Origin of the sequence: Nocardiopsis sp. NPDC006938 (genome assembly GCF_042869555.1) — a bacterium.
Lineage (GTDB): Bacteria > Actinomycetota > Actinomycetes > Streptosporangiales > Streptosporangiaceae > Nocardiopsis.
Genome location: NZ_JBIAGA010000006.1, coordinates 115,344 through 227,291, shown reverse-complemented (window position 1 = coordinate 227,291; position 111,948 = coordinate 115,344). Strand labels below are relative to the sequence as shown.

At 70.0% G+C, this 111,948-nt stretch carries 114 protein-coding genes, 4 tRNA genes and 1 pseudogene (2 of these 119 running past the window's edge); 33 read left to right on the top strand and 86 right to left on the bottom strand.

The window, feature by feature from the left end; genetic code table 11:
- Together ACFYL4_RS12375 and ACFYL4_RS12370 are read right to left on the bottom strand one after the other, a co-directional pair.
- Nucleotides 1–626 carry the 5' portion of a response regulator transcription factor gene (locus ACFYL4_RS12375; protein WP_357760618.1) on the bottom strand. It extends 97 nt beyond the left edge of the window, so only the first 626 of its 723 coding nucleotides appear in the window; the start codon lies at nt 624–626; its stop codon lies off the left edge, out of view.
- 196 nt (nt 627–822) lie between these two features.
- A complete protein-coding gene (locus tag ACFYL4_RS12370; RefSeq protein WP_357760614.1) occupies nt 823–1,293 on the bottom strand; it encodes an NAD(P)H-dependent oxidoreductase in 471 nt (156 codons plus the stop codon).
- 87 nt (nt 1,294–1,380) lie between these two features.
- Here ACFYL4_RS12370 and ACFYL4_RS12365 point away from each other — a divergent pair, with 87 nt between their 5' ends.
- The 5 genes from ACFYL4_RS12365 to ACFYL4_RS12345 all read left to right on the top strand — a co-directional run bounded on the left by ACFYL4_RS12365 (nt 1,381) and on the right by ACFYL4_RS12345 (nt 7,876).
- Nucleotides 1,381–2,391, top strand: coding sequence for a DUF4352 domain-containing protein (locus tag ACFYL4_RS12365; RefSeq protein ID WP_387518297.1), 1,011 nt, complete (start codon nt 1,381–1,383; stop codon nt 2,389–2,391).
- 409 nt (nt 2,392–2,800) lie between these two features.
- Nucleotides 2,801–3,640: a nitrilase-related carbon-nitrogen hydrolase gene (locus ACFYL4_RS12360; RefSeq protein WP_357760608.1), complete on the top strand. Its 840-nt coding sequence runs from the start codon at nt 2,801–2,803 to the stop codon at nt 3,638–3,640.
- Nucleotides 3,641–3,644: 4 nt separating this feature from the next.
- Nucleotides 3,645–5,051 (top strand): dihydropyrimidinase, encoded by a 1,407-nt coding sequence (hydA, locus tag ACFYL4_RS12355; protein WP_387518295.1) that lies wholly within the window; start codon nt 3,645–3,647, stop codon nt 5,049–5,051.
- A 10-nt stretch (nt 5,052–5,061) separates the two neighbouring features.
- Nucleotides 5,062–6,087 (top strand): TIGR03842 family LLM class F420-dependent oxidoreductase, encoded by a 1,026-nt coding sequence (locus tag ACFYL4_RS12350; RefSeq protein WP_387518294.1) that lies wholly within the window; start codon nt 5,062–5,064, stop codon nt 6,085–6,087.
- Nucleotides 6,088–6,310: 223 nt separating this feature from the next.
- Nucleotides 6,311–7,876, top strand: a complete 1,566-nt coding sequence (locus ACFYL4_RS12345; RefSeq protein ID WP_387518293.1) for an NCS1 family nucleobase:cation symporter-1 — start codon at nt 6,311–6,313, stop codon at nt 7,874–7,876.
- An 85-nt stretch (nt 7,877–7,961) separates the two neighbouring features.
- On the opposite strand, the gene ACFYL4_RS12340 is transcribed toward ACFYL4_RS12345, so the two are convergent.
- Entirely contained in the window at nt 7,962–8,363 is a 402-nt protein-coding gene (locus ACFYL4_RS12340) for a hypothetical protein (protein WP_387518292.1), read from the bottom strand.
- A 680-nt stretch (nt 8,364–9,043) separates the two neighbouring features.
- Here ACFYL4_RS12340 and ACFYL4_RS12335 point away from each other — a divergent pair.
- From ACFYL4_RS12335 to ACFYL4_RS12325, 3 genes are all read left to right on the top strand, one after another.
- A complete protein-coding gene (locus ACFYL4_RS12335) occupies nt 9,044–10,519 on the top strand; it encodes an SDR family NAD(P)-dependent oxidoreductase (protein WP_387518291.1) in 1,476 nt (491 codons plus the stop codon).
- Complete coding sequence (locus ACFYL4_RS12330; RefSeq protein WP_387518290.1) at nt 10,516–12,531, top strand: glycerophosphotransferase; 2,016 nt, start codon at nt 10,516–10,518, stop codon at nt 12,529–12,531. Before ACFYL4_RS12335 ends, ACFYL4_RS12330 begins: the two co-directional genes overlap by 4 nt.
- 279 nt (nt 12,532–12,810) lie before the next feature.
- Nucleotides 12,811–14,958: an acyltransferase family protein gene (locus ACFYL4_RS12325; RefSeq protein ID WP_387518289.1), complete on the top strand. Its 2,148-nt coding sequence runs from the start codon at nt 12,811–12,813 to the stop codon at nt 14,956–14,958.
- Nucleotides 14,959–14,976: 18 nt separating this feature from the next.
- Here the strand turns inward: ACFYL4_RS12325 and ACFYL4_RS12320 are convergent, their stop codons facing one another.
- From ACFYL4_RS12320 to ACFYL4_RS12310, 3 genes are all read right to left on the bottom strand, one after another.
- The gene (locus tag ACFYL4_RS12320) at nt 14,977–16,077 is read right to left on the bottom strand and encodes a DUF6716 putative glycosyltransferase (protein WP_387518288.1); all 1,101 of its coding nucleotides are present in this window, start codon (nt 16,075–16,077) and stop codon (nt 14,977–14,979) included.
- A gap of 144 nt (nt 16,078–16,221) precedes the next feature.
- Nucleotides 16,222–16,986, bottom strand: coding sequence for a crotonase/enoyl-CoA hydratase family protein (locus ACFYL4_RS12315; protein ID WP_387518287.1), 765 nt, complete (start codon nt 16,984–16,986; stop codon nt 16,222–16,224).
- A gap of 9 nt (nt 16,987–16,995) precedes the next feature.
- A complete protein-coding gene (locus ACFYL4_RS12310) occupies nt 16,996–17,769 on the bottom strand; it encodes an SDR family NAD(P)-dependent oxidoreductase (RefSeq protein WP_357760582.1) in 774 nt (257 codons plus the stop codon).
- A gap of 204 nt (nt 17,770–17,973) precedes the next feature.
- Between ACFYL4_RS12310 and ACFYL4_RS12305 the strand changes: the two genes are divergently transcribed.
- Entirely contained in the window at nt 17,974–18,570 is a 597-nt protein-coding gene (locus tag ACFYL4_RS12305) for a Uma2 family endonuclease (RefSeq protein WP_387518286.1), read from the top strand.
- Nucleotide 18,571: 1 nt separating this feature from the next.
- On the opposite strand, the gene ACFYL4_RS12300 is transcribed toward ACFYL4_RS12305, so the two are convergent.
- The 4 genes from ACFYL4_RS12300 to rplM form a co-directional block, all read right to left on the bottom strand.
- A complete protein-coding gene (locus ACFYL4_RS12300) occupies nt 18,572–19,603 on the bottom strand; it encodes an ROK family glucokinase (RefSeq protein ID WP_387518285.1) in 1,032 nt (343 codons plus the stop codon).
- Nucleotides 19,604–19,747: 144 nt separating this feature from the next.
- Nucleotides 19,748–21,088 (bottom strand): phosphoglucosamine mutase, encoded by a 1,341-nt coding sequence (gene glmM, locus ACFYL4_RS12295; protein ID WP_357760573.1) that lies wholly within the window; start codon nt 21,086–21,088, stop codon nt 19,748–19,750.
- A 164-nt stretch (nt 21,089–21,252) separates the two neighbouring features.
- A complete protein-coding gene (gene rpsI, locus ACFYL4_RS12290) occupies nt 21,253–21,762 on the bottom strand; it encodes a 30S ribosomal protein S9 (RefSeq protein WP_357760570.1) in 510 nt (169 codons plus the stop codon).
- A 37-nt stretch (nt 21,763–21,799) separates the two neighbouring features.
- On the bottom strand, nt 21,800–22,249 hold the full coding sequence (gene rplM, locus ACFYL4_RS12285; protein WP_357760567.1) for a 50S ribosomal protein L13: 450 nt from the start codon (nt 22,247–22,249) through the stop codon (nt 21,800–21,802).
- Between the two features lie 1,013 nt (nt 22,250–23,262).
- Between rplM and ACFYL4_RS12280 the strand changes: the two genes are divergently transcribed.
- Nucleotides 23,263–24,657: a hypothetical protein gene (locus ACFYL4_RS12280; protein ID WP_387518284.1), complete on the top strand. Its 1,395-nt coding sequence runs from the start codon at nt 23,263–23,265 to the stop codon at nt 24,655–24,657.
- Nucleotides 24,658–24,738: 81 nt separating this feature from the next.
- Here the strand turns inward: ACFYL4_RS12280 and truA are convergent, their stop codons facing one another.
- From truA to rplJ, 41 genes are all read right to left on the bottom strand, one after another.
- On the bottom strand, nt 24,739–25,587 hold the full coding sequence (gene truA, locus ACFYL4_RS12275) for a tRNA pseudouridine(38-40) synthase TruA (protein WP_387518283.1): 849 nt from the start codon (nt 25,585–25,587) through the stop codon (nt 24,739–24,741).
- 165 nt (nt 25,588–25,752) lie between these two features.
- Nucleotides 25,753–26,217: a 50S ribosomal protein L17 gene (rplQ, locus tag ACFYL4_RS12270; protein WP_357760558.1), complete on the bottom strand. Its 465-nt coding sequence runs from the start codon at nt 26,215–26,217 to the stop codon at nt 25,753–25,755.
- Between the two features lie 65 nt (nt 26,218–26,282).
- The gene (locus tag ACFYL4_RS12265) at nt 26,283–27,305 is read right to left on the bottom strand and encodes a DNA-directed RNA polymerase subunit alpha (RefSeq protein ID WP_017542981.1); all 1,023 of its coding nucleotides are present in this window, start codon (nt 27,303–27,305) and stop codon (nt 26,283–26,285) included.
- 182 nt (nt 27,306–27,487) lie between these two features.
- Nucleotides 27,488–27,892: a 30S ribosomal protein S11 gene (gene rpsK, locus ACFYL4_RS12260; protein WP_017542982.1), complete on the bottom strand. Its 405-nt coding sequence runs from the start codon at nt 27,890–27,892 to the stop codon at nt 27,488–27,490.
- Between the two features lie 69 nt (nt 27,893–27,961).
- A complete protein-coding gene (rpsM, locus tag ACFYL4_RS12255; protein ID WP_017542983.1) occupies nt 27,962–28,342 on the bottom strand; it encodes a 30S ribosomal protein S13 in 381 nt (126 codons plus the stop codon).
- A gap of 219 nt (nt 28,343–28,561) precedes the next feature.
- Nucleotides 28,562–28,675, bottom strand: coding sequence for a 50S ribosomal protein L36 (rpmJ, locus tag ACFYL4_RS12250; protein ID WP_082206327.1), 114 nt, complete (start codon nt 28,673–28,675; stop codon nt 28,562–28,564).
- Between the two features lie 54 nt (nt 28,676–28,729).
- Nucleotides 28,730–28,951, bottom strand: a complete 222-nt coding sequence (infA, locus tag ACFYL4_RS12245; protein ID WP_017578623.1) for a translation initiation factor IF-1 — start codon at nt 28,949–28,951, stop codon at nt 28,730–28,732.
- A gap of 337 nt (nt 28,952–29,288) precedes the next feature.
- Nucleotides 29,289–29,732, bottom strand: coding sequence for a DUF1707 domain-containing protein (locus tag ACFYL4_RS12240; RefSeq protein WP_357760550.1), 444 nt, complete (start codon nt 29,730–29,732; stop codon nt 29,289–29,291).
- Nucleotides 29,733–29,815: 83 nt separating this feature from the next.
- Entirely contained in the window at nt 29,816–30,637 is an 822-nt protein-coding gene (gene map, locus ACFYL4_RS12235; RefSeq protein WP_357760547.1) for a type I methionyl aminopeptidase, read from the bottom strand.
- Nucleotides 30,637–31,296: an adenylate kinase gene (locus ACFYL4_RS12230; RefSeq protein ID WP_357760545.1), complete on the bottom strand. Its 660-nt coding sequence runs from the start codon at nt 31,294–31,296 to the stop codon at nt 30,637–30,639. Before ACFYL4_RS12230 ends, map begins: the two co-directional genes overlap by 1 nt.
- A complete protein-coding gene (secY, locus tag ACFYL4_RS12225) occupies nt 31,297–32,610 on the bottom strand; it encodes a preprotein translocase subunit SecY (protein WP_357760542.1) in 1,314 nt (437 codons plus the stop codon).
- A 280-nt stretch (nt 32,611–32,890) separates the two neighbouring features.
- Nucleotides 32,891–33,355, bottom strand: a complete 465-nt coding sequence (gene rplO, locus ACFYL4_RS12220) for a 50S ribosomal protein L15 (RefSeq protein WP_017542990.1) — start codon at nt 33,353–33,355, stop codon at nt 32,891–32,893.
- Nucleotides 33,352–33,537: a 50S ribosomal protein L30 gene (gene rpmD, locus ACFYL4_RS12215; protein WP_017542991.1), complete on the bottom strand. Its 186-nt coding sequence runs from the start codon at nt 33,535–33,537 to the stop codon at nt 33,352–33,354. The genes rplO and rpmD overlap by 4 nt, the downstream gene beginning before the upstream one ends.
- 2 nt (nt 33,538–33,539) lie before the next feature.
- Nucleotides 33,540–34,142, bottom strand: a complete 603-nt coding sequence (gene rpsE / locus ACFYL4_RS12210; RefSeq protein ID WP_017542992.1) for a 30S ribosomal protein S5 — start codon at nt 34,140–34,142, stop codon at nt 33,540–33,542.
- A gap of 51 nt (nt 34,143–34,193) precedes the next feature.
- On the bottom strand, nt 34,194–34,574 hold the full coding sequence (rplR, locus tag ACFYL4_RS12205; protein ID WP_357760537.1) for a 50S ribosomal protein L18: 381 nt from the start codon (nt 34,572–34,574) through the stop codon (nt 34,194–34,196).
- A 2-nt stretch (nt 34,575–34,576) separates the two neighbouring features.
- A complete protein-coding gene (rplF, locus tag ACFYL4_RS12200; RefSeq protein ID WP_357760533.1) occupies nt 34,577–35,113 on the bottom strand; it encodes a 50S ribosomal protein L6 in 537 nt (178 codons plus the stop codon).
- A gap of 17 nt (nt 35,114–35,130) precedes the next feature.
- A complete protein-coding gene (rpsH, locus tag ACFYL4_RS12195) occupies nt 35,131–35,529 on the bottom strand; it encodes a 30S ribosomal protein S8 (RefSeq protein ID WP_357760530.1) in 399 nt (132 codons plus the stop codon).
- Nucleotides 35,530–35,799: 270 nt separating this feature from the next.
- Nucleotides 35,800–35,985, bottom strand: a complete 186-nt coding sequence (locus tag ACFYL4_RS12190) for a type Z 30S ribosomal protein S14 (protein ID WP_013156124.1) — start codon at nt 35,983–35,985, stop codon at nt 35,800–35,802.
- 13 nt (nt 35,986–35,998) lie between these two features.
- Complete coding sequence (rplE, locus tag ACFYL4_RS12185; RefSeq protein ID WP_357760527.1) at nt 35,999–36,574, bottom strand: 50S ribosomal protein L5; 576 nt, start codon at nt 36,572–36,574, stop codon at nt 35,999–36,001.
- Nucleotides 36,574–36,879 carry a 50S ribosomal protein L24 gene (gene rplX, locus ACFYL4_RS12180; RefSeq protein ID WP_017573366.1) on the bottom strand — a complete coding sequence of 102 codons (306 nt, stop codon included), beginning with the start codon at nt 36,877–36,879 and terminating at the stop codon, nt 36,574–36,576. The genes rplE and rplX overlap by 1 nt, the downstream gene beginning before the upstream one ends.
- A gap of 3 nt (nt 36,880–36,882) precedes the next feature.
- Nucleotides 36,883–37,251 carry a 50S ribosomal protein L14 gene (rplN, locus tag ACFYL4_RS12175; protein ID WP_013156121.1) on the bottom strand — a complete coding sequence of 123 codons (369 nt, stop codon included), beginning with the start codon at nt 37,249–37,251 and terminating at the stop codon, nt 36,883–36,885.
- A gap of 104 nt (nt 37,252–37,355) precedes the next feature.
- The gene (gene rpsQ / locus ACFYL4_RS12170; protein ID WP_017588431.1) at nt 37,356–37,628 is read right to left on the bottom strand and encodes a 30S ribosomal protein S17; all 273 of its coding nucleotides are present in this window, start codon (nt 37,626–37,628) and stop codon (nt 37,356–37,358) included.
- Nucleotides 37,625–37,879: a 50S ribosomal protein L29 gene (gene rpmC, locus ACFYL4_RS12165; RefSeq protein WP_017542999.1), complete on the bottom strand. Its 255-nt coding sequence runs from the start codon at nt 37,877–37,879 to the stop codon at nt 37,625–37,627. The genes rpsQ and rpmC overlap by 4 nt, the downstream gene beginning before the upstream one ends.
- Nucleotides 37,879–38,292, bottom strand: a complete 414-nt coding sequence (rplP, locus tag ACFYL4_RS12160) for a 50S ribosomal protein L16 (protein ID WP_357760521.1) — start codon at nt 38,290–38,292, stop codon at nt 37,879–37,881. The genes rpmC and rplP overlap by 1 nt, the downstream gene beginning before the upstream one ends.
- Before the next feature lie 3 nt (nt 38,293–38,295).
- Complete coding sequence (gene rpsC / locus ACFYL4_RS12155) at nt 38,296–39,084, bottom strand: 30S ribosomal protein S3 (RefSeq protein WP_357760518.1); 789 nt, start codon at nt 39,082–39,084, stop codon at nt 38,296–38,298.
- Complete coding sequence (gene rplV, locus ACFYL4_RS12150; RefSeq protein WP_017543002.1) at nt 39,084–39,452, bottom strand: 50S ribosomal protein L22; 369 nt, start codon at nt 39,450–39,452, stop codon at nt 39,084–39,086. Before rplV ends, rpsC begins: the two co-directional genes overlap by 1 nt.
- Before the next feature lie 74 nt (nt 39,453–39,526).
- Nucleotides 39,527–39,805 (bottom strand): 30S ribosomal protein S19, encoded by a 279-nt coding sequence (gene rpsS / locus ACFYL4_RS12145; RefSeq protein WP_357760515.1) that lies wholly within the window; start codon nt 39,803–39,805, stop codon nt 39,527–39,529.
- Nucleotides 39,806–39,817: 12 nt separating this feature from the next.
- Nucleotides 39,818–40,657: a 50S ribosomal protein L2 gene (gene rplB / locus ACFYL4_RS12140; RefSeq protein ID WP_017543004.1), complete on the bottom strand. Its 840-nt coding sequence runs from the start codon at nt 40,655–40,657 to the stop codon at nt 39,818–39,820.
- A 58-nt stretch (nt 40,658–40,715) separates the two neighbouring features.
- On the bottom strand, nt 40,716–41,006 hold the full coding sequence (gene rplW, locus ACFYL4_RS12135) for a 50S ribosomal protein L23 (protein WP_357760512.1): 291 nt from the start codon (nt 41,004–41,006) through the stop codon (nt 40,716–40,718).
- Entirely contained in the window at nt 41,003–41,674 is a 672-nt protein-coding gene (gene rplD / locus ACFYL4_RS12130) for a 50S ribosomal protein L4 (RefSeq protein WP_357760509.1), read from the bottom strand. Before rplD ends, rplW begins: the two co-directional genes overlap by 4 nt.
- 3 nt (nt 41,675–41,677) lie before the next feature.
- Nucleotides 41,678–42,328 (bottom strand): 50S ribosomal protein L3, encoded by a 651-nt coding sequence (gene rplC / locus ACFYL4_RS12125; protein ID WP_357760506.1) that lies wholly within the window; start codon nt 42,326–42,328, stop codon nt 41,678–41,680.
- Between the two features lie 12 nt (nt 42,329–42,340).
- A complete protein-coding gene (gene rpsJ, locus ACFYL4_RS12120) occupies nt 42,341–42,649 on the bottom strand; it encodes a 30S ribosomal protein S10 (protein WP_013156110.1) in 309 nt (102 codons plus the stop codon).
- 257 nt (nt 42,650–42,906) lie between these two features.
- The gene (tuf, locus tag ACFYL4_RS12115) at nt 42,907–44,100 is read right to left on the bottom strand and encodes an elongation factor Tu (protein WP_357760503.1); all 1,194 of its coding nucleotides are present in this window, start codon (nt 44,098–44,100) and stop codon (nt 42,907–42,909) included.
- An 83-nt stretch (nt 44,101–44,183) separates the two neighbouring features.
- Nucleotides 44,184–46,295: an elongation factor G gene (gene fusA / locus ACFYL4_RS12110; RefSeq protein ID WP_357760500.1), complete on the bottom strand. Its 2,112-nt coding sequence runs from the start codon at nt 46,293–46,295 to the stop codon at nt 44,184–44,186.
- Nucleotides 46,296–46,340: 45 nt separating this feature from the next.
- The gene (gene rpsG, locus ACFYL4_RS12105; RefSeq protein ID WP_184369222.1) at nt 46,341–46,811 is read right to left on the bottom strand and encodes a 30S ribosomal protein S7; all 471 of its coding nucleotides are present in this window, start codon (nt 46,809–46,811) and stop codon (nt 46,341–46,343) included.
- 2 nt (nt 46,812–46,813) lie between these two features.
- A complete protein-coding gene (gene rpsL, locus ACFYL4_RS12100; RefSeq protein ID WP_014912437.1) occupies nt 46,814–47,185 on the bottom strand; it encodes a 30S ribosomal protein S12 in 372 nt (123 codons plus the stop codon).
- 469 nt (nt 47,186–47,654) lie between these two features.
- Entirely contained in the window at nt 47,655–50,222 is a 2,568-nt protein-coding gene (locus ACFYL4_RS12095) for a hypothetical protein (protein WP_387518281.1), read from the bottom strand.
- Nucleotides 50,223–50,370: 148 nt separating this feature from the next.
- Entirely contained in the window at nt 50,371–54,249 is a 3,879-nt protein-coding gene (locus tag ACFYL4_RS12090) for a DNA-directed RNA polymerase subunit beta' (RefSeq protein WP_357760495.1), read from the bottom strand.
- A 34-nt stretch (nt 54,250–54,283) separates the two neighbouring features.
- Nucleotides 54,284–57,751, bottom strand: a complete 3,468-nt coding sequence (rpoB, locus tag ACFYL4_RS12085; protein WP_357760492.1) for a DNA-directed RNA polymerase subunit beta — start codon at nt 57,749–57,751, stop codon at nt 54,284–54,286.
- Nucleotides 57,752–58,568: 817 nt separating this feature from the next.
- The gene (rplL, locus tag ACFYL4_RS12080) at nt 58,569–58,952 is read right to left on the bottom strand and encodes a 50S ribosomal protein L7/L12 (RefSeq protein WP_357760489.1); all 384 of its coding nucleotides are present in this window, start codon (nt 58,950–58,952) and stop codon (nt 58,569–58,571) included.
- Between the two features lie 97 nt (nt 58,953–59,049).
- Nucleotides 59,050–59,577, bottom strand: a complete 528-nt coding sequence (rplJ, locus tag ACFYL4_RS12075) for a 50S ribosomal protein L10 (RefSeq protein WP_357760487.1) — start codon at nt 59,575–59,577, stop codon at nt 59,050–59,052.
- Between the two features lie 358 nt (nt 59,578–59,935).
- On the opposite strand from rplJ, the gene ACFYL4_RS12070 reads away from it, so the two are divergent.
- Nucleotides 59,936–60,697, top strand: a complete 762-nt coding sequence (locus ACFYL4_RS12070) for a hypothetical protein (RefSeq protein ID WP_387518279.1) — start codon at nt 59,936–59,938, stop codon at nt 60,695–60,697.
- A 119-nt stretch (nt 60,698–60,816) separates the two neighbouring features.
- Nucleotides 60,817–61,662 (top strand): LppX_LprAFG lipoprotein, encoded by an 846-nt coding sequence (locus ACFYL4_RS12065; RefSeq protein ID WP_387518278.1) that lies wholly within the window; start codon nt 60,817–60,819, stop codon nt 61,660–61,662.
- An 80-nt stretch (nt 61,663–61,742) separates the two neighbouring features.
- Here ACFYL4_RS12065 and rplA read toward each other — a convergent pair whose 3' ends face one another.
- The 5 genes from rplA to ACFYL4_RS12040 all read right to left on the bottom strand — a co-directional run bounded on the left by rplA (nt 61,743) and on the right by ACFYL4_RS12040 (nt 64,670).
- On the bottom strand, nt 61,743–62,420 hold the full coding sequence (rplA, locus tag ACFYL4_RS12060) for a 50S ribosomal protein L1 (RefSeq protein ID WP_357760478.1): 678 nt from the start codon (nt 62,418–62,420) through the stop codon (nt 61,743–61,745).
- 87 nt (nt 62,421–62,507) lie between these two features.
- On the bottom strand, nt 62,508–62,936 hold the full coding sequence (rplK, locus tag ACFYL4_RS12055; RefSeq protein ID WP_357760475.1) for a 50S ribosomal protein L11: 429 nt from the start codon (nt 62,934–62,936) through the stop codon (nt 62,508–62,510).
- A 281-nt stretch (nt 62,937–63,217) separates the two neighbouring features.
- Nucleotides 63,218–64,027, bottom strand: a complete 810-nt coding sequence (nusG, locus tag ACFYL4_RS12050) for a transcription termination/antitermination protein NusG (protein WP_357760472.1) — start codon at nt 64,025–64,027, stop codon at nt 63,218–63,220.
- 216 nt (nt 64,028–64,243) lie between these two features.
- Nucleotides 64,244–64,498, bottom strand: coding sequence for a preprotein translocase subunit SecE (gene secE, locus ACFYL4_RS12045; protein ID WP_049569206.1), 255 nt, complete (start codon nt 64,496–64,498; stop codon nt 64,244–64,246).
- A gap of 99 nt (nt 64,499–64,597) precedes the next feature.
- Nucleotides 64,598–64,670, bottom strand: a tRNA-Trp gene (locus ACFYL4_RS12040).
- 269 nt (nt 64,671–64,939) lie between these two features.
- On the opposite strand from ACFYL4_RS12040, the gene ACFYL4_RS12035 reads away from it, so the two are divergent.
- Nucleotides 64,940–65,989 carry an adenosine deaminase gene (locus ACFYL4_RS12035; protein WP_357760468.1) on the top strand — a complete coding sequence of 350 codons (1,050 nt, stop codon included), beginning with the start codon at nt 64,940–64,942 and terminating at the stop codon, nt 65,987–65,989.
- Between the two features lie 45 nt (nt 65,990–66,034).
- On the opposite strand, the gene ACFYL4_RS12030 is transcribed toward ACFYL4_RS12035, so the two are convergent.
- The gene (locus ACFYL4_RS12030; RefSeq protein ID WP_357760465.1) at nt 66,035–66,628 is read right to left on the bottom strand and encodes a TMEM165/GDT1 family protein; all 594 of its coding nucleotides are present in this window, start codon (nt 66,626–66,628) and stop codon (nt 66,035–66,037) included.
- Between the two features lie 383 nt (nt 66,629–67,011).
- On the opposite strand from ACFYL4_RS12030, the gene ACFYL4_RS12025 reads away from it, so the two are divergent.
- Nucleotides 67,012–67,320 (top strand): hypothetical protein, encoded by a 309-nt coding sequence (locus ACFYL4_RS12025; protein WP_357760462.1) that lies wholly within the window; start codon nt 67,012–67,014, stop codon nt 67,318–67,320.
- Between the two features lie 9 nt (nt 67,321–67,329).
- Here ACFYL4_RS12025 and ACFYL4_RS12020 read toward each other — a convergent pair whose 3' ends face one another.
- From ACFYL4_RS12020 to ACFYL4_RS11945, 16 genes are all read right to left on the bottom strand, one after another.
- Nucleotides 67,330–68,400 (bottom strand): UDP-N-acetylmuramate dehydrogenase, encoded by a 1,071-nt coding sequence (locus tag ACFYL4_RS12020; protein WP_357760460.1) that lies wholly within the window; start codon nt 68,398–68,400, stop codon nt 67,330–67,332.
- A 58-nt stretch (nt 68,401–68,458) separates the two neighbouring features.
- Complete coding sequence (locus tag ACFYL4_RS12015; RefSeq protein WP_357760457.1) at nt 68,459–68,887, bottom strand: MaoC family dehydratase; 429 nt, start codon at nt 68,885–68,887, stop codon at nt 68,459–68,461.
- A 15-nt stretch (nt 68,888–68,902) separates the two neighbouring features.
- Nucleotides 68,903–69,346, bottom strand: coding sequence for a MaoC family dehydratase N-terminal domain-containing protein (locus tag ACFYL4_RS12010; protein WP_357760454.1), 444 nt, complete (start codon nt 69,344–69,346; stop codon nt 68,903–68,905).
- Nucleotides 69,347–69,505: 159 nt separating this feature from the next.
- On the bottom strand, nt 69,506–69,670 hold the full coding sequence (gene rpmG, locus ACFYL4_RS12005) for a 50S ribosomal protein L33 (protein WP_026117477.1): 165 nt from the start codon (nt 69,668–69,670) through the stop codon (nt 69,506–69,508).
- 101 nt (nt 69,671–69,771) lie between these two features.
- Nucleotides 69,772–69,847: transfer RNA gene (locus ACFYL4_RS12000), tRNA-Met, on the bottom strand.
- Between the two features lie 102 nt (nt 69,848–69,949).
- Nucleotides 69,950–70,025, bottom strand: a tRNA-Thr gene (locus tag ACFYL4_RS11995).
- 309 nt (nt 70,026–70,334) lie between these two features.
- Entirely contained in the window at nt 70,335–72,440 is a 2,106-nt protein-coding gene (locus ACFYL4_RS11990) for an AAA family ATPase (protein ID WP_387518277.1), read from the bottom strand.
- A 340-nt stretch (nt 72,441–72,780) separates the two neighbouring features.
- Nucleotides 72,781–77,466, bottom strand: a complete 4,686-nt coding sequence (locus ACFYL4_RS11985) for an SbcC/MukB-like Walker B domain-containing protein (RefSeq protein WP_387518276.1) — start codon at nt 77,464–77,466, stop codon at nt 72,781–72,783.
- Nucleotides 77,420–78,796 carry a TIGR02678 family protein gene (locus ACFYL4_RS11980; RefSeq protein ID WP_387518275.1) on the bottom strand — a complete coding sequence of 459 codons (1,377 nt, stop codon included), beginning with the start codon at nt 78,794–78,796 and terminating at the stop codon, nt 77,420–77,422. Before ACFYL4_RS11980 ends, ACFYL4_RS11985 begins: the two co-directional genes overlap by 47 nt.
- A complete protein-coding gene (locus ACFYL4_RS11975; protein ID WP_387518273.1) occupies nt 78,796–80,730 on the bottom strand; it encodes a DUF2397 family protein in 1,935 nt (644 codons plus the stop codon). The genes ACFYL4_RS11980 and ACFYL4_RS11975 overlap by 1 nt, the downstream gene beginning before the upstream one ends.
- 273 nt (nt 80,731–81,003) lie before the next feature.
- Nucleotides 81,004–81,531, bottom strand: coding sequence for a hypothetical protein (locus tag ACFYL4_RS11970; RefSeq protein ID WP_357760439.1), 528 nt, complete (start codon nt 81,529–81,531; stop codon nt 81,004–81,006).
- 162 nt (nt 81,532–81,693) lie between these two features.
- Nucleotides 81,694–81,996: a hypothetical protein gene (locus ACFYL4_RS11965; protein ID WP_357760437.1), complete on the bottom strand. Its 303-nt coding sequence runs from the start codon at nt 81,994–81,996 to the stop codon at nt 81,694–81,696.
- Between the two features lie 10 nt (nt 81,997–82,006).
- The gene (locus ACFYL4_RS11960) at nt 82,007–82,252 is read right to left on the bottom strand and encodes a hypothetical protein (RefSeq protein WP_357760435.1); all 246 of its coding nucleotides are present in this window, start codon (nt 82,250–82,252) and stop codon (nt 82,007–82,009) included.
- A gap of 12 nt (nt 82,253–82,264) precedes the next feature.
- Nucleotides 82,265–82,510, bottom strand: coding sequence for a hypothetical protein (locus ACFYL4_RS11955; protein WP_191266743.1), 246 nt, complete (start codon nt 82,508–82,510; stop codon nt 82,265–82,267).
- Nucleotides 82,511–82,565: 55 nt separating this feature from the next.
- Nucleotides 82,566–82,811, bottom strand: coding sequence for a hypothetical protein (locus tag ACFYL4_RS11950; RefSeq protein ID WP_017543038.1), 246 nt, complete (start codon nt 82,809–82,811; stop codon nt 82,566–82,568).
- Between the two features lie 450 nt (nt 82,812–83,261).
- Nucleotides 83,262–83,343: transfer RNA gene (locus tag ACFYL4_RS11945), tRNA-Tyr, on the bottom strand.
- A gap of 221 nt (nt 83,344–83,564) precedes the next feature.
- Between ACFYL4_RS11945 and ACFYL4_RS11940 the strand changes: the two genes are divergently transcribed.
- A complete protein-coding gene (locus ACFYL4_RS11940) occupies nt 83,565–84,062 on the top strand; it encodes a YajQ family cyclic di-GMP-binding protein (protein WP_357760430.1) in 498 nt (165 codons plus the stop codon).
- Nucleotides 84,063–84,129: 67 nt separating this feature from the next.
- Here the strand turns inward: ACFYL4_RS11940 and ACFYL4_RS11935 are convergent, their stop codons facing one another.
- Nucleotides 84,130–84,990, bottom strand: coding sequence for a M48 family metalloprotease (locus ACFYL4_RS11935; protein WP_387518271.1), 861 nt, complete (start codon nt 84,988–84,990; stop codon nt 84,130–84,132).
- 384 nt (nt 84,991–85,374) lie between these two features.
- Here ACFYL4_RS11935 and ACFYL4_RS11930 point away from each other — a divergent pair, with 384 nt between their 5' ends.
- From ACFYL4_RS11930 to ACFYL4_RS11905, 6 genes are all read left to right on the top strand, one after another.
- The gene (locus tag ACFYL4_RS11930) at nt 85,375–87,225 is read left to right on the top strand and encodes a 2-oxoacid:acceptor oxidoreductase subunit alpha (protein WP_357769456.1); all 1,851 of its coding nucleotides are present in this window, start codon (nt 85,375–85,377) and stop codon (nt 87,223–87,225) included.
- Nucleotides 87,218–88,288 carry a 2-oxoacid:ferredoxin oxidoreductase subunit beta gene (locus tag ACFYL4_RS11925; protein ID WP_387518270.1) on the top strand — a complete coding sequence of 357 codons (1,071 nt, stop codon included), beginning with the start codon at nt 87,218–87,220 and terminating at the stop codon, nt 88,286–88,288. Before ACFYL4_RS11930 ends, ACFYL4_RS11925 begins: the two co-directional genes overlap by 8 nt.
- 120 nt (nt 88,289–88,408) lie before the next feature.
- Nucleotides 88,409–89,071: an NAD(P)H-binding protein gene (locus ACFYL4_RS11920; protein ID WP_357769459.1), complete on the top strand. Its 663-nt coding sequence runs from the start codon at nt 88,409–88,411 to the stop codon at nt 89,069–89,071.
- A 251-nt stretch (nt 89,072–89,322) separates the two neighbouring features.
- Entirely contained in the window at nt 89,323–89,853 is a 531-nt protein-coding gene (locus ACFYL4_RS11915) for a hypothetical protein (RefSeq protein WP_357769461.1), read from the top strand.
- 328 nt (nt 89,854–90,181) lie between these two features.
- The gene (locus tag ACFYL4_RS11910; RefSeq protein WP_357769463.1) at nt 90,182–90,394 is read left to right on the top strand and encodes a hypothetical protein; all 213 of its coding nucleotides are present in this window, start codon (nt 90,182–90,184) and stop codon (nt 90,392–90,394) included.
- A 90-nt stretch (nt 90,395–90,484) separates the two neighbouring features.
- A complete protein-coding gene (locus ACFYL4_RS11905) occupies nt 90,485–90,700 on the top strand; it encodes a hypothetical protein (RefSeq protein ID WP_357769465.1) in 216 nt (71 codons plus the stop codon).
- A 68-nt stretch (nt 90,701–90,768) separates the two neighbouring features.
- On the opposite strand, the gene ACFYL4_RS11900 is transcribed toward ACFYL4_RS11905, so the two are convergent.
- Nucleotides 90,769–91,305, bottom strand: coding sequence for a GNAT family N-acetyltransferase (locus ACFYL4_RS11900; protein WP_357769467.1), 537 nt, complete (start codon nt 91,303–91,305; stop codon nt 90,769–90,771).
- A 132-nt stretch (nt 91,306–91,437) separates the two neighbouring features.
- Between ACFYL4_RS11900 and sigJ the strand changes: the two genes are divergently transcribed.
- Together sigJ and ACFYL4_RS11890 are read left to right on the top strand one after the other, a co-directional pair.
- Nucleotides 91,438–92,346: an RNA polymerase sigma factor SigJ gene (gene sigJ, locus ACFYL4_RS11895; protein ID WP_387518269.1), complete on the top strand. Its 909-nt coding sequence runs from the start codon at nt 91,438–91,440 to the stop codon at nt 92,344–92,346.
- Between the two features lie 4 nt (nt 92,347–92,350).
- On the top strand, nt 92,351–93,523 hold the full coding sequence (locus ACFYL4_RS11890) for an NAD(P)-binding protein (protein WP_387518268.1): 1,173 nt from the start codon (nt 92,351–92,353) through the stop codon (nt 93,521–93,523).
- Between the two features lie 111 nt (nt 93,524–93,634).
- On the opposite strand, the gene ACFYL4_RS11885 is transcribed toward ACFYL4_RS11890, so the two are convergent.
- The 3 genes from ACFYL4_RS11885 to ACFYL4_RS11875 form a co-directional block, all read right to left on the bottom strand.
- The gene (locus tag ACFYL4_RS11885) at nt 93,635–94,003 is read right to left on the bottom strand and encodes a VOC family protein (RefSeq protein WP_357769472.1); all 369 of its coding nucleotides are present in this window, start codon (nt 94,001–94,003) and stop codon (nt 93,635–93,637) included.
- A 197-nt stretch (nt 94,004–94,200) separates the two neighbouring features.
- Complete coding sequence (locus tag ACFYL4_RS11880) at nt 94,201–94,884, bottom strand: response regulator (RefSeq protein WP_357769473.1); 684 nt, start codon at nt 94,882–94,884, stop codon at nt 94,201–94,203.
- Complete coding sequence (locus ACFYL4_RS11875) at nt 94,881–96,542, bottom strand: sensor histidine kinase (protein WP_357769475.1); 1,662 nt, start codon at nt 96,540–96,542, stop codon at nt 94,881–94,883. Before ACFYL4_RS11875 ends, ACFYL4_RS11880 begins: the two co-directional genes overlap by 4 nt.
- Before the next feature lie 220 nt (nt 96,543–96,762).
- Here ACFYL4_RS11875 and ACFYL4_RS11870 point away from each other — a divergent pair, with 220 nt between their 5' ends.
- The 4 genes and pseudogenes from ACFYL4_RS11870 to ACFYL4_RS11855 form a co-directional block, all read left to right on the top strand.
- A complete protein-coding gene (locus tag ACFYL4_RS11870; RefSeq protein WP_357769477.1) occupies nt 96,763–97,755 on the top strand; it encodes a tripartite tricarboxylate transporter substrate-binding protein in 993 nt (330 codons plus the stop codon).
- A complete protein-coding gene (locus ACFYL4_RS11865; protein ID WP_387518267.1) occupies nt 97,752–98,534 on the top strand; it encodes a tripartite tricarboxylate transporter TctB family protein in 783 nt (260 codons plus the stop codon). The genes ACFYL4_RS11870 and ACFYL4_RS11865 overlap by 4 nt, the downstream gene beginning before the upstream one ends.
- Nucleotides 98,534–100,081, top strand: coding sequence for a tripartite tricarboxylate transporter permease (locus ACFYL4_RS11860; protein WP_357769479.1), 1,548 nt, complete (start codon nt 98,534–98,536; stop codon nt 100,079–100,081). Before ACFYL4_RS11865 ends, ACFYL4_RS11860 begins: the two co-directional genes overlap by 1 nt.
- A gap of 482 nt (nt 100,082–100,563) precedes the next feature.
- Nucleotides 100,564–101,568 (top strand): annotated as a pseudogene (locus ACFYL4_RS11855) (IS30 family transposase); the annotation flags it as partial.
- A 202-nt stretch (nt 101,569–101,770) separates the two neighbouring features.
- Here the strand turns inward: ACFYL4_RS11855 and ACFYL4_RS11850 are convergent.
- The 3 genes from ACFYL4_RS11850 to ACFYL4_RS11840 all read right to left on the bottom strand — a co-directional run bounded on the left by ACFYL4_RS11850 (nt 101,771) and on the right by ACFYL4_RS11840 (nt 103,217).
- The gene (locus ACFYL4_RS11850; protein ID WP_357769480.1) at nt 101,771–101,965 is read right to left on the bottom strand and encodes a DUF397 domain-containing protein; all 195 of its coding nucleotides are present in this window, start codon (nt 101,963–101,965) and stop codon (nt 101,771–101,773) included.
- A gap of 211 nt (nt 101,966–102,176) precedes the next feature.
- A complete protein-coding gene (locus ACFYL4_RS11845; protein WP_357769490.1) occupies nt 102,177–102,368 on the bottom strand; it encodes a DUF397 domain-containing protein in 192 nt (63 codons plus the stop codon).
- 9 nt (nt 102,369–102,377) lie between these two features.
- On the bottom strand, nt 102,378–103,217 hold the full coding sequence (locus tag ACFYL4_RS11840) for a helix-turn-helix transcriptional regulator (RefSeq protein ID WP_357769481.1): 840 nt from the start codon (nt 103,215–103,217) through the stop codon (nt 102,378–102,380).
- Between the two features lie 190 nt (nt 103,218–103,407).
- Here ACFYL4_RS11840 and ACFYL4_RS11835 point away from each other — a divergent pair, with 190 nt between their 5' ends.
- The 5 genes from ACFYL4_RS11835 (at nt 103,408) to ACFYL4_RS11815 (ending at nt 106,226) form a co-directional block, all read left to right on the top strand.
- Nucleotides 103,408–103,656: a hypothetical protein gene (locus tag ACFYL4_RS11835; protein WP_357769483.1), complete on the top strand. Its 249-nt coding sequence runs from the start codon at nt 103,408–103,410 to the stop codon at nt 103,654–103,656.
- The gene (locus tag ACFYL4_RS11830) at nt 103,653–104,486 is read left to right on the top strand and encodes an ATP-binding protein (RefSeq protein WP_357769485.1); all 834 of its coding nucleotides are present in this window, start codon (nt 103,653–103,655) and stop codon (nt 104,484–104,486) included. Before ACFYL4_RS11835 ends, ACFYL4_RS11830 begins: the two co-directional genes overlap by 4 nt.
- Nucleotides 104,486–104,989, top strand: coding sequence for a hypothetical protein (locus ACFYL4_RS11825; protein ID WP_357769487.1), 504 nt, complete (start codon nt 104,486–104,488; stop codon nt 104,987–104,989). The genes ACFYL4_RS11830 and ACFYL4_RS11825 overlap by 1 nt, the downstream gene beginning before the upstream one ends.
- A gap of 155 nt (nt 104,990–105,144) precedes the next feature.
- Nucleotides 105,145–105,696: an ATP-binding protein gene (locus tag ACFYL4_RS11820; protein ID WP_387518266.1), complete on the top strand. Its 552-nt coding sequence runs from the start codon at nt 105,145–105,147 to the stop codon at nt 105,694–105,696.
- 203 nt (nt 105,697–105,899) lie between these two features.
- Entirely contained in the window at nt 105,900–106,226 is a 327-nt protein-coding gene (locus ACFYL4_RS11815) for a hypothetical protein (protein WP_387518265.1), read from the top strand.
- Between the two features lie 58 nt (nt 106,227–106,284).
- On the opposite strand, the gene hppD is transcribed toward ACFYL4_RS11815, so the two are convergent.
- The 5 genes from hppD to msrA form a co-directional block, all read right to left on the bottom strand.
- Nucleotides 106,285–107,334 carry a 4-hydroxyphenylpyruvate dioxygenase gene (gene hppD, locus ACFYL4_RS11810; protein WP_387518264.1) on the bottom strand — a complete coding sequence of 350 codons (1,050 nt, stop codon included), beginning with the start codon at nt 107,332–107,334 and terminating at the stop codon, nt 106,285–106,287.
- A 242-nt stretch (nt 107,335–107,576) separates the two neighbouring features.
- Entirely contained in the window at nt 107,577–108,680 is a 1,104-nt protein-coding gene (locus ACFYL4_RS11805; protein ID WP_387518263.1) for an acyltransferase, read from the bottom strand.
- Nucleotides 108,681–109,175: 495 nt separating this feature from the next.
- A complete protein-coding gene (locus ACFYL4_RS11800) occupies nt 109,176–109,526 on the bottom strand; it encodes a hypothetical protein (protein WP_387518262.1) in 351 nt (116 codons plus the stop codon).
- Between the two features lie 2 nt (nt 109,527–109,528).
- The gene (locus ACFYL4_RS11795; RefSeq protein ID WP_357763710.1) at nt 109,529–109,987 is read right to left on the bottom strand and encodes a prevent-host-death protein; all 459 of its coding nucleotides are present in this window, start codon (nt 109,985–109,987) and stop codon (nt 109,529–109,531) included.
- Nucleotides 109,988–110,448: 461 nt separating this feature from the next.
- Nucleotides 110,449–111,138 carry a peptide-methionine (S)-S-oxide reductase MsrA gene (msrA, locus tag ACFYL4_RS11790; protein WP_387518261.1) on the bottom strand — a complete coding sequence of 230 codons (690 nt, stop codon included), beginning with the start codon at nt 111,136–111,138 and terminating at the stop codon, nt 110,449–110,451.
- A gap of 112 nt (nt 111,139–111,250) precedes the next feature.
- Between msrA and rarD the strand changes: the two genes are divergently transcribed.
- Nucleotides 111,251–111,948, top strand: partial view of an EamA family transporter RarD gene (gene rarD, locus ACFYL4_RS11785; RefSeq protein ID WP_357763705.1) — the 5' portion only. 229 nt of this gene lie beyond the right edge of the window; only the first 698 of its 927 coding nucleotides appear in the window; the start codon lies at nt 111,251–111,253; its stop codon lies off the right edge, out of view.

The window sequence follows — 111,948 nt, the reverse complement described above, 5'->3', positions numbered from 1 at the left end:
GTGTTCTCGGTGATGAACAGGCGTTCGCCGATCTCCCTGTTGTTCAGGGAGCGTGCCAGCAGTTTGAGGACCTCGGTCTCCCGGGGTGTGAGTTCGGGGATGGCGGGGGCGGCCCTGGGGGCGCGCTCCTGTTTGGCCAGCCCGGCGAACTCGCCGATGAGCTTGATCGCCATCGCCGGGTTGATGAAGGACTGGCCCTCGGCGATGGCGCGGACGGCGCGGGCGATGTCGGTGACGGCGATCTCCTTGAGGAGGTAGCCGGTGGCCCCGGCCTTGAGGGCCTCGAAGAGGTCGGCCTCGTCCTCGCTCATGGTGAGCATGACGAACTTGACCTCGGGAACGGCCGCGCGGATTCTCGGGCAGGCCTCGATGCCGGTGGAGTTGGGCATCATCACGTCCATGAGCACGACGTCGGGTCGGAGTTCGGTGGCGAGCACCACCGCCTCGTCGCCGTCGGCGGCCTCACTGACCACGTCGATGTCGGCTTCGTCGTTGAGGACCGAGACCAGGCCGCGCCGGAAGAGGGCGTGGTCGTCGACCACGAGTACCCGGATGGGGGCGCTGGGGGCCGTGGCCTCTTCTGTGGCGTAGTTCAACCGAGCGGGTGACGGGGGGTGGGGACTCACCAGAACTCCTATTGCGCATAACCGAAATACCGGGTTTCCGGATCGGCTCGCTGACGGCGGGTTCAAGAATCCAGACAAAGGGGGATTTCACTAGTGAATCCTCCCCCAGCGAGGCTCTCCTTACTGTCCCATAAGTGTTCAGGGAACGGTATGTGCTTGGAATTCCCCGACCGGTTCCGCCCGACGGTCCACCCGGCTATCCGCCCTGCTCGGCACGCTCCAGAGCGGCCAGCGCGGTCACCGCCCCCAGCTCCCAGCAGGCCTCCCGGGCCCCTGCGTCCGGTCGGCCCGTCACGGTGACCGGCGGGCGGTGTCGGTGCCAGCCCATACCCTTGGCCACCGACTCCACCGAGCGGACCGCTCCGGAGGTGTCGTTGTCGCCGTGAACGTACAGCGCGTACGGAAGCCCCTGGGTATCCACCTGCACGGGGTAGTAGACGGAGTCGAAGAAGTGCTTGAGGGCCCCCGACATGTAACCGATGTTGGCGGGGGTACCGAGTACCACCGCGTCCGCTTCGAGCAGGTCGGTCGCGTTCGCGGAGAGTGCGGCCTTGACCTGCACTCGTACGCCTTCGATATCGTCTGTTCGGGCGCCGTCGAGCACCGCGTCCAGTAGTTCCCTGGTGGCGGGTGAGACCGTGTGGTGAACGATGAGCAGTCGTGCCATGCCCCCACAGTAGGCAGATCCCCCTGGCGTGGCCCGGTCACACGCTCCCGCTCACCGTGAGCACCGCGCAAGAAAGCCAAGGACACCATGACTCAGCCTCCTCCTCACGGACAGGACCCCTACCAGGGCCCTCCCTACGGTTCCTCCACCGGCGGCCAGCCGCCCATGGGCCCCTCCACCGGCGGTCAGCCGCCCATGGGCCCGCCCCCCGGCGGGATGCCCCCTGGCGGGATGCCTCCCGGCGGGATGCCGCCGATGGGTCCACCGCCCGGCGGCATGCCTCCGGGTGGAATGCCCCCCGGTGGCATGCCCGGCGGACCGCCCCCGATGGGCCCGCCCCCGGGCGGTATGCCCCCGGGCGGCCCCGGCGGCCCCTACGGCGGCGACCCCTACGGCCCGGGCCCCGGCCCGGAGTTCGGCGGCGACCCCTACGGCGGCCAGTACGGCCCGCCCACCCCGCCCCCCTCCAAGGGCAGCGGCCCCTGGCTGTGGATCAGCCTGGGCTGCGGCGGCCTCTTCGTCATCGGCGTGGCCCTGGTCGTGCTGCTCGTCTTCTTCTTCGCCGACAACGAGGGCGGCGGTGACGGCGGCGGCGGAACGACCGGCGGCACCGAGGAGACCGAGGGCACGGACGGTACCGACGGCTCCGGAGGGTCGACCGGCGGCGACACCAGCACCGGGCTCGGCAACGCCGAGCGCTCCAACCCGGACCTGCCGGGCATGGGTGAGGAGGTGGAGCACAACGGCATGCTCTTCACCGTCACCGAGGTCGAGACCGGCGTCACCGAGGTCGGCTCGTTCACCCCGTACGGCGAGTACGTCGTGGTGTGGGTGGAGGTCGCCCCGGCCGGGAGCGACCCGATCACGTTCTGGCGCGACGAGCAGAACCTCTACACCTACGACGGCACGGCCATCGGCGAGGACTACGCCGCCACCCTGGAGTTCTCCAGCGAGATGATGAACGTCTCGATCGACCCCGGCGACTCCCTCGTGGTGCCGATCGTCTTCGACGTCGACGACGCCTCCGACATCTCCTACATGGGCCTGAGCGCCGAGACCTTCGGCGGCTCCGAGGTCGAGGTGGACGTCACCGGCTGACCCGCCTCCCCCGGCCGCTCGCGCACCGGAACACCGCTGGCCGAGGGCGGCCGGGCACCCGCCCGGCCGCCCTCGGCCGCATGTGCGAAGGCACGAAATCGGCGACCGCCCTCCCCGCCAAACCTGTCGGTTCGGCCGAACCGGAACCGCCCGGCACGGGACACGGGTGAACCCTGGCCACGGCAGTCACCGGGGCCACCCGTTTCTTTCCCGTCCGCCGGGATGTCGGACGTTGACCGGCCAATCTCCTCTTACCTAGGGTGCGACCTCTACGACGCACCGACCCCGCCCGCGACCGGCCCTCCCCGAAGAGCGGGGGCACCCGGTCGCGCCGCGGTCGGAGGCGGACGCACCAGGCGTTCTTCGCCGCCAGCTGTCGGGGCGGCGCTCGAAGAGGAGCGAGGGAACCATGCCGCACACCGTCCGGGCCGCACTCGTCCAGACCGAGTGGACCGGTGACGCCGAATCCATGACGGCCGCCCACGAGAGATACGCGCGCGAAGCCGCCGCCCAGGGAGCACGGGTCATCGGCTTCCAGGAGGTCTTCAACGCCCCCTACTTCTGCCAGGTGCAGGAGGCCGAACACCACCGCTGGGCCGAACCCGTCCCCGGCCCCACCGTCACCCGTTTCAGCGCCCTGGCCAGGGAACTGAACATGGTCATGGTGCTGCCCGTCTTCGAGGTCGAGGGCCCCGGGTTCTACTACAACACCGCCGCCGTCATCGACGCCGACGGCACCTACCTGGGCAAGTACCGCAAGCACCACATCCCCCAGGTCAAGGGCTTCTGGGAGAAGTACTACTTCCGCCCCGGCAACCTCGGCTGGCCGGTCTTCGACACGGCGGTCGGCCGGATCGGCGTCTACATCTGCTACGACCGGCACTTCCCCGAGGGCTGGCGGGCCCTCGGCCTGGGCGGGGCCCAGATCGTCTACAACCCCTCCGCCACCAGCCGGGGCCTGTCCGCCTACCTGTGGAAGCTCGAACAGCCCGCCGCGGCCGTGGCCAACGCGTACTACGTGGCCGCCATCAACCGGGTCGGGGTCGAGGAGTACGGCGACAACGACTTCTACGGGACGAGCTACTTCGTGGACCCGCGCGGACGGTTCGTCGGCGACGTCGCCTCCGACACCGACGCGGAACTGGTCGTGCGCGACCTCGACCTGGACCTGGTCGACGAGGTCCGCCAGCAGTGGGCCTTCTACCGCGACCGCAGGCCGGACGCCTACGGTCCGCTGGTGGAGGGGTGACGCCATGACCCGAACCCTCATCAGCGGCGGCCTGGTCGTCACCTCCGCCGAAGAGCTGGAGGCCGACGTCCTCGTCGAGGACGGCCGTGTGGCGGCCCTCGCCCTGCGCGGCAGCGACCCGGCCCGGAGCTGGGCCCGGAGCGGTGCCGCGTCCATCGACGCCACGGGCCACTACGTCGTCCCGGGCGGTGTGGACGGCCACACCCACATGGAGATGCCGTTCGGCGGCACCCAGTCCGCCGACACGTTCGAGACCGGCACCCGGGCCGCGGCCTGGGGCGGCACCACCACCATCGTCGACTTCGCGATCCAGCGGCCGGGCGAGTCCGTGCGTTCCGGGGTGGACGCCTGGAGGGCCAAGGCGGACGGCAACTGCGCGATCGACTACGCCTTCCACGCGATCCTGTCCGACGTCAACGAGTCCTCGCTCAAGGAGATGGACGCCCTCGTCGACGAGGGCGTCACCTCGTTCAAGCTGTTCATGGCCTATCCGGGGGTGTTCTACAGCGACGACGGGCAGATCCTGCGGGCCATGCAGCGCGGCGCCGCCAACGGGGCGCTCACCATGGTGCACGCGGAGAACGGCATCGCCATCGACGTGCTGGTCGAACAGGCCCTGGCCGAGGGCCGGACCGACCCCCGGTACCACGGGGAGGTCCGCAAGGCGCTGCTGGAGTCGGAGGCCACCCACCGCGCCGTGCAGCTCGCCCGCGTGGCGGGCGCCCCGCTGTACGTCGTGCACGTGTCCGCCACCGAGGCCGTGGCCGAGCTGGCCCGCGCCCGCGACCTCGGCCTCAACGTGTTCGGCGAGACCTGCCCGCAGTACCTGTTCCTGTCCACCGACAACCTCGCCGAACCCGGGTTCGAGGGCGCCAAGTACGTGTGCTCCACGCCGCTGCGCCCCCGCGACCACCAGGAACACCTGTGGCGGGCGCTGCGCACCAACGACCTGTCCGTGGTCTCCACCGACCACTGCCCGTTCTGCTTCGTCGGGCAGAAGGACCTCGGCACGGGCGACTTCTCGAAGATCCCCAACGGCATGCCGGGCGTGGAGCACCGGATGGACCTGCTGCACCAGGCCGTGGTGGAGGGCCGGATCAGCCGCCGCCGGTGGATCGAGCTGGCCTGCGCCACCCCGGCGCGCATGTTCGGGATGTACCCGAAGAAGGGCACCGTGGCCCCGGGCGCCGACGCGGACCTGGTGGTCTACGACCCGAACGCGGAGCAGACCCTCTCCGCCGCCACCCACCACATGAACGTGGACTACTCCGCGTACGAGGGGAAGCGGGTGACGGGCAGGGCCCGCACCGTGCTCTCGCGGGGCCGCGTGATCGTGGACGACGGCACCTACCTGGGCGCGGCCGGTCACGGCTCCTACGTGCCCCGGTCCACCTGTCAGTACCTGGTCTGAGGAGGAACCCATGGACTTCGGACTCGTCCTCCAGACGGACCCGCCCGCCGACCTGCTGGTCGAGCGCATGGTGCGCGCCGAGCGGCGGGGGTTCACGCACGGCTGGACCTTCGACTCGGTGGTGCTCTGGCAGGAGCCCTTCGTCATCCACAGCCGGATTCTGGACCGGACCGAGCGGATGGTCGTCGGCCCCATGGTCACCAACCCGAGCACCCGCTCGTGGGAGGTGACCGCCTCGACGTTCGCCACCCTCAACGACATGTACGGGAACCGGACGATCTGCGGGATCGGCCGTGGGGACTCGGCGATGCGCGTCGCCGGGCGCGGGCCCGCCACGCTGGCCCGGCTCTCCGAGGCGATGACGGCGATCAAGGACCTCGCCGAGGGCCGCGAGGCCGACGTGGACGGCGCGACCCTGCGCATCCCGTGGGTGCGCGACGGTTCCCTGCCGGTGTGGATGGGCGCGTACGGCCCCCGGGCCCTGGAACTGGTGGGGCGCAAGGCGGACGGGTTCGTCCTCCAGCTCGCCGACCCGTACCTGACCGAGTGGATGGTGCGGGCGGTGCGGTCCGCGGCCGTGGCGGCCGGGCGCTCCCCCGACGAGGTGAGGGTGTGCGTGGCCGCGCCCGCCTACGTCACCGACGGCTCCGAGGAGGGGCTGGCGCACGCGCGGGAGCAGTGCCGGTGGTTCGGGGGGATGGTGGGCAACCACGTCGCCGACCTCGTGGCCCGGTACGGGGAGCACTCGGACATGGTGCCCGAGGAGCTCACCGACTACGTCAGGGCCAGGAAGGGCTACGACTACAGCCACCACGGCCGCGTGGACAACCCCGACACCGACTTCGTGCCCGACGCCATCGTGGACCGGTTCTGCCTGGTCGGGACGGTGGCCGAGCACGTCGAGAAGCTGGAGCGGCTGCGTGCGGCCGGGGTGGACCAGTTCGCGGTCTACGCCATGCACGACGACGTCGACGGAGTGATCGACGCCTACGGGCGGGAGGTCGTCCCGGCGCTGTCGGAGAGCCCCGCGACCTGACGCCGACGTCCCGCCGAGGCGCGGGCCGGGCCCACGGGGCGGGACCGGCCCGCGCGCCCCTCCGGTGGACGTCAACACGGCACGGATGACGTGCGAAGATATTCGACGGTCTACAACAGACCAGGATCTTTCGGGCGTGCCCGGGATCACCTCCCGGGCCGCGCGCGTGGGCCCGGCGCCCGCGCCCCGCCCTCCGTCAGCACCACCGAAACACAGGTGTCCCGTGTCCGAAGCCCCCTCCACACCAGAGTCGACCTCCCAGGTCGTGCACCCCGACGGGCGCGTGTCGATGCCCGAGGGGACCACCCTCCCCGACAGCCCCTACGTCAACGACGACCTCCAGCCCGTCCCCATGTCCAAACGGACCTGGGGCACCGGGAGCTTCACCGCGCTGTGGGTGAGCATGTCGGTGAGCATCCCCGCCTGGACGCTGGCCAGCGGGCTGATCGCCGCCGGAATGGACTGGCGCCAGGCCATGGTCACCATCGTCCTGGGCAACCTGATCGTGCTCCTGCCGATGGTGCTGACCGGTCACGCCGGAGCCCGGTACGGCATCCCGTTCCCGGTGTTCGCCCGCTCCTCCTTCGGGCTGCGCGGCGCGAACCTGCCCGCGCTGCTGCGCGGGGCGGTCGCCTGCGGCTGGTTCGGCATCCAGACGTGGGTCGGCGGGCAGGGCGTGTACGTCCTGGCCGGTCGCCTGTTCGGCGACCCCTGGACCAACGCGGCCGCCTTCGGCGACCACCCGTGGACGCTGTGGCTGTCCTTCGGCCTGTTCTGGCTGGTGCAGGTCGCCATCATCCTGTGGGGCATGGAGGGCGTGCGCAAGCTCCAGGTGTGGGCCGCGCCGCTCATGGCGGTCGGTGGCGTCGCGCTGCTGGTGTGGATGGCCGTCGAGGCGGGCGGGTTCGGCCCGATGCTCAGCACCGAGAACAGCCTCGGCTGGGGCCCGGCGTTCTGGGTGCTGTTCTTCCCGTCGCTGATGGGCGTGATCGGCTACTGGGCGACGCTCACCCTCAACATCAGCGACTTCACGCGCTTCGCCTCCTCGCAGCGCTCGCAGGTCGTCGGCCAGTCGCTGGGCCTGCCCACCACGATGACGCTGTTCTCCCTCATCGCCGTGATGGTCACCGCCGGAACCTCCGTCGTGTACGGCGAGGCGCTGTGGAACCCGATCGACGTCGTGAACCGGATGGGCAGCGGGATCGGCCTGCTCTTCGCGATCTTCGTGGTGCTGCTGGCGACGGTGTCCACCAACATCGCCGCGAACCTGGTGGGCCCGGCCTACGACCTCGCCAACCTCAAGCCGAACTGGTTCAGCTTCCGTGTCGGCGCCATCACCACGTCGTTCCTCGGGGTCATGATCTTCCCCTGGAAGCTCATGGAGGACGAGAACGTCTACATCTTCGCGTGGCTGGGCACGGTGGGCAGCCTGCTCGGCGCCGTGGCGGGCATCCTGCTCGCCGACTACTGGCTGCTGCGCCGCACCCGTGTCGACCTGCCCGCGCTCTACACGCGCGGTTCGGTGTACTGGTACGCGAACGGCTGGAACTGGCGGGCCCTGGTCGCCTTCGGCGCGGGCGCCCTGCTGGCCGTGGGCGGCGCCGACCTGCCGGTGGGGTCGGAGGGCCCCTTCATCGCGTTCCTGGCCCCGCTCGCCGACTACGGCTGGGTGGTGGCCCTGGTCACCGCACTGCTGCTGCACTGGGCGCTCGGCACCCTCCTCCCGGACCGGCGTCTGCGCGAAGGCGACCCGACCTCCTCGGAGGCGACGACCGCTCCCGCCGCCTGAACCGGACGGGCGCCGAGGGGCGCCGCGCGGGGTCGGTCCCCCGCGCGGCGCCCCTCGTGCTCTCCGGGTCACCGGCCGGCGGAGGTCACCGGTCGAGCAGGGCCGAACGGGCCGCGACCGTGCTCAGGGCGCCCAGGACCGCGAGGGGCGCCAAGAGCAGCACGACGTCCATCCAGTTGCCCCAGGTGTTCTGGAACACCACGGCGGCGGCGAACAGGTGGGCGCACGCCACCGCGACGGCGGTCCAGTACAGGGCGCGCGGTTCGCCCTTGCGGACACCCGGCGCCCTCACCCCGGCGAGACGGACGCCCACGCTGGTGTAGGCGGCGCCGAACACCACCGCCCAGGCGAGGCCGTCGCGCAGGGCGGCCTGCCGCACCAGGGCCTCCAGGCCCCGGCTCCCGTAGCCGGAGGTGTTCGTGTCGCCGTAGGCCACCAGGGCGAAGACCGCGGTGACGGCGCACAGCGCGGCCGCCGCCCAGACCACGACCTGGAGTGGGACGACGGATGGCGCGGGCGTGCCGCCCTGGCCCGACCACAGGGGACGGTCGGACTACGGGACGGAGGAGCCGGAAGGGGTGGGGGACGCGGACATGCGGATTCCCTTGCTGATGGGGGTCAGGAGGGACGGGCGGAACCGGAGCGGCGGTGCCCCCGTCGACGCCTCCAGGACGCGCCAAGGGCCGGAGTGGTTGCCCACACCGCCGCTGGTGGCCACATCCGGCATACCGCCCCTCATCGGACGACACGCGCGCAACCGCCCCGGCCGGCACCCGCCCCAGGGTGCGACCGTGCCCAAGAGCACGGCATGTTTCGTTGTTTTCCGTGGTCAGAGGGGGGTAACGTCGAAAATCGCGCACATCCTCCGTGCAGCGGACGCAAGGGGTCGGCGGCCACAGAGCCGCTCAGGCACGCACGCTTCGCCGCGTCACCGTGGACATCCGCCCTACCGGCGCGTAAACCAGTTCGTGCCCCATGCCGTCATCAATGTGGTGTTCCCACGCGAACCAGGCGTGAACACCAGAACAACGTCAGTACACCATCCGCGCAACCCCACCCCTCTCGGGTGTCACGGTTAACCGCGTCTCGGCCTGACGTGCCGCCACCGTGCACGTTGTTCCCCCAAGGTCGGGCACCGAGTTCCCACGAGTTCCACGGGAGACGAACTTGCCTGATATCACCGCCTCGCGCCCCAAGCCCGCGCCGGCCACCCGTACCGTGGCCGTGGTCCTGGCCGGAGGCAGCGGCCAGCGCATCGGCCTCGCCACGCCCAAACAGCTGCTCAAGATCGCCGGGAAGACGATCCTGGAGCACACGCTCACGGTCTTCGAGCAGGCGCAGGGCGTCGACGAGGTCATCGTGATGATGAACCCCGGGTTCGTCGCCGACGCGCAGAACATCGTCGACCGGGCCGGGCTGGCCAAGGTCACGCAGGTGATCCCCGGCGGCACCTCCCGCAACGCCACCACCCAGCTGGCCCTGGACGCGCTGGCGCACCTGCCCGCGGAGACCACCAACGTCCTCTTCCACGACGCGGTCCGGCCGATGCTCTCCCAGCGCGTGATCGACGACTGCGTCACCGCGCTCGACACCTTCGAGGCCGTGGACGTGGCCATTCCGTCCTCGGACACGATCATCGAGGTCGACGACGAGCTCATCACCGACGTCCCGACCCGGTCGCGGCTGCGCCGGGGGCAGACACCGCAGGCCTTCCGCCTCGCGACCATCCGCGACGCCTACACGCGCGCGTGGGAGGACCCCGACTTCGAGGCCACCGACGACTGCTCCGTCGTCCTGCGCTACTCCCCCGGCGTGCCGATCCACGTGGTCGCGGGCGAGGAGCAGAACATGAAGGTCACCCAGCCGGTGGACATCTTCATCGCGGACAAGCTCTTCCAGCTGGCCACCTCGTCGACCCCCGAGTTCTCCGAGGACGACTACGCCCGCGAGCTCGCCGGCAAGACCGTGGTGGTCTTCGGCGGCAGCTACGGGATCGGCGCCGGGGTCGCCGACCTGGCCGAGCTGCACGGGGCGCGGGTCTTCCGCTACTCCCGCAGCGCCACCCGCACCAACGTCGCCAACCCGGACGACGTGGCGGGCGCCCTGGAGCAGGCGCACTCCGCGACCGGACGCGTCGACTACGTGGTGAACACCGCCGGGGTCCTGCGCATCGGACGGCTGGACCAGACGGACCCCGCCGAGGTGGAGGACACCCTGCGGGTCAACTACCTCGCGCCGGTGAACATCGCCCGCGCCGCGTTCCCGTACCTCAGACAGACCGGCGGCCAGCTGCTGCTGTACACGTCCAGCTCGTACACGCGCGGACGCGCCGAGTACAGCCTGTACTCCTCCACCAAGGCCGCCACCGTCAACCTCACCCAGGCGCTGGCCGACGAGTGGTCGGCGGACGGGGTGCGGATCAACTGCATCAACCCCGAGCGGACCCAGACCCCCATGCGCACGAAGGCGTTCGGCGAGGAGCCCGCCGGGAGCCTGCTCAGCTCCGACCAGGTCGCCCGCACCTCCGTGGACGTGCTGCTCTCCGACCTCACCGGCCACGTCGTCGACGTGCGCCGCGAGAGCCCCGCCCTGTCCCCGGCCGGCGCACGCGCCCAGGAGAAGGAACGGGAAGGGGCCAAGTGAAGAACTACCTCTCGCGGATCGGCCTGGACCGCACCGCGCTGGCCGTCCTCGGGATCATGGGCCTGACCTTCCTGCTCCAGGCGGTCGAGGTCGCCATGGCCCAGGTGTGGGTCTTCGGCCTGCTGGCGCTGGTCCTGTACGCCACCGAGTGGCTGGTGTCCCAGCGCGTCACCGTGCTCAACAAGGTCCTCAGCCGCATCCGGGTCGGGCTGACCGTGCGCACGCTGGCCCGCCAGGCGCTGGTACTCGCGCTGTACGTCTCCATGGACGCGGTGGGCACCCCGGCCTACTGGTGGACGGCGGGCGGCGTGGCCGCGTTCTTCGTGCTCACCCTGGTGTACGACCTCGTCCGCCACCAGGTGTTCCGCCGGGCGCGGACGCCGGTCAAGACCCGCAACCTGGTCCTGCCCGGGATCTCCATGCCGGAGATCCCCGCGCCGCTGCGCTCCCTGCCGATGAGCCGCGTCCTGCTGGCCGACCTCCCGCTCGTCCTGGGCGCGGTCGGCCACCTGGCGGGCGGCCCCGCCGCGCTGGCGGCGGCGGGAGCCTCGCTCACGGTGCTGCTCGCCCTGGGCGCCGTCCTGTTCGCGGCCCCGGTGTTCCTGGCCCACCTGCGGGCGCCCTCCGACGAGGAGGTCATCGAGGGGGTCAACCGCGCGCTGCGCGAGGCCCGGCCCGAGGTGGTCCTGTACTTCACCTTCGGCGTGGGCGAGCAGAACGCCGTCTACCAGGCGAACATGTGGCTGGACGCCCTGGAGAAGGCCGACCGGCGCGCCCTGGTGATCTTCCGCGAACGCGGGAACATGCCGCACCTGGAGCCGACGTCGCTGCCGGTGGTGTGCGTGCCACGCGCCGACGACCTGGCCGCCCTGGACCTGTCCGCGGTCCGGGTGGCGCTCTACCCGGGCAACACCGGCAAGAACATCCACCTGATCCAGCGCGCCGAGATCAAGCACGTGTTCGTCGGGCACGGCGACAGCGACAAGCTGCCCAGCAGCAACCGCGTGAGCCGCATCTTCGACGAGATCTGGGTGGCCGGCCGCGGCGGACGCGACCGCTACGAGCGGGTCCGGCACGCCATCGACGACCGTGACGTGGTCGAGGTGGGCCGCCCCCAGCTGGTGGCCGTCCAGGGGCACCGGCCGCCCGAGCGGCGCGCGGTACCCACCGTCCTCTACGCGCCCACCTGGGAGGGCGTGGACGACAACAACTACCTCACCTCGGCCGACACCGCCGGGCTCGAACTGGTCGAGCGCCTGGTCCGGGGGGCCGAGCCGGTCCGGGTGATCTACAAGCCGCACCCGCTGCTGGGGCGGCGGGCGCCGTCGGCCGGGGCCGCGCACCGCAGGATCATCGAACTGATCGAGGAGGCCAACGGCCGCCTGGACCCGGTCTCACCGGAGGCCGAGCGGGAGCTCGCCGCACTCGGGGAGCGCGTCGACGCCTTCCGTGAGAGCGCCGCCGAGCAGCACCTGACCGCCGACGACCTGGTCGGCTACCGAGAGCTCCTCGACCGCTGGCACTCCCTGTACTGGGCCTCGTCCGGTCCGCTGCGCCACCACGTCGTCACGGGGACGGTGCCGTCGCTGTTCTCGTGCTTCAACGAGTCCGACGTGATGGTCAGCGACATCTCCAGCGTGGTCGCCGACTTCGTGGCCAGCGGGAAGCCGTACGCGATCGTGGACATGCAGGGCACCGACGACGAGGAGTTCCGCCGCCAGTTCCCGTCCGCGGGCGCGGGCTACGTGCTGCGTCCCGGGCTGGCCGGGCTGGAGACCGTCCTGGCGGCGGCCCGCGAGCCGGTCGGCGACGAGCTGGCCGACCGCCGGGCGGTGCTCAAGCGGTACCTGCTGGGTCCGGACCACCCGGACTCGCTGACCCGGTTCAACGCGGCCGTGAACGACCTCTACGAAAGGGCGCTGCGGGACTTCCCCATCGGCGTCTTCGCGGAGCCGGTCCCGGCCGACCCCTTCCGGGGCCAGACCGGCACGCCGGTGCCCGTGGGCGACTGACCGGGGACGACCGACGACTCGGAAGGGGGCCCGCGCACACCGCGCGGGCCCCCTTCCGTGTGACCACCCACACATGTCGTCCCTGCTCAGGGATACGCATTCACACAGATTTCATCTCGACTCGACAACAGCACACGTCCCTCACACGGGACACACCCCGATGCTGCTGATACTGGACCGGCAGGGCCTCTCCCTCAGCCCCACCACACTCCTGGTACACAGGCCGTCACTCCGACGGCCCGGCTGACCCCTGCCCTCCTTCGAGCCCGAGGCAGACCCGTGTCCGTTCCCGCCCTGAATCGCGCCCCCGACGCCGTCACGACCCGCGTGACCGCCACGGGGAGCCGTCGCCGCCCCGACATCGAAGGGCTGCGCGCCGTCGCCGCCCTGCTGATCGCCGTCTACCACATCTGGTTCGGCACGGTCTCCGGCGGTGTCGACGTCTTCCTGCTCCTCACCGGATTCCTCATCACGGGGTCCCTGGTCAGGGCGATGGAGCGCGACGGCCGCGTCGACCTCGCCGCCTTCTGGACCAAGCTGGTGAAGCGGCTCTTCCCCGCCGGGGCGGTGGTGCTCGGCGCCGTCCTGCTGATGGCGTACGCGTACTTCCCCCGCTCCCAGTGGACCACCGTCATCGACGACGTGTGGGCCGCGGCGCTCTACTACGGGAACTGGCACCTGGCGCTGGGCTCCGTCGACTACATGGCGGAGAACTCCGCGGCCAGCCCCGTCCAACACTTCTGGTCCCTGGCGGTGCAGGGGCAGTTCTACCTGCTGTGGCCGCTCCTGGTCTGCGGGGCCGCGCTGCTCGCCGTCCGGCTGGGCCGGTCGGCGCGCCGGGGCGCGGCGGTGGCCGTGGGCGCGGTGTTCGCCGTCTCGTTCGGCTACTCGCTGTGGATCACCGCGACCGCGCCGGTGTGGGCCTACTTCGACACCGGGGCCCGCCTGTGGGAGCTGGCCCTGGGCGGCGTCCTCGCCCTGTTCGTCCACCGGGTGGACCTGCCGGGTTGGGCGCGTACCGTCGCGGGGTGGGCCGGCCTGGCCGCGCTGGTGCTGTGCGGTCTCGTGATCGGCGACGCCCTGCCCTACCCGGGGTACGCCTCCCTGTGGCCCACCCTGGCCGCGCTGCTGATCATCCTGGCGGGCGCGGGCACGGCCGCCAACGGCAGGCTGTCCGCCAACCGCCTGTTGGGCGCGCGCCCGCTGACCTGGCTGGGCGGCCACGCCTACACCCTGTTCCTGTGGCACTGGCCGGTGCTGGTCCTGCACCTGGAGCTGACCGGCCTGGAGCGCCCCACCCCCGGCGGAGGCCTGCTGGTCCTGGGCGTGTCCTTCGCGGCGGCCCTGGCCACCAGCTGGATGGTGGACGGCGGCGTCAGCCGGGCGACACGACGGCTGCGCACCCCGGCGTGGTCCCTGGCCGCCGGGGTGCTCTTCGTGGTCCCGGTACTGGTCGCGGGCTCCCTGTGGGCGCAGTCGATCGAACGCGACCGGCAGCTGCGTACGGAACTCAGCTCGAACCCGCTCGCCTATCCGGGGGCGGCGGTCCACCTCGACCAGGACCTGGCCAGGAACCTGCCCGCCCTGCCCGTCTACCCGGACACGACCACGGTCGCCCGCGACACCATCGACCAGACCCGCGCGTGCAACGCCCTGATCGACCAGACCGAGGTGGTCACCTGCGAGTTCGGCGACCCGCGCTCCGACTACACGATCGCCCTCGTCGGCAGCTCCCACGTGCGGCACTGGTTCCAGGCGCTGGAGACCCTCGCCGACCAGCACGGGTGGCGGCTGGTCACGATGACCAAGAACGCCTGCCAGTTCAGTTCCGGAGAACAGCGGTACCGGGGCGAGGTCTTCACCGAGTGCGCCCAGTGGAACGACGGCGTCATGGCCGCCCTGGACGAGCTGGAGCCGGACACCGTCTTCACCCTGGCCTCGCTCACCAGCGTGCGCAGCGGCCCCGAGGAGCACGTCCCCGAGGGGTTCGTGGAGCGCTGGCGCCAGCTGGACGCACGGGGGATCGACGTCGTCGCGGTGCGCGACACACCCCGGTTCTCCTTCCGCGTCCCCGACTGCACCGACCGCAACCACCGCTCGGAGTGCTCCGAACCCGCGTCGCACTCGATGGCCGAACGGGCCCCCTACCTGGAGCTGGACGACGTCCCGGCCAACACCCGGTTCCTGGACATGACGGGCTACCTGTGCCAGGACGACGTCTGCCACGGGGTGATCGGGAACCAGCTGGTGTACTACGACACCAACCACTTCTCGTACTCGTTCTCGCAGTCGCTGGCCGCGGTCATGGAGCCGTACCTTCTGGAGGCGGCGGGCCGGGCGCCCGAGGCGGAGCTCACGCTGGCCGAGGCCGCCCTGTCCCCGGAGGAGGCCGCGGAGGCGGCGCGGGAGCACGACGGGAGTTCCTGAGCGCCCGAACCGAAGCCGTCAGCCGAGCTCGCCCCGCAGGCGGCGCAGGTGGAGGCCGCGCAGGCGGTCCACCCAGTCGTCGAGTTCGGGCGGGTGGAAGTGGTTCTGCTCGCCCCACTCCCGGCCGGGCCGCCGGAAGCGGGTGGCCCTCACGTCGGCCAGGGTGCCGAGCAGACCGCTGTCCTCGAAGACCGTGTTGCCCTGGCCCGGGCCCACCCCGAAGTCGGTGAGGACGAGGGTGGGCACCCGGTGCGCGAGGGCCTCCATCACCGCCGTGGACCCGACCGCGGCCAGGCCGCGCGCCCGGTCCAGCTGGTCGGACAGACGGCCGGAGCGGAACACCAGGACGTGGTCCTCCACGAGTTCGGCCCGGACCAGCGACCGCCAGGTCTCCACGAACGGGAGGCGGTCGCCCGGTTCGCGGCCCAGATGGACCACGACCTCCAGGTCGGGGCGGTCCTCGGCAAGCTCGGTCAGGGCCAGCAGCACGTCGCGGCGCCCCCGCTCGGTGTCCGGCGCCCCCGGGTGGGCCGCGTACACGACACGGTCGCGCCGCGCGGCCCGGTCCGCGTCCGGACGGCCCAGCGGAAGACTGCCCAGCCCCACCTCGCCCCGCACGCCCAGCCGCTCGCCCAGGTCGGTGTAGGCGGCGACCTCGCGCCGACTGTGCGCCACGAGCAGGTCGACCCGGGAGCGGTGCAGCCACTCCCCCTCCGAGGCGGGCAGGGACAGGCCGGGGAGCGCGGAGACCACCACCGGGCGGTACCGGCGCACGACGGACCTCAGGGAGCAGGAGAGCGTCTCCACCAGCGGCCCGGAACAGTTGAGCAGCACGACGTCGGGGCGGTGGCGCCGGACCAGGGCACGGACTTGCCGCGCGGTGAGCACCGGCACCCGCAGGCCCGCCTGGCGGCTGCCCTCGGTCTCGTCGCGGATGCGCGCCGGGGAGGGGGTCCGGTCGGTGCGGGCGACGGCGAGTCCGACGGTGGTACCGGCCCCGGAGAGCCGGTCGAGCATGGCGACGGTGAGGCCGACCCGCTCCGAGGAGTCGGCCACCGCCAGGATCGTGGGCGCCCCGACCCGGGTGGCGGGGCGGCTCCGAGTGGGAATGAGGGTCACGCGGCCGTCTCCTTGGCGCTCGGAAGGGAACACCAGGCTACACACGGAGAGTGACCACTCGGGAACACGTGGTGGGTTCACCGCCGGGCGACGCCGACGGCGGCCGCCCCGGCTGGGACGGCCGCCGTCGGGGCCGGGTGGGCGCTACTCGCCCTTCCAGACCGGAGCGCGCTTCTCGGCGAAGGCGATCGCCCCCTCCATGGCGTCCTGGCTGACGAACACCGGACCCGCCAGCTCGTTCTGCCGCTCCCACATCTGGTCGCCGGACCAGTCGTCCGAGGCCTGGATGATCTCCTTGGAGACCTTCAGCGCCAGCGGACCGTTGGGCGTGATGCGGGCGGCCAGGGCCCGCGCCCCGTCCAGGGCGCCGCCGCTCTCGGTGAGCTGGTTGACCAGGCCCAGCTCGGCCAGGCGCCGCGCCCCGACGAAGTCGCCGGTCAGGGCGAACTCCATCGCGATGTTGCGCGGGATGCGGTGATGGAGGCGCAGCAGACCCCCGGCCCCCGCCACCAGGCCGCGCTTCACCTCGGGGATGCCGAACCGCGCGTCGTCGGCCGCCACGACCAGGTCGCAGGCGAGCACCGCCTCGAACCCGCCCGCGAGGGCGTACCCCTCGACCGCCGCGATCAGGGGCTTCTTCGGGCCGCGCTCGGCGAAACCGCCGAACCCGCGCCCCTCGACCACCGGGACCTCGCCCTTCATGAAGGCCTTGAGGTCCATCCCGGCGCAGAAGGTCCCGCCCGCGCCGGTGATGATGGCGACGTGCACGTCCTTGCGGGCGTCCACGTCGTCCAGGGCCTGGGCGATGAGCGTCGCGACCGCCGCGTTCACGGCGTTCTTCGCCTTGGGACGGTTGATGGTGATGACGGCGACGCCGTCCTCAGCCGTGTAGAGAACCTCGTCGGACACGGTGTCCTCCTACTTCGGGGGCATGCGGAGGCCGCCGTCGATCCGGACGACCTCGCCGTTGACGTAGCTGACCTCCAGCAGGGTCCGGGCCAGCTTGCCGAACTCGGCGGCGGTGCCCAGGCGCTTGGGGAAGGGGACCGGGGCGGCGAGGCGCTGCTTGAACTCCTCCGACCCCGGGCCGTCGCCGTAGATGGGGGTCTCCAGGATGCCGGGGGCGATGGTGTTCACGGTGACGCCGATGGCCGCGAGGTCGCGCGCCGCCGGGAGGGTCATGCCGATCACGCCGCCCTTGGAGGAGGAGTAGGCGATCTGACCGATCTGACCTTCGATGCCCGCGAGGGAGGCGGTGTTGAGGATGGAGCCGCGCTCGCCGTCCTCGTTGACCGGTTCGGTCTTGGCGATCTCGGCCGCCGACAGACGCAGCACGTTGAAGGTGCCGATGAGGTTGACCTGGATGACCTTCTGGTAGCTGTCCAGGTCGTGGGGGTTGCCGTTCCGGTCCACCGTGCGGGTCGCCCAGCCGATCCCGGCGCAGGAGACCGCGACGCGGAAGGGCTTGCCGGTGTCGACGGCGGCCTGAACGGCGGCCTTGACCTGGTCCTCCTGGGAGACGTCGGTGGAGACGAAGACGCCACCGATCTCCTTGGCGACCGCCTCGCCGCGCTCGGCGTTGAGGTCGGCGACGACGACGGTGGCACCGGCGGAGGCGAGTTCCCTGGCGGTGGCCTCACCGAGGCCACTCGCGCCGCCCGAGACGAGGGCGGAGATTCCGTTGAGATCCATGGCCGCACTCTACAGAGAATGTGACCCGCGCACTAGAACCGGGTTCGGTTAATCATGGGTAACGCCTCTGACCAGTGCCCTTGGAACCCCAGTGGAGCGGGTATGAGGAAGGCACGCTCTTCTGTCGTCACTTAGCGCTACCTTCCTGTCATGCGAAGAACAGCGACACCAGGGTGGCCCCGGGAATCGACCCAGGAGGACGCGATGGCCGAGCCGCTCCCCGACTGGTTCCTCACCCCGCCCGGGGGCTGGACCGCTGATGACATGGACCGACTTCCCCCGGGAGCACCCCGGATGGAACTCATCGACGGAGCGCTCGTCTTGCTGTCCCCCCAGACCCGCTTTCACTCGCACGTCATGCGCCACCTGGCCAACGCTCTGGAGGAGGCGGCGCCGAAGAACGTCGACGTCATCGCGCGGATGACGATGAAGCTGGGCAGGTACCAGCGCCCAGAGCCCGACCTCCTCGTCCACGAGTTCGAGGAGGGGAAGGACGACCACCTCGACTGGTACCAGGCCACCCACGTCCCGCCCGAGGACGTGCTCATCGCGATCGAGATCGTCTCCCCGGAGTCGCGGGAGCGGGACCGCACCACCAAACCGATGAAGTACGCGGCAGCCGGAATCCCGCACTTCTGGCGGATCGAACCAGAGGAGACGGAACCCGCGATCCACGTGTACGAGCTCGACGGGGGCCGCGACCCCCGCTACGTTCCGACCACCATCGCCCGGGAGCGGCTCACGCTGGACGTGCCCTTCCCCATCGACGTCGACGTGCGGGCGCTCACACCCCGGCACTGACTCACCACCGGGCCCTGCCCAGACGCGGCTGCCTGCGCCGTCTCCTCCCCCTCGGCAGGGCCTCCCGCGCGAGGTCGGCGGCGCCCACCAGCCCCGCCTGGTTGCCCAGGGCGGCGGCCACCACACGGGCCTCCGGCCGGTAGCCCCGGCCGGTCAACCCCCTGGCGAACGCGCTCCGGGCCGGGCCGAGCAACAGCTCGCCCACCTCGGACACGCCACCGCCGATCACGAACAGCTCCGGGTCGAAGGCGGCCGCCAGGTTGGCCAACCCCACCCCGAGCCAACCGCCCGCCTCCTCCAGGAGCTCCCTGCAGGCACGGTCCCCCTTGAGAGCCAACTCGCTCACCAGCGGACCGGTGATCAGCGCCGGGTCCCCGCCCACCGCCTGTCGCAGTGCCTCGGCCACCGGAGACCCGGCCGCGACCAGCTCCCGCGCCTCCCGGGTGAGCGCGTTACCGCTGGCGTACTGCTCCCAGCAGCCCCGGTTCCCGCACTCGCAACGGTGCCCGCCCGGCACCACCGTCATGTGACCGAACTCGCCCGCGATCCCGTAGCGGCCGCGCCGCAACTCCCCGCCCAGGACGACCGCGCCCCCGATCCCCGTCCCCAGGTTCACCACCACGACGTCGTCCACGCCGCGCGCGGCCCCCGCGCGCACCTCCGCCCAGGCCGAGGCGTTCGCGTCGTTCTCCACCACCACCGGCAGCCCCAGGCGCACCGACAGCGCGTCCCGGAGCGGCTCCTCACGCCACGACAGGTGCGGGGCGAACAACACCCGGGAGCGGCGCTCGTCCACGAACCCGGCCGCGCCCACGCCCACGGCCCGCACCCGGTACTCGCGCCGCAGCTCGGACACGACCGCCACGATCGTGTCCTCCACCACCGACGCGTTCCTGCTCCGGTCGGGAGTCTGTGTCCGCAGCCGCGCCAGCACCCTCCCGCCCGGTGTGACCACCCCGGCGGCGACCTTGGTCCCGCCGATGTCCACACCGATGGTCAGGGGGTGCCCGTGCCGCCCGTCCGCCGCCGCCATGCCCGCTCCACTCCGTCGTCCGAGGGCCGCGGGGCCCCGGTCGTCCGACCCTAGGGAGCGGCCCGCCCCACCACACCGCACACACACGAAACGCGCACCCGGGCCACGGTGTGCCCGGATGCGCGCGCTCGTCGAAACGTCTCCCTAGCCGAGGGCGGAGCGCACCACGGCGGCGAGGCGCTCGGCCACCGCCGTGGCCTGCTCCTGCTCGGGGGCCTCCACCATCACGCGGACCTTCGGCTCGGTCCCGCTGGGCCGGATCAGCACCCGGCCGGTCTCGCCCAGCTCGGCCTCGGCCGCGCTGACGGCGGCGGCCAGCTCCTCGGACTCCGCCGCCCGCGACCGGTCCACGTCCGCGACGTTGATGAGCACCTGCGGGAGGCGGGTCATCACCTTGGCCAGCTCGGCCAGGCCCTGGCCCCGGTGTGCCATCGCGGCCAGCAGGTGCAGCCCCGTCAACAGGCCGTCGCCGGTGGTGGCGTGGTCCAGCAGGATCACGTGGCCGGACTGCTCGCCGCCCAGCCCGAACCCGGCGCGCTTCATCTCCTCCAGCACGTAGCGGTCGCCCACCGCCGTCTCCACCACGGTGACGCCCTCACGCGCCATCGCCAGCTTCAGACCGAGGTTGGACATGACCGTCACCACGAGGGTGTCCTTCGCCAGGCGCCCGGCCTCCTTGGCCTCCGTGGCCAGGATCGCGAGGATCTGGTCCCCGTCCACCACGTTGCCCTCGGAGTCCACCGCCAGGCAGCGGTCGGCGTCGCCGTCGTTGGCGATACCGGCGTCCGCGCCGTGCAGCCGCACCGCCTCCTGGAGCGCGCCGAGGCTGGTGGAACCGCAGCCCTGGTTGATGTTGTGGCCGTCCGGCCGGTCGCCGATCGCGATGACCTCGGCGCCCGCCCGGCGCAGCGCCTCGGGCGCGACCGTGCTGGCGGCGCCGTGGGCGCAGTCCATGACGACCTTGAGCCCGTCCAGGCGGTGCGGGAGCGAGTCCAGCACGTGCCGGGTGTACAGCTCGGCTCCGTCGTGGGACTCGGTGACCCGGCCGACCGCGTCGCCCACGGCGGGGGTCGACGGCACGCCGAGCATGCCCTCGATCTCCTCCTCCAGGGCGTCCTCCAGCTTCTGGCCGCCCCGCGCGAAGAACTTGATGCCGTTGTCCGGAGCCGGGTTGTGGCTCGCCGAGAGCATGACGCCGAAGTCGGCGCCCAGGGTCCCGGTGAGGTAGGCGACGGCCGGGGTCGGCAGCACGCCGACCCTGACGACGTCCACGCCGGTGCTGGCCAGACCCGCGACGACCGCGGCCTCCAGGAACTCTCCGGACGCCCGGGGATCGCGGCCGACCACCGCGAGCGGACGCCGCCCCCCGTCGGCGGCGCGCGTCAGCACCCGCGCCGCGGCGATGGACAGTTCCAGGGTGAGAGAAGCGGTCAGGTCGCGTCCCGCGAGACCGCGTACGCCGTCGGTTCCGAACAGCCGAGCCACAGGCGACAGCCCCTTTCGAAAGCGGTGCCGGAGAGAGCCGGCACCGGTGAAGTTCAGCGTGGCGGAGAAAGCCACCGAAAAAACAGCGAGCCCGCACGCCGTTCCCGACAGAGGGAACGGCGTACGGGCGAAAGCTCAGCCGAGCGGAAGCCGGCGCATGAGCATTAGCGCTTGGAGAACTGCGGAGCCTTGCGCGCCTTCTTGAGACCGGCCTTCTTCCGCTCGACCTCGCGGTCGTCACGGGTGAGGAAGCCGGCCTTCTTCAGGGTGGGGCGGTTGTTCTCGGCGTCCAGGGAGGCCAGGGCACGGGCGATGCCGTGACGCAGGGCTCCGGCCTGGCCGCTGGTGCCGCCGCCGTCCAGACGGGCGGAGACGTCGTAGGCGCCGTCGAATCCGAGGGAGACGAAGGGGTCCTTGACGGTCTGCTGGTGAACCTTGTCCGGGAAGTAGACGTCAAGCGGCTTGCCGTTGATCTTCCACTCGCCCGTACCGGGGGCGATGCGGACGCGGGCGACGGCCTGCTTACGACGACCGGTACCGGCGCTGGGGCCGGAGGCGGTGGGAACGTAGGCGGCGGTCGTCTCGTCCGACTCGCTCGTGTACTCGGAGGGGAACTCCTCCGGGTTCTCGGCGATTTCCTGCTCGACGGCTTCGATGCCGGTGGGCTCGGCCACGGTTATCCTCGTGCTTCCTGTGAAAGTCTGCGAACGCCTAGGCGGGCTGCTCGATCTTCTTCATTTCGAACGGAACCGGCTGCTGGGCCTGGTGCGGGTGCTCCGCACCGGCGTACACCTTGAGCTTCTTGCCCATCTGACGGCCGAGGGAGCCCTTGGGGAGCATGCCCTTGACGGCCTTCTCGATGGCCCGCTCGGGGTTCTTCTCCAGCAGGTCGGCGTACGCGATCGAACGCAGACCGCCGGGGTAACCGGAGTGCCGGTAGGCACGCTTCTGGTCCAGCTTCTTACCGGTCAGCGCGACCTTCTCGGCGTTCACGACGATGACGAAGTCGCCGGTGTCGATGTGGGGCGCGTAGTAGGGCTTGTGCTTGCCCCGAAGCAGCGTGGCGACCTGGCTCGCCATACGCCCGAGCACGAGATCGGTAGCGTCGACAACGTGCCACTGACGCTGGACATCGTTTGGTTTGGGGCTGTATGTGCGCACGATCGTTCGCCTTCGCTCTTCCAGTCGGCTGCCCCATCCCGAACGGGATGGTGGACTCGTATTACGGAACACCCCTACGGGTGCGGGGCCGAACAGCCGCCGCGGGTGCGGGGCTGTTACGTGGCCGGATGTCCCATGTCCAATCAGGACGACCCGGTCGTGAGTGCGCAGACGATGGTGCGTGGATCGGCACCCAGCTTCGGGAGTTTGGGGCCCACGGCAACTCAACGCACAACGACGAAATATCCTACCTGTCCACCCTAACGCAGGTCAAAGAGCGCGTAGGGCCGACCGATGGGATACGTCTGGCGGGAAAGCGCCGGGACGGGTTCACATCCGTGACCTCTCCGCCTTTTATTATGCCTGTCGCCGGGAGTGCTTCGTCCTGCTCTCGCCCGCGCGTTGGTTACCCTTGCACCAAAAGGCCGGTATCCGCCCGGTACCACGGGCGGCGACCCGCACCTTGGAGACGCCCGTCACGATCGCCGAACGTCCGCTGACGCAGTACGGAAGCCACAACGCGGACACAGGCCAGGGGCCCGGCGAACCGCGGCCCAGTCCCACCCTCAGAGCCTTCGGAGACTCCCATCAGCACCCATCCGAACCCGCCTCAGTACGGCCCAGACGGACGACCTCTCCAGCCGGAGGCAGGCGACGGTCGGGACCTGCTCGGGGCGCCCTCCCAGCCCGAGGGCCAGCATTCCACATCCGGACCGCAGTGGCCGCACGCCACACCCGCCGCGGCCCCCTCCGGGCCGCAGTTCCCGCCGCACGCCGGGCCGAGCGGCCCGCAGGCGCCCCCGCCCGCGCCGGGCCTCCCCCCGCACGGCCAGTTCCCGCAGCCGCCCCGGGGCGCTACGGCGCCACAGGGTGTTCCCGGTGCGCACAGCGGTCCCCAGTTCCCGCCGCACGCCGGGCCGAGCGGCCCGCAGGCTCCGCAGACGCACGTCGGGCCGCCCCGTGGCGGCCTCCCGCCCGGAGCGCCGGGCGGACCCACCGGCGGCCACCCCGGAATGGGACATCTCACTCAGAGCGGGCCCAACGCGGCGCCCGGAGTGCCGCAGGGCGCCGTTCCCCCGGGCGGCCCCCAGGGACCCGCACCGGTGCCCGGCCTGCCGGGCACCGGACCGCAGGCGCCCGGGCCGACCCCTCCCGGGCAGCCCCGACCGGGACAGCCGCATCCCGGGCAGACGCTTCCCCCCGGAGCGCCCCGGCCCCACCCCGGGCAGGGCGCCCCGCCGCCTCCGCTCACCCAGGGCCGCCCGCCCCAGCCGCCGACCGGTCCGCACCCGGGCCAGGCCGGTCCTCCTCCCGGCCATCCCGGGAGCGGCGCCCAGGTGCCGCCCGGCGGCCCCCAGGCCATGCCCACCGGCGGTCAGCCGTCGATGCGCGGCCCGATCCCTCCCCCGCCGAACGCGCTGCCGCCCGGCGGCCCCGGGACACTCCCCGGCGGCCCCGGTCCCCAGCCGCACGGCGGTCCGGGCGCCCCCGGCATGCCCCCGCACGGAGCGCCCTCCTACCCGGCGGCGCCAACCGAGCCGCCCCGGCCCGCCGAGGAACCGGTCTTCCCGCCCGACGCCATGGGCGCGACCCAGAACCTGCGCGCCGTCCCCGCCGCGCCCGCGGGCAACGCCCGGCCGCTCTACCGGGACGAGGTGCCCGAGGACGCCGGAGCCGACACGGCCCAGTTCGACGTCCAGAGCGTGCGTGACGAGTACGACGACTACGACGATTACGACGACTACGACGACCGGGCCCCGCGCAGGCGCCCCCGGAGCCAGCTCATCCTCCTGGGCGCGGGCTTCGTCGCCCTGCTCGCCATCGCGGGCGGCGGCGCCTTCTACTTCGGGTTCGGTTCCGGCGGCTCCGGCTCTCCGGTCGCCGACGAGGACGCCGACTCCGGGTCCCTGGCGCCCGACGGACTCTTCCCCGAGGAGATCGAGATCGAGGGCCAGGGCACGTTCAGCCGCGTGGCCGTCGACGACACCGAGGACTGCGCCACCGGTACCCACGGCGACTACGGCACGGTCCTGGCCGACAACGACTGCCGACAGCTGGTGCGCGCCTCGTACCTGAGCGAGGACCAGAACCGGGCGGTCACGGTCGGGATCGCCGCCATGCCCAGCGACTCCGAGGCCGAGACGGCCCTGGGCGCGCAGGACCTGGTCGGCGCCGAGTGGTTCGCGGGCCTGCCCGGCGAGGAGGGCACCCCCGCCGAGCGCCTGGGCTACTCCGGCGGCCACGGCAGCAGCGGCCAGTGGGGCCGCTACCTCCTCTTCTCCCTGTCCGCCAACAGCGACGGCAGCGACGAGGAGACCGAGGACGGCTCCGACGCCACCGAGCTGCGCGACATCGGCGACGGGTTCATCGAGAACGTCCACCAGGCGCTGGCCGACGACCGCGCCTGATGACGGCCGCCGCGCACGCGAACGGCGCCGCCCCCGGTCCACGGTTCGTGGTCGGGGGCGGCGCCGTTCCGCTTCGGCGGACTACTCCGCGTGGCCCTTGCAGGGCAGTTCGCGGACCCGCCGGGTGAGGCTCGCCCGGCCCGCCAGCTCCTCGTCCGCCGGGTAGCGCACCTCCTCCAGGCTCAACCCCTGGGGGCCCACCACCTGGACCGACGAGTCGCGCACGGCGGCGCCCAGGACCCGACCCGGCCAGTCGACACCGCGCCGCCCGTCCCCCACCGTCACGAGCGCGCCCACGAGCGCGCGCACCATGTTGTGGCAGAACGCGTCGGCCTGGATCGTCCCGGCGATCAGGTGCTCGTCCTCCCGCACCCACTCCAGACGCAGCAGTTCCCGGATGGTGGTGGCGCCCTCACGCTTCTTGCAGAAGGCGGCGAAGTCGTGCTCACCGAGCAGCAGCGCGGCGGCCTCGTTCATCCGGTCGACGTCCACCGGGTGCCGGTGCCAGAGCACGTCGCGGCGGCGCAGCGGCTCCACCCCGTAGGGGGCGTCGCTGATCCGGTAGACGTACCTGCGGAACAGGGGCGAGAAGCGCGCGTCGAACCCCGGCGGCGCCACCCGGACACCGTTGACCCGCACGTCCCCGGGCAGCACGCCGGCGAGCCTGCGCAGCACCCGCTCCCCCTCGGCCTCCCAGGTCGCCAGCGGCACGTCCACCTGCGCCACCTGACCGCGCGCGTGCACACCCGCGTCGGTGCGCCCGGCGCACGTCACCGAGGCCGACGGCAGCCGCAGCACCTTCGCCAGCGCGGACTCCAGTTCACCCTGGACCGTTCGCCGGGTCGGCTGGGCCGCCCACCCGGAGAAGTCCGTGCCGTCGTAGGCGATGTCCAATCGCAGCCGGACGGTGGTCGTCTCGTTCTCGTCCATCCCCACCCCGCATCCGGGCGCACCCCCGTGGACGCGCCCCGGCCACCCCGGGGTCGCCGCGGCGACCCCGGGTGACCCCGTGAAAAGAGAAGTGCCCGACCCCCGCGAGGGTCGGGCACTCGGCGAGCCTGGTACGCGGGCCCCTTGGCCCTGCGCACGGCAGCCCTACTTGCTCTCGGAGCTCTCCTCGGTGGCCTCGGGGGCCTCCGTGGCGGTGTCCTCGGCCGTGGCGGTCTCCTCGACGGGAGCGGCGGCCGGAGCGGCGGGAGCGTTCAGCGCCTCGACCAGCTCGATGACGGCCATCGGGGCGTTGTCGCCCTTGCGCGGACCGATCTTGGTGATACGGGTGTAGCCACCGGGACGGTTCTCGTAGCGCGGGCCGATCTCGGTGAAGAGCTCGTGCACCACGGACTTGTCCGTGATCTTGGTCAGCACCTGACGGCGGGCGTGCAGGTCACCGCGCTTGCCCAGCGTGATGAGCTTCTCGGCGTACGGACGCAGGCGCTTGGCCTTGGCCTCCGTGGTGCGGATACGGCCGTGCTGGAACAGCGAGGTGGCGAGGTTCGCCAGGATGTGCCGCTCGTGAGCGGGCCCGGAACCCAGACGGGCGCCCTTGGTAGGCGTGGGCATGGTGTCGTTCTCCTAGTGATGCGGTCCACGGCCGCACTCGGCCGGGGACCTTGGGGCGACGAAGGTTAGTACTGCTCCGTCTCGACGAAGGACTCACCCTCGTCGTCCTCGGAGCCGTAGGAGTCGGCCGCGGTGCTGGGGTCGAATCCGGGCGGGGAGTCCTTCAGGGACAGGCCCATGTCGATGAGCTTCTGCTTGACCTCATCGATGGACTTGGCACCGAAGTTGCGGATGTCCAACAGGTCCTGCTCGGAGCGGGCAACCAGCTCACCAACGCTGTGGATGCCCTCACGCTTGAGGCAGTTGTAGGACCGGACCGTGAGGTTGAGGTCCTCGATCGGCAGCGCCAGGTCCGCCGCGAGCGCGGCGTCCGTGGGCGACGGGCCCATGTCGATGCCCTCGGCGTCGACGTTGAGCTCACGCGCCAGACCGAACAACTCGACCAGGGTCTTGCCCGCGCTGGCCACGGCGTCACGCGGACGGATGGCCGGCTTGGTCTCGATGTCGACGATCAGGCGGTCGAAGTCGGTGCGCTGCTCGACTCGGGTGGCCTCGACCTTGTAGGTCACACGCAGCACCGGCGAGTAGATGGAGTCGATCGGGATGCGACCGATCTCCTGCCCCTGCTGCTTGTTCTGCGTCGCCGAGACGTAACCGCGGCCGCGCTCGACCGTCAGCTCCATCTCCAGCTTGCCCTTGCCGTTCAGCGTGGCGATGTGCAGGTCGGGGTTGTGCACCTCGACACCGGCCGGCGGAGCGATGTCCGCGGCGGTCACCACACCGGGGCCCTGCTTGCGCAGGTACATCAGCACCGGCTCGTCGTGCTCGGAGCTGACGACCAGACCCTTGAGGTTGAGGATCATCTCGGTGACGTCCTCCTTGACCCCGGGCACGGTGGTGAACTCGTGCTCGACGCCCTCGATGCGGATGCTGGTGACAGCCGCACCGGGGATGGAGGACAGCAGCGTACGTCGGAGAGAGTTACCGATCGTGTAGCCGAAACCCGGCTCCAGCGGCTCGATGACAAACCTCGAACGCAGGTCCGAGACGACTTCCTCGGTGAGCGTGGGACGCTGTGCGATCAACATGGTCCGTGACTTCCCTTCCACATGGCCGCCCGCTATTTGACGGCCACCGGACGGACACCACCGGAAGCGGTGGCGTCCCCTGTTCGGATTCCTACCCGGTCCGCGCCGCTTCCCCACAGGGAGCGGCGGCGGACCGCACCGCGGGGTGCCCGCGCGGTAGGAGGCGCGGGCACCGGTGCCGATCAGACGCGGCGGCGCTTCGGCGGACGGCAGCCGTTGTGCGGAACCGGGGTGACGTCCTGGATGGAGCCCACCTCGAGGCCGGTCGCCTGGAGCGAACGGATGGCGGTCTCCCGGCCGGAACCCGGGCCCTTCACGAAGACGTCGACCTTGCGGACGCCGTGCTCCTGGGCACGGCGGGCCGCGGCCTCGGCGGCCATCTGCGCGGCGTAGGGGGTGGACTTACGCGACCCCTTGAAGCCGACCTGACCCGAGCTGGCCCAGGCGATCACCGCACCGGTCGGGTCGGTGATGCTCACGATCGTGTTGTTGAACGTGCTCTTGATGTGAGCGTGCCCGTGGGCGATGTTCTTCTTTTCCTTGCGGCGCACCTTGCGCGCGGCACCCTGACGGCCCTTAGGCGGCATGAGCGAAACTCCCAGAGATCATCGGTCCGTGTGTATCTTCTCGGACGCGGTTGACAGGTCCGAGGCGGACTACTTCTTGCCGGCCTTCTTCTTGCCGGCCACGGTCTTCTTCTTGCCCTTGCGGGTGCGGGCGTTGGTCTGCGTGCGCTGACCGCGGACCGGAAGGCCACGACGGTGGCGAATGCCCTGGTAGCTGCCGATCTCCATCTTGCGACGGATGTCGGCCTGGACCTCGCGACGCAGGTCACCCTCGACCTGGTAGTTGGCGTCGATCCACTCGCGCAGCTTGACCAGGTCCTCTTCGGACAGCTGGTAGACGCGGGTGTTCCCGTCGACACCGGTGTTCTTCAGGGTTTCGAGGGCGCGCGTGCGGCCAACCCCGAAAACGTACGTGAGAGCGATCTCCACCCGCTTGTCGCGGGGGAGGTCAACGCCGGCAATACGTGCCATGTGGGCGAGACTCCATCCATGCATATGCGGAGGTCTGACCCGTTCCCTCCTCTCGTCGCCCAATCGACGAGGCCCCGGCCTCCGACCGGGGGTTCTCCCCCGCGCGTCCTGGACGGCGGGAGATCGGAACAGGTATTCGTTGTTTCACGTGCCCGGCGGGGAGCTGTTCTCCCTACCGGGTCCTCGCTGTGCGGAAGCCGCGGCGAGCGAGCCGGGGTGTTAGCCCTGGCGCTGCTTGTGACGCGGGTCCGAGCAAATGACCATGATCCGTCGGTTACGACGGATCACGCGGCACTTCGCGCAGATCTTCTTCACGCTCGGCTTGACCTTCATGGTGACTCCGAACTCATCACATCACCAGTCTTGGGCCGTGCGGCCCCTGACGGGCTACTTGTAGCGGTAAACGATGCGCCCGCGCGTGAGGTCGTACGGGCTCAGCTCCACGACGACGCGGTCGTCGGGGAGAATACGGATGTAGTTCATCCGCATCTTGCCGCTGATGTGGGCAAGGACCGTGTGCTTGTTGTCGAGCTCTACCTTGAACATAGCGTTGGGTAGCGACTCGACAACGGAACCCTCGATCTCGATGGCGCCGTCTTTCTTCGCCATGTCCTCCACGCCTCGCTCATCGATTGGTTGATCATGACAACCCGACGCGACCCCAGTGGCCTCGCATGACACGAGAGCCCGAACGACCGGAGAGATCCTGGTCGTTTGAGCCTGAACACACTGGAAGCTCGGGCCAACTGCGAGAGAGCGTACGTCGAGTGGAATGACGTGGCACAAAGAAGGCAGACTGACCCAACAGCCCGCGTATGGGCTTTGACAGTCTATCCCCTCCGGGCAAGTACTCCTAACCGAAGGGCACAGAACCCTACACCGTCCGCCCCTCGGGCAGAACAGGTGTGCGGGCCGTTCCGTTCCCGGCCCGGTTCCCGGCTCCGGATCAGTCCTCGCCCTGGCCGCGCTGGGCGGCGAGGACACCGAAGGTCACCACGGACATCATGATCCCCCACGGGCCCAGGACCCACAGGAACCACGGGTAGTCGGCCCCGGTCGTGAAGAAGAGGATCATCCAGATGAAGAAGCAGAGGGCGTTGACCCCGCCGTAGAGGACCCACGGCACCATCAGCGCCGGGTCGCGCAACCGCAGCGGTGGGACAGCGGCGTCCGCCAGCGGCGCGCGGCCCACGTCGGCCAGGTCGCGCTCGGGCAGGTCCCGGGTCACCAGGGCCAGCTCCTCCACGGTCCTGGACCGGTACGCCTGGCTGAGGCGCTCGGTGAACTCCTCGTGGTCCAGCCGCCCCTGGGCGAAGTGCTCCTGGAGCAGGCCCGCCACGCGGTCGCGCTCCGAGTCGGACGTTCGTATCGACGGCACCGGGTCGGACACTGCGCGCACCTCGCCTCTCGTGGGTGGTCGCCGCCCCCGCCGCTCCGGCCGGTGGCCGGAGGGGTCCGGGGACGTGCCCGCCGTCACCAGGTCGGCTGGACGAGCCCCATCTGAGTGATTTTATCGCGGTTCGACTCGCGTGCGGTCAGCACCATCGGACCGTCCGCCGTGATCGCGACGGTGTGCTCGAAGTGCGCGGAACGGCCGCCGTCGCGGGTGACGACGGTCCAGCCGTCGTCCAGCTCCTCCACGTCGTGCCGACCACTCGTGGTCATCGGCTCGATCGCCAGGCACATGCCCTCGACGAGCTTCTGACCACGGCCCTTCTTGCCGTAGTTGAGCACGTGCGGGTCCATGTGCATCTGGGTGCCGATACCGTGGCCGCCGTACTCGCGCACGTTGCCGTAGCCGTGGGCGGCGATGTGGCCGCCGATCGCGAACCCGATGTCGCCCAGGCGGCCGCCCGGACGCATCTGCGCGATCCCCCGCCACATGGACTCCTCGCACACCTCCATCATCGCGAGGTCCTCGGGCCGGGCCTGGCCGACCGCGATGGTCACCGCGGAGTCGCCGTGCCAGCCGTCCAGGATGGCACCGCAGTCGATGGAGATGATGTCGCCGTCGGCCAGGACGCGCTCGGCGCTCGGGATACCGTGCACGACCTCCTCGTTCACCGAGGCGCAGATCGAACCGGGAAAGCCGTGGTACCCCTTGAAGGAGGGGATGGCCCCGGCGTCCCGGATGACCTTCTCGGCCACGGCGTCGAGTTCGAGGGTGGACACTCCGGGCCGCACAGCGGCCCGGAGGGTGTCCAGGGCGCGGGCCACGACCTGGCCCGCCGCCCGCATCTTCGCGATCTGTTCCGGCGTCTTGATCTGCACACCGGAGTCGCCTCTGGGAGACATCAGCGACCCGACCGCTTCTCCTCGATGGCGGCCTTCGCGCGAGCCGTCACCTCCGCCACGGGGCCCGTGGCGGCGATGGTGGCCAGCAGGCCCTCACCCGAGTAGAACTCGACCAGCGGCGCGGTCTGCTCGCGGTAGACCTTGAGCCGGTGCCGGATGGTCTCCTCGCGGTCGTCCTCGCGCTGGTACAGCTCCGCGCCCTCCACGTCACACTTGCCCGCCACCTCGGGGGCGTCGTACTCGACGTGGTACACACGGCCGCACTCGGGGCAGGAACGACGGCCCGAGAGGCGCTTGACGACCTCCTCCTCGTCGACCCGCAGCTCCAGGACGACGTCCAGCCCGGTGCCGAGGTCGGCCAGCATGCCCTTGAGCGTCTCCGCCTGGGGGACGTTGCGGGGGAACCCGTCGAGCAGGAAACCGTCCTTCGCGTCCCCCTGGGCCAGCCGGTCCTTGACCATGGCGTTCGTGACCTCGTCGGGGACGAGGTCACCACGGTCCATGAACTCCTTGGCCTTCTTGCCGAGTTCCGTACCACCGCTGACGTTGGCCCGGAAGATGTCACCGGTGGACACCTTCGGGATCGACAGCTCTTCCGCGAGGATCTGGGCCTGGGTGCCCTTACCGGCCCCAGGCGGCCCCACCAATACTGCACGCATTTATCGCAGAAAACCTTCGTAGTTCCTCTGCTGGAGGTGACTCTCGATCTGCTTCACCGTGTCCAGCCCGACACCCACCATGATCAGGATGCTCGTCCCGCCGAAGGGGAAGTTCATGTCGGCACCGGTGGCGCCGAGAGCGACCATGGGCAGGAGAGCGATCACACCCAGGTACAGCGATCCGGGGGTCGTCAGACGAGTCAGGACGAAGTCCAGGTACTCGGCGGTCGGACGCCCAGGTCGGATACCCGGGATGAACCCACCGTACTTCTTCATGTTGTCGGCGACTTCAGTGGGGTTGAACGTGATGGCCACGTAGAAGAACGCGAAGCCGACGATCATGACGAAGAACGTCGCCATGTAGACGGGGTGAGTGCCCGTGAGGAAGTAGGTCTGGAAGAACTGGGCCACCGGATGGGTGGAGTCCTGCCCGATCAGACCGACGACCAGCTGCGGGAGGTACAGCAGCGAGGAGGCGAAGATCACGGGGATGATGCCCGCCTGGTTGACCTTCAGGGGGATGTAGGTCGAGCTGCCGCCGTACATGCGACGACCCACCATGCGCTTCGCGTACTGCACCGGGATGCGGCGCTGCGCCTGCTCCATGAACACCACGGCGGTGATCAGAGCCAGACCGGCGACGCAGATGATGATGAAGATCCAGACCGACCGCTCCTCGTACAGACCCATGATCGAGGAGGGGAACATCGCGATGACCTGGGTGAAGATCAGCAGCGACATACCGTTGCCGACACCGCGCTCGGTGATCAGCTCACCCATCCACATGATGATCGCGGTACCCGCGGTCATCACGAAGACGATCGTCACCATGGTGAGGATGTCCTGGTTGGGCATGTAGACCGACGGGTCGATCGAGTTCTGGAAGAGGGCGCCCGTGCGGGCCATGGCCACGATGGAGGTGGCCTGGAGCACGGCGAGCATGAGGGTGAGATAGCGGGTGTACTGCGTGATCTTGCTCTGCCCGGCCTGGCCCTCCTTCTTGAGGGCCTCCAACCGGGGGATCACCACAGTGAGGAGGTTGATGATGATGCTCGCGGTGATGTACGGCATGACCCCGAGCGCGAACACCGCCAGTTGAAGCAGCGCGCCGCCGCTGAACAGGTTCACCAACGCGTAGACACCGGACTGGTCCTGCGCGGTGATGAAGTCCATCTGGTCCCTGATCGCCGCCGAGTCGATGCCCGGTGCGGGAATCACCGAACCCAGCCGGAACAGCGTCAGGATGAACAGTGTGAACAGCAGCTTATTGCGCAGGTCGGGCGTGCGGAATGCACGAACGAACGCACCTAGCACGTCTCCTCCTGCGCGGCTTCGGCGGCGGAACGGGTTCCAGACATCGCGGCCGATCCTGAATCGTCGTAGAACGTCAGCACCGGGCTGGTCGCCCGGTGCTCGGAAGTACTCACATTACGTCAAGCGGGGAGCTCAAACAGATGGCACTGTAACAGTCATCACCTGACGCGAGGTGTCGTGAGGCATAACGATCAACACTCACAACACGTGAGGGCGCCCGCCAACAGGACCTTTCGGACCTGCCGGGCGGGCGCCCCCAGTACGCATCGTAGGGAAACCCCTACAGCTCGGTGACAGTGCCACCGGCAGCGGTGATCTTCTCCTTCGCCGAGCCGGAGAACGCGTTGGCGCTCACCTGCACGGCGACGGTGATCTCACCCGTACCCAGCACCTTGACGAGCTGGTTCTTGCGAACCGCGCCCTTGGCGACCAGGCCCTCGACGGTGACCTCGCCACCCTCGGGGTAGAGCTCGCTCAGCTTGTCCAGGTTGACGACCTGGTAGGTCGTCTTGAACCGGGCGTTGCTGAAGCCCTTGAGCTTCGGAATCCGGCGGATGAGGGGCATCTGCCCACCCTCGAAGCCGGGACGAACGGTGTTACGAGCCTTGGTGCCCTTGGTACCGCGACCAGCGGTCTTACCCTTGGAAGCCTCGCCGCGACCCTTGCGGATCTTGGCCTTGTTGCTCCCCGGGGCGGGACGCAGGTGGTGCAGCTTGAGCAGCTCGTCGGGGTTGTAGTCGCTCATTCTGCGACCTCCTCGACAGTGACGAGGTGCGAGACGATCGTGATCTGCCCGCGAACCTCAGGGCGGTCCTCGCGGACGGTGGACTTACCGATCCGACCCAGGCCCAGCGACTGGAGAGCAGCGTGCTGCTTCACCTTGCCGCCGATCTTGGAGCGGGTCTGCGTGATCTTGATCTTGGCCATGATCAGGCTCCTGCCTTCGCCTCAGAGCGAGCGCGCAGCATGGCAGCCGGGGCCACATCCTCGATCGGCAGACCACGGCGGGCCGCGATCTCCTCGGGCTGGTTGAGACCCTTGAGCGCCGCCACCGTGGCGTGCACGATGTTCAGCGGGTTGGACGAACCGAGCGACTTGCTCAGGACGTCGTGGATGCCGGCGCACTCCAGGACGGCGCGCACGGGGCCACCGGCGATCACACCGGTACCCGGGGCGGCCGGACGGAGCAGGACGACGCCAGCGGCTTCCTCGCCCTGGACCCGGTGCACGATGGTGCCCTGGATGCGGGGGACGCGGAAGAAGTTCCTCTTCGCGGCCTCCACGCCCTTGGCGATCGCGGCCGGAACTTCCTTGGCCTTGCCGTAACCGACACCCACCATGCCGTTGCCGTCACCGACGACGACGAGCGCGGTGAAGGAGAAGCGACGGCCGCCCTTGACGACCTTCGCGACCCGGTTGATGGTCACGACCTTCTCGATGTAGGAGACACCCTTGTCTGCGGCGCCGCCGCGGCGATCGTCACGGCGATCACGCCGCTCGCCACCGGCGCCGCGCCGCGGTGCTGCAGCCATCAGTGGTTCCTCTTCTCGTGGTTGTTCTTGGCCAGTACAGAGGTCATCGAACTAGAACTCCAGCCCGCCCTCGCGCGCCGCGTCGGCGAGCTTGGCGATACGACCGGCGTAACGGTTACCACCGCGGTCGAAGACGACCTGGGTGATACCGGCGTCCTTCGCGCGCTGCGCGACGAGCTCACCGACCTTGACGGACTTGTCGGACTTCGTGCCCTCGGCACCCCGCACGTCGGTCTCGACGCTGGAGGCGGCGACCAGGGTGTGACCCTTGGTGTCGTCGATCACCTGCGCGACGATGTGCTTGGAGGAGCGGAACACGGCCAGACGCGGACGCTCGCTGGTGCCCACGACCTTCTTGCGGACCCGGAACTGCCGGCGCTTGCGCGAGGTGGTGGCCTTCGCGGTGCGCTTACGGCTCACGGTGATGCCCATGCCTACTTACCAGCCTTTCCGGCCTTGCGGCGGATGTGCTCACCCTTGTACCGCACGCCCTTGGCCTTGTACGGGTCAGGCTTGCGCAGACCGCGGATGTTCGCGGCGACCTGGCCCACCAGCTGCTTGTCGATGCCCTCGACGTGGAGGAGGGTCGGCTTCTCCACGCGGAAGGTGATGCCCTGGGGGGGCTCGATGACCACCGGGTGGCTGAAGCCCAGCGAGAACTCCAGGTTGGAGCCGCGGGCCTGGACGCGGTAACCCACACCGTGGATCTCCAGCGTCTTGGCGTAGCCCTTGGCGACGCCCTCGACCAGGTTCGCCAGCAGCGCACGGGTCAGACCGTGCAGCGACCGGTTCTCCGGCTTGTCGTCAGGACGAGCGACCGTGACGACACCATCCTCGAAGGAGGCGGTGATCGGCTCGGCGATCGTGTGCTTGAGTTCGCCCTTCGGCCCCTTGACAGTGACGTCTTGCCCGTTAATCGTGACTTCGACGCCCTTGGGGACCGAGAGCGGCAGTCGACCGATTCGCGACATGCTTCAGTCTCTCCCTATTACCAGACGTAAGCGAGGACTTCGCCGCCCACGCCACGCTTCTTGGCCTGCTTGTCGGTCATCAGGCCACCGGACGTCGAAATGATCGCCACACCGAGGCCGCCCAGCACGCGCGGAAGGTTCTCCTTCTTCGCGTACACCCGGAGACCGGGCTTGGAGACCCGGCGGATTCCCGCGATGGAACGCTCACGGGTGGGGCCGTACTTCAGGTCGAGGACGAGGCTCTGGCCCACGGGGGCCTCCTCGGTCCGCCACCCCTGAATGAAGCCCTCCTGCTGGAGGATCTCGGCGATGTGCGCCTTGATCTTGGAATACGGCATCGCCACGGTGTCGTGGTAAGCCGAGTTCGCGTTACGCAGACGCGTCAGCATGTCTGCGATCGGGTCGGTCATCGTCATGGCCGACTGGCCCTTCCTCACCGCGGTTTCCGAGTGCGGGCTTTCCCAGAGCCTGCCTCCCCTCGGGGTCGCCCCCGGGGAGTGCACAAACGGACCTTCGGCGTGGTCGTGGGCACCGCGGTCCCTTGGGGACTGCCGTGCCCTGTTTGAATGGATGTTGCCGGGCCGCGGACCGCCAGGAGGCGGTCACGGCCACTGCGATGTGCCACCGGTCAGGCGGCGTTTCGGGGGGCCGACCGCGCCGGAGCGCAGGGTCGACCCCACCGGAAACTACCAGCTCGACTTGGTGATACCGGGCAGCTCGCCCCGGTGGGCCATCTCGCGGAAGCAGATACGGCACAGGCCGAACTTCCGGAAGACGGCGCGCGGGCGGCCGCACCGAGAGCATCGAGTATACGCGCGAACGCCGAACTTCGGCTTCCGCTGCGACTTCGCGATCAGGGACTTCTTAGCCATCTGTGGTAACCCCTCAGGCTTCCTTGAACGGGAAACCGAGCCGCTTGAGCAGGCTGCGGCCTTGTTCGTCGGTGGTCGCCGTCGTGACAACCGTGATGTCCATCCCACGCTGGCGGTCGACCTTGTCCGGGTCGATCTCGTGGAACATGACCTGCTCGGTCAGACCGAACGTGTAGTTGCCGTTCCCGTCGAACTGCTTCGGGGAAAGGCCACGGAAGTCCCTGATCCGGGGCAGGGCCAGCGAGAGCAGCCGGTCGAGGAACTCCCACATCCGGTCGCCGCGCAGCGTGACGCTGGCGCCGATCGGCTGACCCTCGCGCAGCTTGAACTGCGCGATGGAGTTCTTGGCCCGGTTGATCTTCGGCTTCTGGCCGGTGATCGCCGTGATGTCGGCGATCGCGCCCTGGATCAGCTTCGCGTCCCGAGCCGCCTCGCCGACGCCCATGTTGACCACGATCTTCGTGAGACCGGGGATCTGCATGACGTTGGCGATGTCGAACTCGTCCTTGAGGCCCGCAGCGATCTCGTTGCGGTACTTCTCCTTGAGCCGCGGCATCGGCGGGGCCGTGATGTCGTTGGTAACCGTCATCAGATGTCCTTACCGGTGCGACGGGAGACCCGAACCTTGGTTCCGTCTTCCTCGAAGCGGTAGCCGACCCGAGTGGCCTTGCCGTCCTCCGCGAGCGCAACGTTGCTCACGTGGATGGGGGCCTCCTTCGTGACGACCTCGCCCTGCTGGCCGCCCGCCGGGTTGGCCTTCCTGTGCTTCTTGACCAGGTTGACGCCCTCGACGATGACACGGTCTTCCTTCGGCAGGGCCTTGACGACCTTGCCGGTGGCACCCTTGTCCTTGCCGGCGAGAACGATGACCTCGTCGCCAGATTTGATCTTCATCGCTTAGAGCACCTCCGGCGCCAGCGAAATGATGCGCATGTACTTCTTGTCACGCAGCTCACGGCCGACCGGGCCGAAGATGCGGGTGCCTCGCGGGTCCCCACCGTCCTTGATGAGCACGGCAGCGTTCTCATCGAAGCGGATGTAGGAGCCGTCGGGCCGGCGGCGCTCCTTGACGGTGCGCACGACAACGGCCTTGACGACGTCGCCCTTCTTGACTCCAGCGCCAGGCAGGGCGTCCTTCACCGTGGCGACGATCGTGTCGCCGATCCCGGCGTAGCGCCGACCCGAGCCACCGAGAACACGGATGGTAAGGATCTCCTTGGCACCCGTGTTGTCGGCGACCTTGAGTCGCGACTCCTGCTGAATCACGTCTGCTCCTGATGTGATGCGTGCGGTCCACTGCCGCACGGCTAGGTGGTCTCACCCCTCGCGCTGGCGGCCGACAACGCGTGTCGGCCGCCAACAGGCTGGGGTTACTTAGCCTTTTCCAGGATCTCCACGACGCGCCAACGCTTCGTCGCGGAGAGCGGCCGGGTCTCCATCATGCGGACCCGGTCGCCGACGCCAGCGGAGTTCGCCTCATCGTGCGCCTTGTACTTGGTCGTCCGTCGGATGACCTTGCCGTACAGGGCGTGCTTGACGCGGTCCTCGACCTCGACAACGACGGTCTTGTCCATCTTGTCGCTGACGACGTAGCCCTCGCGCACCTTGCGGTAGTTGCGCGTCTCGGTCTGGTTCTCACTCATTCGGCTGCTTCCTTCGTCTCCTCAGCCGACTCACCAGACAGCGGGACGATGCCCAGCTCGTGCTCGCGCAGGACCGTGTAGATCCGCGCGATCTCGCGCTTGACGGTACGAAGACGGCTGTGGTTGTCGAGCTGGCCGGTAGCGGCCTGGAAGCGGAGGTTGAAGAGCTCTTCCTTGGCTTCCTTGAGCTTCGTGACCAGGTCCTCGACGGACTGGTCGCGCAGCTCGTGGGCAGTCACGGACTTCGCCATCACTCCCCCTCCCGCTTAACAAACTTGCACTTCATCGGGAGCTTGTGCATCGCACGGCGCATCGCCTCCTTGGCAATGGCCTCGGGCACGCCCGACAGCTCGAACATCACACGACCCGGCTTGACCGGGGCGACCCACCACTCGGGAGAACCCTTACCGGAGCCCATGCGGACCTCGGCCGGCTTCTTCGTCAGCGGACGGTCCGGGAAGATGTTGATCCACACCTTGCCGCCACGCTTGATGTGACGCGTCATGGCGATACGAGCGGACTCGATCTGACGGTTCGTCACGTAGGCCGACTCCAGAGCCTGGATGCCGAACTCACCGAAGGTGACCGACGTCCCGCCCTTGGCCTTGCCGCGAAGGTCCGGGTGGTGCTGCTTCCGGTACTTGACCTTGCGAGGAATCAGCATCGGTTAGCTCCCCTCGGTCTTCGGAGCCTCGGCCGAAGCACCAGCCTTGGCCTCGGTGCCCGGCGCGCCGGCGGCACCGCCGCGACGACGACGCTGCGGACGCTCACGACGCTGACCGCCACCGGCGGTCCGCTGCGCGGCCTGGGCGGCCTCGCGCTCGGCGCGGGTCACAGGGGCGTCGCCCTTGTAGATCCACACCTTGACACCGATGCGACCGAAGGTCGTACGGGCCTCGAAGAAGCCGTAGTCGATGTCGGCGCGCAGCGTGTGCAGCGGGACGCGACCCTCGCGGTAGAACTCCGAGCGGGACATCTCGGCCCCACCCAGACGGCCGCCGCACTGGATACGAATACCCTTGGCGCCGCTCTTCATCGCGCTCTGCATGGCCTTGCGCATCGCGCGGCGGAACGCCACGCGGCTGCTCAGCTGCTCAGCGACGCCCTGGGCGACGAGCTGAGCGTCGATCTCGGGGTTCTTGACCTCGAAGACGTTCAGCTGCACCTGCTTGCCGGTGAGCTTCTCCAGGTCCGTACGGATTCGGTCGGCCTCGACGCCGCGGCGGCCGATGACGATGCCCGGCCGGGCGGTGTAGACGTCCACGCGGACACGGTCACGGGTGCGCTCGATCTCGACCTTGGAGATGCCCGCGCGCTCCATGCCACGGGTCAGCATCCGACGGATCGCGACGTCTTCCTTAACGTAGTCCTTGTAGGACTTGTCGGCGTACCAGCGGCTCTTGAAGTCGGTGGTGATGCCGAGGCGGAACCCGTGCGGGTTTACCTTCTGCCCCACTATCGGGTCCTTTCCTTGGTCTTGGACGAGGCGCCCGCGCCCTCAGCGACGACCACGGTGATGTGGCTCGTGCGCTTGGTGACCCGGAAAGCCCGGCCGAAGCCCCGGGGACGAATGCGCTTCAGGGTCGGACCCTCGTCCACCCAGACGCGCTCGACCACCAGCGACTCGCGGTCCAGCTTGTCGTTGTGCTCAGCGTTGGCGATGGCGCTAGCCAGCACCTTGCCAACGGGCTCGCTCGCCGACTGGGGCGCGAACCGGAGCACCGCCTGTGCCTCGTCAGCGGGCAACCCGCGAATAAGGTCCGCCACCCGGCGAGCCTTTCGGGGCGTAACGCGGACGAACCGCGCCTGTGCCCTCGTTCCCATCGCTTTTCCCTCGCTCACGGAAATTCCTTCCCCACTCACCGTGGAGAAAATGGTTCTTACAACTGCTGCAACCGCTAGCGGCGGCTGCGGCGGTCGTCCTTGACGTGGCTACGGAAAGTACGCGTGGGAGCGAACTCACCGAGCTTGTGGCCGACCATCGACTCCGACACGAACACCGGAACGTGCTTGCGGCCGTCGTGGACGGCGATCGTGTGACCGATCATCTCCGGGACGATCATGGATCGCCGGGACCACGTCTTGATGACGTTCTTGGTCCCCTTCTCGTTCTGCGACTCCACCTTCTTGATGAGGTGGTCGTCGACGAAGGGACCCTTCTTAAGGCTACGTGGCATCAGACGTGCTCCTTACCGCTTCTTCTTACCGCTACGCCGACGCCGCACGATCAGCTTGTCGCTGGCCTTGTTCTTGGCCCGGGTCCGGCCTTCCTTCTTGCCCCAGGGGCTGACCGGGTGACGACCACCGGAGGTCTTGCCCTCACCACCACCGTGCGGGTGGTCGACCGGGTTCATGACCACACCGCGGACGGTCGGGCGCTTGCCCTTCCACCGCGAGCGGCCGGCCTTGCCCCAGTTGATGTTGGACTGCTCGGCGTTGCCGACCTGACCAACCGTGGCGCGGCAGGAGATCTCGACCATGCGCATCTCACCGGAGGGCATACGCAGCGTGGCGTAACGGCCCTCCTTGGCGAGGAGCTGGATCTGCGACCCCGCGGAACGACCCAGCTTGGCACCGCCACCGGGCTTCAGCTCGACCGCGTGCACGAACGTACCCGTGGGGATGTTGCGCAGCGGGAGGCAGTTGCCCGGCTTGATGTCGGACTGGGGGCCGTTCTCGATCTTGTCGCCCTGCTTGAGGCCGGCGGGCGCCAGAATGTAGCGCTTCTCACCGTCCACGTAGTGGAGCAGAGCGATGCGAGCGGTGCGGTTGGGGTCGTACTCGATGTGAGCGACCTTGGCCGGCACGCCGTCCTTGTCGTGACGACGGAAGTCGATCACGCGGTAGGCGCGCTTGTGGCCACCACCCTGGTGACGAGCGGTGATCCGGCCGTGGCCGTTACGACCGCCCTTGGAGTGAAGCGGACGGACCAGGGACTTCTCCGGCTCCGAACGCGTGATCTCGACGAAGTCGCTCACGCTGGAGCCGCGACGACCCGGCGTCGTCGGCTTGTACTTACGAATGCCCATCTTCTTCGCGCATTCCTTTACGTGTTGCTTGACATGTAGCGGTCAGACCCGGGAGAGGTCAGACACCGAAGATGTCGATCCGCTGGCCGTCGGCCACGCTGACGATCGCGCGCTTGGTGTCGGGACGCTTCCCGAAACCGAAACGGGTCCGCTTGCGCTTACCCTTCCGGTTGATCGTGTTCACGCTCGTGACCTTCACCTCGAAGATCTTCTCGATCGCGATCTTGATCTGGGTCTTGTTGGCGTCCGGGCGAACGATGAACGTGTACTTGTTCTCGTCCATGAGCCCGTAGCTCTTCTCGGAGATCACCGGCTCAATGATGATGTCCCGGTGGTCGGCGATCCTCACTGGTCGTCCTCCTCGGACTCAGCGGCCTTCGAGGCACCGGCCGCGTGGGCCAGGAACTCGGCGTAGCCCGCCTCGGTGAAGACCACGTCGTCCGCGTAGAGGACGTCGTAGGTGTTCACCTGGTCCGCGTCGAGGATGTGGACCTCTTCGAGGTTGCGCAGGGCGCGCCGGTTGTGCTCGTCCTCGCGGGCCAGGACGACGAGGACCTTGTCGGACTCGGTGACCTGGCGCAGCGCCTTCAGAGCGGTCTGCGTGAGCTTGCTGTCCGCGCCCTCACCGACGAACTCGGTGATGACGTGGATGCGGCCGTGGTTGGCCCGGTCCGAGAGGGCGCCACGCAGGGCGGCGGCCTTCATCTTCTTCGGGGTCCGCTGGCTGTAGTCACGCGGCTGGGGACCGTGGACGGTGCCACCACCGGTGTACTGCGGGGCGCGGATCGAGCCCTGACGGGCGCGACCGGTTCCCTTCTGGCGGTAGGGCTTCTTGCCACCGCCGCGGACGTCGCCGCGGGTCTTGGTGGCGTGGGTGCCCTGCCGGCCGGCGGCCAGCTGGCCGTTCACGACCTGGTGGATCAGCGGGATGCTGACCTGCTGGGCGAAGACGGACTCGGGAAGCTCGACGCTGCCCTTGGAGCCGCCCTCGGGGTTCTTGACCTCGATCTGGGCCATGACTTACTTGTCCCCCTTCACAGCGGTGCGGACGAGCACCAGACCGCCGTTGGGACCCGGGACAGCACCCTTGACCAGGATGAGGCCCTTCTCCGCGTCCACGGAGTGAACGGTCAGGTTCTGGACGGTCTTGCGCACGTTGCCCATGCGCCCGGCCATCCGCATGCCCTTGAAAACGCGGCCGGGCGTGGCGCAGCCGCCGATGGAGCCGGGAGAGCGGTGCTTGCGCTGGGTGCCGTGCGAGGCGGAGAGACCACGGAAACCGTGGCGCTTCATCACACCGGCGAAACCCTTGCCCTTGCTCTTGCCCGTGACGTCGACCTTCTGGCCGCTCTCGAACGCGGCGGCGTCGACTTCCTGGCCGAGCGTGTACTCGGAGGCGTCGGTGGTGCGCACCTCGACGTAGTGGCGGCGCGGGGTCAGGTCGTTCGCGCGCAGGTAGTCGCCCAGGGGCTTGTTGACCTTGCGCGGGTTGATCTGCCCGTAGCCGAGCTGGATGGCGGAGTAGCCATCGGTGTCGGGGGTCCGGATGCGGCTCACGACGCACGGACCGGCCTTCAGGACGGTCACGGGCACCATCTTGCCCGCGTCGTCGAAGACCTGGGTCATGCCGAGCTTTTCGCCCAGAACTCCCTTGATCTGCTTGGTGGCCATGTCTGTGCGTCCTTAAAGCTTGATCTCGATGTCAACGCCAGCCGGGAGGTCGAGTCGCATGAGCGAGTCCACCGTCTTCGGCGTGGGGTCGATGATGTCGATCAGCCGCTTGTGGGTGCGCATCTCGAAGTGCTCGCGCGAGTCCTTGTACTTGTGCGGCGATCGGATGACGCAGTAAACGTTCTTCTCCGTCGGCAGCGGCACCGGGCCCGCGACCTGTGCGCCAGTTCGCGTCACAGTCTCAACGATCTTGCGCGCCGAGCTGTCGATGACCTCGTGGTCATAGGCCTTTAGCCGAATGCGGATCTTCTGTCCCGCCATGTGGCCTGTTCGTCCTTCGCTTCAGTGTCCGTAACGGTGAGCTGTCCGGGCACAGACGCCCAGGCCTGTCGGCGAAACCGCCGGCTAGTTGGCCGTGAGCCCCTATTCCCTTGAGAAACCGCAACAGGGCTTGCCCCTGCGGTGCGTCACCGTCACAGAGCCCGATGACGTCTTGTCAGTGTGGTGGGCGGGCCGCGGTGAAGCGGCCCACCCACCACGTGGGGGCGGCTCCGGAAGGGGCCACCCCCACGTGTGTGCTACTTGAGGATCTTCGTGACGCGACCCGCGCCCACGGTCCGGCCACCCTCACGGATGGCGAACTTGAGGCCCTCTTCCATCGCGACCGGCTGGATCAGCTGGACGGTCATCTCGGTGTTGTCACCGGGCATGACCATCTCGGTGCCCTCCGGCAGCGTCACGACGCCGGTGACGTCGGTGGTGCGGAAGTAGAACTGCGGGCGGTAGTTGTTGAAGAACGGCGTGTGGCGGCCACCCTCGTCCTTGGACAGGATGACGACCTGACCCTCGAACTCGGTGTGCGGGGTGGTCGTGCCGGGCTTGATCACGACCTGGCCGCGCTCGACGTCCTCGCGCTTGATGCCGCGCAGGAGCAGACCGACGTTGTCGCCAGCCTGGCCCTGGTCGAGCAGCTTGCGGAACATCTCAACACCGGTGACGGTGGTGGTCTGCTTCTCTTCCTTGATGCCGACGATGTCAACGGTCTCGTTGACGTTGACGATGCCGCGCTCGATACGACCGGTGACGACGGTGCCGCGACCGGTGATCGAGAAGACGTCCTCGATCGGCATGAGGAAGGGCTTCTCGGTGTCACGCTCGGGCTCGGGAATGAAGCTGTCCACGGTGCCCATGAGCTCCAGGACGGCCTTGCCCCACTCGGCGTCGCCCTCGAGGGCCTTGAGAGCCGAGACCTTGGTGACGGGGATGTCGTCGCCGGGGAACTCGTACTCGCTGAGGAGCTCACGCACCTCGAGCTCGACGAGCTCGAAGATCTCCTCGTCGTCCACCATGTCGGCCTTGTTCAGGGCGACGACGATGGCGGGGACGCCGACCTGGCGGGCCAGGAGGACGTGCTCCTTGGTCTGCGGCATCGGGCCGTCGGTGGCGGCCACGACCAGGATCGCGCCGTCCATCTGCGCGGCACCCGTGATCATGTTCTTCACGTAGTCCGCGTGACCGGGGCAGTCGACGTGGGCGTAGTGACGCGCCTCGGTCTGGTACTCGACGTGAGCGACGGAGATGGTGATACCGCGCTCGCGCTCCTCGGGAGCGTTGTCGATGTCCTCGAACGGCGTGAACGGGTTCAGGTCCGGGTACGCGTCGTGCAGCACCTTGGTGATGGCCGCGGTCAGCGTGGTCTTGCCGTGGTCAATGTGACCGATGGTGCCGATGTTGACGTGCGGCTTGGTCCGCTCGAACTTTTCCTTCGCCACTGGAAGTCTCCTAGACGTACAGATCTATCTGACTGTGGTCCAACCCCGCGGGCACGGGGTACAGCCGGGTTGCTTGCTCGCGACTATTCGCCGCGAACCTTCGCCACAATTTCTTGGGCGACAGCGGACGGAACCTCCGCGTAGGAGTCGAACACCATCGAGTAGTTGGCTCGACCCTGCGTACGGCTGCGCAGGTCACCCACGTAGCCGAACATTTCCGAAAGGGGCACCTGGGCCTTGACGAGACGGACGCCGGAACGCTCGTCCATGGACTGAATCTGTCCACGGCGGGAGTTCAGGTCACCGATCACGTCACCCATGTACTCCTCGGGAGTGGTGACCTCGACGGCCATGACCGGCTCGAGAAGAGTCGGCTTCGCCAGCCGGACGGCCTCCTTGAAGGCCATCGAACCGGCGGTCTTGAACGCCATCTCCGAGGAGTCGACGTCGTGGTACTGACCGTCCGTCAGCGTCACCTTGATGCCGACGAGCGGGTAGTGCGCGAGCACACCCAGCTCAGCGGCCTCCTGGCAGCCGGCGTCGACCGACGGGATGTACTCCCGCGGGATGCGGCCACCGGTGACGGCGTTGACGAACTCGTAGCCGGAGGAGTCGCCGTCCTCGGAGGTCAGCGGCTCCAGGTCGATCTTGACCTTGGCGAACTGGCCCGACCCACCGGTCTGCTTCTTGTGGGTGTAGACGTGGCCGTCGACCTTCTTGCGAATGGTCTCGCGGTAGGCCACCTGGGGCTTACCGATGTTCGCCTCGACCTTGAACTCGTCGCGCATGCGGTTGACCAGCACCTCGAGGTGCAGCTCGCCCATGCCCGAGATCACGGTCTGACCGGTCTGCTCGTCCGAGGCCACCTGGAAGGAGGGGTCCTCGTCGGCCAGACGCTGGATCGCGATGCCCAGCTTCTCCTGGTCGCTCTTGGTCTTCGGCTCGATGGCCACCTCGATGACCGGAGCCGGGAAGGTCATGGACTCCAGGACGATCGGAGCGGACTGCTCGCAGAGCGTCTCACCGGTCGTGGTGTCCTTCAGGCCCATGACGGCGACGATGTCGCCCGCACCCGCCGCGGGGATCTCCTCGCGCTTGTTGGAGTGCATCCGGTAGACCTTACCGATGCGCTCCTTGCGGCCCTTGAGGCTGTTGAGCACCTGGGTGCCCGCCTCCAGGACGCCGGAGTAGATCCGCACGTACGACAGCTTGCCCAGGTGGGGGTCGCTGACGATCTTGAAGACCAGGGCGGAGAACGGCTCGTCCACGCTCGGCTTGCGCTCGAGCTTGGTCTGCTCGGTCTCGTCCTTGGGGTCGTGACCGTCGATCGCCTCGACGTCCACGGGCGAGGGGAGGTAGGCGACGACCGCGTCGAGCAGGGGCTGGACGCCCTTGTTCTTGAACGCGGTGCCACAGACCACGGGGATGGCGGTACCGGCGATGGTCGCGCGACGGATCGCGGGGACCAGCTGCTCGACGGTGGGCTCCTGGCCCTCCAGGTACATCTCCATGATCTCGTCGTCGGCCTCGGCCAACGTCTCGAGGAAGAAGTCCCGGGCCTCGCGAGCGGCCTCGGCGTGGGTGTCGGGGATGTCGATCGTGTCGTACATCTCGCCGAGCGCGGCCTCGTCGTTCCAGACGTAGGCCTTCATCTTCACGAGGTCGATGACGCCCTTGAAGTCGCTCTCGGCACCGATCGGCAGCTGGATCGGCATGGCGTTCGCACCGAGGCGCTCACGGAACATGTCGACGCAGCGCTGGAACTCCGCGCCGATCTTGTCCATCTTGTTGACGAAGCAGATACGCGGCACGTTGTACCGGTCCGCCTGACGCCAGACCTGCTCCGACTGGGGCTCGACGCCTTCCTTGGCGTCGAACACCGCGACGGCGCCGTCAAGCACACGCAGCGACCGCTCGACCTCGACCGTGAAGTCGACGTGGCCGGGCGTGTCGATGATGTTGATCGTGGTGTCGTTCCAACTGGTGGTGATCGCAGCCGAGGTAATGGTGATACCCCGCTCCTGCTCTTCCTTCATCCAGTCCATCGTCGAGGCGCCGTCGTGCGTCTCGCCGAGCTTGTGGTTGACACCCGTGTAGTAGAGGATCCGCTCGGTCGTGGTCGTCTTGCCCGCGTCGATGTGGGCCATGATGCCGATGTTGCGGACCTTGGCCAGGTCAAGCAAAGTCTTAGCCATGAGGCTCGTCTTCCCTAGGTCTCAAGGAATCGATTCGCCGCGGGGTTACCAGCGGTAGTGGGCGAAGGCCTTGTTCGACTCGGCCATCTTGTGCGTGTCCTCACGCTTCTTGACAGCCGCGCCCAGACCGTTGCTGGCATCGACCAGCTCGTTCATCAGACGCTCGGTCATGGTCTTCTCACGACGCTGACGCGAGTAGGAGACCAGCCAGCGCAGGGCCAGCGTGGTGGACCGGGAGGCGCGAACCTCGACCGGCACCTGGTAGGTCGCGCCACCGACACGGCGGCTGCGGACCTCCAGCGCGGGCTTGACGTTGTCCAGGGCTCGCTTGAGAACGACGAGCGGGTCCTGACCGGTCTTCTCGCGAGCACCCTCCAGGGCGTCGTACACGACGGCCTGGGCGATGGAGCGCTTGCCGTCGAGGAGCACCTTGTTGATGAGTGCGGTGACGAGCGGCGAGCCGTAGACCGGGTCGGTGATGAGCTGGCGCTTCGGCGCCGGGCCCTTGCGCGGCATGCTTACTTCTCCTTCTTGGCGCCGTAGTGGCTACGGGCCTGCTTGCGGCCCCGGACACCCTGGGTGTCGAGCGAACCGCGGACAATTCGGTAGCGAACGCCCGGCAGGTCCTTCACACGACCGCCACGAACCAGCACGATGCTGTGCTCCTGGAGGTTGTGACCGATGCCGGGAATGTAGGCCGTGACCTCGATGCCGCTGCTCAGCTTGACGCGAGCGACCTTACGCAGAGCGGAGTTCGGCTTCTTCGGCGTAGTGGTGTAGACACGCGTGCACACACCACGACGCTGCGGACTCCCCTTCAGCGCCGGGGTCTTGTTCTTTGCGACCTTGTCCTGTCGGCCCTTGCGGACCAGCTGCTGGATGGTGGGCACCGCGTCTCCGTCTTCCTCGTGACCTACGCCGGTTCTCGTAGCCGATATCGCTATTGACCTGCTGAATTTCCCGAATCTCCCCGACCCACGTGGTCGGGCGTGTCGCCCTCGTTCCCACGCATGGCGAACGGATGCACACCCGGCCGGAGGCCGATTCACAGGAGGGGGTTCACGCGCGCCGCGCGCCCTGTGTCCGTCCTAGGGAGGACTGGGGCGCCGCACACACACGTGTGACCCGTCGACTCACGGGCACAATCACACAGGCTACCGCTTACCGAACAGGCGGTCAAAACGGTGTGCGACATGGCGAGACAAGCGGAACCGGATCTCGCGTAGCCGTGGGTCTCCCCCAGTCTACGTGCTCCCGGACCCGCTTCGCCCCGGGTTTGCCGTCAGGGGGCGTGCGGAGTGCCAAAACGCGATCGGCCGCTGCCGGAGGACCCATGGTCCCCCGGCAGCGGCCGGGATTCTACAGAACGAACCAGATCGCGACGGAGATCACCGTCACGAGGATGCCGATGACCGCGAACACGGTGCCGGTGGTGATCAGGCCCAGCCCGTCGAGCGTTCCCCGCGACTCCCGGATCGCCCTCTTCGCCTTCGGTCCGGTGACGAACAACGCCAGGATCGCGGTGATCACACCGAGGCCGGGGATCAGCGAGGCGATACCGAGCCACAGGGTGGTGGTCGCCCCGGGTTCGGTGTCCGCGAGGAAGTCGACGCTGTCGTAGCCCGGGTAGTCGCCGTCCTCCCGGGCCTCGTCGAATCCGGGGAAGTCCTCGGCGATCCGGTCGCGGCGCCGCTTGGCGGGCTTGGGCCGCTCCGGCATGCCGTAGTCCGCCGGGGTGAAGTCGTCCTCGTACTCAGGTTCCGCGTCGCGTTCCCGCCGGTCCGAACCGACCTCTCCCTCCTCACGCGGATCGTCCCCGCCGACGTCGCCCGGGTATCCGTCGTCGTACCGGTCGTCGGGGTCGGCGCTCGGGTCGTCGTACCGGTCGTCCGCGTACCCCTCCTCGCGGAACGGATCGTCCCCGTAGCGGTCGTCGGACGGTGCGGGAGTCCGGTCGAAGGAGGGCGCGGTGAACATCTGGGTGGCGCCCTCGCCGCCCCGCCAGGAGTCGTCACCCTCCGTGGAGGCGGCGTCCCACGGCTGGTCGACCTCCTCACGGGACTCCCTGGACCTGGCCCGGGTCTGCATGTCGGCGATGGCCGCCAACGGGTCGTCGGAGCCGGGGACCGCCGCGGAGAGCGTTCCGGTGTCGGGCTCCCCCTCGGAGGCGACGCCCCAGTCGGTGTGGGCGGGTTCCGGCGAGGAGGAGTCGCGGCGGCGCCGCTCCGCGTCACGAACGACGTCGGGAAGGCGCGGGTCGTCGCGGTCGAAGGCCCAGGTGTTGCCGCTGCCACCCTGGTCGGGTGCCGCGGAGGGCTCGTCCCCGTAGCGACCGCCGGAAAGCTCGTCACCGTAGCCGTCGTTGGAGGGCGGGACCCCACCGCCGTACTGGTCGGCGGACGGTGAGAACTCGTCGCCGTACCGGCCACCCGAAAGCTCGTCACCGTAGCCGTCGGTAGACGGTGAGAGCTCGTCGCCGTACCGGTCGGCGGACGGCGAGAGCTCGTCGCCGTACCGGTCGGCGGACGGCGAGAGTTCGTCGCCGTACCGGTCGGCGGACGGCGAGAGTTCGTCACCGTACCGGCCACCCGAAAGCTCGTCACCATACCGGTCAGCGGACGGCGACAGCTCGTCACCGTACCGGTCGGCGGTACGGTACGTCGTCTCCTCCACGGGGCGGGGGGACAGCTCGTCGTCATAGCGGTCACCGTCCCGGTGCGGAGTGCGGGCGTGGTCCGACCAGGGGCGTTCCGTCTGCTCGGCCCAGGGCTCGGTGGCCCCGCCCTGCCAGGTGTCCGTGGAGTCCGTGGACGGGCTCCAACTGTCCAACCCCTCGGTACCGTTCCACTCCCCGGACGGTTCCCCGCCGGGTTCGGGCTTCCAGAGTTCCTCGCCCGCACCGGGCGGGCTCCAGGAGTCGGAGGTGTCGGCCTCGGGCGTCCAGGGGTCCCGGCCGGGGCCGGACGCGTCAGTGTGCCGGGGCTCCTCCGTCCCTCCGAAGGACCCCGTGGGCAGCGGCTGGTCCAGCGCCGGGTCCGGCGTCCGCACGTCCCCCGTGTCCGAATCACCCACGCCCGTCGAGTCCCACGGAGCGGGGTCGGAACCGGAGTCGCGCGGAGTCCAGGGAGCCTCACCCGCACCCTGAGCCGACGGCCCGGGGTTCCACGCCTCGCGGGACGCGTCCAACGGGTCCCGGTCGTCGGCGACACGCGGCTCCCACGGAGCGGGGTCGCTCACGGGCCCCGGGGACGCGTCGGAGGGAGCCTCCGACCACGGGGTCTCCTGGGACGACCACGGGTCCCGAGCGGCCAGCGGGTCCCGGCCCGCGCCCGGGTCCCAGGCGGAACTCTCGGCGACGGGGTCCGGTGAACCGCCCCAGGCGGTCGCGGAAGCGCGATCCGAGGCGGAGTCACCGGATGTCACGGGCTCCCAGGAGTCACGGGTGCCGGAGCCCCAGCCCCCGTGGGCGTCCTCCGCGGGCTCCTCGGGCGGCAGCGGTACGTCCGCGCTGGCCGCGATGCCGGGGAAGCCTCCGGAGGGTGCGTCCGGCTCCCGCCCGGAGAGCGGGTCGTCACCGGGTACGCGCGTCACCGGCTCGTAGGCCGAGGTCCCCGCACCCGGGTAGGAGATGGCGCCCGGGACGTACCCGGAGTCCGGGGCCGGGGCGCCCAACGCGTCCGGGTAGGGCTCCACCATCGCCGGACGCGAGGCGCTCAGCCCCGCGTAGCCGCCGCTGTCCGGGAAGACCGCACCGCCCGAGGGGCCGTCCTCCTCGGAACGCTCCCCCGGGTGCGCCGCCGCGTCGTCCTCCAGGGGGTCCTGGTACTCCGACTGTGTGCGGTAACGGACCTCGCTGGGCTTGAACCAGGAGTCCGCGTCCGCCTGGGGCGCACGGTCTCCCGGCGCCCCGCCCCCGTTATCAGTCACTTGCCTGCTCTCCCGACAGCGCCGAAGCGCCTTCTCCCCGTCCGCACCGCAGTGTACGAACCGACAACGACGAAACGGCGGCGGGGCCACCCCCGGTGATGGGGGTGGCTGACCACCGCCGTCAGCTCAACCAACGTTCAGGTTGGACTTACCGGTTGTAGGGACCGAAGTCGTACTCCTCCAGCGGGACGGCCTCGCCCGATCCCTGACCGAAGGTGTACTCGCTGGGCTCCTCGTAACCGGAGACCGAGTACATCGAGGCCTTGGCCTCCTCGGTCGGCTCCACCCGGATGTTGCGGTACTGCGGAATACCGGTACCGGCCGGGATGAGCTTACCGATGATGACGTTCTCCTTGAGGCCCAACAGCGGGTCGCTCTTACCGTGGATCGCGTTCTCCGTCAGCACGCGGGTGGTCTCCTGGAAGGAGGCCGCCGACAGCCAGGACTCCGTGGCCAGAGAGGCCTTGGTGATACCCAGCAGCACCGGACGTCCGGCGGCGGGCTGGCCGCCCTCGGACACGACGCGTCGGTTGATCCGCTCGAACTTCGGCCGCTCGACCATCTCACCGGGCAGGAGCTCGGTGTCACCGGACTCCAGGATGTTCACCCGCTTGAGCATCTGGCGGACGATGATCTCGATGTGCTTGTCGTGGATGGACACACCCTGCGACTTGTACACCTCCTGGACCTCCGACACGAGGTGCTGCTGCACCGCGCGCGGACCCTGGATACGCAGCACCTCGTGCGGGTTGATCGCACCCTGGATGAGCTGCTGGCCGACCTTGACGTGGTCGCCGTCGCTCACCAGGAGCTGCGCACGCATCGGGACCGGGTAGGCGATCTCGTCCGTGCCGTCGTCGGGGATGACGACGATCTTCCGGCTCTTCTCGGTGTCGTCGACCCTGATCCGGCCCTCCATCTCGGAGATCGGGGCCACACCCTTGGGGATGCGGGCCTCGAAGAGCTCCTGGACACGGGGCAGACCGTGGGTGATGTCCTGACCGGCCGAACCACCCATGTGGAAGGTACGCATGGTCAGCTGGGTACCGGGCTCACCGATGGACTGGGCCGCGATGATACCGATCGCCTCGCCGACGTCCACCGGCTTGCCGGTCGCCATGGAGCGGCCGTAGCAGGTGGTGCAGACGCCGATCTTCGCCTCACAGGTGAGCGACGAACGGATACGCACCCGGGTGACCCCGGCGGCGACCAGCTTGTCGATGTTCTGCTCGGAGGTGTCGGACAGCGCCGGGAGGACGAGCTTGCCCTCGGGGTCCAGCGTGTCCTCGGCGATGGTCCGACCGAAACCGGTGTTCTCGACGTTGTGCTTGCGCACGACGACACCGGCGGCGTTCTTCTCGCCGATCTCGTGCCAGAGCGAACGGTCCGTGCCGCAGTCGATCTCGCGGACGATGACGTCCTGCGCGACGTCCACCAGACGACGGGTCAGGTAACCCGAGTCGGCGGTACGCAGGGCGGTGTCCGCCAGACCCTTGCGCTGACCGTGTGTGGAGATGAAGTACTCCAGCACGGACAGGCCCTCACGGTAGGAGGACTTGATCGGACGCGGGATGGTCTCACCCTTGGTGTTGGAGACCAGACCACGGATACCGGCGATCTGGCGCACCTGCATCGGGTTACCACGCGCACCGGACTGGACCATCATCCACACCGGGTTGTCGGCGGGGAAGTTGTCCTCCATGTTCTTGGCGACCTCGGCCGTGGCCTGGGTCCACACCTCGGTGAGCTCCTGACGGCGCTCGTCGTCGGTGATCAGACCGCGGTCGTACTCGCGCTGGATCTTGTCGGCCTTGCGCTCGTACCCGCCGAGGATCTCCGCCTTCTGCGGAGGCGCGACGACGTCCTCGATGCCGATGGTCAGACCGGACCGGGTGGCCCAGCGGTAACCGGCGTCCTTCAGGGCGTCCAGGGTCGTGGCGACCTGGACCTTGGGGTAGTTCTCGGCGAGGTCGTTGACCAGGACCGAGACCTGCTTCTTGCCCACCTGGAAGTTGACGTACGGGTAGTCCACCGGGGTGGCCTCGTTGAAGAGGTACCGGCCCAGCGTGGTCTCCAGGACGTAGACGTCGCCCTGCTCCCAGCCCTCCGGCGGCGTCCAGTCCTTGGGCGCGGGAGCGCCGTCGGCGATACGCAGTCGGATCTTGGCCTGCAGGTCGAGGTCGCCCAGGTCGTAGGCCATGATGGCCTCGGCCGGCGAGCGGAAGGCACGGCCCTCGCCCGGGGCACCCGCGCGCTCCGTCGTCAGGTAGTACAGGCCGATGATCATGTCCTGGGTGGGCATGGTCACGGGCTTGCCGTCGGACGGCTTGAGGATGTTGTTGGTGGCGAGCATCAGCAGCCGCGCCTCGGCCTGGGCCTCGGCGGACAGCGGAAGGTGCACGGCCATCTGGTCGCCGTCGAAGTCCGCGTTGAACGCGGTGCACACGAGCGGGTGGATCTGGATGGCCTTGCCCTCGACCAGCTGCGGCTCGAAGGCCTGGATGCCCAGGCGGTGCAGCGTCGGGGCGCGGTTCAGCAGCACCGGGTGCTCGGTGATGACCTCTTCGAGGACGTCCCACACCACGGGGCGGGACCGCTCCACCATGCGCTTGGCGCTCTTGATGTTCTGCGCGTGGTTCAGGTCCACCAGGCGCTTCATCACGAACGGCTTGAAGAGCTCCAGGGCCATCTGCTTGGGCAGACCGCACTGGTGCAGCTTCAGCTGCGGACCGACGACGATGACCGAACGGCCGGAGTAGTCGACGCGCTTGCCGAGCAGGTTCTGACGGAAACGGCCCTGCTTGCCCTTGAGCATGTCGGACAGCGACTTGAGCGGACGGTTACCGGGACCGGTGACCGGGCGACCGCGGCGGCCGTTGTCGAACAGCGCGTCGACGGCCTCCTGGAGCATCCGCTTCTCGTTGTTGACGATGATCTCGGGCGCGCCCAGGTCCAGCAGCCGCTTGAGGCGGTTGTTCCGGTTGATGACGCGGCGGTACAGGTCGTTGAGGTCGGAGGTCGCGAAGCGGCCACCGTCCAGCTGCACCATCGGACGCAGGTCCGGCGGAATGACCGGGATGCAGTCCAGCACCATGCCCATGGGGCTGTTGGTGGTGTTGAGGAACGCCGAGACGACCTTGAGCCGCTTCAGGGCGCGGGCCTTCTTCTGGCCCTTGCCGGTGCGGATGGTCTCCCGGAGCTTCTCCGCCTCCTCGTCCAGCTCGAAGTTGGACAGGCGGTCCTGGATGGCCTGGGCGCCCATGCCACCGCGGAAGTACTTCCCGAAGCGGTCGCGCATCTCACGGTAGAGCATCTCGTCGCCCTCGAGGTCCTGGACCTTGAGGTTCTTGAAACGGCTCCACACCTCGTCGAGGCGGTCGATCTCGCGCTGGGCGCGGTCGCGCAGCTGGCGCATCTCGCGCTCTGCGCCCTCGCGCACCTTGCGGCGCGCGTCGCCCTTGGCACCCTGCTCCTCGAGCTCGGCCAGGTCGGCCTCGAGCTTGCGGTGGCGCTCCTCGATGGTGGAGTCGCGGCGCTGCTCCAGGTGCTGCTTCTCGACCGAGATCCGCGCCTCCAGCGACTGGAGGTCGCGCTCACGGGCCTCGGTGTCCACCCACGTGACCATGTAGGCGGCGAAGTAGATGATCTTCTCGAGATCCTTCGGCGCCAGGTCCAGCAGGTAGCCCAGGCGGGAGGGCACGCCCTTGAAGTACCAGATGTGCGTGACGGGAGCGGCCAGCTCGATGTGGCCCATCCGCTCACGGCGCACCTTGGCACGGGTCACCTCGACGCCGCAGCGCTCACAGATGATGCCCTTGAAGCGGACGCGCTTGTACTTACCGCAGTAGCACTCCCAGTCCCGGGTCGGACCGAAGATCTTCTCGCAGAAGAGTCCGTCCTTCTCGGGCTTGAGGGTTCGGTAGTTGATGGTTTCGGGCTTCTTGACCTCGCCGTGCGACCACTGGCGAATGTCGTCGGCGGTGGCGAGGCCAATCCGCAGCTCGTCGAAGAAGTTGACGTCGAGCACTTAATTCGTCCCCTGCTCTCGAAATCCGCGGAAGTTAGACCTCTTCGACACTGCTCGGCTCACGCCTGCCCAGGTCGATTCCCAGTTCTTCCGCGGCGCGGAAGACGTCCTCGTCACTGTCCCGCATCTCGATGGACATACCGTCACTGGACAGCACCTCCACGTTCAGACAGAGCGACTGCATCTCCTTGATGAGCACCTTGAAGGACTCAGGGATGCCCGGCTCGGGGATGTTCTCGCCCTTGACGATGGCCTCGTAGACCTTGACGCGACCCACCACGTCGTCGGACTTGATGGTGAGCAGTTCCTGGAGCGCGTAGGCGGCGCCGTACGCCTCCAGCGCCCAGACCTCCATCTCGCCGAACCGCTGGCCGCCGAACTGCGCCTTACCACCCAGCGGCTGCTGCGTGATCATGGAGTACGGGCCGGTGGAACGGGCGTGGATCTTGTCGTCCACGAGGTGGTGGAGCTTCAGGATGTACTTGTAGCCGACGGAGATCGGCTCGGCGAAGGGCTCACCGGTACGGCCGTCGAACAGGCGGGCCTTGCCGTCCTCGTTGATGAGGCGGTTGCCGTCCTTGTTCGGGCGGACCGACTGGATGAGGCCGCTCAGCTCGTCACCGTGCAGGCCGTCGAAGACCGGCGTGGCCACGCGCGAGTTGGGCTCGACCTCGGCCGCCCCGATCGCGTGCAGCGACTTCTGCCACTCCTCCTCGACCCCCTCGACCAGCCAGCCGTTCTTGGCCAGCCAACCCAGGTGGACCTCCAGTACCTGGCCGACGTTCATACGGCCGGGGACGCCCAGCGGGTTGAGGATGATGTCGACGGGGGTGCCGTCCTCCAGGAAGGGCATGTCCTCCTGGGGCAGGATCTTCGAGATGACGCCCTTGTTGCCGTGACGGCCGGCGAGCTTGTCACCGTCGGTGATCTTGCGCTTCTGGGCCACGTAGACGCGGACCATCTCGTTGACGCCGGGGGCGAGCTCGTCGCCCTCGTCGCGGCTGAAGACGCGGACGCCGATGACCTTGCCGGTCTCGCCGTGCGGCACCTTCAGAGAGGTGTCGCGGACCTCGCGGGCCTTCTCACCGAAGATGGCGCGCAGCAGGCGCTCCTCCGGGGTCAGCTCGGTCTCGCCCTTGGGCGTGACCTTGCCGACGAGGATGTCGCCGTCGACGACCTCGGCGCCGATGCGGATGATGCCCCGGTCGTCGAGGTCGGCCAGGACCTCCTCGCTGACGTTGGGGATCTCGCGGGTGATCTCCTCCGGGCCGAGCTTGGTGTCACGGGCGTCGACCTCGTGCTCCTCGATGTGGATCGAGGAGAGGACGTCGTCCTGCACCAGGCGCTGGCTGAGGATGATGGCGTCCTCGTAGTTGTGGCCCTCCCAGGACATGTACGCCACGAGGAGGTTCTTGCCCAGCGACATCTCGCCCTGGTCCGTGGACGGACCGTCGGCGAGGACCTGCTTGACCTCGATGCGCTGACCCTCGTGCACGATGGGGCGCTGGTTGAAGCAGGTGCCCTGGTTGGAGCGCTGGAACTTGCCCATGCGGTACGTCTTGCGCGTGCCGTCGTCGGCCATCACGGTGACGTAGTCGGCGGTGACGTCCTCGACCACACCGGCCTTCTCGGCGAGGATGACCTCACCGGCGTCGGTGGCGGCGCGGTACTCCATGCCGGTGCCGACGAACGGCGACTCGGCGCGCAGCAGCGGCACGGCCTGGCGCTGCATGTTGGACCCCATGAGCGCGCGGTTGGCGTCGTCGTGCTCCAGGAAGGGGATCATGGCGGTGGCGACCGACACCATCTGGCGCGGCGACACGTCCATGTAGTCGACCTCGTCGGTGCTGACCTGCTCGAACTCCCCGCCCTTACGGCGGACGAGCACACCGGCCTCGGCGAAGCTCCCATCCGGGTTCATCGGCGTGTTCGCCTGCGCGATGACGTAGAGGTCCTCTTCGTCAGCGGTCAGGTAGTCGACCTGGTCGGAGACCTTGCCGTCGATGATCTTCCGGTACGGCGTCTCGACGAAGCCGAAGGAGTTCACGCGGCCGTAGGCGGCGAGCGAACCGATCAGACCGATGTTCGGGCCCTCGGGCGTCTCGATCGGGCACATGCGGCCGTAGTGGGACGGGTGGACGTCACGGACCTCGAAGCCCGCGCGCTCACGGGACAGACCGCCCGGACCCAGCGCCGAGAGGCGGCGCTTGTGGGTCAGGCCCGCGAGGGGGTTGGTCTGGTCCATGAACTGCGACAGCTGCGAGGTGCCGAAGAACTCCTTGATGGAGGCCACGACGGGACGGATGTTGATCAGGGTCTGCGGCGTGATCGCCTCGACGTCCTGGGTCGTCATCCGCTCGCGCACCACGCGCTCCATGCGGGCCAGGCCCAGGCGGACCTGGTTCTGGATGAGCTCGCCGACGGTGCGCAGGCGCCGGTTGCCGAAGTGGTCGATGTCGTCGGTCTCGACCGGGCGGAGGCCGAGGACGGTCTCCTTCTCGACCTCACCAGCGTGCAGGCGCACGAGGTAGTCGATGGTCGCGACGATGTCCTCTTCGGTGAGGGTGCCCTGGGTGAAGTCGGTGTCGAGGCCGAGCTTCTTGTTGATCTTGTACCGGCCGACCTTGGCGAGGTCGTAGCGCTTGGGGTTGAAGTACAGGTTCTCCAGCAGCGCCTGGGCCGACTCCTTCGTGGGCGGCTCTCCCGGACGCAGCTTGCGGTAGATGTCCAGCAGCGCGTCGTCGGTACCGGCGGTGGGGTCCTTCTCCAGGGTGTTGCGGATCGACTCGTACTGGCCGAAGCGCTCAAGGATCTGGTCGGTGGTCCAGCCGAGCGCCTTGAGCAGGACGGTGACGCCCTGCTTGCGCTTGCGGTCGATGCGGACGCCGACGAAGTCGCGCTTGTCGACCTCGAACTCCAGCCAGGCGCCGCGGGACGGGATGACCTTGCAGCCGAAGAGGTCCTTGTCCGAGGTCTTGTCGACGGACTTGTCGAAGTACACACCCGGGGAGCGGACGAGCTGGGACACGACGACGCGCTCGGTACCGTTGATGATGAAGGTGCCCTTGACGGTCATGAGCGGGAAGTCGCCCATGAACACCGTCTGGCTCTTGATCTCACCGGTGTCGTTGTTGATGAACTCCGCCGTGACGAACATCGGGGCGGAGTACGTCATGTCCTTGTCCTTGCACTCCTCCTCGGAGTACTTGGGCGGCTCGAACCGATGGTCACGGAACGAAAGGGACATCGTGCCCGAGAAGTCCTCGATCGGGCTGATCTCCTCGAAGATCTCTTCGAGACCGGACTGCTCCGGAACGTCCTTGCGGCCGGCGTTGCGGGCCGTCTCGACCCGGGTCTTCCACGTGTCGTTGCCCAGCAGCCAGTCGAACGACTCGGTCTGCAGGGCCAGAAGGTTCGGAACCTCGAGGGGTTCCTGGATACGGGCGAAAGAAACGCGGTGCGGACCAAGGGCGTTAGCGGAGGCGTTGCGCGAGGCTGCCAACAGGGGTCCTTCCGAAGGCTTGTGGCGGTTGAAGCGCGCACGCCAGACGATCCGTCACGAGAGGGACCGCCGCAACGCGGTTGAGACGGTCACATCGAGCGGGTGACGGGCCTTCCGGAACCAGAGAAATGGGATGCGGAAGCCGTACACCGACACAGGGATCACCAAAGGGCAGCGCAAAAGAGCAGTGTAGCCGAACACCACACCGCTGTCCACTCACGGTCCACAGCGCCACTCACGACACCGGCAGGATCACCCCTGGAGGGCGATCCGTCAAGCCCGGCGTGCGCCCACCCGCGCCCCCGGAGGGAGCCGACGGCCCCGGGTCGTACCCGGGCGACGGCCGTACCGCCACCGCTCGCATCCCCGGGGGTAGGCCCTGGACCATCAGGGTGAAACAGTGCGCCTGCCCTGGCCCCACGGGGGATGTGAGCCAACGGACACCCGAGAGGATTCCCCCGCCCCAGGCGGGTAAACACTCTCTCCGGAGGCCTTCAAGATTCCCGGGACGGGAGATTATCGCGTCCCGGGGACAGTTCGCACACGCGCACTCGGGGTTCACGCCCGCGAACCGCCCCAGCTTCGCACACCGCCCAGCTCACGACGGTTCAGACACGGCGTCGTACACGACATACGGGACGTCGGTCCGTGGTTCGCCCCCGTGGCGGCCCGGGTTCCGGACCCCTGGCCGGAACCCTCGGTTTTCCGCAGGACCGAATCCCCCGGGCCGTCTCCGGACACGAGAAAGCGGCCGCCCCTCCCAAAGGAGGAACGGCCGCTTCACGCAGACCAGCGGGCGGCTGGCGCCCGCGGAGGACTACTTGAGGGTGACGGTGGCGCCAGCGCCCTCAAGGGCGGCCTTGGCCTTCTCCGCGGCCTCCTTGTTGACGCCCTCGAGCAGAGCCTTCGGGGCGTTGTCGACGAGGTCCTTGGCCTCCTTGAGGCCCAGGCTCGTGAGACCGCGGACCTCCTTGATGACCTGGATCTTCTTGTCGCCAGCGGACTCGAGGACGACGTCGAACTCGTCCTTCTCCTCCTCGGCGGCCGGGGCGGCACCGGCGGGGCCGGCGGCGACGACGGCGGCCGGGGCGGCGGCGGTGACGTCGAACTTGTCCTCGAACAGCTTCACGAACTCGGAGAGCTCGAGGAGGGTCATCTCCTCGAACGCGGCAAGCAGGTCCTCGTTGCTGAGCTTCGCCATGATGCGATCTCTCTTTCTCTAACGACACGCGCGCCCAGTGGCGCATCGTGCGAGCCAGTGGCCGGGCGCCGGGGGCACCCGCCGTGGTTCATGGGGTTTAAGCGGCTTCCTCGGAACGCTTGTCCGCCAGGGCCTGCGCGAGACGCACAGTCTTGGACGGGAGCGCCTGGAAGACGGCGGCGGCCTGGCCCTGCTTGGCCTTGAGCGCACCGGCCAGCTTCGAGAGGAGAACCTCTCGGGACTCCAGATCGGCCAGCTTGGTGACGTCCTCGGCGCTCATCGACTTACCGTCGATGACGCCGCCCTTGATCACCAGCGGCGCGTTCGCCTTCGAGAAGTCACGCAGACCCTTGGCGGCCTCGACAACGTCCCCGTGGACGAAGGCGATGGCGGACGGGCCCTCGAGCAGATCGTTGATCTGCTCGTCGACGCCGGCCTCCTTGACCGCGATCTTGGTCAGCGTGTTCTTGACGATGCGGAAACGCGCTGTCTGACCGAGGCTGCGGCGCAGTTCAGTGATCTGCGCGACAGTGAGCCCCCGGTATTCGGTCAGCACGGCGCCGTTCGACTCACGGAACTCGTCCGTGAGTTCGGCGACCGCGGCTGCCTTGTCCGGCCTCGCCATGGGACTCCTTCCAACAGTGAACGCTGGTTGATTCCCAAGGGCTCCATGATCGGCGTCAGCACGAGAAAAAGCCCCGAGCGCGAGGCGCACGGGGCACGACCGCGTTCTCAGTACGTGACGTGCACGCCCCGGAACGGGAAAGCTCTGGTGACACCTGCGCGGGCGCCCATCAATGGGTCCTTGGGTCACCCGAGCGGGTGACGACCAGCGGTCTTCGGCAAGTACCAATCGTAGCCGACGCCCGGAGTGCTCGGCCCCCGAGAGGCACCCGCACCACGTGATCGCCACCACTGCTCACCCGCCGGGCGGCGAGGTGACAGCATGGGGGCCCGAGCCCCGCGCCTGAGGAGTCCCCACCGTGGAATCCCCCCGTTCCGCCCTGCTCCTGACCTGTGCCCTGTCCGCGACGCTGGCCGTGCCCGGCTGCGCCCTGTTCCCCGGGGCCGACCGGCCCTGGTACGAGGAGGCCGACACCGAGGCGCTGCTCGCCGTCCTGCCCGACACCGTGGCGGGAGCCGACGACTACACCCTCGACATCGGTGTCGGCACGGGGCCGGAGGGCGGTACCGCGACCCTGCTCACCTACGAGGTGTCGGCGTCCCCCGCGGCCGTGCGAGCCACGCTGAGCACGCCCGGCAGTCCCGAACTGGTGGTGGTCCGCCCCGAGGACGGCCAGGCCCTCCTGCACGACCCCGGGCGTGTGCTGGGAGCCCCGACCGACTGGGTCAGGGGTGACGCGCTCGTACCCTCCCCCTCCCCCGCCGACGTGTTCGACCTCGGCTCCGTGGCCGAGGTGGTCGCGCTGCTCTCCGGGATGGAGGGGGTCGAACCGGGCCCCGCCGAGACCGTCGCGGGCACGGGGACGCTCCCGCTCCACGGTGTGCTGCCCGCGCTCGCGGACGGCGCCGACCCGCAGGGGCGGGCCGTCGTCGGCCCGATGCTGGGCGAGGAGGGCTCCGGACGCCTCGACGTGTCCGTCTGGGTGGACTCCGAGGGCTTCCCCGTCCGCCTGGAGTCCTCGGGCCCCACCTCCTCGCTGTGGCTGGAGTTCAGCGACCGGGGCGCGACCTCCTTCCACGTCCCCAACGGCGACGAGATCAGTGAATCCGTGCCGACATGAGCCCCACCGGGAACCGCGGGTCCGGATTGTCCGTCGAAGGTGGAAAGATCTAGGTCGAAGGGCGTCCCGCTCCATGAAGCGCCCGGGTCCTCCTCCACCGAGAAAGTGAATGATCCCCCGTGAAGACGCGCACCCCGGCCGTGGTCGCCGCCGGTTCCCTGTCCCTGGCCCTCGCCCTCACCGCCTGCGGTAACGACGCGGCCGACGAGACCACCGTCGAGGCCTCCGAGGAGACAGAGGAGAAGGGTGGTCTCCAGGAGCTGCTCAGCAGCCTCGGTGACAACACCGACGACATCACCAACTACACCCTCAGCCTCGACCTGAACATGCCCGACCCCGAGCTGGGCGACATCTCGATGGACATGGTCTACGAGGTGATGGACGACCCCGAGGCCGTCCAGACCACCATGTCCATGCCGTTCCTCGGCGAGATGATGCTGGAGCTGATGTCCCTCGGCGGCGAGGCCCCCGAGGGCGTCACCGCCGACGACCTGGGCACCTTCATCGTCATCCTCCAGCCCGGCCAGGACCCGCTGGTCGCCGACCAGCACGGCCTCCAGGGCGACAGCCCCTGGCTCCGTACCGACGAGGCCAGCATGGACCAGGACCCGGACGAGTTCTTCGACATCGAGTCCCTGCCCGAGCTCGCCGGCGCGTTCGCCGCCCTGGAGCAGGCCGAGGAGACCGGTACCGAGGAGGTCGACGGGATCGAGACCACGGTGGTGTCCGGCTCGATGACCAACGACGACCTGGCCGAGCTCGACCCCGAGCAGGCCCGCGCGGTCAAGGACCTGGTCGGCAGCGACATCGCCGGGACGCTCGACGTCACCCTGTGGATCGACGGAGACGGCTTCCCGATGCGCATGGAGTTCTCCGACGACGAGGCCGACATCGCGATGGAGTTCTCCGCCATCGGATCGACCGCCTTCGACCTCCCGTCCGAGGACGAGATCGGCACCGTGTAACCGCCGCACACGCGAAACGGCCCCCGCTCTCCCTGAGGAGGCGGGGGCCGTTCGTGTGTCACACGAGGACCGCGAAGACCCTAGGCGTCGAGCGGGATGCTCGGGCCCATCGTGGTGGTGACCACGGCCTTCTTGATGTAGCGGCCCTTGGCGGCGGACGGCTTGAGGCGGTTGACCTCGTCGATCGCGGCCTGGTAGTTCTCCAGCAGCTTGGGCTCGTCGAACGAGACCTTGCCGATGATGAAGTGCAGGTTCCCGTGACGGTCCACGCGGAACTCGATCTTGCCGCCCTTGATCTCGGTCACGGCCTTGGCCACGTCCGGGGTGACGGTGCCCGTCTTGGGGTTCGGCATGAGGCCACGCGGACCGAGCACGCGGCCCAGACGGCCGACCTTGCCCATGAGGTCCGGGGTGGCCACGACGGAGTCGAAGTCGAGGAAGCCGTTCTGGACCTTCTCGACCAGGTCGTCGTCGCCGACGATGTCGGCGCCAGCGGCACGAGCCTGCTCGGCACGCTCACCGGTCGCGAAGACCAGGACCCGAGCGGTCTTGCCGGTGCCGTTCGGCAGGTTCACGGTGCCGCGGACCATCTGGTCGGCCTTGCGCGGGTCGACGCCCAGACGCAGGGCGACCTCGACGGTCGCGTCGAACTTGACGGAGGTGGTCTCCTTGGCCAGCTTCAGAGCCTCGGCGGGGCTGTAGAGCCGGTCGCGGTCCACCAGGTTGTTTGCTTTGCGGTGGTTCTTGCTGCGCTTCACGCTGTTCTCCTACGGGAACGTGTGGTCCTAGGGCCAGCGCCTGGCCCTGCCACGGTGGTTCTTGCCGTCGAGCTACCCCGAGGGGAGCTACTTGACCTCGATGCCCATCGAGCGGGCGGTGCCGGCGACGATCTTGGACGCGGCCTCGATGTCGTCGGTGTTGAGGTCGGGCAGCTTGGTCTGCGCGATCTCACGGACCTGGTCGGCGGTGATCGAACCGGCGGTGCTGCGACCCGGGTCGGTGGCGGCCTTGTCCAGCCCGGCGGCCTTCAGGATCAGCCGAGGCGCCGGGGGCGTCTTGGTGACGAAGGTGAAGGAACGGTCCTCGTAGATGGAGATCTCGACGGGGATGACGTTGCCGCGCTGGGCTTCCGTAGCAGCGTTGTACTGCTTGCAGAAGTCCATGATGTTGACGCCGTGCGGACCGAGCGCGGTACCGACGGGCGGCGCCGGGGTCGCCTGACCGGCGGGCAGCTGCACCTTGACGAGTGCGGCAAGTTTCTTCTTCGGAGGCATATCGGGTCCTTTGCCTGATCTGCGTTGTGTGCCGTCCCTGCCTCCCCCACGGAGCCACGGGCCACGGGGACCGCGGTGGAACCGCTGCCGAAGGAGGCTGTCCGTGCCGGAGGCACGGTGTCACGGACCGTCGGGACCGGACGGACCGGAGCGCGTTCCGCCCGGATTCGCACCCGGGCGGGACAGCGCGACAGTGGGCCCGTCCCGCGAAGGACGGACCCACCAAGTCTACGTCGCCCGGACAGTGGTCCGGGCGGGTCGTGGGGAAGGCCCCACGGGGATCAGATCTTGGCGACCTGGTTGAACGAGAGCTCCACCGGGGTCTCGCGACCGAAGATCGACACCAGCACCTTGAGCTTCTGGGTGTCCGCGTTGATCTCGCTGACGGTGGCGGGCAGGGTCGCGAACGGACCCTCCATGACGGTGACGGACTCGCCGACCTCGTACGCCACGTCGGAGCGGGTCTCGGAGCCGCCGCCGGACGCCTTGGCCTGCTGCGCCTGCTCGGGCTCCACCTCCGGCTCGGGCGCCAGGAGCTTGGCGACCTCGAACAGGCTCAGCGGGGCGGGCTTGTTCGACAGGCCCACGAAACCCGTGACGCCGGGGGTGTTGCGGATGGCCGACCAGGACTCGTCGGTCAGGTCCATGCGGACGAGGACGTAGCCGGGCAGGACCTTCTCGGTGACCTGCTGGCGCTTGCCGCTCTTGACCTCGGTGACCTCGTGCTCGGGCACCTCGACCTGGAAGATGTACTCCTCCATGTTGAGGGACTGGGTGCGGCTCTCGACGTTGGCCTTGACCCGCTTCTCGTAGCCCGCGTAGGTGTGCACGACGTACCAGTCGCCGGGCAGCAGGACCAGCTCGTTGCGGAACTCCTCGACGGGGTCGAGACGGGGCAGCTCGGGCTCCGCGTCGGCCTCGTCGGCGTCCTCGGTGCTCTCGTCGGCCTCGCCGGCCAGCTCCGGGCTGTCGGCGTCGGTCGGCTCGACCGCTTCCTCGGACAGCTCGCCCGCCAGGCCGGTCTCTTCCGCCGACGACTGATCCGGCTCCTCTTCGGGGAAGTCGTCAGAGGTCAGTGGGGACTCGGACACGGCTGCTCTTTCTCTCGTCGGATGCGCTAGTGCGTGCGACGCACACCGAAAACGGGCCGTGCGTCGAACCCAGTCCTGCCAGCTTACGGTCTCTCCGGGCGAGGCGGGACCAACGCGCGGACGAGCGTGGCCGGACGGAGCCGACCGGGAGGAACCGGGTGAGGGTGGACACGGCCACCGTCGAGCGGCGCCCACGGGGCGCCGGGAGGGCCGGGGCTAGGCGCCGGCGGGACGGCCGAAGGTGCCGTAGAGCCAGGTCACGGCCTCGCCGAAGGCGAAGTCGAGAAGGGAGACGTAGGCGAGGACGATCACGACGAACACCATCACGACGATGGTGTAGGTGACCAGCTCCTTGCGCGTGGGCCAGCGGACCTTGCGGAGTTCTCCGACGACCTGCTTGGTGAACGTCACCGGACCGGTACGACGCTTCGGCTCCTTGTCGGGCTTCGCGTCGGCGTCAGTCTGAGTCACCTGGGGTCCTTAGGGTCGCGGGTTGCTTCGTATCCCCGTAGTTCCGTCGCCCTCGCGGCCGGGGCGGCGTACACGCCACCCCGACCACGCGCGGACTTGCAGGGCAGGAGGGACTCGAACCCCCAACCGCCGGTTTTGGAGACCGGTGCTCTGCCAATTGAGCCACTGCCCTTAGCGGAAACTGCGTTCCCCACCATAGCCGGTCCTGAGTGCTGTCGCACACCCCTGGCGGAATGTGACGCCCGCACGGCGACCGGCCGACGCGGAAGAGTGTACGCCCTCGGCACGGCGGTGGACAAACCGGTATCCCGCCGTCCGCGCGCCGGTGCCCCTCCCTGGTATCCGCCGGGCCCCTCCCGCCCCGCCGCCGCGACGCGCCTCGTGCTGTGGTGTTGGTCATTCCTGGCACGCCCGGTGCCCCCGATACGGCAGGCTTGGTTCATGGAGACACCGACCACCGCTCGCCGACTGGATCGGCTGCCCAAGGCCCACCTGCACCTGCACTTCACCGGATCGATGCGCCACGGCACCCTGGTGGAGCTGGCCGAGGAGCGCGGCGTGCACCTGCCCCAGGCCCTGGTCAAGGAGTGGCCGCCCAAGCTCAGGGCCACCGACGAACGCGGTTGGTTCCGCTTCCAGCGCCTCTACGACGTCGCGCGTTCGGTGCTGCGCCGCCCGGAGGACATCCACCGCCTGCTGTTGGAGGCCGCCGAGGACGAGCGCGCCGCCGGCTCGGGCTGGTTGGAGATCCAGGTGGACCCCAGCGGGTACGCGTCGCTCTTCGACGGGCTGACCGCGACCCTGGAGCTGATCCTGGACGCCGCCCGGGTCGCCGAACGCGAGACCGGAGTGGCGATCGGCATCATGGTGGCCGCCAACCGCACCCGGCACCCGCTGGACGCCCGGGCGCTGGCCCGCCTGGCGGCGCAGTACGCCGGGCGCGGGGTGGTCTCCTTCGGGTTGAACAACGACGAGCGCCGGGGCCGGGCCCGGGAGTTCGAGGCGGCCTTCAGGATCGCCAAGCGCGCGGGCCTGCTCTCCACGCCCCACGGCGGGGAGCTCAACGGGCCCCGCAGTGTCCGGGAGTGCCTGGACGAACTGGACGCCGACCGCGTCGGGCACGGGGTGCGCGCCGTGGAGGACCCGTACCTGCTGGAGCGCATCGCGACCCAGGAGGTCACCCTGGAGGTCTGCCCGACCTCCAACGTGGGCCTGGGCGTGTTCGAGGAGCTCGGCCACGTCCCGCTGCGCAGGCTCTACCAGGCCGGTGCCCCGATCGCCCTGGGGACCGACGACCCCCTGCTGTTCGGCCCCCGCCTCGTGGAGCAGTACCGGATCGCCCGGGAGGTGTTCGGGTTCACCGACACCGAGCTGGCCGACCTGGCCCGGATGTCGGTTCGCGGCTCGGGCGCCCCCGACTCCCTGAAGAAGCAGTTGCTCGCCGGGGTGGACGACTGGCTGGCGGGGGAGCCGGAGCCGGTGGAGGCCTGACCGGGTGAAGGCCTGACCGGATGGCGGCGCCCCCGGTGGGGGCGCTCAGGCCAGGACCATCCAGGCGCCCTGGCCCAGCATCGCGACTCCCGCGACGAAGAACAGTACGGCGGCGCCGATCCGGATGGCGCGTTCCGGAAGCTTCTTGCCGAGCACGGCGCCGATGGCGATCGCGATGGCGTCGGCGGCGACCATGCCGACGGTGGAGCCCAGCCACACCGGGAGCCAGTGGTACTGCGTACCCACGGTGATGGTGGCGAGCATCGTCTTGTCGCCGAGCTCGGCGACGAGGAAGACCACGAACACGGTCATGAAGCCGGACCGGATGCGGCGGGAGGCGGCGCGTTCCTCGTCCTTGTCGGTCATCTCGTCGCCGCGCAGCGTCCACAGCCCGAAGACGAGGAACGCGGCCCCGGCCGCGAGGGTGAGCCAGTCGGTGGGGATGGCCGCGCCGAGGACCTCGGCGATGAACACGCTGCCCAGGTGCACCACGGCGGTGGCGACGGTGATGCCGAGGATGACGGTGAGGGCGCGGTAGCGGGTCGCCAGGGACATGGCGACCAACTGGGTCTTGTCGCCCATTTCGGCGATGAAGATGGCACCGGCGCTCACGCCGAGGCCGACGAGAAATGCTGACATGGTTCTCCCGCTGTCCGTGATGGGCAGAAGGAGGCGGAGAACGCCCCTTCAACCCGGTCGATTCCTACCGGGTCAAAGGTCTCGTCCGCCCGCTGAGCTGGGCTCACACGGCCGGGACGACGTGTCCAGTATGTCGACCGCGCACATTGGGGACTACTCCCCTTCGACAGTCACGACATTACCAGAACGAATTCACATGGCAATTTGTCGACTGCGCTAATTGTTTTATCAGGAAGGCCAGACAACGGAGTTGGCGGCGCCCAACTTATTTCTTGGCCGAACAGTCACCAGTGGTGACACCCCGCTGACCAGGAGTTTCGTGGCAACCGGCATCCTGTCTCACGCGTCTAGGGGACACATTCCCCGACACGAGGAGCTCCCACGTGGTCCGCAAGACACCCCTCGCCGTGAGCGCGCTCACGGCCGCGCTGTTCCTGGTCGGTTGCGCCGGAGAGCCCTACGACCAGAACGCGCACCGGGAGACGATCGAGACCTACGGCGAGCGGGTGACCGACATGGACGCCGTCACCCGAGCCACCGAGTCCGCGTGCGCGGCGGACAGCGCTGACGCCTGGGTCGACGACTACATGGACCAGGGCGGCGACCCCGGACTCCTCGTCATCGGGCTCGACCAGATGTGCGCCGACCGTGTGAAGGAGTTCGAGGGAGCGCTGTCGCCGTACGGGTGGTGACCGGGGGTCTCAGAGGCTGACGCCGAGCATCACGGGCTCGTTCACCAGCCGCACCCCGAAGGCCGCCTCGACCCCGGACCGCACCTCGCGGGCCAGGTCCAGGAGGTCGGCGGTGGTGGCACCGCCCGGGTTGGTCAGGGCCAGGGTGTGCTTGCCCGAGATGCGGGCGGGGCCGTCGCCGTACCCCTTGGTGAACCCGGCCCGGTCGATCAGCCAGGCCGCGGAGAGCTTCACGTTCCCGGCGTCGTCGGGGTGCCCGGGTACCTCCGCGTCCGCGCCCAGACGGGCGACGGCGCGCTCGCGGAAGGCCGCGTACTCCTCGGGCGACAGCACCGGATTGGTGAAGAACGAGCCCGCGCTGCGGGTGTCCGGGTCGGCGGGGTCCAACACCATGCCCTTGCCCCGTCGCAGGCCGAGGACGACCTCGCGCGCCCGCTCCAGGGGCACCCTCTCCCCCGCGTCCACGCCCATGGCGCGGGCCACCTCGGCGTAGCGGACGGGGCGGCTCAGCGGTCCCCGGCGCAGCTCGAAGACGACCTCGCAGACCACGTACCGGTCGTGCCCCTTGAAGGCGCTGTCCCGGTAGGTGAAGCCGCAGTCGGCGTTGGAGAGCGTGACCAGCTCGCCGGAGGCGCGGTCCAGGACCAGCACCTCGCGGACGGTCTGGCTCACGTCCTGGCCGTAGGCGCCCACGTTCTGGATGGGGGTCGAGCCCACCCGGCCGGGGATGCCGGACAGGAACTCGACGCCGTTGAGCCCCTCGGCCACGGTCCGCTCCACCAGCGGGTCCCACTCCACGCCCGCGTCCGCCCTCAGCAGGACGACCTCCTCACCCGTCTCCGGGTCCGTGCCGCCCGGCGCCGTGGTGACGCCCTGGGAGGCCACCAGGACCACCGTGCCGGGGAACCCGTCGTCCGCGACGACCAGGTTGCTGCCTCCGCCGAGCACGAGCACGCGCTCACCCGAGCGGTCGGCCTCCCTGACGAACGAGACGAGCTCGTCGGTGGAGCTGGCGGTCCGGAAGGCCTTGGCGGGGCCGCCCAGGCCGAGGGTGGTGTGGTCGGCGAGCATCGTGGACACGGGGCATACCTCTTGCGGAGAGAACGAACGCGGGTGCGGGCGGGCCGGTGCGGCCGGGCTACGGGGCCAGACGGACCACGGCCGAGGCCTTGGCCAGGACCTTGGCGCCGCCGGAGCGGGCGGTGAGCAGAACGGTGACGGTGCCGTCGTCGTTCTTGGCCTTCACCTTGCCGCTGACGGTGATCTCGGCGCCCTGGTCGTCGTCCGGGACGACCACCGGCGCGGAGAAGCGCACCGCGTAGTCGACGACGCTGCCCGGGTCCCCGGTCCAGTCGGTGACGACCCGGCCCGCCTCGGCCATCGTGAACATGCCGTGCGCGATCACGTCGGGAAGCCCGACCGACTTGGCGAACCGCTCGTTCCAGTGGATCGGGTTGAAGTCACCCGAGGCGCCCGCGTAGCGGACCAGGTCCAGTCGGCGGACCGGGAAGGTCCGCTCGGGGATCTGGGTGCCGACCTCGACGTCGGCGTGCTTGATCCTGTTCACTGTCTTCCCCGCTTCCTAGGAACCCCGGACGACGAGCATCATGCCCGCCGTCACCACGTGCTCGCCGTCGGCCGCCTCGGCCACCGTCTCCATGGTGATGAGCTCGTTGCCGCCCAGCGCCTTGATGTCGGTGATGCGGGTGACCGTGCTCAGGACGTCGCCCGCCTGGAGCGGACGGCTGTAGCGGAAGCTCTGGTCGCCGTGGACAACCCGGGAGAAGTCGACCCCGAGGTCCGGGTCGGACAGGGCCAGCGCGGAACCGGCCATGCCGAGGATCACCGGGAAGGTGGGCGGGGCGATGACGTCGGCGTACCCGAGGGCCTTGGCGGAGGCACGGTCGAGGTAGACCGGGTTGAGGTCGTTGATCGCCTCGGCGAACTCGCGGATCTTGCCGCGCGTCACCTCGTAGGCCTCGGGCGCGGGGTACTCCCGGCCGAGGTAGTCAGGGTTGATCGCCACGCTCTGTCTCTCCTGTGCGGTGTGCGCTCACGAACCGGCCGGGGCCTGCGCCCGCCGCCCGTGTCAGCAATAACAAAAGCCCGGTGAGCGAAGTGCTCACCGGGCTGGAGTCTACGAGAAGCCGACCGCTCCCTGCCGGGGACGACGGACCTGGAGAACCTAGCGGGTCTCGCGGTGGTCGTTGTGCTTGCGGCAGTTCGGGCAGAACTTCTTGATCGTCAGACGGTCGGGGGTGTTCCGACGGTTCTTGCGCGTGATGTAGTTCCGGTGATTGCACTCCTGGCAGGCCAGGGTGATCTTCGGCCTCACGTCTGTGGCAGCCACTTCGGAGTGCCTTTCTCGCTGGAGACATTACCTGGGCGCAGTTGAACACTGCTGGAGACCCACAACGACCCCTGAGTACTGGGCCTCAGGGGTCAGCGGGTTGGTAGCGGGGGCCGGACTTGAACCGACGACACAGCGATTATGAGCCGCTTGCTCTACCGACTGAGCTACCCCGCCCCGATCAGAACGGAAGGACATCCTACCGCGGATGTCCCTCTGTCAAGGCCGGTGAAGTTCCACCGGCCACCCACCTGAGTGGACCGGAACCTCGTCAAGTGGTGGAGCCCCTTTACGGAATCGAACCGTAGACCTTCTCCTTACCATGGAGACGCTCTGCCGACTGAGCTAAAGGGGCGCGCTGTGGGACTTTCTCTCGTCCGCCCCGGGGGTGTTGCCCCCTTGCGCTGAACACGACTATACAGGGGTTCGGGGGTGGTCTGCCACATCGAGCGCCGGGCACCCCCGCAGGGGCCCGCGGAGCACCGCGCCAGGCCTCTCCCCCGTACACCCCGGAACACACGAAAACCCCTGCTCAGCAGGGGTTTGATCGCGCCCCAGGCCACTCGGAACCCTCCGGAGCGCGGCTCGAAAAAGGCCGCCGATGTGACGCCGTGCACCCGGCCCCCGGTGCTCGGGGGCCGGTGTTCGGGAGCCGTGCCGGACCTCAGCCGTTCGGTTCGGCCAGCCAGACGTTGGACATCGCGTCGCGGTTGATCGTGCGGATGTCGGCGGGCAGGCCCAGTCTGCGCAGGGCGTCCGACAGCCGGGTGTCGTGCGTGAACACGATGAGCTGCCGGTGCCGCCCCACCTCCGCCAGGACCGCGGCCAGCCCCTCCACGGTCTCGGTGTCCATCGCCTGGACCGGGTCGTCCAGCAGCAGGAACCCGAAGGGGTTGCCGTCCACGAGGGCGCGCGGCAGGCAGATGGACAGCGCCAGCGCCTGGAACTCGCCCTGGCTGAGCAGCCCGGGCGCGCTGGTCTGGTCGTCCACCCCGTCGACGGTGACGTCCACCTCGACCCGGCGGCGGGCCCCCCGGCCGATCAACCGCATGCCCTGGAGGTCGATGTGGCGCTCCTGGCGCAGCCGGAACCAGACCTGCTCGGCCTGGGCGGCCACCGGGCCCAGCCGCTCCGCGCGCACGCCGCGCGCGTACTCCGCCAGCCAGTTCAGGGCCGCCTCCGCCGCACCCAGGGTCTCGCTCGCGGCCACGGCGTCCTGGGCGTCGTCCAACCAGGAGGCGAGTCGCTCCGCGAGCTCCGCCCACCCTTCGGTGGGGTCCTCCAACCGTTCCGAGGCGTCCCGGCGGGCGCTGACCGCCGCCGCACGGAGCCTGCGGCCCACCGACTCGATGTGCTCCGCCAGCTCACCGAGGTCCTCGATGTCGGAACCGGACTCCCAGAGCGCCCAGACCTGGCCGAGCTCGCTCTCCGGTGGCAGCCAGGACGGCACCGGGGAGAGCAGGAAGCGGGCCTGGTCACGCGCCGCGGTGGCGCGGTCGTGGGCGGAGGAGGCAATGGCGGCCTGGGGGCGGAGCGCGCGCAGCTGCGCGTTGGCGCGGCGCACCCAGTCCGCGCCCAGCGCCCCGGTGGCGGAGCAGGTGGGGCAGGTGGTCTCGGTGGGGTGGCGCTTGTGGTGCTCCAGCGCCTGTTCGAGGAGCTGGACCACACCGTGCGCGTGGTCGCCCTTCGTCCCGGCGGCCATCGCCAGTTCCATGGCGGCGCCGCGCAGTTCGTTCACGACGTCGGCGATGATCGTGCGTTCGGGAACGGCCAGGCGGCGCAGGCGGCGCAGCACCACGTGCAGGGCGGGGTCGCTGGGGCCGTCGTCGGCGGCCACCCGGCGCAGTGCCTCCAGGTCCATGGAGGGCGCGGTGAGCACTCCGACGGCCTGCGCGGCCCGGGGGTCGCCGGAGGCGCCCAGGACCTCCAGGAGGGGGCGGATCTCCCGTGAGGGCCGTTCACGGCGCCGGACGAGGGCGTCGCAGACCTTGGCCAGTCGGCGTTCGGCCTCGGCCAGCCCGGTGAGCCCGAGCAGGGCGGTGAGGGTGTCGTAGAGCTCGGCGGCGCGTCCCGTGACGGTACGGCCTAGTTCGTCGTAGGAGAGGAAGGGGCGGTAGCGCACCAGGTTCTCGCCCCAGTCGAGGGTGCGCAGCGGCGAGACCTCGCCGCCGGGGTGCACGACCTCACCACGCGCCGAGCGGACGCTCTCCCCGGTCCAGCGGCGGCTGATCCGGGTGGGGCCGGGGTCACCGGCGATGTGGATGTCCACGGTCGCCTCGGTGCGCTCGTCGTAGTGCAGGTTGCGCCATCCGTCGCGCCAGCCCGTGGGCATGGCGTCCCAGCGCGGGTTGCGGCCGGTCAGCGCGGCCTCCGCCGCCTCGGCGAAACTCGACTTGCCGGAACCGTTGCGGCCGACGATCACGGTGAGTCCCGGCCCCGGCGAGAAGGTCAGGTCGGCCGGGCGGCCGATGCCCCGGAACCCCTGGACGCGGATACCCGTGAGGTAGGCGCGGCGCACCCGTCCGGGCGAGGGCTCGGGATCGCCCTCGGGCACCAGCCCGGGGACGTGTTCACCCCTCAGGAGGGCCTCCAGCGCCTCCTCGCCCCACACGGCGGCCCCGACCCAGGCACGGACCTCCTCGGGCAGCCCCGACACCGCCAGGGCGTCGAGGAGGGCCTTGGTGGTGGGGTCCTCGGTCTGGGACGCGGCCGCGTGGCCGTCCCGTCCTGTGCGTGTGTCCGCCTCGGGTCCCCGAGTCACCTTCGCCACCCCGCTCCGTTATCGAACCTGCACCAGCAGAGTAGGACAGGACGGGAGGAAGCGCGCTGGTGGTGCGCCCGCCGGACGGCTCCCGGCCCCGGTCCGGCCCGCCCACGGCGCCGACTCGGGGGCGGTGCGGCGCCCCCGGCCGTCCCGGACGCCCGTCCCCCGCCGACCGCCCGACTCCTCCCGCACGGTGCTCACCGTCCCCACACTCCCCGGCGCCCTCGTGTTCGCCGCCACCGACACGCCCCCGGCGCCTTCCCCGGAAAACGGACGTGACCCACGCCACTGTGGCACGGTCGGCCGGAGCGTGTCGGCGTGTCCCCGAAACCGCCCCGGCCCGGGGTCACACCCCGACCAGCCGCCTCCTGCTGCCGTCCCAGGTGAAGTGCAGGGTCGCGATGCCCGGGACGTTCGGGTCGCGCAGGCACTCGTAGATGTTGAGACTCGGCACGCTCGCGAAACAGCCCCAGACGCGCTCGGACGTCAGCACGAAGTCCAGGTCGAGTTCGACCAGCAGGCCGAGCAACCGCCCGTGTGTGGGCTCGTCGACCTTGGCGAAGGCGTCGTCCAGCAGGATCAGGCGCGGCGCCCACGGGGCGCGGACCGCCAGGGCGTCGAACTGGGCGGCGGCGGCGGCGAACAACACCAGGTAGGCGACCACGCGCTGCTCGCCCTGGCTGAGGGCGGTGCGGTGGCCCAGACGGCGCTCGTCTCCGGCGGAGTCGGTGACGTACACGGTGAAGGTGAACCAGGACCGGTAGTCGAGCGCGGCGCGCAACTGGGCTCCGCCGGTGGCGGTCGGGTCCAGGCGGCGGATCGCCTCGATGCAGCGGCGCAGGGCGTCGCGCAGGCGGGTGGTCTGGACCCGGGTGCGCTCCTCGGGCGGGGTGGCCAGCAGCGGGACGACCGCCTCGACGTCGGCGCCCGCGTCCGGGGCCAGGCTCCAGTCCATGCGTACGCCGAGACCGGCCGAGGTGGTGACGTCCTTGAGGACGTCGTTCATGGTCGCGATGAGGGCTCGCGCCTCGTCGATCTGGCGGGAGAGGTGACCGGCCAGCTCGCCCAGGAGGTGGCGCTCGAAGGCCTCCTCCTCGGCGACGGCCACGGTCTCCTCCGCGCGCACGACCGCCTCGGCGACCCGTTCGGCGTAGGCGGCGACGTCGTGGGCGCCGTCCTCGTCGTGGACGGTGAGGCGCTTCACCCCGCGTGGTTCGCTGAGTTCGGTACGGGTCTGCCCCCAGCCCACCGAGGTGAGGAGGCGGTGCAGCTCCTCCCGGCTGCCGAGGATGCCGCTGTCGTCGACCTCGACGACCTCCTCCTGAGCGGCCAGCCCGCCCTCCAGCTGCGAGGCGAAGGAGGCCAGCAGGGCCAGGCGCTCGTCCGGCCCGGTGGTCTCGGCCTCCGGGCCGCCGTTGACGGCCGCGAGGTAGCGGGCCAGGGGCGCGTCGTCCCCCGCGCAGTCCTCCAGCCCCGCCGCGCGGAGCAGCACGGCGTCGGGAACCGTGTCCTCCGTGCCGGTGACCGCCCTGCTGTCGGGGTCGCCGACGGTGGTGACGGAGGAGACCAGGGCCTCGCCCGCCGCCAATGCCCGGCGCACCTGCTCGGCGCGCTCGGTGGTGGCGACCTCCAGGCGGGCCTCCGCGCTGACGCGCTCGTCGCGGGCGCGCTGGGCGTCGCGTTCGAGTTCGGGCAGCCGACCGGCGGCCTCCTCGGCGCGCTCCCTCACCTGGGCACGGGCCGCGTCGATCTGTTCCGGAGCGACGCCCCGGGCCCGGTCGCCGAGCTCGAACTGACGGCGCACGGTGATCATGTCGTCGATCGCCGCCGCGCGGGCGTCCTCGGCCAGGACCCGGGCGGCCCGGGCCCGCGACCACGCGTGCGTGTGGCGTTCGTGGTCGGCCAGCTCCCAGGCGAGGACGTCCAGGTCGCGCAGGGCCGAGGCGATCAGGACCCGTAGGTGGTCCAGGGCCCGCAGGGCGCTGTCGAGTTCGGCGCGCACGGTGGGCAGGCGCTCCTCGCGGGCCGCCTCGGCCAGGCGCGAGCGGATGCCGAGGAGTTCGGTCCGGGCCGCCTCGGCGGCGGACCCGGCGGTGTCGTGCGCCCGCCTGGCCGCGGCCACGTCGGCGCGGGCGACGTCGAGCGCGGCCCAGGCGCGGATGAGCGGAGCGGCCTCGGGGAGGTCGCGGGAGACACCGAGCAGTTCGGTGTAGGAGCGCTCGACCCCCCAGCGGCGCTCGCCCGCCTCCGCGAGGAGGGCCTCGGCGATGGCCATACGGCGGTCGGTGTTGGCGGACCGGCGGTCGCGGGCGCGTTTACGGGCGGCCTCGCCGATGAACTCGGGCTCGGCCTTGAAGTGGGCGCCGGAGGCCACCCCCAGGCGCCACCCACCGGAGAGCGACATGGAGCTGACCGTGGTGACGGCGCTGTCGCGGCGGTGCTTGGGTTCGGCGTCCTCGGAGCTGCCGGGCGTCTCCGAGTGCAGGGCGATCGAGGACAGCAGGGAACGGAGGTTGTCGCCGTGCGCGCCCCGGTCGGGGAAGGCGACGGGCACGAGGACGTCCAGCAGGGTGCGGCCCTTGGCGGGGCGGGCCGGGGTCACCATCAGGTCGCGGGTGGCGGGGTCGACGAGGGTGCCGTCCGCGCGAATCCACCCGGCGAGCAGGCCGCTGGCCTCCAGCGCGGCCTCCAGCCCGGCCTGGTCGCGCGGGGAGAGGCCGTCCGCGAAGTCCACGGCCAGGTGGAAGGGGACTCCGTCGGCCTCCGGACGCGGGTAGGTGGCCCAGGCGGGGCGTTCGGGGGCGCTGTCGGCGTTGCGGGCGCGGCGGGCCGCGAGGTCGGCGAGCTCGTCGGAGAGCTGGCCCTCCTCGTTGACGGCGACGTCGCGACGGGCCCGCAGCTCCTCCAGAAGAGGGTCGACGGCCGTGTGGGCGAGCCGGGCGACGGTGGCCGGGACCCGGGGGTCCAGCACACGCAGGGTGTCCGTGATGGGCAGCTCCACACTGCCCTCCAGCTCGTGGATGGCCTCGCCGAGGGCGTGCGCGTGGCTGGAGTCCCGCAGCCGGGCCGCCCAGGCGCGGACCCCGTCCGCGTAGGCGGTGCTCTCGGCGCGCAGCGCGCCGATGGCCTCCTGTTCCCGGGTGTGGGCGTGCTCCAGGACGGCCTCGGCGCTCTCGGCCTCGCTGGTCAGCGCGACCAGGCGGCGGTCCGCCGCGGCCGCCGCGGAGGTGAGGCCGGTCAGCCGGGCGGCGAGGTCGGTGCGGTCGGCCGCGGAGTCGGCGGCGGAGGTGAGCCGGTCGTGCAGGCGGCCGAGCTGCTCACGGAGGTCGGCGAGGTCGACGCCCTCCACCGGGGCGCGCTCCACCGCCTGTTCGAGGCCCTGGAGGTCGACCCGGGTGGCGCTCTCCCTTGGCGCGTGCACGGCGGTGCGGGCGTCGGGGATCTGGCCGAGCGCGCGGGTGTCGAGCCCGGCGGCGGTGGCGGCGCGCGCCGCCTCGACATGGGTCTGGCGCAGGACCTCCAGCGCGCGTTCGATCGCCGCGGAGTCCTCACCGAGGCGCTCCACCGCGTGGGTCTCGGTGGTGGCGGCGTGCTCGGCGGCGGCCCAGGCCGCCTCCGCGGCGCGGATGTAGGCGCCCACGGCGGCGTCGTAGGCGCGGCGCTCGTTGGCGGTGGCGGTGGCGGCGCCGTTCTGGGCCGAGGCGAGGGTGCCGTCGTCGGCCTCGGCGGTGTCGCGAGTGCGGCGCGCCTGGTCGCGTTCCTCCGCGATCTGGCTCTCGGCGGTGATGAGGTCGTCCAGCTCCGCGCGCAGGCGGTCGGTCTCGTCCGTGCGGCGCGTGCAGGCGTCGAGCTGTTCTCGGACCTCCGAGGAGCGGGCGCGCAGGGTGTGCAGGAGGTAGCCGTGGTAGTCGGTGAGGAAGGCGGCGACCCCCGCACCGGCCTCGGCGAGCCCGTCCTTGTCGCTGCGGGCCTGTTCGAGGTCGGCGATGTTGCGGGCGACCTCGTCCAGGACGGACTCGTCCATGGGCGGGAGCGCCTCGGACAGCACGCCGACCAGCTCACCGGCCTCCAGGCGGTCGCCGATGGTGGGGCGGCGCAGGCGGTAGAGCAGGTGGATGAGGTTGCGGTAGCGGACGGAGTCGTCGATGCCGAACAGGTCGCGCATCACCCGGGCGCGGTAGGGGACGGCGCTGGTGAAGCAGTTGTCGGAGCCGATCTCCGAACGCAGCCGGTCGACGGGCTTGGGGCGTCCGTCGGTGACCAGTTCGAGGTCGTGGCCGACGCGGCGGTCGGTCACGAAGAACACGCAGCGGGGGTCGGCGTCGCCGACCGCCATCACCGCCGCTCCGAGGGTGATGTGGCGGGGCGGGACGCCGGGGTCACCGGTGTCCGCCACCGTGGCGTCGGTGCCGGGGTCCTCCCCCTCGGGTGAGGCGCCGCCCTCCCCTTCGGCCGCCGGGGCGGGGACGAGGGCGGCCAGCAGGGCGGAGGCGGTGGTGGGAGCGGACGCGGCGAGCGAACGGGCGGGGGCGTCCAGCCCCCGGTCGCCGCGCGCGGTGGTGAACTCGACCCACAGGTAGCCCAGGCGGGTGGCGGGCCCGGACCCGGTCTCCCCGCCGTCGCCGGGGGCCGCCGGGGCGGCGCCGTCCGCGGGCCCCGTCTCCTCCTCCACCTCGGGAGCGGGTTCCGCGGGGCCGCCGAGCAGGTCCGGGCCGGTGTCCTCGGGGACCGGCCCGCGACCCGCGCGGGGGTCGTCGGCCATCAGCCACCGCAGGCTGGTGCGGTTGGTGCCGGTGGTGTCCAGGCGGCGGACGTCGCCGTCCAGCAGGAACGGCAGCAGCATCTCCAGGGCCTTGGACTTGCCCGCGCCGTTGCGACCGCGCAGCAGGAGCCGCCCTTCGGCGAAGTCCAGGACGTGGTCGTCGTACTGCCAGACGTTCCTGATGCCCGCGCGTTCCAGGCGGTAGCGGGGGGTGTCGGCAGGATCAGCCGGAGCCGTCCCGGGGGCCTGGATCGTCTCCTGTGTCACCACTGGTCGCGCTCACCTTCTCGTTCGCCACCGTTTGCAGCACGGACGCCACACGGTCGAGGTCGCCTCGGGCGTCGGCCCCGGGGGCGGGCCCGTCCTGACCGGAACCACGCGGAGGCGCGGGGTGTGTCCGGCTGTCTTCGTCATTGTCCTGGATCAGGGGGACGCACTCGTCCACGTCGGCGCCGAACCGGGCCGCGGCGGCGGTCAGCGCCCACGCTCCGGGGCCGCCCGACAACAGGCCGAGCCCGGTGAGGAGCTCCGTCACGAGACCGGACAGGCGTTCCGGATCGGGGATCTCGGGCCCGGCCGCGCGCGCCCACTCGGCGCGGGCCGGGGCGTCGGCTCCGCCGAGGGCGTCCAACGCGGTACGTAGTTCCAGGTCGGACACGGGGACCGAGGTGGCGGGGCGGCCGGGGTGCAGGCGGCCGGACAGGTGGCGGACCAGGGCGAGGGCCGTTCGACCCACCGGGTCGTCCGAGGGGAAGCGCACGGCGGCCTCCGTCTCGTCCGGCATGACGAGCGCCACACCCTCGGCGCGGATCTCGGTGTCGCAGCCGAGCAGGTTCCCCAGGGCGGCCGCGGCCCGCCACTGGTGGGCGGCGAGCCGGTCGCGCTGGCGGTCGGGGAGGTGTTCGCGGTAGACCACGGCGGTCTCGGCGAGCAGGCGGCGCAGGGCGATCTCACCCGCCTGGTCGGTCTCCGGGTCGGGGTCCGACGCGTCGGCAAGGAACGTCCCGGGGTCGTCGCCCGCCCGGGGTAGGTGGGCGACGACGGCGCGCAGGGCTCCGGTGTCCGGGGCCAGCTCGACCCGGTGGGCGGGGTCCGCCTGGTGGGCGAGGACGCTCCCCGAGGTCTCGGTGAGCGCGCCGAGGCCCACGAGGTGCCGGAGGGCGGCGCAGAAGGCACGGCGCTCGCCGAGGCCGCGGCCCGGGTCCGCGTCGACCCCGGCCTCTCTCGCGGCCGCGCGGACCCGTTCGGCGAGGACCCGCGCGGTGACCGCTCCGGTCTGCTCGACCAGGACCGCCAGGACCAGCGCCAGGTAGGTGTGGGTCCGGGGGGTGAAGCGGGTGCCGGTGGTACGGGTGGCGGGCCGCACCACCTCGTCGACCAGGCCACGCTTGACCAGGCGGGCGTGCTCGTCGGCGACGGTCAGGCGGTAGCCGAGCACCCGCTGGAAGCGCTGGACGAGCCATTCGGTGTGGGAGCGCACGAGGGAGAACTCGGCCGGGTGGGTGCGCCGGGTGAGCAGGGGGTGGGCCATGAGCGCGCGGGCCGCGGCCTGACGCTCACCGATGAGGGCGGCGTCCTCGGTGTGGGTACCGGTCTCCATCACTCCCACCTTCCGGTTCGGGGCGTGTCTCCGGCGATGTCGATGGGGCCGGTGGTCTCGACGTCGGGAGCGGAGCCGGTGGGGTCACCGGTGCCCGGGGGTTCGTGGGGTGCCCGGCCCGGCGGGACGGGTCCGGGGGGTGTGGTCCTCCCGGGGGGACTGGAGCGCTCGGAGAACACGGCGTGCGCGCCGGGCCCACCCGGTGCCCAGGAAGCGTCCGGCGCACCGGAGGCCGGGGACCCGCCGCCCGGGGCGGGCGCGGGGGGCGCGCCGGGTGTGGCGCGACCACCGGTCCCACCCGGGCCGTCGGGCGCGGGGGGCGCGCCGGGCACACGGGGGCCGCTGGGCCCGGGGGCGGAGTACGCACCCTCCCAGGGAGCGCGGGAGGCCGGGGCGGGCGGCCCCGGCCTCTCGGAGGCGAGGGGCGGAGCACCGGGTACCGTCCCGGAGGCCGCACCGGTCTCAGGGGTCCTACGGGGTCCACCGGAGGCTCGGGGCGGCGCGGTCCCGCGCGACCCACCAGCCGCACCGGGACCCGGGTACCCAGAGGTCACGCTCGGCGCACCAGAGGCAGCGTTCCGGTTCTCCGGGGCACCGGACGGCGCGCCCAGAACACCGGGCCCGCTCACCGCCTGATCCCCACCAGGCCCACCAGGCGCAGCAGGCCCACCAGTCGCAGCAGACCCCGAGTCCCCAACGGCCGCGCGGGCCCCTTCCGGGGCTCCTTCGACGAGGGGCCCACGGGGCGGCGCGGACCCCAAGGACCCACCGGGCTCGGTTCCCGCCATCGCACCGGTACCCGAACGTCCCGAAGGCCCGGCGTCGCGAACGCCGGGGGCCGGTGCCCCGCCGAGTACCTCAGAGGCGCCGACCCCGGATACCTCCGAGGCGCCGCCCCCCGAAGACCCGGACGTCGTGATGTCGGCACCCGTGTCACCCGTCGCGAGGGGTACACCGGTCACGGGTGTCGTGCCCCCGGCCTCCGCACTCCCGGCGTTCGCGACAGGAACACCGGAATCGTCCGGCGCGGTGGAGTCCCCGACCGCACCGGGCGCCGCCGCCCCCGGAGCCTCCGTGGGCCCTGCGGTGACCGTCGGCGCGCCACGGTTGTCGAGCGCCCCGGACTCGCCGGGTTCGGGCGCTCCACCGGCCGCGGTGGACTCGGGCCTGCCGCCGGAACCGGCGTCCGTCCCAGCGCCGGACGTGCGGTCACCCGAGAGGACGGTCCCGGCCGCTCCGGGCTCCGCGTCCGCCCCGGGGGCGGTCGCCCCCGAGGAGTCGGACCCGGCGGGCGCAGCGTGCTCTTCGTAGGAGGTGACGCACAGGCTCAGGCCCTCCAGCGTCAGGTCGCCGCCCTCGCCCCGGACGGTGAGCTCGGCCCCGGGCGCGGAGACGACGTGCAGGCGCAGTCCGAACTCCAGGTCACCGGCGGAGGTGGGGCGCCTGGAGGCGTCGCCGGAGCCCAGCGCGGCGGTGAGGAGCTCCATGAGGACCTCCATGCCCGCGCCGGACAGGTCCAGACGGGCGCGGTCGGCGGTGGGTTCGGTGAGCAGGGAGCGGATCTGTTCGGCGCCGGCGCGACGCCAGTGCGCGGAGGACTCGGCCGCGTCGCGCAGGCGCGCCTGCTGGGCGCGGTGGTCGCGCACGGGCTCGGGCGGTCGGGTTCCGGGGTGTTCGGTGACGGTGCTGCGGTCCGCCTCGGCGTGCCACCAGCTCGTGGTGGCCGCGACCGTGTCGTCGACCCGCCCCTCCAGGTGCCGTGCGGGGTGTAGGGCGAACGCGGCCGTGGCCAACAGCTCCGCGCGGTCCGGTTCGGCCTCCTCGAACCAGGCGGCCAGGCGCAGCAGAGCGGCGCGGCCGTGCCGTGGCACCGGCCGGTCACCGGTGCCCTGTCCTTCGTCCGCGCGGTCGTCCGCCCACTGGTTGAGTCCCACAACTCAGCAGACTAGAGACCTCCGGGGCCCGCCACGCCCGGATCGGCCGGACCGGAGTCGGGTGAAACCCGCTCGGCGCCCGATCTGACCAGCGGGTTCGATAGTTTTCTCGACTTTGTGAGGATTCCGGGGAGCGGGGGCGGAGTCGAAGCTCACGTCCCCCCGCCCGGGGGCCCGGGCCCCGACGATCATGCCGCGCTCGCGACCACCGGGCGGCCGTCCGCGTCGATGGCGGCTCCACCGACACGATCGGACAGCGTGGAAGGACGGGCTCTAGTCGCCCGGGGCGGCGGGCAGGGTCAGCCGTCCGTCGTCGGCCTCCGCCAGGGCGTCCCGCTGCTCCTGGGGCATGTCGTCGTCGTACTCGGTGATCGAGTAGGTGGAGAAGTACCAGGTGCCGTCGACCTCCACGGGGTCACCGAGCTCGACCTCGACGTCGTAGGGGTCGTCCTGGCACCCCTGGTCCATGCACCAGGTGCCCAGGACCTCGCCCTCGCCGCGAGCGCGGGTGTCGTCCCACTGGTCCCACTCCATGTCGGTGAAGGTCGTGGACGCGGTGGCGACGTAGACCCCCGGTGTCTGGTCCTCGAAACCCTCCTCGTCCCCGTGCAGGTTGAGGACCCGGACCTCGCCCTCGGCGGCGGGGGTGTCCTCGTCGTCCTCGTCCCGGGGCTCGCCCGTGGCGTCCTCGCGCTCGGTGGGACGGTCCTCGGCGGGGTCGCCCGCCTGACCGCAGGCGGGGAGGGTCAGTGCCAGGGCGGTTCCCAGCAGCAGGGTTCGGGCCAAGAGTGCGGGCTTCAACCGGCCTCCTCGGTTCATGGGGGCTCCTGGCTCCACGACCATCATCGCCGTCGTGGTCGCCGTGGGGGAAGCGGTGAGGCCCCCCGGCATGTGCCGGGGGGCCTCGATCCCGCTCTGTTCCGTCACCGGAGCCCTGGGGCCCCGTCGATCACCGTCGGGTGATCAGTAGCCGTAGCCGTGGTCGTGACCATGGTCGTGGTCGACCTCGTCGGCGCGGTCGTGGTCGACGTTGGTGCCGACCGGACCGTTGACGCAGTCACCCGTGGTCTGCGGCGACAGGATCGGCACGTTGGCGCCGACCAGCCCGACCGCGAGCTCGGTGTTGCACAGCTGAACCGGAACCAGCTGGAGGTTCTGGTTGAACTGCTGGTCGCCACCGTGCGACGCGGAGGCCGGAGCGGCCGCGAGCATCGCGCCGAGCGCGACACCGGCGATCGCCGTGGCGGCGGTGAACCTGCGCAGCATGTGGGGCTCCCTAGTCGATGTTGGTGCTGACCGGACCGTTGACGCAGTCGCCGGCGGTCTGCGGCGACAGGATCGGCACGTTGACGCCGGCGAGCAGGCCGACAGCCAGCTCGGTGTTGCACAGCTGAACCGGAACCAGCTGGAGGTTCTGGTTGAACTGCTGGTCGCCACCGTGGGAGGCGGACGCGGGAGCGGCCGCGAGGATGGCGCCGAGCGCGACACCGGCGATGGCGGTGGCAGCGGTGAACTTACGCATTGTGGGGTTCTCCTAGTCGATGTTGGTGCTGATGGGGCCGTTGACGCAGTCGCCGGTGGTCTGCGGCGACAGGATCGGCACGTTCACACCGACCAGGCCGACGGCGGCGCTGGTGTTGCACAGCTGGACCGGGATGGCCTGGAGGTTCTGGTTGTACTGCTGGTCGCCACCGTGGGAGGCGGAGGCCGGGGTGGCGGCCAGAACGGCAGAGAAAGCAGCACCAGCGACGAGGCCGGCAACACCGAGCTTACGCAGCATTGAATTACCCTTCAGAAGAATGTGAGATATGGTCTCGGTCGAACCGATGCCGGAACTAGCTGATGTTGGTGCCGATGGGGCCGTTCACGCAGTCGCCCGTGGTCTGCGGCGACAGGATCGGCACGGTGACGGCGACCAGACCAACGCTGCCCGTCAGGTTGCAGGACTGGATCGGGACGAGCTGGAGGTTCTGGTTGAACTGCTGGTCACCGCCGTGCGAGGCGTGAGCGGGAGCGCCCATGAGGAGCGCGCCCATCGCGGCACCAGCGACCAGGCCAGCAGCGGTCAGCTTCTTGATCATGTTTCCCCCGAGAATTCAAGCGAGGCATTGACAGAAAAAGACGCAGGCGCTTTTGCACCTGTGTCGCGGTGGACTGGTGCAATCATCATCCGACCCACGATTTTTGTCAACGCCGAAACTCCGGCGACCATTTGTCCAGATTGCCAGTAGCATTCCTTTTGCCCCCGAAAACAAAAGGGACAATGCGATGATTTATCAGCACGCCGAGGGCCTGCCGGGACGATCAAAGGTCACACAGAGTGACCAAAGCGCACTCGGAGCGTGACCGTCTCGCAACCGCCCGAATCGCCGGACCGTCCGCGCGCCCTCCCGATCCCGCGCGAGCCCCGCGTGCCTTGAGAGAGGCGGTCCCACCCCTCAAGCGTGTCGTGTCCGGCCCCGGCCGCACCCCGACCCCGGACACGACGAAGCCCCCGGCACCTGTTGGTGCCGGGGGCTTCGTACTCCCTGTGGCGGGTGAAGGATTCGAACCTTCGAAGGCTAAGCCGACGGATTTACAGTCCGCTCCCATTGGCCGCTCGGGCAACCCGCCTGGGCTGCTGCGACGCGGTGCGTCGCTGCGCAGGAACGACAATAGCGGATGATGGGCCCGAACCTGAAATCGATTTCCCAGGCGCGTCCTCCCAGGGCTCGTCAGACGGGTCCGCGCGGGGCGCGGCTAAGCTCGGAACCCGGCCCGGACCGGGCCGGACGAGACGTACACGGGCGCCCCGGCGCCCGTGACCCATGAGACGTAGCGGGGTGTGAGAGTACGTGGCCGCCGAATCCAGTTTCGACGTGGTGTCCAAGCTCGACCGTCAGGAGGTCGACAACGCGCTGAACCAGGCGGGCAAGGAACTGTCCCAGCGGTTCGACTTCAAGGGCACGGGGACCACCATCGCCTGGCAGGGCGAGGACGGCATCGAGATCAAGAGCGGCTCCGAGGAGCGCGCCCTGGCCGCCCTGGAGGTCTTCAAGGAGAAGCTGATCAAGCGCAAGCTCTCCCTGAAGATCCTGGACCCGGCCGAGGAGGCCAAGCCCTCGGGCAAGGAGTACCGGCTGCCGATCAGCCTCAAGGAGGGCATCACCTCCGAGGACGCCAAGAAGATCTCCAAGCTCATCCGGGACGAGGGCCCCAAGGGCGTCAAGGCGCAGATCCAGGGTGAGGAGCTGCGGGTGAGCTCCAAGAAGAAGGACGACCTCCAGAGCGTCATGAACCTCATCAAGGAGAAGGACTTCGACCTGGCGCTGCAGTTCGTGAACTACCGCTAGCCACCCGAGACGCGACGGCCGCCCGCCCCTGCCGGGGTGGGCGGCCGTCGCGTCTCGCGGAGCGCCCTCAGCCCAGGTCCCATCTGCGGCGGAGCTCGCGCAGGCGCCGCACCCGCTCCTCGACCGGCGGGTGCGCGGCGAACAGGCGCCCCACGCCCCCCGGGAACGGGTTGGTCGTCATCAGGTGGGAGGCGGCCAGCAGGGCGCGCTCCCGGGGCAGGGGGTGCTCACGGTTCCCCTCCTCCAGCCTGAGCAGCGCCGAGGCCAGCCCCAACGGGTCGCCGGTGATCTCCGCGGCCCGTTCGTCGGCCCGGAACTCCCGCGCACGACCCACACCGAAATAGACGACCACCGCCGCGAGCGGGGCCAGCACGGCCATCATCAGGCCGCCCAGGAGGTTGGGCAGGTCGGTCTCCTCGGAGTCCCCCAGGGGAAGCAGGAAGGAGACCGCGGTCAGGGCGGTGATGAGGGCGGTGAGAGTGGCCGCCACCGAGCTGATCAGCGTGTCGTAGGAGCGGATGTGCGCCAGCTCGTGCGCCAGGACGCCGCGCAGCTCGCGTTCGTCGAGGGCGCGCAGGAGCCCGGTCGTGCAGCACAGGGCCGCCCTGCGCGGGCTGTTCCCCGTCGCGAAGGCGTTGGGCGAGCGGATCGGGGACAGGTAGAGCCGGGGCATGGGCTGTCTCGCGGCGGTGGCCAGCTCCCGCACCATCCGGTAGAGCTCGGGCCGTTCGATCTCGCTGACCGGCCGGGCCCGCATGGCCCGCAACGCGAGGGAGTTCCCGAAGAGGTAGACCAGGATCGCGGCGCAGGCGACCAGCGCCACCGAGGCCTGCACGCCCTTCTCCGCCCCGCACAGCCAGCCGACGACGACGGCGAGCACCGAGGTGCCGACGAAGAGACCGACCGCGCGGATCGCGTTGACGTGCACGCGGCCCTCCTTCCGCTCTTGGCCGCTGCCCGGCTATGGATGCGTACATGGTGACAAACGTGCGGGTCGGCGTCTTGCGTTCCCCATGTGACCAGCTGTCGGTCACATCCCCCTTCCAGCCCGGACGCGGAGCGGCTGTGACAATGGCCACCCGCCCCGCGTCCGCGGGAGGGCGACGACCTATAGTGCGAGCGTGGCCCTCGTCACGGCCGACGGCCGTGAGGACACCATCCGGGTTGGCGCACCCGGGGCGTGTGGGGCCGCGCCGTCCCCTGACCCCGATCCAGGCACCCGGCCCGTGACCGCGAGCTTCGGCCGGGGACAGACACCACAGCGCCGCCGCCCGTCACGACCGGTGGCTGACCAAGGAGGTCGTCGATCTCAGTGGCCAAACGGATACAACAGCTCGACCGGGTCATCATCCGGTTCGCCGGGGACTCCGGCGACGGGATGCAGTTGACCGGAGACCGCTTCACCCAGGAGACCGCGTCGTTCGGCAACGACCTCTCGACCCTGCCGAACTTCCCCGCCGAGATCCGGGCCCCCGCCGGAACCCTGCCCGGGGTCTCCAGCTTCCAGCTCCACTTCGCCGACCACGACATCGTGACGCCGGGCGACGCCCCGGACGTGCTCGTGGCGATGAACCCCGCCGCTCTGAAGGCCAACCTCGGGGACCTGCCCGGGGGAGCGACCGTCATCGTCAACACCGACGAGTTCACCAAGCGCAGCCTCGCCAAGGTCGGATTCGCGACCGACCCCCTCACCGACGGCACCCTGGACGGCTTCCACGTCAGCGCGGTGGGCCTCACCTCGATGACGGTGGCCGCCCTGGAGGGGTCGGGCCTGTCGAAGAAGGACGCCCAGCGCGCGAAGAACATGTTCGCCCTGGGGCTGTTGTCGTGGATGTACAACCGGCCCACGGAGGGGACCACCTCGTTCCTGGAGTCCAAGTTCGCGAGTCGGCCGGAGATCCTCGCCGCCAACCTCACGGCGTTCCGGGCCGGGTGGAACTTCGGCGAGACCACGGAGGACTTCGCCGTCTCCTACGAGGTCAGACCAGCCAGGCTCGCGCCGGGCACCTACCGCAACATCACCGGGAACCTGGCCACCGCCTACGGGTTGATCGCCGGGTCCGAGCGGTCGGGCCTGCCCCTGTTCCTGGGCTCGTACCCGATCACCCCGGCCTCGGACATCCTGCACGAGCTGTCCCGGCACAAGCGGTTCGGCGTGCGCACGTTCCAGGCCGAGGACGAGATCGCGGGTGTCGGCGCGGCCGTCGGCGCCTCGTTCGGCGGTTCCCTCGGGGTCACGACCACCTCCGGCCCGGGCATGGTGCTCAAGCAGGAGGCCGTGGGCCTGGCGGTGATGACGGAGCTCCCGCTGGTCGTGGTCGACGTGCAGCGGGCCGGGCCCAGTACCGGCATGCCCACCAAGACCGAACAGACGGACCTGCTGATGGCGCTGTTCGGGCGCAACGGCGAGTCGCCGGTGCCGGTGGTGGCGCCCTCCTCCCCCGCCGACTGCTTCGACGCGGCCCTGGAGGCGGTCCGGCTGGCGGTGCGGTACCGGACCCCGGTGATCGTGCTGTCCGACGGCTACCTGGCCAACGGCTCCGAGCCCTGGCGGCTACCGGAGGTCGCGGACCTGCCGGTGATCGACCCCGGTTTCGCCACGGAGCCCAACGGCCCGGACGGCACCTTCCTTCCGTACCTGCGTGACGACCTGACCCTGGCCCGGCCCTGGGCGGTTCCGGGCACGGCGGGCCTGGAGCACCGGATCGGCGGGATCGAGAAGCACGCGCGGACCGGCGACATCTCCTACACGCCGGACAACCACGACCTGATGGTCCGCACCCGGCAGGCCAAGGTGGACGCCATCGCGCGGGACATCCCCGACCTGGAGGTGTCCGACCCCACGGGCGACGCCGACGTGCTCGTACTGGGCTGGGGCGGCACCCACGGTTCGATCACCGCCGCGGTGCGCCGCGTGAGGCGTGCGGGGGGCCGGGTCGCCCAGGCGCACCTGCGCCACCTCAACCCCTTCCCCGCCAACCTCGGCGAGGTCCTGCGGGGCTACGACCGGGTGGTGGTCCCGGAGATCAACCTGGGCCAGCTGTCGCTGCTGTTGCGCGGCCGCTTCCTGGTGGACGTGATCGGTTACAACAAGGTCCGCGGGCTGCCCTTCAAGGCCGAAGAGCTCGCTGACGTGCTGCGGGAGGTCATCGACCGTGACTGACGACACGAACGGAGCGCTCCCGGACCGGGCCCCGGCCGGGCTGCGGCTGGTACCCCGGACCGACACCGAGTACCGGGCGAAGGACTTCAAGTCCGACCAGGAGGTCCGCTGGTGCCCCGGGTGCGGCGACTACGCCGTCCTGGCCGCCTTCCAGTCGTTCCTGCCCCAGCTGGGGGTGCCGCGCGAGAACATCGTGATGGTGTCCGGGATCGGCTGTTCCTCCCGGTTCCCCTACTACCTGAGCACGTACGGCGTGCACTCGATCCACGGGCGTGCCCCGGCGATCGCGACGGGGCTGGCCGCCAGCCGACCGGACCTGTCGGTGTGGGTGGTCACGGGGGACGGCGACGGGCTGTCGATCGGCGGCAACCACCTGATCCACGCGCTGCGCCGCAACGTCAACATCAACATCCTGCTGTTCAACAACAGGATCTACGGGCTGACCAAGGGCCAGTACTCCCCCACCTCCGAGACCGGGAAGGTCACCAAGTCCTCGCCGACCGGGTCGCTGGACCACCCGTTCAACCCGGTGTCGCTGGCCCTGGGCGCGGAGGCGGGCTTCGTCGCGCGGACCGTGGACTCCGACCGCAAACACCTGACCTCGGTGCTGCGCGCGGCGGCGGACCACCCCGGCGCCTCGTTCGTGGAGATCTACCAGAACTGCCCGATCTTCAACGACGACGCCTTCGAGCCGCTGAAGGACCCGACCTCACGGGACCTGCGGCTGCTGCGCATGGAACACGGCGAGCCGCTCCGGCTGGGACCGGACCGGGGGGTGGTCGCGGACGGCTTCGGCGGGCTGGAGGTCGTGGACACGGCGTCGGTCGGTGAGGACCGGCTGATCCGGCACGACGCCCACCGCCCGGACCCGGGGTACGCGTTCGCACTGTCCAGGCTCGACCAGCCCGCCTTCGAGCACGTGCCGGTCGGGGTGTTCCGGGACGTGCGGCGGCCGGTCTACGACGAGATGCTCAACGCTCAGGTGGAGGAGGCCCGCACCCGCCAGGGCGCGGGCGACCTGGCGGCCCTGCTGTCCAGCGGTGACACGTGGACCGTGGAGTGACGGCGCCCTGACCCCCGCCATCGGTCAGGGGGTATTCCCCCGGGCGGCGTCGGGAAGTTCACCGTCGCCGCCCGGGGGTCGTCCCCGGTGCGTCGGCCTCCCAGGCCCTACGCTTCCCTCATGCGTATCGTCATCGCCGGTGGACACGGGAAGATCGCGCTGCGGCTGGCCAGGCTCCTGGCAGCACGCGGTGACCAGCCCGTCGCCCTCATCCGCAACCCCGACCACACCCAGGACGTCGTCGACGCCGGAGCCGAGCCGGTCGTCATCGACCTCGAGAAGGCCACGGTCACCGAGCTGACCGAGAGGATCATGGGCGCCGACGCCGTGGTGTTCGCCGCCGGCGCCGGGCCCGGCAGCGGCGCGGCCCGCAAGACCTCGGTGGACCACAAGGCGGCGTCCCTGACCGCGAACGCGGCGGCCCTGGCGGGGGTGCGCCGCCTGGTGCAGGTCTCCGCGATCAACGTGGACCAGCCGGTTCCCGAGGGCTCCGACGAGGTGTGGGCGGCGTACGTGGCGGCCAAGAAGGCGGCCGACGACGACCTGCGCGAGCACGACCTCGACCTGGACTGGACGATCCTGCGGCCCGGCCGGCTGACCGACGAGGCCGGAACCGGCCAGGTGGACCTGGGCGAGGACGTGGAGCGCGACTCGGTGACGCGGGACGACGTGGCCGCGGTGATCGTGGCACTGCTGGACGAGCCGGGGACGGCCAAGCGGGTCCTGAACCTGGTGAACGGCGGCACGCCGGTCGTGGAGGCGGTCCGCGCCGCCGCCGGATAGCGAACCCGTTCGGCGGCCCGGGCTCCGGACCGCCGGTTCCCGGTGCGGCACCGGGGGTGCCCGCGCGGCGCCCCCGGTGCCCCCGGCGGTTCCCGCCCTTGTCGGCGGTTCCGGGCCTCTGTGGCCAGATGCCCTCATAGGAGGCATGATGGGGGCGGAGCCCGGCGGAATCCCGTCACGGTGGACGCGGGCGACCGGGAACGAACCCGACGGGTGAAGCAGCTCCGCAGAGCAGATGGGTACGGTTATTCATGAGCGTCACGCAGGTCGTGAGGGACAGCACTGTCGTCGAGCACGCCAAGGTCGCCGCGCAGCAGAAGCGTCGGATGTTCATCATCCAGCTGGAGGTCAACGCCTACGACGAGGCGTCCAGCAAGCTGCGGCCGGGCCTGACCCGCATCCTCGAGGGCATCGAGGAGGCCGGGTGGCGTCTGGAGCTGATCACCCCGAGCGAGACCGGTGAGTCCGCCGCCGCGCGTCTGTTCATCTTCCGTCCGGACACCGGGTCGACGAAGGAGTCCGGGGCCGAGGCGCCGCAGGCCCAGCAGCAGGTGGCGCAGGACCAGTCCGGCCAGCAGCAGGCCTACCAGCAGCACCCGACGGGCGCCCAGCAGCCGGACCCGTACGCGGGTTACGGCCAGGGCTACGGCCAGCAGCCGCAGTACCCCGGCTACGACCAGCAGCAGTACCCGGGTTACGGGCAGCAGCAACAGCCGGGATACGGCCAGCAGCCCGGCTATGGGCAGCAGTACCCGGGTTACGGACAGCAGCAGGGCTGGTAGCCGAACCCCTTCCGAACAGCGGGGCCAGCACGGTGAGACCGTGCGGGCCCCTTTTTCTTGTCCGGTTTGGCACCACCACGTCGGTTCATGTCGTGCATGGTCGGATTCCGATGCATTTGCCAGAACTCTGATCCAGGCACGCTTTCGTTTGTGTAACGCGGACGGGTTCCGTGTGGCGACATGCCCGCCATGTCCGACCCGAAGCCGAAGAATCTCCAGGGAAACTCTGGAATCTTCCCGGAAATCACTTCAAGCACGTGCCTAGCTACGCTAAGTTAATTCCGGCGGCCGCAGCCAACCTGTTTTGCACTTCCGAAAGGTAACCACCATGACCCGTATCGCCAAGGTTTCCGGTTTCGTCCTCGCCACCGGCCTCGCCTTCGGAGCCCTGACCGGGACCGCCGCGGCCGACAACAACGCCCAGATCCAGAACATCACCATCCCGGTCTGCCTCGACGTCCTCAAGGCCTCCGGCTTCAGCGCCAGCGGCTGCAACGTCGTCGACTGGAACTCCACCTCGGGCATCGCCGTCCACGACTAGGCCAGCCGTCGCGTAGGCCGGCCGTCGCGGGCCCCCTCTTCAGACCTTCCAGTTTCACCAACGCAACACCAACCGAAAGGGATACACACCATGCAGCGCATCACCGCCGTCTCCGGTCTCCTCCTCGCCACCGGCCTCGCCCTGGGCGCCATGACCGGCACCGCCGCCGCGGACAACAACGCCCACATCCAGAACATCACGGTGCCGATCTGCGCCGACGTCATCTCCTTCGCCGGCTTCAGCTCCGAGGGCTGCAACGTCATCAACAGCACCAGCACCTCCGGCATCTCCGTCTTCGACTGGTAGTCGAGACTCCCGGAACGGGAACCACGCGGGGCACGGTGATCACCCACCGTGCCCCGCGTTTCGTGTGCTCAGCCCCCGCAGACCCCCTCCGCCACACCCTCGACCGCATCCGTGACCAGACGCGCGTGGGTCCCGGTGTCGAAGCGCGAGGTTCCGTAGCGGAGCTTGGCCCGCTCGATCCCCTCCGGCCGGAACCCCGCCCGGCGCGCCGCCACACACGACCCCGGGTTGTTCAGCCGGTGCCCCGTCTCCACCCGGAACAGGCCCAGCTCCCCGAAGGCGAACCGGGCCACCAGGTCGGCCCCGGCCGAGGCCACACCCCGGCCCTGCTCGGCCGGGTGCGTCCAGTACGACAGCCACCCCAGACCGTGCCTGCGGCTGGTGACGCCGAGCTGCGCGTGCCCCAACACGCGGTCCGTCCCGTCGACCACCGCGAACCCGTGGACGTCGCCCTCCGCGGCAAGGACCGGCCTCCGGTCGATCCACTCCAGAGCCTGGTCGCGCGTACGCGGCACCTCGGGCTCCTGACGGGCCAACTCGTCCCAGGCGAAGGCCTCCAGCAACCGGTCGGTGTCGCCCCGGTTCCACTCACGTAGGACGTACAACCGCCACCCCTCTCACCGACGTTCCCGATCGCGCCAACCTAGGGCCGGTCCCCCCACGAGGCAAGCGCCCCGCTCCGAACGGCCTCCGCCTGACGTGTCACGGAGGGCGAAGGGTGATACGTCTGTCCTGACATGACGACGACAGAGGTCTTCGAATCCCATCGCCCGCTGCTCAACGGGGTGGCCTACCGGGTCCTCGGGAGCGCCGCCGACGCCGAGGACGTGGTCCAGGAGGCGTGGCTGCGGTGGTCCGGGGTGCCCGTCGGCACGGTCGACAACCCCCGCGCCTACCTGGTCACCGTGGTGTCCCGGCTGGCCATCGACCGGCTGCGCAAAGCCAGCACCCAGCGCGAGTCCTACGTGGGCGAGTGGTTGCCCGAACCCGTCAGCGACCTGCCCGACGCCGCCGAGCGCGCCGAGCTCGCCGACTCGGTGGAGTTCGCGCTGATGGTGGTGCTGGAGACGCTCAGCCCCCTGGAGCGCGCCGTGTTCGTCCTGCACGAGGCCTTCCAGCTCCCCTACGCCGAGATCGCCGAGGTCATCGGGCGCAGTGAGGAGGCCACCCGCCAGCTGGCCCGGCGCGCCCGCGACCACGTGCGCGAACGCCGCCCACGTTTCGAGGTCGACCGCCCGAAGCGCCGCCGCATGACCGAACGCTTCCTCCGGGCCTGCCTGGAGGGCGACCTGGACGGGATCACGGGCATGCTGGCCGAGGACGCCACCATGGTCAGCGACGGCGGTGGCAAGGCCCGGGCCCCGCTGCGGGTGCTGCACGGCCCCCGGAAGGTGGGCCGGTTCCTCACCTCGGTGACCGAGAAGCGCAACGTCACGCGCTTCCTGCGGTCCGTGGGCGCGGACACCATGGCGGAACTCTCCATGGAAGTCACCGAGGTGAACGGCGGCCCGGCGGCGGTGGTGAGCGCGCGGGGGGTTCCGGTGCTGCTGCTGGCACTGGACGTCTTCGAGGACCGGGTCCGGCACGTGTACCTGATGGCCAACCCCGACAAGATGTCACGTCTGCGGACCGCCGACCCGTCCTAGGGGTATGGACATCACCGTTGTGGGCGGTGGCCTCGCCGGACTGACCGCGGCCATCGCCAGCGCCGAACTCGGCGCGAACGTCACCCTGCTGGAATCGCACCGGACCCTGGGCGGGCGGGCCCGCTCCACCGCACCGCCGTACGTGGCCAACGACGGCCCGCACGTGCTGTACTCCGACTCGGCGCCCTACGTGTGGCTGCGCGCGCGGGACCTGGTCCCGCCCGCCAGGACCATCTCACTGAGGGCCTCGCTGGGGGTGCGCTGGCGGTACCGGGGCAGCGTCGGCGGGCCGCCCGCGGCGGTGCTCCGCGCCGCCGCGCGCCGGAGGCTGCGCGCCCCGCACGACCGGGACTTCGGCTCGTGGGCCGAGGAGGCGCTGGGGGCCGCGTCCGCCCGCGCGGTGGGCAACATGATGGGGGTGGCACTCTTCGACGCGGAGCCCGCGCGACTGTCGGCCGCCTTCGTCTGGGACCGCTTCCTGCGCGTGACCCGGCCGGGCCTGCCCTCCCCCCGGTACGTGGTGGGCGGCTGGACCGCCCTGGTGGACCACCTCGCGGCGCGGGCCCGGCAGGCCGGGGTACGGATCGAACTGGAGGCCCGGGCCGAGGGACGGCCCGAGGGGGCGACCATCGTCGCCACGTCCCTGGACTCCGCGCGCGCCCTGCTCGGAGACCCCTCCCTGACCTGGGAGAGCGGCCACACGCTCATGGTGGACCTGGGGGTCCGGCGGCGCGCCGGGGACCCGTTCCTGGTGTTCGACTCCGACGAGTGCGGGTTCCTGGAGCGCTACAGCGTCGTGGACCCCACCCTCGCTCCGGCCGGGGAGGACCTGGTCCAGGCACAGCTGCCGGTACGGCCCGGGGAGTCGCGCGCCGCGACCACCGCGCGACTGGAGGCGCTGCTCGACACCGCCCTGGCGGGATGGCGTGACCGGCTCACCTGGCGCCGGGACCAGGTGGCCCGGGGTCGCACCGGGGCGCTGGACCTGCCGGGCACCACCTGGCGGGACCGACCCGCCATCGACCGCGGGGACGGCGTCTACCTGGCCGGTGACGCCGTGGCCGCCCCGGGACTGCTGGGCGAGGTGGCCCTCACCAGCGCCGTGCGCGCCGCCGAGCTGGCCACGGGGCGGAGCGCGTCACGGACCGGAGCCCGTTCGGGAGCGGGCGCCCCCTGACACCACGGGCCCGGGGCGTTCCGGTCCCGGGCCCGTGCCGTCCGGTCGGCGATCTGCGGTCCGCCCCCACCGACCCGCCGCGCCGGGAATCCGCGCACGCGGGACCGCCGGTCAGCCCGGTACGTGGCTGACCGCCTCCACGTTGTTGCCGTCCGGGTCGCGGACGAAGGCCCCGTAGTAGTGCTCGTGGTACTCGGGCCAGACCCGGGGCTCGTGCAGCACCTCGGCGCCGGTGGCGACAGCCGCCGCGAAGAAGGCGTCGACCGTCGCCCGGTCCGGTGCGCGGAAGGCGATGTGCGACTCCCGCGCGGGCCCCTCCGTCTCGCTGGGGGAGATCCAGAACTGGGGCTCCTCCGTGCCGTAGCCGATGACCGGCCCGAACTGGAGGACACGCCGGTGCCCCAGGGCGGCGAGGACGGCATCGTAGAAGGCGGTGCTGGCTTCGGGGTCGGCGACCTGGATTCCTAGGTGATCGAGCATGCTCCGAGTGTGACACGCGCCACCGACGTTCCGGCGGCTCCGCGCCACCGTGCCATCGGTCCGTTCGGGGCTGTGGAAACCCACCGGTAACCCGGCTTCGCCGGAGACACTGGGCCTACCGGACCAGGAGAGGCGGTGTGCGGGCCATGACCACCAGGCACCCGGACGTACCCGAACGACGGCCGACGGCCCCGGGGTCAGGCGACCCAGCGGTAGAGGTGCTCGGGGCGGCCCGCCGAACCGTAGCGCATCCGCAGCTCGGCCCGGCCGTCCGCGCACAGGTGCTCCAGGTACCGGCGCGCGGTCACCCGGGAGACCCCGGAGCGTTCGGCGACGTCGGAGGCCGAGACCTCGCCCTCGGCCTCGCGGAGCACACCCGCGACCAGGTCGACGGTGGCGGCGGTCAGCCCCTTGGGCAGCGACCGCGCGGCGGGCGGGCGCAGCAGCCCGAACAGCCGGTCCACGTCCTGCTGGGTGGCCTGCCGCTCGCCCTCCATCTGGCGCCGCGCCACCGCGTAGCGCTCCAGCTGGTCCCGCAGGGCGCTCAGCGGGAACGGTTTGAGCAGGTAGTGCACGGCCCCGCCGTGCAGGGCGGCGCGGACCTGGGCGATGTCGCGGACCGCGGTGATCATCAGGAAATCCGGCTGCGGCGCGCCGTGGCCGGTCGCCGAGCGCAGGGTGTGCATCACCGAGATGCCCGAGGCGTCCGGCAGGTGGAGGTCGAGCAGGACCAGGTCGGGGCGGTGGCCGCGCACCTGGGCCAGCGCGGCGGCCGCCGTGTGCGCCACGCCCACCACCGTGAACTCCGGCACCGACTCCACCAGCTCCTGGTGGTTGCGGGCCACCCGGACGTCGTCGTCGACCACCAGCACGCGGATCACCGGCCCACCCCCGCCGTGACCACCGGCAGGCAGGCGGTGAACACCGCGCCCTCCTCGGCGTCGGGTGCCTCCATCTCGATGCTTCCCCCTCTGCTCTCGCACACCTGCTTGACCAGCGCCAGCCCCAGACCACGGGTCCCCCCGTCACGGGAGGCCTTGGTGGTGAACCCGTAGCGGAAGATCTCCTCCGCCAGGTCGTCGGCCACCCCCTGCCCGGAGTCGGTCACCCGGATCTCCAGGAGGTCGTGGGGCAGCCCGGTGTCGGCCCGGGTGTGCAACCGCACCATGAGCTCCACCCACCCGTTCGGGGTGACCGCGTCCAGGGCATTGTCCACCAGGTTGCCCAGGGTCAGCAGCGCGTCGGAGCGCAGGTCGCCCTTGAGCGAGACCGGGACGCTGGTCATGGGTGACAGGCGCAGGTCCACGCCGAGCTCGGAGGCCTGCGCGGACTTGGCCAGGGTGAGCGCCGCCAGCGCGGGGTCGCGGACGTGCTCGGCCACCCCGCTGGAGGTGCGCGTGTGCGTGGCCGCGAGGTCGGCCAGGTAGGCGCGGGCCTCGTCGTGGGCGCCCAGCTCCAGCATCCCGGCGACCGTGTGCACCCGGTTGGCGAACTCGTGGGTCTGGGCGCGCAGCCCCCGGGTCACGGTTCGCGCCCCGTCGAGTTCGCCGGTGAGCCGGTCCACCTCGGTGCGGTCCCGCAGGGTGACCACGGCCCCGGCCTCCTCGCCCCGGATGCGCACGGGCATCCGGTTGGCGACCAGCACGCGCTCCCCGGAGAGCAGGATGAGGTCGTCCCCCGGGTCGGCGCCGGACACGATGTCGCGGACCCGCTCGGAGAGGCCGAGCTCGTCCAGGCGGCGGCCCTCCACCCCCCGGGGCAGGCCGAGCATGGTGCGGGCGGGCTGGTTGACCAGTAGGACCCGGTCGTCCCGGTCCACCGCGAGCACGCCCTCGCGCACCGCGTACAGCAGGGCCTCCCGGCTCTCCAGCAGGGCGGTGATGTCGGCCGGTTCCAGTCCGTGGGTCTTGGCGCGGACCTGGCGGGAGAGCACCCACGAGCCGCCCACGCCGAGGATCAGCACGAGCACCGTGGCGGCGAGGATGACCGGGATGGAGGCGCGGGCGTCGGTGCTGGCGCTGGAGTCGAGGATGCCCAGGGACACGTACCCGATCACCTCCCCCCGGGCGTCGCCGCCGTTGACGGAGCCCCCGCCGGAGAACACGGGGATCTTCGCGCGCACCGTGCGGCCCTGGGTGCCGTCCTGCACACCCGTCCACTCGGTGCCGTTCACGACGGGTCCGGGGGCGGTGGACACCGTCTCCCCTATGCGCTCCTTGTCGGGGTGGGTGTGCCGGGTTCCGTCGGGTGAGGCGATGACCAGGTAGTCCGCGCCGGTGGCGGCGGAGATGCGGTCGGCCAGGGGGTCGAGCTCCTCGGAGGGGTCGGGGTCCCCGAGGCCCTCGACGACCTGGGGCAGGACCGCGACCGACCGGGCGACGGTGAGCACGCGTTCGGCGTACTGGCGGTCGGTCTCCCGGTTGAGGTGGATCGCCCAGAGGGAGCCGATGACGGTGAGGGCCACCGCCAGAAGGCAGACATATCCAATGAAAAGGGACCCGGTGAGTGTGAGGCGACCGGGAACGGGGCGTGGGTTCATGGGCACTCCAGTGGCCGGGGAGACATCTCCCGGCCGGTGAACGCGCAGGTCGGCGTCGTGGGGACGGCTTCGCCGTCAGGCTTCACGAACAATACGACCAATATGACTCCAGTTTTAACAAAGACCTCACAGTGGCGTGCCCGCCGTCACACTGTGGTCTGGATCTCCCCTGCGTCCGCGCACCGGGAGACGTGCACGGACACTCAGGAAGGAGAGGACGATGCGCGATCGTGGCGTGCCGCTCCGCGTGGCGGGAGGGCTCTGCGCCCTGCTCCTCGTCGGTACGGCACTGTACGACGTACGTCAGAGCGCCGCGTCCGGTGACGGGGCCCAGGAGAAGGTCCTGCTCATCGCACCGGCCGGACCCGGCGGCGGTTGGGACACCCTGGCCCGCGAGATGCAGAACGGCCTGCGCGAGGAGGACCTGCGCTTCAACGTGGAGGTCCGCAACGCGGAGGGCGCGGGCGGCACCATCGGGCTGGCCCAGACCGTGGGCCGCGACGGCCAGGACAACGTGCTGACCATGACCGGCCTGGGCATGGTGGGCGCGGTGGAGACCACCGGGTCGCTCTACACGATGGAGGACGCCACCCCCATCGCCCAGCTGGCGTCGGAGTACCTCGCGATCGTCGTCCCGAAGGACTCGCCCTACGAGACCATCGACGACCTCGCCGAGGACTGGAACGAGAAGTCCGGGACCCTGCCCGTGGCGGGCGGCTCCATGGGCGGCGTCGACCAGATCTTCGCCGCACAGGTCGCCCAGTCGATGGGCATCTCGCCCGGGGAGATCAACTACCTCCCCTACTCCGGTGGCGGCGAGACCCTGACCTCGCTGCTGTCCGGAACGTCGGCGGTCGGGTTCGGCACGCTGGGCGACTTCAGCGACCAGATCGAGGACGACGGCCCGCTGCGTGCGCTCGCCGTGTCCTCCCCCGAGCGCCTGGACGGCGTGGACATCCCGACCATGGTCGAGCTCGGCTACGACCTGGAGATGTCGAACTGGCGCGGGGTGATCGCCCCTCCCGGCCTGTCCGATGAGGAGGCCGACGAGCTGGAGGCGCTGGTGGGCGAACTGCTGGCCACCGAGTCGTGGGCGGACACCTTGGAACGCAACCGGTGGACCGACACCTACCAGGGGCGCGCCGAGTTCGAGGAGTTCCTCGCCGAGGAGGTCGCCCTGACCCAGGAGACCGTGAAGGAGCTGGGACTGTGACGCCCGACGAGACCCGCGCGACCGCCGGGTCGGAGAAGAACCCCGTGACCGGGAGTGCCGCCGAGGCCACAGGTGCGGCCGCGACTTCCGGGGACGCGGAGACGGCGGTGGCCACCAAGACCGGTGGGACCGCTGAGGCCTCCGGGACCACCGAGGTTTCCGGGACCACCGGGGCCACCGGGACCACCGAGGCCACCGGAACCCGTGCGGCGACCGAGCGGCCCGCCGGGGCCGAGGACCCAAGCCCCGCCGAGGAGGGCGACGACGCCCAGCCCTCCCAGGCTGAGGCGCTCGACCCCGAGACCACCGTCTGGCGCGGCCCCAGCGCGTGGATCATCCCCGCGCTGGTCGCGGTGCTGGGCGCCGTCGCCCTCTGGGGCGGCCTCACCATCGAGGCGCCGCCCAACGCCACCCGCCCCGGGCCCGGGGCCTTCCCCGGCACCGTGGGCGTGCTGCTGCTGGTCACCGCCGTGTGCATGGCCGTGGTCAACCTCCGCAACCGCGACACGGGCGACGCCGCCCCCGCCCTCGGCTGGTTCGAGGGCCGCCCCGTCCTGCTGGTCCTGGCCGGGCTGGTGGTGCACATCGCGCTGCTGGAGTTCCTCGGCTGGCTGCTCGCGGGCGCCCTGCTGTTCTGGATCGTGGCCTACGCCTTCGGCGCCCGCGCCCACCTGCGTGACGCGATCGTGGCGCTGTCGATGTCCGCGGCGGTCCAGGTCGGTTTCTCGCTCGGCCTCGGCCTCAGCCTGCCGGGCGGCTTCCTGGAGATGGTGCTCTGATGGACACACTGATCAACCTCGCGGACGGGTTGGCCGCCGCGCTGACCCCCCAGAACCTCATGTGGGCCTTCCTCGGCGTGCTGCTCGGCACCGCCGTGGGCGTCCTGCCGGGCATGGGCTCGGCCATGGCGGTGGCCCTGCTGCTGCCCGTCACCTTCCGCCTCGACCCCACCAGCGCGTTCATCCTGTTCGCCGGTGTGTACTACGGCGGCATGTTCGGCGGCGCCACCACCTCGATCCTGCTCAACACTCCCGGTCAGGCGTCGTCGATCGCCACCACCTACGAGGGCCACAAGATGGCTCTCAAGGGCAGGGCCGCGCAGGCGTTGGGCACGGCCGTGATCGGCTCGTTCGTGGCGAGCATCATCGGCACGCTGGTCGTGGCGCTGTTCGCACCCGTCATGGTGGCGTTCGCGCTCAACTTCGGCCCCGGTGAGTACTTCGCCCTGACCGTGTTCTCGTTCGTGGCCGTGGCCGCGGTCGTGTCCGGCTCCGTGGTGCGCGGCATCGCGTCACTGCTCATCGGCCTGGCCATCGGGTTCGTCGGGATCGACGGCCAGAGCGGGGCCGCCCGGTTCGACTTCGGCTCCTCCAGCCTGCTGGACGGGATCGACATCGTCATCGTCACCGTGGGTCTGCTCGCCCTCGGTGAGGTGCTCTACATCGCGGCCCGAGGAAAGTCGGCGCCCAACTTCGCGGCGATCCGCACCGGCCGACCGTGGCTGGGCCGCAGGGACCTGCGCCGCTCCTGGAAGCCGTGGCTGCGCGGCACCGCGCTGGGCAGCGCCTTCGGTCCGATCCCCGGCAGCGGTGCCGAGATCCCGACCTTCCTGTCCCTGGGGCTGGAGCGCAAGCTCGCCGAGCGCCGCGAACGCCGGACCGGGGAGAAGAGCGAGTTCGGCCAGGGCGCCATCGAGGGTGTCGCCGGACCGGAGTCGGCCAACAACTCCAGCGCGGCGGGCACGATGGTCCCCCTGCTGGGCCTGGGCCTTCCGACGTCGGCGACGGCGGCGATCATGCTGGCCGCGTTCCAGCAGTACGGACTCCAGCCGGGGCCGGTGCTCTTCGAGCGCAACGCCGACCTGGTCTGGACCCTGCTGGCGTCCCTCCTGGTCGGCAGCGTGCTGCTGCTGGTGATCAACCTGCCGTTCGCACCGCTGTGGGCCAAACTGCTGAAGCTGCCCAAGCCGTACCTGTACGCGGGCATCACGCTGTTCTCGGTCCTGGCGGTGTACGCCATCAACACCTCCGTCACGCACCTGGTGATGCTGCTGGCGATCGCCCTGCTGGGGCTGGGGATGCGGACCTTCGGGGTCCCCGTCGCCCCCGCCCTGATCGGTGTGGTGCTCGGACCGATCGCCGAGACCGAGTTCCGCCGTGCGCTGGCCGCCTCCTCCGGCGACCCGTCGATCCTGGTGGGCAGCGGCATCTCGATCACCCTGTACGTCCTGGTGCTGGTCGCGGCCATGATTCCGCTGATCTCCATGGCGCGCCGCCGCGCGGCGGCGCGCCGGAGCGAGTCCGCGCGGACCGCCGAGCGCGTCTGACCACCCCGCGGGCCTGACCCTCCCGTCTCCCAGCGGCCCCCGGCACCGGTGGGTTCTAGCGGTGGTCGCAACACCCTGACTTTCAGGAGGTTGCGGCCACCGTGTCGTTTTCGAAGGAAGAACGGGACCGTCAGCGAACACGGTTCCTGGAACTGATGACCGAGGTCGGCAACGTCACCGACGCAGCCCGCTCCCTTGGCATCAACCCCCACACCGCGTTCGGGTGGGCACGCAAAGCAGGACTGCGCTCCCAGCGACGACAACGCCCCCACCCAGCACGAGGCGAGTATCACCGCCTGCGTAAAAGCGCTGTGCCTCGCCGAGAGGCCGCCCGCAGGGCCGGGATCAACGAGCGCACCGCCAAAGACTGGGACCGCGGGGTACGCAAGTCCGGCAACTCAAGGATCTACGCTGATGGCCGCCGGGTGAACTACTCCACCGGGCAGACCATCATGGAGTCCATGACCACCCCGCAACCGGTGATGGACGCACTCGAAAAACAGGTGCATCCGCGCTTTTTGGCCCTGCCCGAGCGCGAGAGGATCGCGGACCTTGACCGGGCGGGGTGGAGCCTGCGAGCGATCGGCCGCGACCTGGGGCGACCCGCGTCCACGATCAAGCGTGAGCTGGACCATCACCGCGACACCGATGGCTCCTACGGCGCTTATACGGCCCAGCGCCGAACGGTCGCCCGGCGGGCGCGTCCCAAACCCACCAAACTCGCCTGCCCCGGCCCTTTGCGCGACTACGTCGCCCAGGGGTTGCGAAAGCGATGGTCACCACAGCAGATCAGCAACCGGCTCGGCCAGGACCACCCCGAGGACCAGGAGATGCGTGTGAGCCACGAGACCATCTACCAAGCGCTCTATGTCCAGGCCCGTGGCGGGCTCAAGCGCGAGGTCGCCGCCGCTTTGCGCACCGGCCGCATCCGACGCAAGTCCCGCCGCTCCCCCGAGCACAGGCAGAGCCGGTTCACCGACCCGATGGTGATGATCAGCGAGCGTCCCGCCGAGGTCGAGGACCGTGCCTTTCCCGGGCACTGGGAGGGGGATTTGATCACGGGGGCGCACAACAAGTCCGCGATCATCACCCTGGTCGAGCGCTCCACCCGGTACGTGATGCTCGGCCACCTGCCCGGCGAGCACACCGCCGAGGCGGTCGGAGGGGTTCTGAGCGGACTGATCACCGCGCTGCCCGAGCATCTGCGTGGGTCATTGACCTGGGACCAGGGCAGCGAGATGGCTGGCCACAAGAAGTTCTCCGTGGCTACGGGGGTGCCGGTGTTCTTCTGCGATCCGGCCTCGCCATGGCAGAGGGGGTCGAACGAGAACACGAACGGGCTGCTGCGGCAGTACTTTCCCAAGGGCACGGATCTGTCAGTGCATGGCCGGTTGGATCTGGAGCATGTGGCTCAGGAGCTGAACGGTCGGCCACGCAAGACGCTCGGCTGGGAAACTCCAGCCGAGCGTCTGCCTACACTCGTCTCAATCAACGAGGTGTTGCGAGGACCCGTTGAATCCACCACCGCGCGGGTCGGGGGCCGCTCCCGTGTCCGCACGTTCCGGTACGTGAAGTCTCCTCTGAGGGACCGACGCATGTTCTGTCCCGTGCGCGGAGGAAGAGGCCCCGGCCCCTGGCACCCAGCGGGCCCAGACCGGATGCGGTCTGGGCCTGTCGGGCGCCGGGGGTCTACACCTGGTCGGTGCGGATGGCGCCAAGGGCGGCGGCCCACTCGGGCCCGGCGAACCCCAGGGTGCCGTGGTCACGGTTCTGGGTGTCACGGACCAGGTGCTCACCGGGGAGGTCGGCAACTTCGACACAGTTGCCGTTACCGCCGCTGTAGCTGCTCTTGCGGAAGGTGAGTTCGTGGGTGTGGGGGCGCATGAGAGGGACCTCCGTTGGGGTGGGGGTGCTGACTGGCTCATGCTCAGTTCTGCCCGCTTCTACGCCCTGTGTGCAGAGGAAGACGACTCGAATCCCGTTCCAGTTGCGAACCGTGGAGCCTGATCAACATACGCATAGCAGAGGTGAGCGGCGCCCCTCGGATGTCGAGATGTGGAGGGGCCCAGGTGCACTCACTGGACCCCTCTGCTTGCTATGAGCGAGTGACGGTGCTCAGCGCTGCCTGCCACTCAGTCGCGCTGAACAGGAGGTGGCCGAGCTCGCGGTTTTGGGTGTCTCGTACAGCGGACACTCCGGGGAGGTCAGCGACCTCGATGCAGTTCTGTCCCTGAGGCTGGCTGTAGGAGGACTTGCGGAACAGGTCGTTCGGGATGGTTGAGTTCATCATCGGTTCCTAGGTGATCATTTCTGTCAGGCGTTTCACGGTCTCATCTGGTGTGAGCGCCGCGATCCGCAGATGGCCGAAGACGTTGCGGTACCGCGCTACCTCATCTGGTTCCTCCAAGTACAGCCCGTCGGTATCCGTCTCCAGGAAGACGATCGACGGGTCAACTGCCTCAGGGAAGTCCATGATCACGAACGGGCCGCCAAGCCCTGGGCTCAGACGGTACGCAGGGGTCATCTGGATGGTGGTCGTCGCCAACGATGCGACCTCCAGCAAGTACTCCACCTGCCGCTTGAGCGTATCGGGGTGGTCAGCTGACAGAGCGTTCAGCGCCCCTTCGGAGAACACGGCCCACAGTTCAGGAGGGTCTGTATTGAGGATTCTCTGTCTTTCGATCCGAGCGTCGACCGCACGCTGAACACTGTGCTCATCGCCAACCTTCGCGGCCTTGGCCAGTACTCGCGAGTACTCCGGAACCTGGAGAAGACCCGGGATCACGAGGGGCTCCCAGGTGCTGATCACGCTCGCTTCGGCTTCGAAGCCGATGAACTTGCCAGACAGGACATCTCTGTAGCGTGTCCACCACCCGCTCTCGCGTGACTGGCGGACCAGATTCAGAATCTCCTCACGTTCCCGCTCGTCAGTCACCCGGTAGGCATCGAGCAGAGCCCGCACTTCATGTACCTGGGGGCGTTTCTTCACCCCGGACTCGATGTTGCTGATGGTGGTGCGCGACATTTCGGCAGCTGGTGCTGCTTCATCGAGGGTCATCCGCGCGGCATCACGACGTCGTCGGAGCTCATCAGACAGGCGTCGGCGGCGGACGGTGGGGCTGTATCGCTGCGTCATCGCTCTCCCGGTCGCTGGTCGCACACCAAATCCTAGATCCTTCGGTCCGCCGAACTGGACATTCATGGATTTCCCGGACGGGATTTCAGCATGGCCTTGAAAATCGGAAATTCAGGTTCCATGATGATGCTAACTCGAAATCCCTGTTGGGTCTCCCGCCCGGCACTGTCCGTACCGGAGGTGTGCGCTGATGGCGCCCCGTTACCTGAAACTCTGCGAGCTGGCGTGTACCCGCTACCTCGCGTCCGAGGCGATACGTCGCCCTCGCCCGAGGCAGGCGGCCCGTGTGCGCCCCTTCGCCGCGAACCCCCGCCGCCACCACCCGTCCCGCTCCTGGAGCCCGGTCATCCCCTCGCCCCGCAGGCCCATCGACGCGGTCCCGGCGGAAGTCCTGCGGGCCGTGCTCGCCGGGTTGCGGCGTTTGGTGGTGACCTCGTGAGGCCCGCGCCGCCGTTCTCCCCCGAACTCGCCCACCGCGAAGTGGTGGCTCCGGTGGCGAGCTTCATCAAGCCGTTCCACTCGCACTACTTCTCCCGCACCGTCGGACCCCCCTACCGCAAGCGCCAGTACTCCTTCGCCGGACTCCCCGGACTCATGCCGTTGGTTCGCGCGTTCCTGGACACCAGCGCGGCCGAGCGGTGTGAGGAGTACCAGTTCCTGTTCACCCTCCTGGGCAGCGAGCTGGCGAACAACGCCATCAAGCACAGCCGGTCGAGTGAGCGGGGCAGTACCTACACGCTCACCATCGACCGGGGCGCGAAGGGGATGACGCTGACCTGCCGGGACCAGGGCAGCCGCCTGCCCCAGGACAAGGGCACCTTCACCGCCGCCACGTTCGCTGACATCGAAGCGGGAACCGCGACGGGGCGGGGGTTGGCGCTGATCGACACTTTGGCGGACCGGTGGGGGGACAACGGGGACCCGAAGTTCCGCCAGGTGTGGTTCTTCCTCGCCTACGACCTCACCAACAACCCGTGGTCCCTGATCGACGCCGGGAACACCACAACCCCCAAGAACCCCGAGACCCCCGAAAGCTCTGGGTGTCGTCGCTGCGCCGGGACCACCGGGAGCACTGGGAACACCGCGAGCGCGGGGAGTCCGGAAGGGCCCGGGAACCCTGCGAGCTCCGAGAACCCCGAGATCTTCGGGACGTCTGAGGGGCCCGAGAACGCTCAGGGCCCCGGGACCTCAGAGAACCCCAAGAGTCCCGAGAACTCTGAGGGGCTTCAGAACGCTGGGATCACGGACACGAATGAGGTGGAGTGCTGATGGACATCAACACCCAGGACCTCCTGGCGACCGCTGAGGACGCCATCACCGCGCCCCCACACCTGACCCGGGCGCAGTCGGATCAGTGGTTCAACTACACCCTGCGCCACCGGCTCCCGCGCGTGCGGGAGGCGTTGCGGATCGCCCGAGAACCGGGCAACACCGCGCTCGCGGTGGAGATGATCGAGCAGGCCATCCACGACTACCCCGCCCCGACCTCCCCGGGACGGATGGTCAGGCCCCTCAACAACACCAGCACCTTTCGGACGTTGCCGCTGTTGGAGCAGGAACTGACCCACCTCTTCCACACCGACTGGATCACCACCGTGGAAGGCACCACCCCCAACGAGGTCTACGTAGGCCGCCGACCCCTCGGCTGGACGGGCCAAGGGGACCCATTCGAGAGGGTCACCGCACCCACCCGCACCGAGCTCTTCCGCAAGCTCTCCCGCCGCTTCCGCAACGACCGCAAGAACGACCCGGAACCCCCAGACGCCGCCTGAGAGCTCCAGGGACCTCAACACTCCAGCGCCTGAGGACCCCGGTGTCTGAGCACTCCGGAGTCCGAAGGCGTTCATGAAAAAGCTCTGGCGGGTGCGCGAACACCCCCAGAGCAGGCCGACAACCCACGCTCCGTTGAAGAGAAGAGATTGCCGACATGGCCATTGTGCCGCACACGCACCCGCCCACGCACGCTCTCGACCCGACGATCGCCCCGCCCGAACCCGGCTTCCGGTGGGAGTGCCGGGTCTACCCCGGACAGCTCGCTCTGATCAGCCAGGTCCGGACCGACATGTGCACCGACCTCAACCGCCTGGTCGCTCTCCCGGAGGAGGCTCGGGAGGAGATGGTGTTGTGCGCCAGCGAGATGTTCGCCAACGCCTGCGACCACTCCCGCTCCGGACACGACCCCGACGGCAGGGTCGTCCGCACCCTGGAAGCACCGGTCCCGGGCCTGGTGAGGGTGTCGATCATCGACGACGGTGCAAGGACGGACACCACCGTGGACTCTCTCCCGAGGGTCCCGCGCAGGCGCACCCGCAAGGACTGGGAGGAGGCCGAACGCGGCCGAGGCCTGCTGATGGTCGGCCACCTCGCCTCCCGCTGGGGGTTCCGTCCGGTGCTGGACTTCCCCTTCTGCGAGGGGCTGGGCACGGTCATCTGGGCCGAGTTCACCCTTCCGGCCTTGGCCAATGGGGGCGTCCGGTGACCGGTAGCACTCAGCTCAGCGATGGGGTGCGCTCGGTCTTGACCGCGCCCCGAGGCCGCCGGTTCCCGCGCTCCGGAGAACGCCCGCGGCGCACGTCCGTCCCTCGGATCGTTCCCTCCCAGAACGCGTCTTCTCAGGAACCCTCCTTGTGGAGCGTTCCGGCCCAGGCGGAAGCGTCTCGGCTGGGATCGCCGCAGTCGGAGATGCCCTGGGAGGAGACTCATCAGGCCAGGCGGGAACGGCTGCTCCGCCAGATGGACGGCAACCCCAGGGTCGCGTACATGCTCCAACACGGACCCGTCCCGCACTGGGTCAAGGTGGCACGCCAACACCGCGAACAGAAGGCCCGGGAAGCGGCCGCCGCCCAGACGAAGCCGAAGCCCACCCTCCCCCGGGGCCGTCACCGGGCACCCCGCTCCTGGTGGAGGTGGCCCGCCACCGCCCTGGGAGCGTCACTGCTCCACGGGCTACACGTCCTGGACACCGTGGCCCCGGCAGCCCTGAACCACCACATCGGCATCCTCAACTAACCCCACAGGGGAACGGGGCCCGGCATGAGATCCCCTCGTGTCCGGGCCCCGGGGGCCGTCAGTCCTCGCGTCCGTGCTCCACCGCTTCGTACAGGGCGCGGATGTTGCCGCTGCCGAAGGTGGTGGCGCCCAGGCGCTCGATCACCTCGAAGAACACCGTGTTCCTCGGGTGGGTGGAGCGGGCGAAGATCTGGAAGAGCTGGCCGTCGTGGTCCTCATCGACCAGAACACCCAGCTCACGCAGCTCCTCCACGGAGTGCCTGCGCAGCTCCAGGCGCTCACCCAACAGCCGGTAGTAGGCGTCGGGAGTGGGCAGGAACTCCACCCCGCGCCCCCGCAGCAGCCCGACCGTGCCGACCGCGTCGGCGGTGCTCAGCGCGATGTGCTGGACACCGGGTCCGCCGTGGTCGCGCACGAAGTCGTCGATGTGGCCGGGATCGAGGTCCTGGTCGGGTTCGATGAGGGTGAGGGTGGCGTCTCCCCCGGCGGAGCGCACGATACGCGAGACCATCGCCTGGGTGCCGACGACGACGCGCTCCTCGAAGATCAGCTCGAATCCCAGGACGTCCCGGTAGTACGCGACCGTGGGATCGAGCCGCCCCGGTTCCAGACAGACCGCCAGGTGGTCGACGGCGAGCAGCCCGAGGTCGGCGCCGTCCCCGAACCCGTCCACCGGGGACAACCCCGGAAGGCGGCGTACGTCGGTGCCCGCGGGGCGCTGGACGAACGTGTGGGTGACGTCCCCGAACCCGGTGACGGTGGCGGTGACCACGCCGTCCCGCTCGACGGGCGCTGCGACCGACCCCGCACCCCTGGACACCGCGAGGTCGTGGGCGGCCCGGGCGTCGGCCGCCGTGAGGGCAATGTCCGCGACTCCGTCCCCGTGCGCGCGGACGTAACCGGCGGCCGGGTGGTCGTCGGTCAGGGCTTGGACGAACACCATCCGGATGCCGCCGGCGCCCACCATGGTGGCCGTCTCCGCACCGTTCCGGACGCCTTCGGCGAGGGTCCCCATCCCGTACCCGTCGCGCATGCGCAGGGCCGCCTTCTCGGCGTCCGCCGTGTGGAATCTGAGGTGGTCGACCGTCAAACCGTGCAGGGCCGTCATGGGCTCTCCCCCTGGAGGTCGGTGGTCCGCGCGCGGGCGCGCCACGGAGTCCCGAGGCTATGCAGGGGCGCACGCCCCGCCAAGGAGCGGTCGGCGCACGCCGAACCACCCCGGGCGACGGCTCCCAGGTCATCCGCGCGAGGCTGTGACCAGCGGGGCGGCAGGGGTTACGCATTTTCTTCCTGAGCCGGGCGTCCCGGTGGCCCGGTCGCCGCCCCGGCCCCGAGACGGACCGCGCCGGGTCAGACGGTGGCGCGCAGCAGGGGCACGCGTTGGGCGGCGGCCACCAACAGGAGGCTCACCACGGTGGTCGCCGCCGCGTACCCGGCCGCTGCGGTCAGGCCCGCCAGCCCGTCGGGGGTCCCCCCGAGGTCCCGCAGCGTGTACAGCACCATGACGTGCACGAGGTAGACCCCGAAGCTCAGCCCGGACAGCACGGCGATCGTCCGGTTCACCCGGCTCCGCGCGCCCAGTCCGGCCAGACAGGTACCCCAGGCCCGCAGCAGCAGGAAGGCGCCCACCGAGGCGACGATCATGGTCGGGGACAGGAAGTCGTAGACGTACTCCGCTCCGGTGCCCCACTCGCCCGCCGCCGTGGCGATCCCCCCAGCTCCCAGGACGGTGCCGGTCGTGCCCAGGACGAAGGCCACCGACCCGTGGAACGCGTCGCGGGGGCGAGGGCCCCGGTCCACGAGCAGCCAGCCGAGCAGGTAGTAGCCCAGGAACGGCAGGAACCGGGTCGCGGCGGTGACCCCGCCGACCCCGTCGACCAGGGCGGAGACCTGGTCGAGCATCCCCAGCGACAGCGCCGCTCCCGCGAACCACCACAGGCCCGTGCGCGAGGTGTGCGCCACCACCGTGCGCAGGAACGGCGTGAACACGTACAGCCCGGCGATGACGTACAGGAAGTACAGGTGGATCGAGGGCGACCCGGAGGCCGCCTGGGCCAGCGAGTCGGGGAAGCCGGTGCCGTCGCGCCAGAACTGCCACAGCAGGTAGGCGAGGGTCCACACGAGCAGGGGGACCCCGATCCGGGCCCACCTCTTGCGGTAGAAACCCCGGACGTCCTCCTCCTTGGGGCGCAGCAGGAGGGCACCGCTGATCATGATGAACACGGGCACGCACCAGCGCAGCGCGGCGTCCACCACGTGCGCTGTCCACCAGGTGGGGCCGCCCAGGTCGGTGTAGGTCGTGCTGACGAACGGCGAATAGGCGTGCACCAGGACGACGGCCGCCATCGCGGCCACACGGGCGAACCCCATCCAGGCGGTCGGGGAGACCGTCGGGACGGCGGGTCCCTCGGCGGGCGGGGCTACGGCGCTGTGGGGGGCTTCATCGACTCGCACACACCACCGATATCTGTTCGTTACCTATAACGCAAGTCCGGAACCGGTGACCATCGGTGAGCGGGCGAGCCTTCCCCGTGGTCAGGGCCGCACCGCGCCGCACGGAGAAAATCAATCGAAACCGGGCACCGGAGTGCCCCGAGTGCCTGCGGCCAGGGGTAGCCGCCCCGGCAGTGGCGTCTGCGGACGGGCCCGCACCCTCAGCCGATCCGTTCTCTCTACTTCATCGCGCTCGCGGTGCTTCCGAACTCCGGAACGGAGGAGATCGGGGCTTCGGGGGGAAGTCCAGTGGAACCTTCCAGGCCTGGGAGGAGCACGGGCAACACCTCACCGGGGACGCGTGCCCCTACTTCCTCCACAGGGCCCCGGAGATGCCTGACGCCTCCGATTCCCACGGAGGCGCGGTCACCGCCCAAGAGGCGAGGGCCGCGACTCGCGAAGGAGAAGGCGGTCGACAGGCTCTCGTTCGTCCTCGTGGGCATCGTCGCCTTCCAGTCACTTCGTCTCGTTCGGGTGGCTCGTGTGAACCTGCTCAACGAAGACCGTGCGCTCGTGGACGTAATACCAGATTCGGGCGGTGCCCTTCGCCGTCGGCTTGTGCTGCCAGCGCTCGTGGGTGGCTCCTCCGCGCCGAATCGTGCCGAGCTCGCCGCGGAGGCGGTAGTTCGTCGGTGTAGTGGATAGGGGCGTCCTCGTGAGGAAGTCCCAGGTCTCCGTCATGGAGTTGCGGATCGTCGCGACGAGGTCCCGCCATCCCTTGCGCGCGTCTGCGGTCGCGAAGCGAATCTCGTATTCGGTCCTCTTCGGAGGGCGGGGGACCAGCTCCCCCTTCTTGGCAGCCGCCACAGCTAGGGACGCTCCACGGTCTCGTCGTCGTCAAGCCATTCGAGGTCGGCGTTACCAAGCCCAGCCGCGATAGCGGCGGCTGTCTCTTTCCAGGACGTCAGTTCCGCAAGCGCGAGGTGCGGTTGGTTGGTGGAGAACGAGGCGCGTGCGGAGTCCACGAGGTCCTGCGCGCAGGTCACCCGATCCGTCGGCGACAGCGCGAGCATCCAAGGGAAGGCCTTGGTCATACGCTCGGCCAGTGAGCCGTTCTCGTCGAGGGCGACGGTGATGAGCTGCGCGGCAAAATTCAGCAAGCGGGAGCGACCTTCGGCCTCGCGCTGCGACATGAGCACCAGCGCCTCGCCGTCACGCCGGGTCACCGTCACAGGGTGGTCCTCAGCCTCGGCAAAGACCTCGGCTGAGTGCTTGCTCAGGTCCGAGGAACGCCGGGTCGCGGCCGGGAGGTCCGTTGCGATGGTCATGAAACCATCGTATTCGGAACCTGTTCGGAAGTCCAGCGGCCGAGGACCATCTACAGAGGCAGAGTAGGTGGACAGGTTCAACGCCCGGCAACGCCGACGCTCAGCGACCGGCTGACTGACATTCACAGAGTCGAGAACAAGAAACCGAGCACGGTGGCCGGAGATTCCAGAAAGACGGCTCCACCAATCTCGGCACATGCCAGAGCCTCCATCACACCCGACGAGACAGCCCGGGAGAAACAGGCCCACCCAGCACCGAACCAAGGAAAGCAGCCTGGCCGGGAGGCACAACCCACCCAACCGCGTCCAAGAAACCCCACGCCCAACAAGCAGCTGCGGTCACCTGTGACAGCTTCGGCGGCCCCTACTGCGCTGCCCGGTTCCGGGGGCTGAGTGCCTGTGCCAGATGGCCCAGTCATCATTCCAGCGTTCGCGGGCGTACGCGCACGTACTCCGCCGTACTACTCGGCCGCGCGCCCAGAGTCCGCGTCGTCCGAGGTCACGACACCGATCGGACAGCTGGCACCGGTTCCGCCGATGCCGCAGTAGCCGTTGGGGTTCTTCGCGTCGGAGAGGTACTGCTGGTGGTAGTCCTCGGCGAAGTAGAAGGCCCGCAGCGGGGCGATCTCGGTGGTGATCGGGCCGAACCCGGACCGGGTCAGGACCGGCTGGAAGGCGTCGCGGGTGGCCTCGGCCGCCGCGCGCTGGGCGTCGGAGTGGTAGTAGAGCGCCGACCGGTACTGGCTGCCCACGTCGTTGCCCTGGCGCAGGCCCTGGGTGGGGTCGTGGCCCTCCCAGAACACCTTGAGGAGCTCCGTGTAGGTGATGCGCGACGGGTCGAAGACCACGCGGACCACCTCGGTGTGGCCGGTCAGGCCGGAGCACACCTCCTCGTAGGTGGGGTTGGGCGTGTAGCCGCCCGCGTACCCCACGGCGGTGGTGATGATCCCGCGCTCGGCGCCCAGCCGCCAGAAGGTGCGCTCCGCGCCCCAGAAGCAGCCCATCGCCACGTCGGCGACCTCGCTGCCCTCCGGGTAGGGCGGGGTCAGCCGGGTACCCAGCACGGTGTGGCCGAAGGGCACCGGCATCGGGGTGTCCCGGCCGGGAAGGGCCTGGGTGGGGTCGACCATGGTCGTCTTTCTGCCGAACATGCCTCCAGGCTATCCGGCCTGTCCAGAGCGCCCCCGGGTGCGCGGGCGGCGGTTGTCCACAGGCTGGGACGGACAGGAGACAGGCGGGAGAATTCGTCCTACGATTACGGATGTGTCGGACACCAACCGCGGTGTCGCCCTCGGGGCGACCGCCTTCCTCATGTGGGGCTTCGGCGCCCTCTACTGGCCCTTTCTCCACCCCTCCGAACCCAACGAGGTACTGGCCCACCGCATGGTGTGGGCGCTCCTCGCGATGTGCGTGTTCCTGCTGCTGGCCCGCCGGGGGTGGTCCTGGCTGCCCCGGGTGCTGCGCGATCCCCGGACGCTCCTGCCGGTCGGCGCGGCCGCGGTGCTCATCTCGTTGAACTGGTGGGGGTTCATCTACTCGGTCTCCACCGAGCAGACCCTCCAGGCCTCGCTGGCCTACTTCATCAACCCGCTGATGACGGTCTGCCTCGGCGTGGTGTTCTTCGCCGAGCGCCTGCGCGCCGCCCAGTGGGTCGCGGTGGGTCTGGGCGTGGTGGCGGTCGCCGTGATGACCGTCGCCTACGGGTCCGCCCCCTGGCTCTCGCTGCTGATGGCCACCTCGTTCGCGGCCTACGGCGCGGTGAAGAAGTACGTGAGCCTGGACGGCATGCAGAGCCTGACCGTCGAGACGCTCGTGATGTTCCTGCCCGCGCTCGGGTTCGTGGTGTATCTGGAGGCCTCGGGTTCGGGCACCTTCCTGTCGGTCTCGCCCGGACACGCCGCGCTGATGGTGGGCGGCGGGTTCGTGACCGCGCTGCCGCTGCTGCTCTTCGGGATGGCCGC

Excerpts from the sequence above, each read along its gene's own strand:
- ACFYL4_RS12370 (WP_357760614.1), bottom strand. The coding sequence starts at position 1,293 with ATGGCACGACTGCTCATCGTTCACCACACGGTCTCACCCGCCACCAGG.
- ACFYL4_RS12365 (WP_387518297.1), top strand. The coding sequence starts at position 1,381 with ATGACTCAGCCTCCTCCTCACGGACAGGACCCCTACCAGGGCCCTCCC.
- ACFYL4_RS12360 (WP_357760608.1), top strand. The coding sequence starts at position 2,801 with ATGCCGCACACCGTCCGGGCCGCACTCGTCCAGACCGAGTGGACCGGT.
- hydA (WP_387518295.1), top strand. The coding sequence starts at position 3,645 with ATGACCCGAACCCTCATCAGCGGCGGCCTGGTCGTCACCTCCGCCGAA.
- ACFYL4_RS12350 (WP_387518294.1), top strand. The coding sequence starts at position 5,062 with ATGGACTTCGGACTCGTCCTCCAGACGGACCCGCCCGCCGACCTGCTG.
- ACFYL4_RS12310 (WP_357760582.1), bottom strand. The coding sequence starts at position 17,769 with ATGGATCTCAACGGAATCTCCGCCCTCGTCTCGGGCGGCGCGAGTGGC.
- ACFYL4_RS12305 (WP_387518286.1), top strand. The coding sequence starts at position 17,974 with ATGGCCGAGCCGCTCCCCGACTGGTTCCTCACCCCGCCCGGGGGCTGG.
- ACFYL4_RS12300 (WP_387518285.1), bottom strand. The coding sequence starts at position 19,603 with ATGGCGGCGGCGGACGGGCGGCACGGGCACCCCCTGACCATCGGTGTG.
- ACFYL4_RS12280 (WP_387518284.1), top strand. The coding sequence starts at position 23,263 with ATGGGACATCTCACTCAGAGCGGGCCCAACGCGGCGCCCGGAGTGCCG.
- truA (WP_387518283.1), bottom strand. The coding sequence starts at position 25,587 with ATGGACGAGAACGAGACGACCACCGTCCGGCTGCGATTGGACATCGCC.
- rplQ (WP_357760558.1), bottom strand. The coding sequence starts at position 26,217 with ATGCCCACGCCTACCAAGGGCGCCCGTCTGGGTTCCGGGCCCGCTCAC.
- ACFYL4_RS12265 (WP_017542981.1), bottom strand. The coding sequence starts at position 27,305 with ATGTTGATCGCACAGCGTCCCACGCTCACCGAGGAAGTCGTCTCGGAC.
- rpsK (WP_017542982.1), bottom strand. The coding sequence starts at position 27,892 with ATGCCGCCTAAGGGCCGTCAGGGTGCCGCGCGCAAGGTGCGCCGCAAG.
- rpsM (WP_017542983.1), bottom strand. The coding sequence starts at position 28,342 with ATGGCACGTATTGCCGGCGTTGACCTCCCCCGCGACAAGCGGGTGGAG.
- rpmJ (WP_082206327.1), bottom strand. The coding sequence starts at position 28,675 with ATGAAGGTCAAGCCGAGCGTGAAGAAGATCTGCGCGAAGTGCCGCGTG.
- infA (WP_017578623.1), bottom strand. The coding sequence starts at position 28,951 with ATGGCGAAGAAAGACGGCGCCATCGAGATCGAGGGTTCCGTTGTCGAG.
- map (WP_357760547.1), bottom strand. The coding sequence starts at position 30,637 with ATGTCTCCCAGAGGCGACTCCGGTGTGCAGATCAAGACGCCGGAACAG.
- ACFYL4_RS12230 (WP_357760545.1), bottom strand. The coding sequence starts at position 31,296 with ATGCGTGCAGTATTGGTGGGGCCGCCTGGGGCCGGTAAGGGCACCCAG.
- rplO (WP_017542990.1), bottom strand. The coding sequence starts at position 33,355 with ATGAGCGACTACAACCCCGACGAGCTGCTCAAGCTGCACCACCTGCGT.
- rpmD (WP_017542991.1), bottom strand. The coding sequence starts at position 33,537 with ATGGCCAAGATCAAGATCACGCAGACCCGCTCCAAGATCGGCGGCAAG.
- rpsE (WP_017542992.1), bottom strand. The coding sequence starts at position 34,142 with ATGGCTGCAGCACCGCGGCGCGGCGCCGGTGGCGAGCGGCGTGATCGC.
- rplR (WP_357760537.1), bottom strand. The coding sequence starts at position 34,574 with ATGGGCATCACCGTGAGCCGTAAGCGCACCGCGAAGGCCACCACCTCG.
- rplF (WP_357760533.1), bottom strand. The coding sequence starts at position 35,113 with ATGTCGCGAATCGGTCGACTGCCGCTCTCGGTCCCCAAGGGCGTCGAA.
- rpsH (WP_357760530.1), bottom strand. The coding sequence starts at position 35,529 with ATGACGATGACCGACCCGATCGCAGACATGCTGACGCGTCTGCGTAAC.
- ACFYL4_RS12190 (WP_013156124.1), bottom strand. The coding sequence starts at position 35,985 with ATGGCTAAGAAGTCCCTGATCGCGAAGTCGCAGCGGAAGCCGAAGTTC.
- rplE (WP_357760527.1), bottom strand. The coding sequence starts at position 36,574 with ATGACGGTTACCAACGACATCACGGCCCCGCCGATGCCGCGGCTCAAG.
- rplX (WP_017573366.1), bottom strand. The coding sequence starts at position 36,879 with ATGAAGATCAAATCTGGCGACGAGGTCATCGTTCTCGCCGGCAAGGAC.
- rpsQ (WP_017588431.1), bottom strand. The coding sequence starts at position 37,628 with ATGAGTGAGAACCAGACCGAGACGCGCAACTACCGCAAGGTGCGCGAG.
- rpmC (WP_017542999.1), bottom strand. The coding sequence starts at position 37,879 with ATGGCGAAGTCCGTGACTGCCCACGAGCTGCGCGACCAGTCCGTCGAG.
- rplP (WP_357760521.1), bottom strand. The coding sequence starts at position 38,292 with ATGCTGATTCCTCGCAAGGTCAAGTACCGGAAGCAGCACCACCCGGAC.
- rplV (WP_017543002.1), bottom strand. The coding sequence starts at position 39,452 with ATGGGAACGAGGGCACAGGCGCGGTTCGTCCGCGTTACGCCCCGAAAG.
- rpsS (WP_357760515.1), bottom strand. The coding sequence starts at position 39,805 with ATGCCACGTAGCCTTAAGAAGGGTCCCTTCGTCGACGACCACCTCATC.
- rplB (WP_017543004.1), bottom strand. The coding sequence starts at position 40,657 with ATGGGCATTCGTAAGTACAAGCCGACGACGCCGGGTCGTCGCGGCTCC.
- rplD (WP_357760509.1), bottom strand. The coding sequence starts at position 41,674 with ATGGCCCAGATCGAGGTCAAGAACCCCGAGGGCGGCTCCAAGGGCAGC.
- rplC (WP_357760506.1), bottom strand. The coding sequence starts at position 42,328 with ATGGCCACCAAGCAGATCAAGGGAGTTCTGGGCGAAAAGCTCGGCATG.
- rpsJ (WP_013156110.1), bottom strand. The coding sequence starts at position 42,649 with ATGGCGGGACAGAAGATCCGCATTCGGCTAAAGGCCTATGACCACGAG.
- fusA (WP_357760500.1), bottom strand. The coding sequence starts at position 46,295 with ATGGCTAAGACTTTGCTTGACCTGGCCAAGGTCCGCAACATCGGCATC.
- rpsG (WP_184369222.1), bottom strand. The coding sequence starts at position 46,811 with ATGCCGCGCAAGGGCCCGGCGCCGAAGCGCCAGCTCATCACCGACCCG.
- rplL (WP_357760489.1), bottom strand. The coding sequence starts at position 58,952 with ATGGCGAAGCTCAGCAACGAGGACCTGCTTGCCGCGTTCGAGGAGATG.
- rplJ (WP_357760487.1), bottom strand. The coding sequence starts at position 59,577 with ATGGCGAGGCCGGACAAGGCAGCCGCGGTCGCCGAACTCACGGACGAG.
- rplK (WP_357760475.1), bottom strand. The coding sequence starts at position 62,936 with ATGCCTCCGAAGAAGAAACTTGCCGCACTCGTCAAGGTGCAGCTGCCC.
- ACFYL4_RS12035 (WP_357760468.1), top strand. The coding sequence starts at position 64,940 with ATGGAGACACCGACCACCGCTCGCCGACTGGATCGGCTGCCCAAGGCC.
- ACFYL4_RS12030 (WP_357760465.1), bottom strand. The coding sequence starts at position 66,628 with ATGTCAGCATTTCTCGTCGGCCTCGGCGTGAGCGCCGGTGCCATCTTC.
- ACFYL4_RS11980 (WP_387518275.1), bottom strand. The coding sequence starts at position 78,796 with ATGGAGACCGGTACCCACACCGAGGACGCCGCCCTCATCGGTGAGCGT.
- ACFYL4_RS11965 (WP_357760437.1), bottom strand. The coding sequence starts at position 81,996 with ATGCTGCGCAGGTTCACCGCCGCCACGGCGATCGCCGGTGTCGCGCTC.
- ACFYL4_RS11960 (WP_357760435.1), bottom strand. The coding sequence starts at position 82,252 with ATGCGTAAGTTCACCGCTGCCACCGCCATCGCCGGTGTCGCGCTCGGC.
- ACFYL4_RS11955 (WP_191266743.1), bottom strand. The coding sequence starts at position 82,510 with ATGCTGCGTAAGCTCGGTGTTGCCGGCCTCGTCGCTGGTGCTGCTTTC.
- ACFYL4_RS11950 (WP_017543038.1), bottom strand. The coding sequence starts at position 82,811 with ATGATCAAGAAGCTGACCGCTGCTGGCCTGGTCGCTGGTGCCGCGATG.
- ACFYL4_RS11920 (WP_357769459.1), top strand. The coding sequence starts at position 88,409 with ATGCGTATCGTCATCGCCGGTGGACACGGGAAGATCGCGCTGCGGCTG.
- ACFYL4_RS11915 (WP_357769461.1), top strand. The coding sequence starts at position 89,323 with ATGAGCGTCACGCAGGTCGTGAGGGACAGCACTGTCGTCGAGCACGCC.
- ACFYL4_RS11910 (WP_357769463.1), top strand. The coding sequence starts at position 90,182 with ATGACCCGTATCGCCAAGGTTTCCGGTTTCGTCCTCGCCACCGGCCTC.
- ACFYL4_RS11905 (WP_357769465.1), top strand. The coding sequence starts at position 90,485 with ATGCAGCGCATCACCGCCGTCTCCGGTCTCCTCCTCGCCACCGGCCTC.
- sigJ (WP_387518269.1), top strand. The coding sequence starts at position 91,438 with ATGACGACGACAGAGGTCTTCGAATCCCATCGCCCGCTGCTCAACGGG.
- ACFYL4_RS11890 (WP_387518268.1), top strand. The coding sequence starts at position 92,351 with ATGGACATCACCGTTGTGGGCGGTGGCCTCGCCGGACTGACCGCGGCC.
- ACFYL4_RS11885 (WP_357769472.1), bottom strand. The coding sequence starts at position 94,003 with ATGCTCGATCACCTAGGAATCCAGGTCGCCGACCCCGAAGCCAGCACC.
- ACFYL4_RS11875 (WP_357769475.1), bottom strand. The coding sequence starts at position 96,542 with ATGAACCCACGCCCCGTTCCCGGTCGCCTCACACTCACCGGGTCCCTT.
- ACFYL4_RS11870 (WP_357769477.1), top strand. The coding sequence starts at position 96,763 with ATGCGCGATCGTGGCGTGCCGCTCCGCGTGGCGGGAGGGCTCTGCGCC.
- ACFYL4_RS11860 (WP_357769479.1), top strand. The coding sequence starts at position 98,534 with ATGGACACACTGATCAACCTCGCGGACGGGTTGGCCGCCGCGCTGACC.
- ACFYL4_RS11850 (WP_357769480.1), bottom strand. The coding sequence starts at position 101,965 with ATGCGCCCCCACACCCACGAACTCACCTTCCGCAAGAGCAGCTACAGC.
- ACFYL4_RS11845 (WP_357769490.1), bottom strand. The coding sequence starts at position 102,368 with ATGAACTCAACCATCCCGAACGACCTGTTCCGCAAGTCCTCCTACAGC.
- ACFYL4_RS11840 (WP_357769481.1), bottom strand. The coding sequence starts at position 103,217 with ATGACGCAGCGATACAGCCCCACCGTCCGCCGCCGACGCCTGTCTGAT.
- ACFYL4_RS11835 (WP_357769483.1), top strand. The coding sequence starts at position 103,408 with ATGGCGCCCCGTTACCTGAAACTCTGCGAGCTGGCGTGTACCCGCTAC.
- ACFYL4_RS11825 (WP_357769487.1), top strand. The coding sequence starts at position 104,486 with ATGGACATCAACACCCAGGACCTCCTGGCGACCGCTGAGGACGCCATC.
- ACFYL4_RS11820 (WP_387518266.1), top strand. The coding sequence starts at position 105,145 with ATGGCCATTGTGCCGCACACGCACCCGCCCACGCACGCTCTCGACCCG.
- ACFYL4_RS11815 (WP_387518265.1), top strand. The coding sequence starts at position 105,900 with ATGCCCTGGGAGGAGACTCATCAGGCCAGGCGGGAACGGCTGCTCCGC.
- hppD (WP_387518264.1), bottom strand. The coding sequence starts at position 107,334 with ATGACGGCCCTGCACGGTTTGACGGTCGACCACCTCAGATTCCACACG.
- ACFYL4_RS11795 (WP_357763710.1), bottom strand. The coding sequence starts at position 109,987 with ATGACCATCGCAACGGACCTCCCGGCCGCGACCCGGCGTTCCTCGGAC.
- msrA (WP_387518261.1), bottom strand. The coding sequence starts at position 111,138 with ATGTTCGGCAGAAAGACGACCATGGTCGACCCCACCCAGGCCCTTCCC.